Raw genomic sequence first — 115,343 nt, 5'->3', positions numbered from 1 at the left:
CATCAGTTGAAGCGTTGTCGGCAATATAAACAGTAACATTTTCTAAGTTACTGTTTTCTATAATTGAAGGAATAAATTTTTCCAATAATTGTTTTCCGTTCCAGTTTAATATTACAATGGCTGTTTTCACGTTTGCAAACTTACTTTAAAATCGTTAATAAAAAGGAACTATTTTTTTAATCATGTGTGTAATTGGGTATACTTTCTAAAAAAATATATTGTTCTTTAATAGTATCCATATAACAGTGAAAATGTTCTAAACCGTTGGTTACTAGTAAGTATGTTGCTTCTAATTTTAAATTATATCTAGCAATTTGGTCAAATGATTCTTGTGTTATTTTTACGGAGGGCGATTTGCATTCAACAATAATATGAGGTAAACCATCGGTATTAAAAACTAAAATATCGGTACGCTTTGTTAATTTGTTTATGGTAAGTTGTTTTTCAATAGCTATTAGAGAAATCGGGTACTTTTTTTCTTCAATCAAATAATGTATTATATGTTGGCGAACCCATTCTTCAGGTGTTAGGCTAACATATTTTTTTCGCACAATATCAAAAATAAAATACTTATTTTCGCTACTTTTGATTTTGAACTTATATGTAGGTAAATTCAATAACTGCATACAGCAAAAATGCTAATTTTTTTTTATAAATGAGTGACGTTACCAAAATAGTTTCTGATATTAAAAATGGACAAATAAAACCTATTTATTTTTTAATGGGTGAAGAACCATATTATATTGATAAAATTTCAGAATTTATTGAAGACAATGTGCTTACTGAAGAAGAAAAAGGCTTTAATCAAATGGTTTTGTACGGAAGAGATGTGACAATTGAGGATATTGTTGACAATGCCAAACGATTTCCAATAATGGCAGAAAAGCAGGTTGTAATTATTAAAGAAGCCCAAGAGTTGTCACGGACTATTGATAAATTAACTTCATACGCCGAGAATCCACAGCCTTCAACAGTTTTAGTAATTTGTTACAAGTATAAAACTATAGATAAACGAAAAAAATTATACAAAACTATCCAAGATGTTGGATTGGTTTACGAAAGTAAAAAACTATATGAAAATCAGGTAGCAGATTGGATTAGAAGAGTTTTAGCCGGTAAAAATTATAAAATTGATAACAAGGCTGCGATTATGCTAGTTGAATTTTTAGGTACTGATTTAAGTAAAATTAGTAATGAACTAGACAAATTGATGGTTATTTTACCAAAACAATCTACAATTACTCCAAAAGATATTGAAGAGAATATTGGTATTAGTAAAGATTATAATAATTTTGAATTACGAAAAGCAATAGGTGAACGTAATGTGTTAAAAGTGAATAAGATTATTAATTATTTTGCTCAAAATCAAAAATCAAATCCTATTGTTATGACTATTTCACTTTTGAATAGTTTTTTTACGCAAATGCTTATATACCATAGTTTAAAAGATAAATCGAAAAATAGTGTTGCAAAAGCTTTAGGAGTAAATCCGTTTTTTGTGTCAGATTATGCTGTGGCCGCTAAGAACTATCCTATGAAAAAAGTTTCACAAATAATTGCTTTTTTACGTGAGGCTGATGTTAAAAGTAAAGGAGTAGGAGCAAATGCACTACCGGTAGGTGATATTTTAAAAGAATTAATGTTTAAAATATTGCATTAAAAAATAAGGCAGGTAAATTTTACTTATCAACAATTATTCTTTGTTCTCTATTAGCTACTTCCCAAGCTGTATAAAAAACCAGTTGTGTTCTTTTAGCTAATAATTCATAGTCAATTTTATCCGGCGTATCAGTAGGTTTATGGTAATCGTCATGAGTTCCGTTAAAATAAAAAATGATGGGAATATTATTTTTAGCAAAATTGTAATGGTCTGATCGATAATAAAAACGATTAGGATCTTCATCATCATTATAAGTATAATCTAAATTCAAATTTGTATACGTAGCATTAATCTTTTCAGAAATGTTGTGTAATTCTGTACTAAGTTTGTCCGATCCAATAACATACACATAATTTGGATTATCTTGGTGAGCATTGTCAACTCTGCCAATCATATCAATATTTAAATTTGTAACTGTTTTTTCTAACGGAAATATAGGAAAGTTTGTATAGTATTTAGAGCCTAATAATCCTTTTTCTTCACCTGTTACATGTAAAAAAAGAATAGACCTTTTTGGACCATAACCCGAATTAGTTGCTTTTTGAAAGGCTTTTGCAATTTCCATTACAGCAACTGTGCCGGAGCCATCATCATCGGCACCGTTGTATATTTTATCATTTTTTGTTCCAAGGTGGTCGTAATGAGCAGAAATTACCACAACTTCCTCCGGTTTTTCAGTTCCTTTAATAAATGCAACAACATTTTCTGAAGGTTTTAATTTCGGTTTTAAATGTTCAGTAGGAATGCTTTGAAAATAATCTTCTCCTCCATAAGGTGATGGAATATTTTGAGAGATATAGAAGTCTTTTATATAATCAGCAGCTTTTTTTTGCCCTGGTTCACCTGTATTTCTTCCTTCAAAATCATCTGAAGCTAGTATATAAAGATGTTTTTTTAAATCGGCAGGTGTTATGGAGTTTGCAAATACTGTAGCGTTTATAGTATTTAAAACAGGATTTTTTGAAATATTATGAGCAGTATTTTTACTACTGCTACAGCTAATAATAAGGGCTAAAGCAGTAAATAATAAGATTTTTTTCATTTTAAAATTTAAAATTTCCCAAATATATTAAATAAGTTAGGATTTTAAGATTGTGAATTGTTTTAAAGTTTTATTAAAACTAATTAAATTGGAATCAAAAAGTGTATCTAAATCATTATTAACAATCAGTTTTTCTGTTTCTCCTGAAATAAAATTAGAAGGGGTCATTAGCCAAAGTTCATCGGCTAATTGAAGTGCTAAATTAACTTCATGAGTTGAAACAATAATAGTTTTATTAAATTCTGAAGCTAATTTTTTTAACAATGCAAAAGTTTCAATGGTATGATGTAAATCTAAATGAGCCGTTGGTTCATCTAAAACAATAATATCGGTATTTTGGGCTAAAGCTCGGGCAATTAATATTTTTTGTAACTGACCATCACTTAATTCATAATATTTGGTTTTGATTAAATGAGTGGTGTTTGTTTGCTCAAAAGCAGTTTTTATAAAATGCAAATCCTTTTCAGTTAAAGTTCCTACCCAATTTGTATAAGGTTGGCGTCCTAAAGCCACTAATTCGTATACCGATAAATTATTTTCCGGTAAACGCTCAGTTAAAACCAAACTGAGAGATTTTGATAATTCAAGGTTATTTAAATCTTTTAAATTACAATCATTTATGAAAATTTCACCACTCAAAGCAGGTTGAACTTTGGTTAATGTTCTTAATAAAGTAGATTTACCAATACCATTTTTACCCAATAAACAAACTAATTTCCCCTTGGTTAATTCAATATTTAAATTACTGGCAATAGTATTTTTCTTCTTTTTAGAAGCGTAGCCAATACTTAAATTTGAAGTTTTAATTATATGTTTATGTAGTGTACTCAATTAATAATTTATTTTACGTTTTCTAACTAATAGCCAAATAATTATGGGTGCTCCAAATAAAGATGTGATGGCATTTATGGGTAAAGTATATTCACTGCTTGGTAATTGTGAAATACTATCGCAAATTAACATAATTATTGCTCCGCTTACAGCAACAGCAGGTAATAAAGTTTTATGGTTTGAGGTTGTAAAAAGAAGCTTTGTTAAATGAGGAACAGCTAAACCAATAAAAGCAATAGGACCTGAAAAAGCAGTAATTACACCTGTTAATAAACTGGTAGCAATTAATGTTATATTTCTTGTTCGTTTTACATTAACACCCATACTTTTAGCATAATTTTCACCTAATAATAAACTGTTTAAGGGTTTTATTATTAAAACAACTAAAACAATTCCTATAAAATAAACGATTAACAATGCTAAAATTTCTTTCCAACTTAAATTTCCTAAACTACCAAAACTCCAAAATAAATATTGTTGCAATTGGTTTGCACTGCTAAAATAAGCCAATACACTTATTACTGCCGATGTTAAGCTGCCAAACATTAACCCTATAATTAAAATAGACATCGTATTTCTAACTTTTAGAGCAGCTAATATCACCGCCGAAAGCACTAAAAAAGCTCCAATACTTGCAGCAGTTGCTTGTCCCCAATTGGTAAAAGCATAAGAAGTAATATTAGCACCTAAAAACGAGGCTCCTAAAATTAAAATTGCAACACCTAAACTTGCTCCGGAACTGATTCCTAATACAAACGGACCGGCAAGAGGATTTCTAAACAATGTCTGCATTAACAATCCACTTATCGATAACCCGGAACCAACAATAATGGCTGTTATAGCTTTAGGTAATCTGTAGTGTAATATGATAGATTTCCATGCTTCTTTTTCAACATTACCATCAAAAAATGATAGTATAATTTGTTTTAAAGGAATGTAAACGGAACCTAAACTTATATTAATTAAAAAGATAATTATAAGTGTAATAAACAGTATTACGAATGTATTTTTATATGATTTTATTGGGCTTACCAAGTATGTTTATTTAAAAAAGTTACTAATTTTTCAATTGCTTTGCCTCTGTGGCTAATTTTACCTTTTTCATCTAAATTCATTTCTGCAAAAGATTTAGAAAAACCTTCGGGTTTAAAAATAGGATCGTAGCCAAAGCCATTTTCGCCATGTTTTTCTTTTAAAATTTCACCTTTGCAAATACCTTCAAAAATATATTGTTTACCTTCAATATTAAGCGCAACAGCAGTTCTAAATTGAGCTTTTCTGTTCGGATTATTTCCAAGTTCTTTTAACAATTTTTGAATGTTATCTTCCGGAGTACAATTTTCTCCTGCATAACGTGCTGAATATACTCCAGGTTCATTATTTAGAACTTCAACTTCAAGTCCAGTATCATCAGCAAAGCAATTTAGTCCGTATTTTTCAGTAATAAAATTAGCTTTTATAATTGCGTTGCCTTCTAAAGTGTCAGACGTTTCAGGTATATCTTCAAAACAATTAATAGCTTCTAAACTTACAATTTCAAAATGAGGAAGCATAGCTTCAACTTCTTTTAATTTATTTTTATTGTTTGTTGCAAAAACCAGTTTTAATTTATTCATGGTGATAGGGTTCGTTTTTTAAAATTGTAAAGGCTCTGTACAATTGTTCAGTAATAAATAAACGAATCATTTGATGAGAGAATGTCATTTTTGATAAAGAAACCTTTCCTTGTGCTTTTTGGTAAACAGTATCAGAAAAACCGTAAGGACCACCAATTACTAAAACCAATTGTTTTATACCTGCATTCATTTTTTTTTGCAGATATTTTGAAAATTCAATTGACCTGAGTTCTTTTCCTTTTTCATCCAATAAAATCAATTGATCGGTAGCTTCTAGTTTTTTTAAAATTAACTCTCCTTCTTTTTCTTTTTGTTGCTGCTCGCTAAGGTTTTTAACATTTTTAATATCAGGAATTACTTCTAATTTAAAACTCACATAGTGCTTTAACCTATTTTGATATGTATCAATTAAGGTTTGTAAATTTTTATCATCTGTTTTGCCAATAGCAAGTAATTTTATTTTCACACGTAATAAATTTTATAATTAACTATTAATCAATTTTTTATAAAATTAAGAACGCTTGTACCTCTCATTACATTCGTTCTCACATTAAAAATATTAATATTTTAATAAAAAGGGAAAAATTAAATTTGTTAACGTTCGTTTCATTTTGTAAATATAAAAAGAATTAAAGATGAATTTTTTGAAAATAAAAAAGTTATTTTTGTTTGAAAATACACTTTAAAAATGATTTCTAAAAAACAATTTGAGAAGGAACTTGATATTATAATTTCAAACGCAATTAGAGAAGATGTTGGTGATGGTGATCACAGTTCATTAGCTTGTATTCCTTCTTCAACACAAGGTAAAGCAAAATTATTGGTAAAAGAAGATGGCGTAATTGCCGGAGTTGAATTTGCTAAACGAATTTTTAATTATGTTGATGAAAACTTGAAGGTTGAAACATTAATTAACGATGGTGAAAGTGTTAAGTATGGAGATATTGTTTTTTATGTGTCAGGAAGTTCTTTATCTATTTTAAAATCAGAACGTTTAGTGCTAAATGCAATGCAGCGTATGAGTGCTATTGCAACTAAAACTCAGCAATTTGCCAATTTGCTAAAAGGTACTAAAACAAGAATATTAGATACGCGTAAAACTACACCCGGAATTAGAGCCATTGAAAAATGGGCGGTAAAAATTGGAGGAGGTGAAAACCATAGATTTGCTTTGTATGACATGATTATTCTGAAAGATAATCATATCGATTTTGCCGGAGGAGTTTCAAAAGCAATTACCAAAACACAGCAGTATTTGAAAGAAAAAAATCTCGATTTAAAAATTATTGTTGAAGCCAGGAGCATAGAAGAAATTGAAGAAATTTTATATGCCGGAGGTGTTTACAGAATTTTAATTGATAATTTTAATTATGAAGATACTAAAAAAGCCGTTGCATTAATTGGCGATAAATGTCAAACAGAATCTTCAGGAGGTATAACTTTAGAAACTGCAAAAAAATACGCTGAATGTGGTGTAGATTATATTTCTTCCGGAGCTTTAACACACTCTGTTTCAAATATGGATTTAAGTTTGAAGGCTGTATAAAGAGGTGATAAGATTCAAAGGCACAAAGGAGTAAAGGCACAAAGTGTTAAAGGAGCTAAGGAAAAAGTAACAAATTAAAATTGCAGTAAAAGGTAAAGTATTAATGAAAACATATAGAGAGTTAATTGTTTGGGAAAAATCTATGAATTTGGTCACAGATATATATCAGGTTTCCAAATCATTTCCAAATGATGAAAATTTTGGTTTGACATCTCAAATTAGAAGGTGTGCAATTTCTATTCCCAGTAATATAGCAGAAGGTTATGGGAGAAATAGTTTAAACGATTACGTACGATTTTTAAATATTTCTTTAGGTTCATTGTTTGAATTACAAACTCAAGTTGAAATAGCATTTAATCTAAAATATATAGTTAAAGATAGTTTTAATAAGTTATATGAATTTACAAGAGAAATAGAAAGAATGTTATCTAGTTTAATTAGGAAATTAAAAGCAAAATCAATTAAAAAATAAGGTAATTTTTAGACTTTATACCTTTGCATCTCTGAACCTTATAAACTAATGAGTAAAGAAATAGAAGACAAATTACTTAAAATACCAATTTTAAATTGGGTAGTAAAACTTGGTAAAACTGTAAAAATACCGGGTTTACAAGGGATGTCTTTGTATGACATTATTGAAATGTATGTTGTTGGTATTGTGAAAGGTGCTTTAACATCACGTGCAGGAGGTATAGCTTTTAGCTTTTTTATGGCATTGTTTCCTTTTATGCTGTTTATTCTTACACTTATTCCTTATGTGCCAATTGAAGGTTTTCAAAAAGATTTTTTAGATATGATTGAGCAGCTATTACCGCCTAATACTGCTGAATCTGTTCAAAGAGTAATAAATGACATTGCCAATAACCGCTATGGAGGTTTGCTTTCATTCGGTTTTATAGCATCCATTTTTTTAATGACTAATGGTGTAAATGCTATTTTAGGTGGTTTTGAATATTCATATCATGTAACTCAAATGAGAAATATTATACGTCAATATTTCATTTCAATGGCAATGGCAATTATATTGGCTGTGATTCTTGTTTTAACTGTAGCTTTAATTGTGTATTTTGAAATAGTAATTAATGATTTAAAAACGCATGGCTGGTTAGATGATGAGGTTTTTTGGATAGAAAAAGGGAAATTTTTATTTTTTACTTTATTACTTTTTGTTTCTGTTTCATTTTTATATAAATACGGTACAAAAGAAGTAAAACATAATTCGTTTTTTTCACCGGGAGCCATATTAACAACTTTGTTAATGATAGTTATGTTTAGGCTTTTTGCAATTTATGTGTTAAAGTTTGCTACGTATAACGAGTTGTACGGTTCAATTGGGACATTATTAATAATTATGCTTTTTGTTTGGTTAAATTCCATAATTTTATTACTTGGTTTTGAACTCAATGCGAGCATTAATATACTTAGAAGGTTCCAACAAATAAAAAAAGAAAATCAATGAAAACAGTAGTAGCAATGATTCCTGCTCGTTACGAAGCAACCCGATTTCCGGGGAAATTAATGAAAGATTTAGCAGGCAAATCCGTAATTGTTAGAACCTACGAAGCAACAAAAAAATCCAATCTGTTTGATGAAGTTTATGTGGTTACCGATAGTGATATTATTTATAATGAAATTACTTCAAACGGAGGTAAAGCCATTAAAAGTATTAAAGATCACGAATCTGGAAGCGACAGAATTGCTGAAGCAATTGAAAATTTAGATGTTGATATTGTTGTAAATGTTCAAGGTGATGAACCTTTTACACAAAAAGAACCTTTAAAAAAGCTATTGGAAGTTTTTCAAAATGATATTCATAATCATGTAGATATAGCATCATTAATGATTAAAATGGATGATGATGAAGAAATTAACAATCCAAATAATGTAAAAGTTGTAACTGACGAGCAAAATTTTGCCATGTATTTTTCGCGTTCTCCAATTCCGTATCCAAGAGAAAAATCAAAAGCAATATATTATAAACATATTGGTATTTACGCTTTTAGAAAACAAGCCTTGCTTAAATTTACCAAATTACCCGTAAATAGGCTAGAAGCTGCTGAAAAATTAGAGAATTTACGTTTTTTGGCACATGGTTTGAGAGTAAAAATGGTAAAAACAAATCAAATTGCTATTGGTATTGATACTCCGGAAGATCTAAAGAAGGCCAATACAATTTTTAAACATTAAATAAATGGACTTTTCACCGGAAATTATTGTGAGTATTCTTATTGGAATAGGATTGGCAGCCTCAGTAGGTTTTAGAATTTTTGTTCCATTGTTTGCTTTAAGTTTAGCATCCTATTTTAATATTATTCCGTTAAACGAAAGTTGGCAATGGGTTGGTAGCATAACAGCCATTATTACATTGGGAGTTGCTACTGTTTTTGAGATTTTAGCTTATTTAATTACTTGGTTCGATAATTTATTGGATACAATAGCTGTGCCATTGGCTGCAGTAGCCGGAACAGCTGTAATGGTTGCAACGGTAAGCGATTTAGATCCAGCTTTAACATGGGCTTTAGCAATTATTGCAGGAGGCGGTACAGCAGCAGCAATAAAAGGTACAACAAGTACAACACGTTTGGCTTCAACAGCTGGTACAGCAGGTATAGCAAATCCAATGATTTCAACAGTTGAGACAGGTACTTCTATATTTATGTCTTTAATTTCAATATTTATACCTGTTTTAGCTATTATTTGCATTATTGCAATTTTTTGGATACTATTCAAAGTTTTTAAAATGTTTAAACCTTCAAAATCAAATCAATGAGTTATATCAATAAAGAACCTAAAGATTTTATAAAATCATTACAAATTATCCATATAGCACTGGTTTCAGGAGTTATTGTTTTTGGTTTAGTAATTGCTTACATAACTAAAAATCAACTATACTTTTCATATACTGAAGATAAACTTTTTTTGTATATGGCAATATTTATTTCATTTATTGGAAATTTGGTTAGTAAACAGATATATACAAAACAAATAAGCCAAATAACCTTAAAGCAAGATTTATATCTAAAAGCTGCAAAATACAGTACTGCACATATTTATAGAGTTGCCATGTTAGAATTTCCTGCATTGATGTGTATTATTTTTGTAATGCAATCAAACAATATTTTTTATTTTATTTTAGTAGGTATTCTAATAATAATCATGTCTACAATTTTCCCGACAAAAGAAAAATTTGAAAACGATGTACCTTTAACACCAAAGGAAAAATCAATACTAGAAAAGCTTTAATTAGTTTTTAAAATTTTAGATATTTGCAAACTAATTACAGAACATGGCACAAAAACCAAGCATACCAAAAGGAACACGCGATTTTTCTCCTACTGAAGTAGCTAAACGGAATTATATATTTTCAACCATTAAGCAAGTATTCGAAACCTTTGGTTTTCAACCAATAGAAACTCCTAGTTTTGAAAATTCTGATACTTTAATGGGTAAATATGGGGAAGAAGGAGATAGATTGATTTTTAAAATATTAAATTCAGGAGATTATTTAAATAAGGTTGATGAATCATTTTTGAAAGATAAAGATAGTTTAAAAGTAACTTCGAAAATATCAGAAAAAGCTTTACGTTACGATTTAACAGTTCCGTTTGCTCGCTATGTTGTACAGCACCAAAACGAAATTGAATTTCCGTTCAAACGTTACCAAATGCAACCTGTTTGGCGTGCCGATAGACCACAAAAAGGACGTTTTAGAGAATTTTACCAATGTGATGCCGATGTAGTTGGAAGTAAAGGATTGTGGCAAGAAGTAGAGTTTGTGCAGTTGTATGATGCCGTTTTTAATAAATTAAAATTAGAAGGAGTTACTATAAAACTTAACAATCGTAAAATATTAGCAGGAATTGCCGAAATTATTGGCGAAAAAGATAAGTTGATAGATTTTACAGTAGCACTTGATAAGTTAGATAAAATTGGAGCCAATGGTGTAATTAAAGAAATGCAGGAGAAAGGAATTTCTGAAAAAGCTATTGAAAAAGTACAACCATTATTCAGTTTTAATGGCACTAATCTTGAAAAACAGGATCAGTTACAAGAAATGTTATCAAATTCTGAAGAAGGATTGCAAGGGGTAACTGATTTACGTTTTGTTGTAAATACTATTGAAACGTTAGGCCTAAAATCTTCAAAATTAACCATTGATGTTACTTTGGCTCGCGGCTTAAATTATTATACAGGAGCAATTTATGAAGTAAGTGCACCTGAAGGCGTTAATATGGGCTCTATTGGTGGAGGTGGAAGATACGATGATTTAACAGGAATTTTTGGATTAAAAGATATGAGTGGCGTAGGAATCTCTTTTGGTTTGGATAGAATTTATTTGGTATTGGAAGAACTTAATTTGTTTAATGAAGTAGATTTACCAAAACCAAAGGTATTATTTGTTAATTTTGGAGAAGTTGAAGCTCTTTACTGTATGAAAGCTTTAGCCGAATTAAGAAAAAATAACATCAAATCAGAATTATATCCTGATAGCGCAAAAATGAAAAAGCAAATGAACTATGCTAACAGGAGAGATATTCCTTTTGTAGTAATAGTAGGTACTAACGAAATAGCCAATAAAAAATTCACACTAAAAAATATGCAAACAGGTGAGCAACAATTATGTAGTTTAGAAGAATTACTTAAAATCACTATACAACATTAAAACAAAGTTGTAAATTTGCAAATTATAAACTAAAGAAAATGTTTGAAGGTAAAAACGTAATGACAAATAGAATTGATGAAATAGGAGATGACCACATAGGTTCTTCTGCTAAGACACCTTTAAGAGCTGATGCTTTTGAAATTTCTGATGAAGAAAAAAGACAGCGTATTGAAGCAAGCGTTAGAGATATATTAGATACTTTGGGAATGGATTTGGAAGATGATAGTATTAAAGGTACTCCGCGTAGAGTTGCTAAAGCTTATGTTAACGAGCTTTTTAGTGGTTTAGACCCTAAAAATAAGCCAAAGCTATCAACTTTTGACAATAATTATAAGTATGGAGAAATGTTGGTTGAAAAAAACATAACTGTATACTCTACTTGTGAACACCATTTGTTACCTATTGTAGGGAAAGCTCATGTTGCCTATATTTCTAGTGGAAGAGTTATTGGTTTATCAAAAATGAATCGTATTGTAGATTATTACGCTAAGCGTCCGCAAGTACAAGAACGTTTAACAATGCAAGTAGTACAAGCACTTCAAGAAGCATTAGGCACTGAAGATGTTGCTTGTGTTATTGATGCTAAGCATTTATGTGTAAATTCTCGTGGAGTAAAAGATATAGTTAGCAGTACTGTTACCTCTGAATTTGGAGGAAAATTTAAAGATCAAGATGTTAAAAGTGAATTTTTAGATTACATAAAACTAGATACACAATTTGAGTAATTTTATAAACTTTAATAAAATGTAAAGCACCTTAATAGGTGCTTTTTGTATTATAATTAATAAATGAGAATTAAAAAATATTTATCCGTAGTATTAATTATTGTTTTTATTGGTATTACTAATGCGCAAGAAAAAACAATTAAACAGCCGTTATTAAAATCATTGAAGGCTGATGCAACGGCAATTTATGGAGGTATAAAATATGCATATACTCAGCCATTAAAATGGAAAAAAGATGATTGGTTAACTTTTGGAGCTGTTGCTTTAAGTACAGGTATACTATATATGTATGATGAAGAAACCAGTGATTATTTTATTGAGCAAGATGATAATGCACCTCACATGCTTAAAGAAATAGGATGGTACTATGGAAGTCCTCAAAACTTTTTTATGATTACAGGAGGAGTATACGGTTATGGTTTAATAGCTAATAATGAAGCTTTTAGACGAACAGGTGTGTTAATTATTTCTGCAGCGGCAGCATCAGGTATTATACAAACTGTAACAAAGAATGCTTTTGGACGCGCACGCCCAAGTGAAGGTGTAGGAAAGGACAAATTTAAATTTATGAGTAAAGAGCCGGGTTATCATTCTTTTCCATCGGGTCATGCAATTTTATCATTTACCGCTTCGCATGCCATTGCCAAACAATTTGATAATTTATGGGTAAAAGGAGGTATTTATGCTGTTGGTTTAATAGCGCCGGTTTCAAGACTTTGGGCAGGAGCGCATTGGTTAACCGATGTTACTTTGGGAGTTGTAATTAGTGTTGTTATTGTTGATGGAATTGATAACTTTTTAAACTCATCAGAAAAAACAACTAAAAAAGAGCCTAAAATTTCATGGAAATTGAAGGCCGGTATAGGTAATATTGGTTTAGTAGGTACATTTTAAATACTAAAGAAGTTCACTTATTTTTTTAAAAATATAATGAATTTCACCAGCTATTTGATTGTTTGTTTCTAAATACTTTTGTGATTGATATATTGAATTATCAAAGTTTTTAGGATCGTTAAAAGGAAGGTGAAAACGTTGAATTGCATCTGGAATAAAAGGACAATCTTCATCAGCATTTGAACAAGTTGTAATTGCTATATACGGTGTTTTGTTATGATCGTCATCATATAATTTTGAAAATCCAATAATTGGATTGGTGCAATTGGCATAACTAATTAAATATTCCGGATTTTGATGTGAAAACTCTAAAATTTGAAAATTAAAACCAACTTTTTGAAGCGTTTTTACGGTATTTCTAAAAAAAGAAGTAACCGCTGTACCACCTGAAAAGCTTTCAATTTTAGTTAATTTAAAGTAATGAGTTGCATAACAACTCCAAACTTGTGCCAGTTGACTTCTTCTGCTGTTATGTGTACAAATATAATTTAAGTTTACTTTTTTTTTATTTTTTAATTCTTTAACAATAAATAAGGCTATAGACTCTAATAAATTTTTTCTGCTTTCATCTATATCTAATTTATCAAGTGCATTCGTAAAAAATTGTTCAGTATTTATTGAGGCTGTTTCTAACATAATTTTAATTTTGTACAATAATATTATTAAAACTTTGATTTATTATTTCTATAAAATTAATAAAAAGTTAAGATTATGAATTTTAAGATAGGAGACACTGTTGTTGTGATTGATGATGTAATTAAGGGCAAAGTGATTGTCGTTGATAAAAATAAAATTGTTATTGAAACTATTGACGGTTTTCCTTTTGAATTTGCGCCAAGTGAGTTGGTAATTGTTGATAAAGATCAGGCCGAGTTGTCTAAATTTAGCGATATTTCTAATGAAGATTTATTTGATAAGATAAATGAAAAACCGAAACGGAAACAATCAAAGTTTAAAACTGTAACTAAAACAGATAAATTGCCTCCAATGGAAGTAGATTTGCATATTCATCATCTAACTTCATCAACAAAAGGTTTAGATAATTACGATATGTTAAACTTGCAAATTGAAACTGCAAAACAAAAATTGGAATATGCTATTAGAAACAGAATTCCAAGAGTGGTTTTTGTTCATGGTGTAGGTGAAGGAGTTTTAAAAACAGAACTGGAATATTTGTTTAAAAAATATCATGTTGATTGGTATGCGGCTTCGTTTAAAAAATACGGATTAGGTGCTACGGAAGTTTATATTTACCAAAACCCTAAAAACTAGTTTATAATTTCAAACGTTCCAAAATCATAACTTTCATAATAAATTTTATCGTTTTGGTCATTTTTTAAAACCATATCTGTAAAATTTATTTCGTATGAACTTGTAACAATTGTATCAATTTTAACGCCTGTTGATAGTGTGTCAATTCTAATTTCAGTTTCAACGGTTTCAATAATATTAACTGATGTATTTGAATCTGCCTTTAGTTCTTTTAAAACTTTTGGTGAAGAAGGTGGTATAGATTGACAAAAATAATTGGTTCCAAAACTTTCATCAAAAACTCTGTAAGTAAGTGTAATGTTGTTAGAAACATTAAAACTATCAGTTGTTAAATGTCCTTCTTTAAGAGTTAAAATTAAGGCTTCAGTTTTATCAGTATTGGCTCTGTACAATACATATTCTCCACATTTATTAAGGTTTTCAGTAAAGTCAAAAGCAGGTACATCAAAGTCACCATCATTACATGCGGCAATTGTAAACAATAAAAACAGTATAACTAATTTCTTCATTCTTTTATCAAATATTGGCAAAATTAATTGTTTTAGGTTATTTAGCATTAATTAAAACAATATATTTTTTACTTTCGCTGTCTAATGGAAACTATATATTTAGATAACGCCGCTACAACACCAATGTTGCCTGAAGTAATTGATACAATTACAAGCACAATGCAAACGGTTTATGGAAATCCGTCATCAACACATCAGATTGGCAGAAAATCAAGATCTTTGGTTGAAACTGCTCGTAAAAATATTGCAAAATGTTTAAATGCAACTGCAAACGAAATTGTTTTTACTGCCGGAGGAAGTGAGGCCGATAATCTTATTTTACGAAATGCAGTAGTAAATTTAGGTATTACTACAATTATATCTTCAAAAATTGAACATCATGCAGTATTGCATACTATTGAAAGTTTGGTTGAAGAGTTTAAAATTACTGTAAATTGGGTCGATTTAGATGAAAATGGCAAGGTAGATTATAAGCATTTAGAAGAGTTGTTAAAACAAACCAACGACAAGAAATTGGTAAGTTTAATGTATGTGAATAATGAAATAGGAAACATTTTAGATGTTAAAAAAGTGTCCGATCTATGTATAGCAAACAACACTTTATTTCATTCTGATGCTGTACAAGCTGTGGGGCATTTTCCTATTGATGTACAACAAAATCCTATAGATTTTTTTGTAGCAAGCGCACATAAATTTCATGGACCAAAAGGTGTGGGTTTTGCTTATATAAAAAGAGGATTTGGTATTCAGCCAATTTTGCATGGTGGAGAACAGGAAAGAGGTGCAAGAGCCGGAACCGAAAATATACACAGTATTTTAGGCATGGAAAAAGCCCTTGAAATTGCTTGTAAAAAAATGCAACAAGAGTCTGAATATATTCAACAGTTAAAAAGTTATTTTATAAATAAGTTGAAAACTAATTTTGAAGGAATTCAATTCAATGGTCTTTCAGAAGACAGTAATCAAAGTAGTTATATTATTTTAAATGTGCGTTTTCCTAAAGAATATTCAATGTTACTTTTTAATTTGGATTTGAAAGGAATTGCTGTTTCAGGAGGTAGTGCTTGCCAAAGTGGAAGTAATAAAGGTTCTCATGTATTGAATACCATTATAAATGAAAATGAAGCTAAAAAAACATCGGTGAGGTTTTCATTCAGTAAATTAAATACAAAAGAAGAAATAGATTATACAATAAAAACATTAAAACAAATACTATAAAAATGCTTAATTATCCATTAAAATTCAGTCCTATTTTAAAAGATAAACTTTGGGGAGGTGATAAATTAGTAACTAAACTTGGTAAAAAATCAGATTTAAAAGATATAGGTGAAAGTTGGGAAATATCGGATGTTGAAGGCAATATTTCGGTAGTTTCTAACGGAAGTTTGAAAGGTAAATCGTTACGTGATTTATTGGAAATTTATCAAGTTGAACTGGTAGGTAAACATAATTATGCACATTTCGGAAACAATTTTCCGTTGTTGATCAAATTTATTGATGCCAAACAAGATTTATCGGTACAAGTACATCCAGATAACGAATTGTCTAAAAAACGTCATAATTCATTTGGAAAAACAGAGATGTGGTACATTATGCAGGCTGATGAAAACGCACGTTTAATTTTAGGATTTAATGAAGAAATTACGCCTGATGATTATGTAAAGTTGTTGGAAGAAAAAAATATTATGTCTGTTTTAAATGATGTGTATGTAAAAAGCGGAGATTCATTTTTTATCGAAACAGGAACTGTACACGCTATTGGTGCGGGAATTGTATTGGCTGAAATTCAGCAAACGTCTGATATTACCTATAGAATTTACGATTTTGACAGAGTAGATGATCAAGGAAACGAAAGAGAATTGCATACGGAATTAGCGGTAGATGCTATTAATTTCTCTACCGAAAGTAATTATGTGCGTACCTATACTAAAGAAGAAAACAGCTTAAATAAAGTTGCAGAATGTGAGTATTTTAAAACCAACTTTATTCCTGTAAATGGTAAAGTTGAGTTAGATTATACAACTACAGATTCGTTTGTGATTTTTATGTGTGTTGAAGGAGAAGCAACAATCACAGTTTTTGGAAACAGTGAAACTGTTAAATTTGGAGAAACTATTTTAATTCCTGCAACTTCTGATAATGTGATAATTGAAGGAAAATGTAAATTTTTAGAAGTAACAGTTTAAATTATATTTACTTCAATTTCCAAATCAATATTGAATGTGGTTTTAATTGTTTGTTGAATTTTTTGAGCAAGGTTGTAAACTTCTTGTCCGGTTGCATTGTTGTAATTAACTAAAACAAGGGCTTGTTTGTTGTGCACACCGGTATTTCCAAAACGCTTACCTTTAAAACCACATTGTTCTATAAGCCATCCGGCAGGTACTTTAATTTCGTTTTCAGAAACTATATAATGTGGTATTTCCGGATATTTTTCTTGTAATTTTTTAAATGAATTACTATTAATTACCGGATTTTTAAAAAAACTTCCGCTGTTTCCAATTTCTTTAGGGTCAGGTAGTTTGCTTTGTCTTATAGCTATAACTGCATCAGAAATTTCTTTAATGGTTGGTTTGTTTTTGCTTTCTAAAAACTGTTGAATTGCACCGTAAGAAATAGTAGTATTATGATTGTTTTTAGTAAGTTTAAACGTAACACTTGTAATAATGTATTTTCCTTTTAATTCATTTTTAAAAACAGAATTTCTATAGCCAAATTTACATTCGTCTTTGGTGAAAATTTTTGTCTTTCCGGTTTCTATTTCAAGTGCTTCTAACTGAAAAAAAGTATCTTTAATTTCAACACCATAAGCTCCAATATTTTGAATAGGCGATGTGCCAACATTTCCCGGAATTAACGATAAATTTTCTAAGCCGCCGTAATTTTGTGAAATACACCAAAGCACAAATTCGTGCCAGTTTTCACCGGCTTCGGCAGTAACATAAACCTCATTTTTTTTAGTGTCATTTACAATAATACCTTTAGTATTTATGTGGATTACAAGTTTTTCAATAGCAGATGTTAACAGCATATTACTGCCACCTCCTAATATAAAAACGTCTTTTTCACTAGAAATAACCTGTTTTAATTCTTCTGTGGAGTTTATTTCAATAAAACGTTTGGCATAAGTATTAATTCCAAAAGTATTGTACTCTTTTAAAGATATGTTGTGTAGTATATTCAATTACTTGGCGTTGTATGCTGTAATAGCAGCTTTTAAAATTTCTACTGATTTTATAAGGTCTTCCTTTTTTAAAACATAAGCAATTCTAACTTGTTTTGTACCAATACCTTTTGTTGAATAAAAACCGGCTGCCGGAGCAACCATAACTGTTTGATTATTTAAACTGAAGCTTTCTAATATCCATTGTGCAAATGAATCGGCATTATCCACAGGAAATTCGGCAACACAATAAAAAGCGCCTTTGGGTGAAGCTACTTTTACACCGTCAATTTTATTTAATTCTGCAATTAAAGTATCTCTTCGGTCTTTATATTCAACAATAACTTCATCAAAATACGATTGAGGAGTTTCCAAAGCTGCTTCGCTGGCAATTTGAGCAAATGTTGGCGGGCTTAAACGTGCTTGTGCAAATTTTAAAGCAGTACTTATAACGTCTTTATTTTTAGAAACAACACAGCCAATACGAGCACCGCACATACTGTAACGTTTTGATACAGAGTCTATCATAATTGCGTTATCTTCTAATCCAAAATCACTTAAAATCGAATGATGTTGTAAATTATCATATACAAACTCTCTATAGACTTCATCAGAAATTAAAAATAAATCGTGTTTTTTTACAATTTTTGCCAGTTTTTGAATTTCTTCTTTAGAATACAAATAACCTGTTGGATTACCTGGATTACAAATTAAAATAGCTTTAGTTTTAGGCGAAATTAATTTTTCAAATTCTTCAATTGGAGGCAACGCAAAGTTTTCTTCAATTTTAGAAATTACAGGTACAATTGTAACACCTGAAGCAGTTGAAAATCCGTTATAATTTGCATAAAAAGGTTCAGGAATGATAATTTCATCACCCGGATCGGTAATGCTTCCCATAGCAAATAAAAGTGCTTCAGAACCACCTGTAGTAACTATAATTTCACTTGCATTTACATTGATATTATTTTTTTTATAGTAATTGGCAATTTTTTGGCGGTATTCTTCCGAGCCTTCAGATCGGCTGTAAGCCAAAACTTTAACTGTATTATTTTTTATGGCTTCTAATGCTATATCAGGAGTTTTTATGTCTGGCTGACCAATGTTTAGATGGAAAACTTCAATTCCCTTTTTTTTTGCATTTTCAGCATAAGGTACCAATTTTCTAATTGGTGATTCAGGCATGTTCTTCCCTTTATTTGATATAGTTGGCATTGTATTTTAATTATGAATATAGTGTAACAAAATTGCGAAATTAATTTTAAAATTCTTAACTTTTAGATGAATTTGTTAGAGGTTAATTTTTTTATCAAAGTTATGTAACTATAGTTTGTTTTTATTGCTTAACTTAAATCACATCATATTAATACCTTGAATAGTTTTTTTAGAAATAGTATCCTATGTATTCTACTTGTATTTTTTACAATTCAAGGGTATTCTCAGGGGTATTTTAGATTGAATAACCAAGGGAAAAAACAAATAGTTTCGTTCAAATTATTGCATAACCTAATAGTATTTCCAATTGAAGTTAACGGAAAAGAATTAAATTTTATTTTAGATTCCGGAGTAGGAGTAACCGTACTATTTAATTTAAATCCAAACGATTCAATACCGCTAAAAAATATCAAAAAAATTAAACTTCAAGGATTGGGAAGTGAAGAGCCGGTTGATGCCATTTTCTCAGACAATAATTTTTTTAAATTCAATAAAATAGCAGGGTTCAATCAAAAATTGTATGTCATTTTTGATGATAGCTTTGATTTGTCTTCAAAATTAGGAATTACAATCCATGGAATTATTGGTTACGAAATTTTAAAAGATTTTGTGGTAAATATAAATTATACTTCTAAAAGAATAACTTTTTATAATCCTGAATATTATAAATATAAGGATTGCAGTAAGTGTGAGGTTTTAAAAATAGAATTTAACAGATTAAAGCCTTACGTTGATGTTGGCGTAAAATTAGATCAAACTTCAAATGAAATAACAACGGTTAAACTTTTAATAGATTCTGGAGGAAGTGATGCTATGTGGTTGTTTGAAAATTCGCATCCTGATATTTTACCTCCAACTAAATTTTTTCATGATTATTTAGGTGAAGGTTTAAGCGGTTCTATTTATGGGAAAAGGTCATTTATTGAAGCATTATATATTGGAAAATATGAATTAATAAGACCTACAATTTCATATCCGGACTCTATATCAACTGCTTTTGCACGTAGATTTGAAGAGAGAAATGGCAGTATAGGAGCAAATATTTTAAAAAGGTTTAATGTTACTTTTGATTATAATAACAATAAAATATTTTTAAAAAAAGGAAGAGGTTTTAAAGATCCGTTTAGATATAATATGAGTGGTATTGAATTGGCTTACAATGGTAAAATTTTAGTTGAAGAAGAAGATAAAACAAGTTTCTCATTGGGTGATGATCAAGGAAATTCTCAACAAAAAAAGATTATTTTAGATTATAATTATAAATACACATTTAAACCATCGTATATCATTCAAAATTTAAGAGTTGGTTCGCCGGCATATAATGCAGGTTTACAAAAAGGTGATATTGTAATTAAAATTGATGGAAAATATACGTACGATATGAAATTAGAAGATATTGTTGAGAAATTTTATCAAAAAGAAAATAAGAAAGTAACTTTAGTAGTCGAACGATATGGGCAAGATTATGAATATCATTTTAAATTAAAAGATATGCTGAAATAAAAAAGGCTTTCAAATTTGAAAGCCTTTTTTATTTATTTTATACTGTTTAATTTGATGAAATAGTTGGTTTTTGTTTTACTACTTCAGATTCAGGTTTTAAAACAATACCTTTAATTCGTAGTTTTTTTACCGGTTCAGATGCATTTGAAAAAACGGTAATCATTTTAGAAAATCCTCCAGGTCTGTTAGTAGCATATTTTACTTCAATTTCACCTTTTTCTCCCGGCATAATTGGCTTTTCCGGTTTTTTAGGAACAGTACAGCCACAACTGGATTGAATTCTACTTATAACTAAAGGTGATTTCCCCGTGTTTTTAAATTCAAATACTCGAACACCATTGGCATTCAATTCAATTTTTCCGTAATCTATAACATCAGTAACAAATTCAAAAGCCGGGGCATTTGGATCTTTTACTTCTTCAACTTCTTTTTTTTCTTGAGCATTTATTGATAATGTTAGTAAACCAATAAATAATAAAGTTGCTAATTTTTTCATAATTTCTTAATTTAAAAATGTAAAGTTAGTTATTTTTTTATGCTTTCAAAATTTTTTGTGTTATCTCTTATAATTGTACATTTGCGAATTATATTACAAATATTAGACCAAAATGAGTTTAGCAACAAAATACAATCCTCAAGATGTTGAGAAAAAATGGTATGATTACTGGATGGAAAATAATTATTTTCATTCTACTCCTAATGAAAAAGAGCCATATACGATTGTAATTCCGCCACCAAATGTTACGGGTGTTTTACATATGGGACATATGTTAAACAATACTATACAAGATGTACTTATTAGAAGAGCAAGATTGAAAGGATATAATGCTTGTTGGGTACCGGGAACCGACCATGCTTCAATTGCAACAGAGGCAAAAGTGGTAGCTAAACTAAAAGAGGAAGGTATCAATAAATCGGATTTAACCCGAGAAGAATTTTTAGAGCATGCTTGGGAATGGACTCACAAACATGGAGGAATTATTTTAGAGCAATTGAAAAAATTGGGAGCTTCCTGTGATTGGCAACGTACAAAGTTTACAATGGATGATGATTTATCCGAATCTGTAATAAAAACATTTCTCGATTTATATAAAAAAGGATTGATTTATAGAGGTTACCGAATGGTAAATTGGGATCCTTCAGCAAAAACCACTTTATCTGATGAAGAGGTTATTTATGAAGAAAAAATGGGTAATCTTTACTATATAAATTATAAAGTGGTTGAGGCAGATGGAAAAACTTCCACTTCGGGAATTGAGGAGGGGCAATTAACTATAGCCACTACACGTCCTGAAACAATTTTAGGTGATACCGCAATTTGTATTAACCCAAATGATGAGCGTTTTAAACACTTAAAAGGTAAAAATGCAATTGTGCCAATTTGTAATAGAGTAGTACCAATTATTGAAGATGAATATGTTGATGTTGAGTTTGGTACGGGATGTTTAAAAGTTACTCCTGCGCACGATCAAAACGATAAAGAATTAGGAGAAAAACATAATTTGGAAGTTATTGATATTTTTAATGATGATGCAACTTTGAATTCTTTTGGAATGCATTATGAAGGAAAAGACAGATTTGTTGTTAGAAAAGAGATTACTAAAGAGTTAGAAAGTTTAGGTTGTTTGATAAAAGTTGAACAATACATGCATAAAGTTGGTACATCTGAAAGAACAAAAGCTGTAATTGAGCCAAAAATTTCCGCTCAATGGTTTTTAAGTATGAAAGATTTAGCAAAACCGGCATTAGATCATGTAATGAATGATGATATTCAGTTTCATCCTGCAAAATTCAAAAACTCCTATAGAAATTGGATGGAAAATGTGAGAGATTGGAATATTTCTCGTCAGTTGTGGTGGGGGCACCAAATTCCGGCTTATTTTTATGGTGAAGGCGTAAATGATTTTGTGGTTGCTAAAACTGTAGAAGAAGCTTTAGAATTGGCTAAGCAAAAATCCGGTAATCAGCAACTTACAATTAAAGATCTTACTCAAGATCCTGATGTGTTGGATACGTGGTTCTCATCGTGGTTATGGCCAATGTCTGTTTTTGATGGAATTAATAATCCGAATAATGAGGATATAAATTATTATTATCCAACAAATGATCTGGTAACTGCACCTGAAATCATGTTTTTTTGGGTGGCAAGAATGATTATTGCCGGATACGAATATAAAAATGAACTTCCTTTTAAAAATGTTTATTACACAGGAATTGTAAGAGATAAGCAAGGAAGAAAAATGTCTAAATCTTTAGGAAATTCACCTGATCCAATCGAATTGATGGAGAAATATGGTGCTGATGGTGTTAGAGTTGGAATGTTAATGAGTTCTCCTGCGGGAAACGATTTACCTTTTGACGAATCATTATGTGAACAAGGACGTAATTTTTCTAATAAAATATGGAACGGATTCAGATTGGTTCAAGGATGGGAAATTTCAGAAAGTATTGAGCAACCAAAATCTTCAAAAATTGCAATTAAATGGTACAAAGCTAAATTTCAACAAGTATTGCTAAGTATTGAAGAATCGTTTGAACAATTCAGAATAAGTGAAGCTTTAATGAGTATTTATAAGTTGATTTGGGATGATTATTCTTCTTGGTTCTTAGAAATGATTAAGCCTGAATACCAACAACCAATTGACGCTAAAACATATAATGAAACTATTGAAATATTTGAAAATAATTTAAAAGTATTACATCCGTTTATGCCATTTTTAACAGAAGAAATTTGGCAAAACATTACTACCCGAACTCCTGATGAAGCTTTGATTATTGCTGAATATCCTAAAAATGAAACTGTTGATAGTCAATTAATCAAGGATTTTGAATTAGTTACCGAAGTGGTTTCGAATATTAGAACAATTAGAAAAGATAAAAATATTTCTTTTAAAGAAAAGATAGATTTGATTGTAATTGAAAGCGAATCAATTAATAAGGATTTTGATGTGGTTATTGAAAAATTAACAAACTCAAATTCAATAAATTATGCTAACGAAAAAGTTGAAGGAGCGTTGAGTTTTAGAGTAAAATCTAACGAATATTTTATTCCTATTACTTCTGATATTAATGTTGAAGAAGAAAAAGCTAAAATTGAAGAAGAATTAAAGTATATTGAAGGTTTTTTAAAGTCGGTTCAAAAGAAGTTAAGTAATGAACGTTTTGTGAATAATGCACCAGAGCAAGTAATTAGTAATGAGCGTAATAAAGAAGCAGATGCTTTGGCTAAAATAGAAACATTAAAAGCTAGTTTAAGTAACTTGTAAAATATAAGTACATTACTGTGGTTGGTAATGTATTTTAGAAAAAGGATTCTAATTTATTAGAATCCTTTTTTGTTTTATAAAAGCCATCATTCAGGAATTTTACTGAGTAAAGTTGAAGTATTATTTCAGAATCTCACCAAATTATAATACATTATGCTAACATAAATCAAGTTTATTTTAATAAATAATGATTGTTTAAAAGTTTTGTTAATTACAATAAAGCCTCTCTTAGAATGCTTACAGGATGTTTACTTTTTCGTTTTGTGCCATCAAAAATTTGATGTCTGCAACTTGTGCCTGAAGCTGCAATTTCAACAGTTTCTTTAGTATTTTTAATTTTTGGGAAAAGTGTATCTTCACCAACTTGCATAGAAATAGTATAATGTTCTTTTTCATATCCAAAAGAACCTGCCATACCGCAACAGCCTGTATTCATAATTATAGGTTTATAATTTTCTGGAATATTAAGCATTGCAAAAGTGGCTTCACTATTACTTAACGATTTTTGATGACAGTGCACATGAATTTTTATTTCCTTTTTCAAATTTGTAAAACTTGCAGATTGGATGTTTCCTTTTTCAAATTCACGTTTTATAAACTCTTCAATTGTAAAAGCATTTTTTGAAATTTCTTTTGCTGCATTTTTATCATCAGCTAAACGTAAATATTCATCTCTAAAGCCTAAAATTGCCGAAGGCTCAATGCCAATAAGTGGAGTTTTATCTGAAATTAATTCTTTAAATAGTTCAATATTTTTATCAATTACAACTTTAGCCTTATCTAAAAATCCTTTAGAAATAAAACTTCTACCGCTTTCTTTATGATTGATTATTACTATTTTATAGCCTAATTTGGTAAAGAGTTCAATAGTATCAATACCAATAGAAGAATCATAAAAATTGGTAAATTCATCACAAAATAAATACACCAAACCGTTTTTAAATTCGTTATTATGTAATTTTTTTACATTTCGTTTATACCATTTTTTTAGTGTAGTTCTATTTATTTTAGGAATACTTCGTTTAGTAGCAATTCCAATAATTTTTTTAGTGACCGAATTGTTTAAAGCAACATTTGTAAGTAAAGGGAAAATACTTCCTAATTTATTGTAAAACACATTGTTGGCAAATAAATGTGTGCGTAAAGAAGGTTTGTTTTCTTTTTGATATTGATATAAAAACTCGGCTTTTAAAGCAGCAATATCAACGTTACTTGGGCATTCACCGGCACAGGCTTTACAGCTCAAACATAAATCGAATACTGTTTTTAATTCAATATGGTTGAATTTGTTTATTTGGTTTGAATTGGTTAAAAATTCACGCAAAGCGTTAGCTCTGGCTCTTGTGGTGTCTTTTTCATTTTTGGTTGCTCGGTAACTTGGGCACATGGTACCACCAGCTGAAACCGGTTTTCTGCAATCGCCAGATCCGTTACATTTTTCGGCAACTCTTAAAATTCCCAAACTATCAGAAAAATCTTGAATGGTTTCAATTTCCGGTTCTTTTCTGTTAATTTCATAGCGTAAATTTTTATCCATAGGAAAGGCGTCAACAATTTTTCCTTGGTTGAAAATAGTATTTGGATCAAAAACCGTTTTAATACGTTTTAAAAGGTGGTAATTTTTTTCTCCAATCATTAATGGAATAAATTCGGCCCGAACAATTCCATCACCATGTTCTCCACTAAAAGTACCCTTATATTTTTTTACCAATTTGGCAACATTGGTTGTAATTTCCCTAAATAGTTTTGTGTCTGTATCTTTTTTTAAGTTGAGAATAGGGCGGAGGTGCAATTCACCTGCTCCGGCATGCGCATAATACACCGCATTTTGACCGTAACGTTCCATCATTTTGGTAAACTCTGAAATATAGTTAGGCAAATCATTTAATTCAACCGCTGTATCTTCAATACAGGCAACTGCTTTATTGTCTCCAACAATATTTCCCAATAAACCTAAACCGGCTTTGCGCAAATTAATAGCTTTATTTACATCTTCACCTTTTAATTTAGGGAAGACATAGCCAAAATTATGTTGCTTTAAATCGGTAATTAAAATGTTGGCTAACTTTTCTACTTCTTCACTTGAATCCGACTTAAGTTCAAGCATTAAAATGGCTTTAGGATCACCTTCAATAAAAAATCTGTTTTTAGTTTGCTCACGGTTGTTTTTGGTGCAATCTAATATGGTTTTATCCATTAATTCACACATGTACAAATTGTGTTTCATGGCAATAACTACTGCTTCTAAACTTTCTTGAATGCTATTAAAATGAGCAGCAACCAATACATTATTTTTTGGAGGAAGTACATCTAGCTGTAAAGAGATTTCTGTTGTAAAAGCTAATGTTCCTTCACTTCCACATAGTAATTTAGAAAGATTGAATTTTTCTTCAGAATCAGAAAAAACGGAAGATTTTATTAATTCATCAACGGCATAACCTGTATTTCGTCTGTGAATTTGTACTTTAGGAAACTCATTTTTTATTTCTTGTTGAATTTCTTCGTTCGATAATTCGTTGTAAAGAGTATGGTAGATTTTACTTTCTAACGAATTTCCTTTTCTTTTTTGATGAAATTCTTCTTTTGATACATCATTAAAAATAACTTCAGAACCATCGCTTAATAGTATTTTTAGTGAGAGCACTTTATCGCGTGTAACACCATATTTTATAGAAGTTGTGCCCGAAGAGTTGTTGCCAACCATACCTCCAATCATACAGCGGTTACTTGTAGAAGTATCGGGACTAAAAAATAAATTGTAAGGTTTTAAAAACAAGTTCAATTCATCTTTTATAACTCCCGGTTGTACGGTTATTGTTTTATTTCTTTCATCAAAAGTTAAAATTTTGGTGAAATGTTTTGAAGTATCAACTATAATTCCATCACCCACACATTGTCCGGACAAAGAAGTTCCAGCAGCTCTTGGAATTAAACTAATATTGTTGGAAGTTGCAAAATCAATAAGAATTTTAATATCAGCTTCATTTTTTGGATAAGCAACAGCTAAAGGTATTTTTCTATAAACAGAGGCATCAGTAGCATAGATGCTTTTATGTAAATTATCAAAAAGGATTTCGCCTTGTAATAAACCTGAGATCTCTGTAAGTTTAATATCGGTCACTAATTTATCAATTTCAATAAATGAATAAGTATCAAAGTTACATATTCCTAAAGATAAATTTATATATTTGAAAAAACATTTTTAGAATGAAGAAAATATATCTTTTTGCGCTTTTTTTTGTGACTATTTCAATAAAATCTCAAAATAACACTTATTTGTCGTATTATTTACCTCAAAATATTGTCTATAATGAAAATACACCAACTCCTGAAAGTATTTTAGGCTTTGAAGTAGGAGAATGGCACGTTACACACGATAAATTGGTTGAATATATGAAGGTTTTGGCAAATGTGTCGGATAGAATTTCAATTGAAGATAGAGGTAAAACTTTTGAAGGTAGACCTCTTTTGTTACTTACTATCACTTCTCCTGAAAATCATAAAAATATAGATGAAATAAAAAAAGCTCATGTACAATTAACAGAAGCGAGTTTAAGTGATAAATTAGATGTAGCATCCATGCCTTTAATTGTATATCAAGGTTTTTCAATTCATGGAAATGAGCCAAGTGGTTCTAATGCCAGTTTACTATTAGCGTATTATTTGGCTGCAGCAGAGGATGAAACTATTGAAAATTTATTAAGCAATACAGTCATTTTAGTAGATTCTTCATTTAATCCTGACGGATTACAGCGATTTGCTTATTGGGCTAACACTAATAAAAGTAAGCATATTAACACCGACCCAAATGATAGAGAATATCATGAAGTTTGGCCAGGAGGAAGAACAAATCATTATTGGTTTGATATGAATAGAGATTGGCTTCCTGTTCAATTACCGGAATCGAGAGCACGAATTGAAACATTTAACGAATGGATGCCTAATATTTTAACAGACCATCATGAAATGGGAACAAATTCCACTTTCTTTTTTCAACCCGGAATACAATCACGAGTTCACCCTTTAACACCAAAGGAAAATCAAATTCTTACTAAAGAGATAGGTACATATCATGCAAAAGCTTTTAATAAAATAGGATCATTATATTATACTGAAGAGAATTATGATGATTATTATTATGGAAAGGGTTCTACATTTTTAGATATTAATGGAGGTATCGGAATTTTGTTTGAACAAGCAAGTTCAAGAGGTCATGCTCAAGAAACAATAAACGGATTATTAACATTCCCATTTACAATTAAAAACCAGTTTACAGCTGCTTTATCTACACTTGAAGCTGCTAAAAATATGAGAGTTAAATTGTTAGAATATCAAAAGAATTTTTATAAAAATGCTAATGATATGTCTGTAAAAGATCAAGTAAAAGCTATTGTTTTTGGTGATGAAAAAGACGCAGCGAAAACTTATCATTTAGCTGAAATTTTAAAACGACACGAAATAGAGTTTTATAAATTGAAGTCCGATTTAACTATTAATGGAGTTAATTATACGCAAAATAACAGTTTTATTGTGCCAACTCACCAAAAAAAGAGCAAACTTATTAAAGCAATGTTTGAAAAAAGAACAACGTTTACCGATAGTTTATTTTATGATATTTCTGCATGGACATTCCCTTTGGCGTTTAATGTTGATTATGCTGAAATGAAATCGACCGCCAATATGGGTGATTTGGTAAATGACTTAAAACTCAAAGAAGGTGTTGTAACTCATAAAAGCAATTATGCCTATTTAATGGAGTGGAATGAATATTATACACCAAAGATATTAAATATCATTCTTAAAAAAGGTATAAGGGCAAAAGTAGGAATGAAACCATTTGAGTTGGATAACCAAAAATACGATTATGGTACCATATTGATTCCTGTTCAAAATCAGTCTTTAGATGAAAATGAGCTGTTTACTTTTCTAAATGATATAGCTGTTAGTAGTAATGTAACAATTACAGGTGTTTTTACAGGTATGACAAAAGGAATTAATTTAGGTAGTAATGAATTTAAAAGCTTAGATAAAGTAAAAGTTGCTATGCTGGTAGGAAATGGTATTTCACCATATGATGCAGGTGAAATTTGGCATTTGTTTGATCAACGCTATCAAATGAATTTAACAAAATTAGATGTAGATTATTTGCATAGAGTTGATTTTTCTGACTATACAACTCTAATAATACCTAATGCAAATATCAAATTAAGTGAATCGTCTGTAAAAAAAATAAAAACATGGGTACAAAGTGGAGGAACAATTATTGGATATAAAAATACGGTTAAATGGTTGGTAGCTAATAAATTTATTGATTTGGATATTAAAAAGGTAAAGGTTGATGCTAAAAATATTTCATTTGAAGAAAAGAGAGATTTTTTTGGTGCTCAGGTTATTGGAGGTTCAATTTTTGAAACCGAATTAGATAGATCTCACCCAATAAATTTTGGCTTTAAAAATAAAACATTACCAATTTTTAGAAGAACTAAAATATTTATAAAACCCGATAGCAGTAGTTTTAATAATCCTATTAAATATACCGATAAACCACTTTTAAGCGGTTATATTTCGAAATCTAATTTAGAAGCTCTAAAAAATACTGTACCTTTTCAAGTAAAAAAAATAGGTAGAGGTAATGTAATTGTATTTACTGATAATACTAATTTTAGAGGTTTTTGGTATGGAACAAATAAATTATTGATGAACGCTGTATTTTTCTCTAAAATAATGTAGTTAGTTTACAGGTTGACCATTTTTTAGGTTAGATTTTGATGCTTGTAATAAAACGATTTTTTTTTGGCTATTTTCAATACCTAAAACTAAACATTCGCTAAAAAAGTTAGCAATTTGTTTTTTGGAAAAGTTTACAACAGCTAAAATTTGCTTATTAAGGAGTGCTTCTTTAGAGTATAAATGTGTGATTTGTGCACTTGATTTTTTAATATCTAGTCCTCCAAAATCAATAGTAAGTTGATAGGACGGTTTTCTAGCATTTGGAAAATCTTTTACTTGAGTAATAGTTCCAATTCTAATATCAATTTTACTAAATTCTTCAAATGTAATTTCGGGTTTCATAACTTAATTTTCAGTAACAATAAATTCGGTTCTTCTGTTAACAAGATGTTCAGCTTCAGTACATTTAACTCCATTAGAACAGTTATTCAACAATTCTGTCTCACCATATCCTTTACCTGTAATTCTTTCAGAATCAATGCCTTTAGAAATAATATAGTTGATGATAGATTTTGCTCTGGAATTTGAAATATTCATATTATAAGTATCAGGAGCTCTACTATCGGTATGAGATTTTACCTCTAATTTAAGGTTAGGGTATTTATTTAAAATATCTACAACTTTATTTAGTTCTTCAGCGGTATCTTCTCTTATGTCATATTTATCCAAATCGAACTGTAAAGCTTTCATTTTTATCATTTTATGATTTCTTACAAATTCAAATTCAGGATTAGATTCTAATAAAAATTCTTTTGAAATGGTTTCATTATTTATGCTTGAAGTATGTATCAAAGCTATGTCATTTAAGTAATTTTCAAGTGAAGCAACTATTCTGTATTGTGTGTTACATTTTAGTTTGTAAGTAAAAGAAGCATTTACATTTAATGTATCAATAGCGTCATTTCCTTCAAAAATAGTGATAATAGCATTTGAAAGAGGCATTTTTGTATTAGCATCCAAAACAGTTCCGGTAAGTAATTGTTCGCAAATAACAGGACTCATTTCAATTTTTTTTGTAAAACTAAGAGTATTGTTGTTATTTGTATTTAGCTGAATTTCAGTATTTACAAAGCCTTTTTTTTGTACTACTATTTTGTAATTTTCATTACACTTTAAGTTGAAATTAAAATTGCTATCAGTTAAAATTAAGGTTTCAATGAGTGTTTGGTTGTTAAATAATTGAATCTTTGTGTTTAGTAATTTTTCTTTGTTTATTTTATTGAATATTTCACCAGTAACAGACTGATTACAAGGTTTAATAAGCGAAAAGGCATAAATATCAACATCACCTTTACTTTCTTCTCTGTTTGAAGTAAAAAAGCCTTGTTCGCCTGTGTTATTCAATACAAAAGCAAAATCGTCAAATTCACTATTGATAGGGCTTTGTAATTTTTTGGCTTTAAGATAATTACCGTCTTTAAATTCACTTTTGTAGATATTTAAAGAACCATTTCCACCATAACCTGAAGATGAGAAATAGAGATTGCTATATTTGTCTATAAAAGGGAATAATTCAGATTTTTTTGTGTTGATGTTCTCTCCCAAATTTTTAGGTTTACCGTAAGTGCCATCATTGTTAATATCAACAACGTAAATATCTGTTTCTCCAAATCCTTCGGGCATATCCGATACAAAATAAAGTTGTTTTCCATTTTTACTGAGTTGAGGATTTCTAACAGAATATTCTTCATTATTAAAGGGAAGAGAAGTTATATTTGAAATTTCAAACGTTTCATTTAAGGATGCTTTTACAATACGTAATGTTTTCCATTTAGCTGAATCTTTTACGGTTTGAGTGTTATAAAAATTATTTAAAGTAAAATAGATGTTTTTTTTATCGGGACTAAATGAAATATCTGATTCAAAAACAGGATTAGCACTATTATTTGAAAATTTACCATTTTGAAGAATATCTCCATTTTTAGTTATTGTACCTTTATATAATTCTAAATGTAATTGTCGGTTGTTTTTTCTTCTGTCTTTTTTAAAAGACCTATCTTCTTCGTTTTTTTTTGATGAAGCGAATAAAACTGTAGTATTATCTAAATAAATTGTGCCAAGTTCGGCATATATAGAGTTAATAGAAGTATTAAATACTTCATATTTTTCTTCTTGGGCTGAAATTGAATTTAGAAAGAGCAACAAAAAAAGTTGCCAAAATGTTTTCATTTTAAATTGAATTTATTTTTTTGATAATTTTTCAAAAACCCACGCAGGTCCTATCAATAAAAATTGTAAATCTTTTAAAAAAGATGGTTTTTTTCCTTCAATTTTATGTCCATAAAACTGGCCAATCCAAGCTACAATAAATATAACAAGCGATGTATAAAATAATGGTAAAATAGTTGATATGTAATAGTTTCCTATCAAACATAAAATTGAGAAAATAAAGACTTTTATAAATGTTGAAAATGATAATCTTAAATAAAAAAGTAGTACTAAAATTAAAATTACACCAGCCCAGTTTTCTATAATTGGATTATTTAGATTAGTTAGGTTAGAAACTGTTTGTGATGGGATGCTCATAAGCATTCCTACAATACTAAAAAAAATAGCTGGGACACATACATAATGTATTGCTTGATTGGTTTTATTTTGATGGCTTATGCTATATTCATCAAACCATTGTTGTAAAGTTTTCATAATTAGTAGTTTAAAACATAAAGTTAGTAAAAAAAATTATATCCATTTTTTTAACTTCATTAGGTTGTGAATATGAGCAAAGTGATGATTACAATGCCAAGCATAAATACCTAAATTTTCTTCTAAAGTTATAGTTTCATTTCCATCAGGATGGATAAATGTTTTTTTTAAATCTGCTTTAGAGAGTCCTTTTAATAAATACACCCATTTTGCATGTAGAGCTTTTAATAAGTTGATTGAAAGTAGGGTAGGACCATGTTTGCTATCAAATAATTCTCCCCATCTATCTTCAAAATAGGGTTTAATGGTTGGTGTATCTTCAGTTAAGGTCCATTTAAATCTAGTATAACTGTTATGATGGCTATCAGCACAATGATGAATAACCTGTCTTATAGTCCAACCATTTTCTCTATAAGGCGTATCTAATTGTTCTTCAGTTAGATTTTTAACTAAAAAATTAAGTTTTTCAGGAAAATTTTCAATTACAGAAATCCATTTTTCAATAGTATTTTCTGAAATTAAAGTTGGAATTGTTGGTTTCCCTATAGGATATTTAAGCTTCTCCAGCATTTAATTTTAAGTTTAGTAAAAACTCAAATATACTAAAAAAGAAAAGCATTGGTTTTACCAATGCTTTTAAATATATAACTATTTGAATCAGTTTAATTTACACTCATCAATTCAACATCAAAAATTAATGTTGCATCAGGAGGAATTACACCACCTGCACCACGGCTTCCGTATGCTAAATCTGAAGGAATTACCAAACGTGCTTTGTCTCCAACTTTTAATAATTGTAAACCTTCATCCCAACCCGGAATTACTTGTCCTATTCCTACAGTAAAATCTATAGGTTGTTTGCGTTGGTATGACGAGTCAAAAACTTGTCCGTCTAATAATTGACCTTTATAATGTACGGAGATCATACTTCCTTTTGTGGCTTTTTTACCATTACCTTCTTGTAAAATTTTATAGCGTAAACCACTTGGAGTTTCATCATAACCGGCAGCAATTTTGTCCATTTGTTCTTTCATTGCTTTTTTTGCTTCAGCTTCTCTTTTAGCTCTTGAACCTTCAAAAACTCTAAAAGCTTCAACTGCATTAAATTTTTCTGCAGCTTCGCCAACTCTAATAATTTCAAGTGTTTCAATAACATCATTTTGAGCAATTGCATCAACAATATCTTGTCCTTCAACAACTTTTCCAAAAACAGTATGTTTGTTATCTAACCAAGGAGTAGCAACGTGTGTTATAAAAAACTGACTTCCGTTTGAAGCTGGTCCAGAATTTGCCATTGATAAAATCCCTGGCCCATTATGTTTTAAATCAGGATGAAATTCATCATCAAAATTATATCCCGGAGAGCCTGTTCCTGTACCTAAAGGGCAACCTCCTTGAATCATAAAATCAGCAATAACTCTATGAAATTTTAATCCGTTATAATAAGGAGTTCCTTGTGGTTTTGAATTGTTTTCTAAATTACCTTCAGCTAAAGCAACAAAGTTACCTACAGTTCCCGGTGTTTTTTCAAATTCTAAGTTTACTAGTATTTCACCTTTTGTGGTGCTAAATTTTGCGTATAATCCGTTATTCATTTTCTTAATTTTTTAAGCTTTGCAAAGATACAATCTTTCTTTTAAATGAAATAATAAAGGCTATTTATTCAATTTATTAAGTACAATTTCTATTGCTTTATCTAATTGAGGATGTTTATTATTTATTCGATCTTTAAAATCTTCACCAATATAAATATCTGGGCTCACACCTTCTTTTTCTAAATCTTTTCCATCTAAAGTATAACAGCCCCAAGATGGTAAGCGGTAATATGACCCGTCAACCAAACTTTTTCCAGAAGTAAATATAATCCAACGGTAAGTTTCTGTACCAATAATAGTACCTAAACCAAGAGCTTTAAAACCTGCGGCTGTCATTTCAGCATCAGAAAGGGATTGCTCATTTATAAGAAGTACTATTGGTTTATCAGAATACCCAAAATTAGATTGTTTTGCTAATTTCCCCTCTCTGTATTTCCAATTCAAATAGGTTTTTTGACTTAAAAAGCGCAACACTTCGTCATGAACATTTCCTCCGGTATTGTAACGTAAATCAAAAATTAAGGCTTCCTTATCTGCTTCTTTACTGCTCACCAAATCTTCTTTAAATTTTTGTAATTCTCCGCCACCCATATTTTTCATATGAACGTAAGCAATTCTGTTATTTGATTTTAAATCTACATAATTTTGATTTTCATCTTGCCATTCATCGTATAATAAACTTCTAATTTTACTTGAAGAAACAGGATGTGTATTTACTGTAAATTCACTTCCATTTCTATCAAAAGTTAATTTAATTTCATTTTTAAATGAGGGTGAAGTAAAGTACTTTTCTCTATTTTCTTTAAAATCAATTTTTATATCATTAATAGCAATTAGTTTATCATCTTTTCTAATATTTTTTTCATTAAGATCTGTTGGACTGTTTTTTATGATTTTTTCAACGGTATAAGGATTTTCATTGTTGAATACAATCCCTGTTGCCATAGATCGAGTTCCGTAATATACTTTTTCTTCATCACCATTTGAGCTAAAACCGAAGTGTGAGGTATTAAGTTCTCCAAGCATATCATTAAAAATTAGCTTTAAATCGCTTCTGCTTGAAATATATGGTAAATATGCAGCGTATTGATCTCTTAATTTTTGCCAGTTTTGCCCGTGGAAATTTTCATTGTAATAATTTTCTTCAAATCCGGCCCAAGCTTCATAGTACATTTGTTCAAATTCTTTAGAAAGAGACTTGTTAAATGTATAATCCATTTTAATTTCTTCTAATTTTCCCGAATCAATAGTTAACGTATTTATAGTTCCATCAAGAAGTATATAATTTTCTTTTTCTGAAGAGACTAATTGATAATCCCAAACTTTTTTATCACTAATTCTTTCCGTTTTATTTTCTTCAAATGGCTCTAAGGTTGTTTTCCATAATTGATAATCGCCTTCGCCGTGATTTGAGGTATAAATAATATACGTTTTATCATCTTTTTCAATTACTGAAGGATTCAGTTGTTGACCAAAACGAGGACTTATGGTTATTAAACGGTCCATTAATCCGTTTGGATTAATTTTTACTATCGGTTTTTCTTTTTTCTTATCATCTTTTTTATCCTTGTCTTCTTTCTTTTTGGAATCTTCATCATCTTTATCCTTATTTTCTTCTTTAAATAGTTCGTTATACTTTTCTATTTTAAAAGGTTCATCAAATTTTTCTAATGCCATTTGATAAATTTTAGAATTTTCTGTTCCGTAAGGATAGCTGGGTTGTGTTTTATCAGAAGAAAAATAGATGTATTTTCCGTTAGGAGACCAAATTGGAGAGGATTCAGAAACTTTGGTATTGGTTAAATTTAAACTGTTTTTTGAATTTAGGTTGTAAACAAAAATATCGGTTTCAAAATCTCTGTAAGCATTGTAAATTATATATTTATCATCTGGTGAAAAATAAGGATTTGAATTGTAAAACCCCCAAAGTTCATCACTAACAATTACTGTACTTGTAAAAGTGGTTAAATCCATTAAGCAAATATCATTACGTCCTCTTAAATAAACACCTTGTGTTAAATCGTTGTTAAACGTTATTTGACGGTTATTTTGTGTGTTTTTAGTAAGCGGTTTCTCTTTTGAAGTACCATCAGCATTAATTGTAAACCAATTGTAATATCCGTTATAGGATTGTGAATACAGCAAGGTTTTATTGTTTTTCAGCCATTTAACTTCTTTCACAGCTTCTTTAGAATTGGTTTCAATTTCAGCTATAAATTTTCCTTTAATATCAGATACAAATAGTTTTCCTCTTGAAATAAATGCAATTTTTTTCTCATCAGGAGAAATATCAAAAAAAGTAATTTTACCTTTTACATTGTATGATTTTTCTTTGTTTAAAGTGTTGTTTTCTACAATTTTAATTTTAGGTTTAACAGTTTTTCCACTGGCAACATCATATACAAATATTTGATAATCTTTTCTGAAAACTATTTTTTCACCATTGGCACTTACTTTTGGCCACATAATGGAAGTTTCAAATTGAGTAAGTTGCTTTTTTACGCCATTGCTTAAAGTATATAAGTTGTACTCATCATTTGCTTCATCACACATAAAATAGAGGTTTCCATTTTTATCAAATGTTGCACCAAAATCTTTTCCTCTATACGTTGTATGTTTTTTAAACTCTTTGGTTTTTAAATTATAGGATTTTATATCAGGATTGTAATCTCCTTTATACCTTTTTCTATGTGCAAATATTCCACTTTCCCAAGATTCATTAAAGTAAATTTCATCATTTAAAGGATTTTGAACTACATTGTGAATGGTGTTAAAATAATTATCAAATACTCTTACAGGTGTGCCACCATTTTTAGAAATGCTATAAGTTGTTACTGAATTGTACCTGCTTGAAGTAAAATAAATTTTTGAGTTATCCCAACTCCAAGAAGTAACATTGTCAGCACTTTCATGAAATGTTAGTTGTGTAATTTTTCCTCCATTTAAAGGCATTATATAAATATCATTATTTCCATATTGATTACTTGAAAAAGCTAACCATTTTCCATCAGGTGATACGCTTGGATTAGTTTCATTACCATCCATAGCAGTTAACCTGTAGGCATCACCACCAGTTGTAGGAACTTTCCATAAATCACCTTGGTAACTAAATATAATAAATTCAGCATCAGGGGTTAAGGTTGGTTTTAGAGTGAAATAAGGTTCGGTGTTTTGAGAGTTTACAACTAATGTAATTAAATAGATTTGTAGACTAAAAAGGAAGCGTACTAAATTATTCATGTATAAATAGCATTATAAGTTTAAAAAAAACTGTTATTAAACTTTAAATATACTATATTAAAGAAGGTAGGATTCTTATTTTTTTGTTAAAAAAAACCGCTTAATCAGCGGTTATAAATATTTTTAAAACTGTTATTTTGCTTTTGCAATTGTATTTTCTTGAGAAGTGTTTTGCTCAATTTTTTGAGCATCACTAGTTAAACCACATCCTTTTTTTGATGATTTACATGCACTAAAAGATATTAATGTAAAAATAACTATAGATAAAAGTAATGTAATTTTTTTCATTTTTTTACAGGATTTTAATTAATGAACGAACTAATATATAATTTATTTTATAAACACAATTTATTTAATGTATAAATTATAAGTTCTTCAACCGGTTTGTATGGGTTTTCGCTAAAAGTTCCATTAGCTCTATTAGCAATTATTGCATTCATAGAACAAGCTTCGTGACCTAATAATTTCGCTAAACCATAAATGGCTGATGTTTCCATTTCAAGGTTTGTAACTCTAATACCATTAAATTCAAAATTATCAATTTTTTGGTTTAGTTCCGGGTCTTGAATTGCTAATCTAAGAACTCTTCCTTGTGGTCCGTAAAAACCACCGGCTGTGCCCGTAACTCCAGCAAAAACTTTGTCACTTATTAATTTTTTTTCTAAAACTTTACTGTTTTTTACAATGTAAGGTCTGGCTTTTTTTGTACTCCAATTTGTGTGTTTTATAAAAGCATCTTCAATTTCAGTTTCTAAAATATGTTCACAATTATAGGAAAGTAACATACCATCAAAACCTAAACCATATTTTGCCAACACAAAACTATCTACCGGAATATAACTTTGTAGTGATCCTGAAGTTCCAATTCTAACAATATTAAGTTTTGTATGTTCTTTTTTAATAGTTCTTGTTTTTAAATCAATATTTACCAAGGCATCTAGTTCATTCATTACAATATCAATATTATCAGGACCTATTCCTGTTGATATTACTGAAATTTTAGTTCCTTTATAAGTCCCTGTAATTGTTCTAAATTCACGTTTTTGAGTTTCAAACTCAATAGTTTCAAAATGTTCAGCAACTTTAGGTACTCTATTTTGATCTCCAACAAAAATTATATTGGTTGCAATGTTTTCAGGCTTTAAATTTAAGTGGTAAATACTACCATCGGGATTTAAAATTAACTCTGATTCTGCTATTTTACTCATAATTATTATCCGCCTACACGTTTTATATTATATCCTTCTTTTTTAAGGATTTCCATTATTTTATCTCTATAATTACCCTGAATTATAATTTCATTGTCTTTTACACTTCCTCCAACACCACATTTTGTTTTTAGTAATTTACCTAATGTTTTTAAATCATCTTCACTTCCAACAAAACCTGTAATAACCGTCACGGTTTTACCGGCTCTTCCTTTGTTTGAAAAAAGGGCTTCTAAATATTGTTTGTTTGGAGGTAAGGTTTCTTGTTCGTCTTGTTTTTCAAATTCAAAATTATCATTTGTAGAAAAAACAAAACCTCCCAAATCTTCTAAGTTATTTAATTTTTTTTTACTCATTTTGTGTGAAAAAGTACTAGTGACAAAGCTAAGAAAAACATTAGTTATTTTTTAGCTTTCCCCATATAAATAATAATGCGGCTAAAAGTTCAAAAACAAGTCCAATAGCCATTATTAAATTTGATTGTGACCAATTGAATAATTTTGAAATACCACCAATTAAAAGTAAAAAAATACCAAATGTGAAAAATGATATTATTTTTTTAGTTATCATTTTAGTAAACCTAATTCTTTTAAACGTTCATTTAAAAATTCACCTGCAGTAATATCGTCATAAACTTTTGGTCTAACTTCATCTATACATTCAGGTAAACAATTTAAAGGCATATTTCCAACAGGGTGTGTAAAAAACGGAATAGAATAGCGAGATTTACCCCATTCTTCTCTTGGTGGATTTACTACTCTATGTATTGTAGAACGTAATTTATTGTTTGTTAAACGTTCTAACATATCACCCACATTTATTACTAATTGTTCAGGTAATGCTGTAACGGGAATCCATTCTCCTTTTTTATTTTGAACTTCTAATCCTGAAGCAGAAGCACCCATTAATAAAGTTATTAAATTAATATCTCCATGGGCGGCAGCTCTAACAGCACCTAAGGGTTCACCTTTAATAGGAGGATAGTGTATTGGGCGTAAAATACTATTGCCATTAATAACATATTTATCAAAATAAAATTCGTCTAATCCGGCATATAAGGCTAACGCACGTAAAACGTAAATTGCAGTTTTTTCAAGCATTTTATAGGCTTCCATTCCTGTTTTATTAAAATCGGGAACTTCTTTCACTATTACATTTTTTGGATATTCAGTTTTTAGTTTATCGTTACCAACAACTTCTTGTCCAAAATGCCAAAATTCTTTTAAATCTCCTTCTTTTTTTCCTTTTGCACTTTCTTTTCCAAATGAAGTATATCCTCTTTGTCCACCAATTCCATCAATTTCGTAAGATTGCTTTATTTCTTCCGGAAGATCAAAAAAGTTTTTAACTTCTTTATATAGTTTTTCAGAAAGTTCGTCTGATAAAAAATGTCCGCGAAGCGCAACAAAACCTATTTCTTCATACGCTTCTCCAATTTCTTTAATAAATTTTTGTTTTTTTTGAGGATTCTCTGATAAAAAATCAGCTAAATCCACACTTGGAATATTTTTCATAAATTAAAATATTTGTTAGTTTTTAAGATAATAAAAAATTATTTATCTTTTTTAATTAGCGGTATTAAGTAAGTAATTGTATAATTAAAACCAGATCCCAAATCGTTTGAAAAAACACGATTGAATCCCGGAACATAAAGATTTTTAAAATTATCAGGTTCTTTAGTTTTAATAATTACTTTGAATTGATAACTTGCTCCTAAATATAAATTATTAAATGTTTCAACTTTAATTCCGAAAATAAATTCTGCCCATTGAGCTGTTAAATCTTTAAATTCAGTATTAGCTTTAATTAGATTTGGATCAAAATAAGTACCTTTTATATTTGGATAATAGCTGTTTAACGTTTGGTCAAAAAAACTGAATCCGTATCTTAAACCAATATAAATTTCGTTATTCATGCCTTTCCAATTTTCGTAGGCATTATAATTTACCCCTGCTTTAATATATGAACCTTTTGTAGTAAAGTTCATATAATCTTCATCGGTAGTTTTATCTTCATAACCTAATTCAACAGCGGCATAATAGTTTCTTAAAAACCTGTAATCACCAACTATTTCGAGTCCTTTTTTTTCACTTTCAAATATTGATATTATTGGTTTACTAATATCTATACCAACTCTAAGTCCGTATTTTTCTTTAATTTTTACAGAATCTTTTTGAGTTTGTGCAGTTACAGAAAAAGCAACAAATAAATTAATGGAAAATAATAATATGCGTAGCTGTTTCATTTTCAATAGTTGAGTTATTAATTACAATTGAATTAATCCAATTTTCAGTATTGCTTTCAATAGTTAAATTTTCGTAGATGGTTTTATAACCACATGATCTAGAGATAAATATATCATTTCTGTTATAAGCAAAATTTATTTCATCTTCGGTATCAATTTGATCATCAGTATCCGTTTCAAATTCAGTAGAAACAAATTTATATAACGTATTTTCAGAATTTACATCTAATGGTATTGCAATAGAATCAAGAGATTTGTTAACGTATAAACTGTCCTTACTATTTGCCCAAACAGTTAACGATTTAACTTGTTTTTTTAGATACGTAGTGTCTTTATTATAAAACGTGATAATTAATTTTGGTGTAGTTGGTTCAATACAAATATCATCTTTTTCACAACTTAAAATAGCTATAATTGAGATGAAGATAAAGACTAAATATTTTTTCATTTTGTATTATTTTAATTCTAAAAGAACTACATTTTCAACGTGATGCGTTTGGGGAAACATATCTACTGCCTGAGTTTTTATAATTTTATACTGTTCTTTCATTAAAGCCAAATCTCGTGCTTGTGTTGCAGAATTACAACTAACATACACAATTCTTTTTGGCGAAATTTCTAAAATTTTCGCAACAACATTTTTATGCATTCCATCTCGTGGCGGATCGGTTATTATTACATCCGGTTTTCCGTGTTTTTTTATAAAACTATTATTGAAAACATCTTTCATATCACCTGCATAAAACTCAACGTTGTTTATGTTGTTTAATTGTGCATTTAGTTTGGCATCTTCAATAGCTTCAGGGACAGATTCTACTCCAATAACTTTTTTGGCATTTTTCGCAACAAACTGAGCAATTGTACCTGTTCCGGTATAAAAATCATATACAATTTCATTACCTCTTAAATTAGCAAAATTCCGTGTTATTTTATACAATTCATACGCTTGTGCTGAATTTGTTTGGTAAAAGGATTTTGGGCCAATTTTAAATTTTAGGCCTTCCATTTCTTCAAAAATATGATCTTTTCCTTTAAAAAGTAGTATATTTTGATCGTACAATGTATCGTTTCCTTTATTGTTTATCACATATTGAAGTGAAGTTATTTGAGGAAATTCATTTATAACAGCATTTAATAACGCTTCTCTTTTAGATTTGCTTTCTTTAAAAAATTGAATTACAAGCATAATTTCACCTGTAGATGAAATACGCAACATTATTGTACGTAAAAAACCGGATTGTTCACGAGGGTTATAAAATTCTAAATTATGTTTTATGCCGTAGTTTTTAATAAAATTTCTAATTTGGTTTGAAGGATCTTCTTGTAAATGACATTTTTTTATATCCAAAATTTTATCCCACATTCCGGAAATATGAAATCCGCAAGCATTTCTATTATCAATCTCTTTGGTTGAATTTATTTCTGAAGGAGTTAACCAGCGGCTGTTAGAAAATGAAAACTCCATTTTATTTCTGTAAAAATATGTTTCCTTACATCCTAAAATAGGAGTAATCTCAGGCAATTCTAGGTGACCAATTCGCTTCAAATTATTTATAACTTCATTTTCTTTATAAGCCAGTTGGTGCTTATACAACATATGTTGCCATTTACAACCACCACAATATTCAAAATGTTCACATATTGGTTTGGTTCTTTTATCAGAATATTTATGAAATTTTACTGCTGTACCTTCAAAATAAGCTTTTCTTTTTCTTCCGGTTTTAATATCAACAACATCTCCGGGAACTGTATTTGTTAAAAAAATAACTCTACCATCAGGAGCTTTAGCAACAGTTTTACCTCTAGCACCTGCATCTATAACTTCAATATTTTCGAAAATATATTGTTTATTTTTTCTTGCCATTTTGCAAATGTACCATTTTAGCATAAAAAAAGCACCTCTATTTTAGAGATGCTTTAACTTTTTTATATGAAATTTATTATTTTATACTTCTCATGTAAGCAGATAGTGCAGCCAATTCGTCTCCGGTTAAGTCTTTTACAAAACTATCTAAGTTGGCTTTCATAATTGCAACTTGTCCAGGGTCTGTATCAACTATTGCAGGAGATTCTCCTTTTAAGAATTTTACAATGTTACCATTTTGTTCTGAGTAAACTTTATTGATATCCTTAATTGATGGTCCAATAACTTTAGTATCAGGTTGGTGGCACGTTGCACAAGTTTTATCTGTAAAAAGTTTTTTACCTAACTCAACATTATCAACAACAGCTTCTTTAACTTCTTCTTTAGCAGTCTCTACCGTAGTTTCAACCTCTTTTTTTACTTCTTCTTTCTTTTTTTCACCGCAACTTGCAAAAAATAGCGCAGCTAATCCTAAAACTAATACTGATTTTTTCATTTTTTTAATTCTATTAAGTGTTCACACAAATTTATTTAAATAATTTAAATGTTAGTGTAATTTTTATAACAAAAGAGTTATTTAAATTAATTTACAATCATTCTAAATAATGTAATTTTTTATTATATTTTTAATAAGTAAGGACGATGATTTAAGTGACTTTTACCATCCTGTTTTCTTAAAATATTTTGTAATTTGCAGTTTAAATAGGATGATTTCTCTCCTGAAGAAGGAATTGATATTTTTCAATTTTTAAATAATTTTTTATTAAGATGATCTCAGAAAAAAATTCATCACAACAAGCAATCGATTTAGAAGATAATTACGGAGCTCATAACTATCATCCATTACCTGTAGTTTTAAGTAGAGGTGAAGGTGTTTATGTTTGGGATGTAGATGGCAAACGTTATTACGATTTTTTATCGGCTTACTCGGCAGTAAATCAAGGACATTGTCACCCCCAAATTATTAAAGCACTTAATAAGCAAGCAAATAGTTTAACATTAACTTCACGAGCATTTTATAATGATGTGCTTGGTAAGTATGAAAAATTTGTAACCGAGTATTTTGGTTTAGAGAAGGTATTACCAATGAATACCGGTGCTGAAGCAGTTGAAACAGCTATTAAATTATGTAGAAAATATGCTTATGAGAAAAAAGGAATTCCTGAAAACAAAGCTGAAATTATTGTTTGTAAAAACAATTTTCATGGTCGTACAACCACTATAATATCATTTTCCAATGATGAAGATGCACGTAAAAATTTTGGACCTTATACTGAAGGTTTTATTAAAATTGAATATGATAATATTGATATTTTAGAAGAAACATTAAAGACCAATAAAAATATAGCCGGATTTTTAGTTGAACCAATACAAGGTGAAGCAGGAGTTTATGTTCCGGCTGATGGTTATTTGTCTAAAGCAAAAGCTTTGTGCGAAAAATATGGTGTTTTATTTATTGCTGATGAAGTTCAAACAGGAATTGCCAGAACAGGAAAATTATTGGCAGTAAATCACGAAAATGTAACTCCTGATATTTTAATTTTAGGAAAAGCATTGAGTGGTGGTGTTTACCCGGTTTCTGCTGTTTTAGCAAATAATGATATTATGGATGTTATTAAACCGGGACAACATGGTTCAACATTTGGTGGAAATCCTTTAGCTTGCGCAGTTGCAATTGCGGCTCTTGAAGTTATTAAAAACGAAAATTTAGCCGAAAATGCTGAAAAATTAGGAAAACTGTTTAGAAGTGAATTGCAAAAATTTATTAAAACTAACAGCCTCATAAAATTAGTTAGAGGTAAAGGATTGTTAAATGCAATTGTTATTAATGATACTGAAGATAGTTCAACAGCTTGGGATATTTGCTTAAAATTACGCGATAATGGTTTGTTGGCTAAACCTACACATGGCAATATAATAAGATTTGCTCCTCCTTTGGTAATGAATGAAGAACAATTATTGGATTGTGTATCCATAATTAAAAAAACAATTATAGAATTTCAATCATAAAAAAAAGCGGCTTTAAGCCGCTTTTTTTATTTCTATTTTTATCGTTTTCTTCTTTTCGGACTTTTATTTCCTCCTCCAAAAGCACTTTTATTGTCTGAACGTTTTCTTCCAAATCCTCCAAAATCATTTTTAGGTTTGTTGTCTCTGGTTCTTTTACGATTTCCATTACTTCTTCCGCCTCTTCCTGTACGTTGCTTTGTAGTAATTTCAACATTTACTTTTCTACCGTCAAAAGTAACATCGTTTTGCTCAAAAGCTGAGATGGTATTCGACTCATAATTTTTATCTAATTCAAAAAATGAAAAAGTATCTAAAATTTCAATTTGCCCAATCTCAATATTTTGTCCAATTTTTTGGTCATTTATCAAACCAATTAATCTTGAAGGATTTAGTTTGTCTTTTCTACCAATATTGATAAAGAAACGAGTCATGTTTTCATCATTTCGTCGCTTACCTCTACTGTCAATTCCTTTCATATGCTCACTATCATTTAAATCAGGAGCATTTTCATAGTATGTTAAAAATGTATTGAACTCAATAGAAACAAATCTTTTAATTAATTCTTCACGATTTAATCCTTCTAATTTTTCATAAATAGATGGTAAAAAATCTTTAATTTCAGTCTCATTTATTTCAATATCGTGTACTTTATCAATTAATTTGAATAATTGATTTTGGCAAATTTCTTTTCCTGTAGGTATTGGAGTGTTAACAAACTTTTTACCAATTATTCTTTCAATAGGATGTAATTTATTTTTTTCTCGGGCTGTAACAATAGCAATTGAAATACCTTCTTTACCTGCACGTCCGGTTCTACCGCTACGGTGGGTGTAAGACTCTATTTGATCCGGTAATTTATGGTTTATTACGTGTGTTAAATCATTAACGTCTAAACCTCTGGCAGCCACATCTGTTGCTACTAAAATTTGTAAATGTTTTTTACGGAATTTTTCCATTACACTGTCACGTTGTGCTTGAGATAAATCTCCGTGAAGCGCATCTGCATTGTAACCGTCTTTTATTAATTTATCAGCAATTTCTTGAGTTTCTCTTCTTGTTCTACAGAAGATGATGCTATAAATATCAGGATTAACATCAGCAATTCTTTTTAAAGCTGCATATCTGTTTCTTTCAGAAACTACATAATATTGATGTGAAACCTGATCGGATCCTTTATTTTTTTGACCTGCACTAAGTTCAACAGGTTTATACATATAGTTTTTAGCAATACTTTCTACTTCTTGAGGGAATGTTGCCGAGAACAATAAAGTTTGTTTTTCTTTTGGTGTTACAGCTAAAATTTGATCTAATTCATCTTTAAAACCCATGTTTAACATTTCATCAGCTTCATCTAAAACAAGCCATTTAATGTTTGAAAGTTTTAATTGTTTTCTATTAATTAAATCTACTGTTCTACCAGGAGTTCCAACTACAATTTGAACACCTCTTTTAAGTTTTCTTATTTGTTCATCAATATTGGTACCACCATATACTGCTGCCGTTTTTACACCATTAGTATATTTTGAAAATTCAGTAATATTATTAGCTATTTGTAAAGCTAACTCACGTGTTGGAGATAAAATTATTGCTTGGGTATCATTGCTATTAGTATCAATTTGTTCTAAAATTGGTAAACTAAATGCTGCAGTTTTTCCTGTTCCTGTTTGTGCAAATGCTTTTAAATCTTGTTTTGAAGTTAAAACTTGCGGAATTGCTTGTAATTGAATTTCTGTAGGATTTTCGTATCCTAAATCGGTTAAGGCCTTAACTATATTTAGGTTAAGCCCTAGTTCTTTAAATGTAGACATTCTGTATATATTATTGATTTACAGACGCCCATCTATAAACCGGTTAAAAATCGGGCAAAGGTACATTTAAATTTGAGGTAAACAGAAAAAAACTAGTTTTTTTCTAATTTATTTATTTCGGAAGTAAGTTTTCTCGAATCCAAATAAGTAAAACCATTTTCAACAACACCTTTGTTGTTTACAATAATTACTCTTGGATACTTGCTGGTTAAGTAGTTATATGCGTAACTGTTGCCGGTTAATTTATATTGTTTGGCAGAATCTAATTGTTTTAAATAAGGATCAGCAATTAAATTATCATTAGAGGTTTTCATATTTATACCTACAAATAAAACATTTGGATGAGTTTTTTCTAAATATTTTATGCGGTTTATTAAATATTCTGATGACATATACTCGGTAGACCAAAAGTAAATAACTGTATTTTGATCTTTTATAATATCATTTATTGTTAATGTTGAATTATTGTATTTAGTTACATCAAAATTATGTATTGGTTGGTTATTAACTACATATTTACTGTCATTTACTAAACTTTCTACTTGTTCAATAAATTTTTGGTTTGTGCAATTTTTTAAGAAAATATCTAACGCTTCGTTATTTATACTACAAGTAGATTCGCTTTTTAAAAAATCATTTACAATTACTCTTTTTAATAAAGTGTTTTTAATATTTTCAGATTCAATATTTTCATTTATTGAATTTAAAACATTAACTGTCATATTATTTTTTGTGCTATCTTTTTCTTTAAGTTCATAACTTAAATGGTATAAATAACTTATTAAATAATTTTGATAAGGATAGAATGAAAGTAAACTTTCTTCGTTGAGATTTATTTGATCTCTATAATTATAAAAATCTTCTGAAATTTCAGGAATTTTATCAAGGTTATGTACTCTTTTATAATAATAAGGATAAACTTCTTTTAATCTGTCTAAAGGAAAATTGATAGCAGCATTACTAAGTTTTTCAAAGCCTTCTGTTACAGTATTATCTTCATGAGCAACGAAATCTTTATAAATAGAATTTTTCTCAGCAGACAGAGAATCTATTTTTTGCATAAAATCATGTTCATCCAAATAAAAATTTTGGTACATATACTTTTCTTCTTTTTCATTTTGTAAAAATAAATTAATTAAGAATTCATTTTTACTACTTCCATTACCACTAAAAACTATTGATTCATCAAAATCCCATGTATTTAGTCTTACTAAAATACTATCGGTAGGTTCAAAATAAATATATTGAAATTCACCTCCATGTTTAAAAGTGTACAATCCTTCATCTAAAGATTGATATTCTTTTAAAAATCTATTGTTATTATCAAGTGTTAATGTGTCAATTACAACATCATCTTTTAAAAATAGTACATATTTATCTTTTGGATTTACAATTTGTCCTCCAAAATATGCAGTGCTATTTTGTTTGTTTGTTGTGGTACAACTAACACTTAAAGTTAACAATATGAGATTTATAAAATATTTCATTGAGATTGAATTATCACAAAAATACATACAACTACAGAGTTTGCTTGTTAATGAGATGTTAAATGTTTTTTTACCAAATTATCTGAAAAAAATTAACTTTTAATTAAATATTGATAGTTAATCTATTTTTATACTTTTGCAGCGCAATTTAAAATAAAAATATATAATGCTTTCAGTATCAAATTTATCTGTTCAATTCGGTAAACGAATTTTGTTTGATGAAGTAAATACAAAATTTACGATAGGGAATTGTTACGGAATAATTGGAGCCAATGGTGCAGGAAAATCAACGTTTTTAAAAATTCTATCTAGTGAAATTGAGCCAACATCCGGACATGTAATTTTAGAGCCGGGAAAACGTATGTCGGTTTTATCTCAAGACCACTTTGCTTTTGATCAGTATCAGGTTTTAGATACCGTTATGATGGGAAATAAAAAGCTTTTTGAGGTTAAAAAAGAAATGGATGCTATTTATGCAAAACCCGATTTTTCTGAAGCTGATGGAATAAAAGCCGGAGAACTTGGCGTTGAGTTTGAAGAAATGGGAGGATGGAATGCAGAAAGTGATGCTGCAACATTATTGTCATCTTTAGGAATTAAAGAAGAAATACATTATTCTTTAATGAGTGAGTTGGACGGAAAATCTAAAGTACGTGTTTTATTGGCTCAAGCTTTATTTGGAAATCCTGATGTGTTGATAATGGATGAGCCTACTAACGACCTTGATTTTGAAACTATTGGGTGGTTAGAAAACTTTTTGGCAAATTATGATAATACAGTAATAGTTGTATCTCACGACCGTCACTTTTTAGATGCCGTTTGTACGCATATTTCCGATATTGATTTTGGTAAAATCAATAATTATTCCGGGAATTATACTTTTTGGTACGAATCGAGCCAATTAGCAGCTAAACAAAGAGCTCAGCAAAGTAAAAAAGCTGAAGATAAAAAGAAAGAGTTGGAAGAGTTTATTCGTCGTTTTTCTGCCAACGTTGCAAAGTCAAAACAAGCAACCAGTCGTAAAAAAATGATTGAAAAATTAAATGTTGATGAAATTAAGCCTTCAAGCAGAAGGTATCCTGCTATAATTTTTGATAGAGAGAGAGAAGCCGGAGACCAAATTTTAAATGTTGAGCATTTATCAAAATCTACTGAAGAGGAAGTGTTGTTTAAAGATATTAGCTTTAATTTAAATAGAGGAGATAAAGTAGCTTTAATATCTAAAAACTCAAGAGCGGTTACAGCTTTTTATGAAATATTAAATGAAAATTTAAAAGCTGATGGAGGTAAATTTCAATGGGGAGTTACTACAACACAATCGTATTTACCTTTAGATAATACTGAATTTTTTACTGATTCTAATTTAAATTTGGTTGACTGGTTACGCCAATATGCTAAAACAGAAGAAGAAAGAGAAGAGGTTTATTTAAGAGGATTTTTAGGGAAGATGATTTTTAGTGGAGAAGAAGCACTTAAAAAATGTAATGTACTTTCAGGTGGTGAAAAAGTAAGATGTATGCTTTCCAGGATGATGATGATTAGAGCTAATGTGTTAATGTTAGACGAGCCTACAAATCACTTAGATTTGGAATCAATACAAGCTTTCAATAACTCTTTAAAAAACTTTAAAGGAACAGTTATATTTTCAACTCATGATCACGAGTTTGCACAAACAGTAGCAAACAGAATAATTGAGATAACACCAAACGGAGTTATTGATAAATTTTCTTCATTTGATGAATATTTAGATGATCCTAAAATTAAAGAATTAAGAGATAAAATGTATTTATAATAAAAAGGGAGCAATTTGCTCCCTTTTTTATTGTTTACCTCCTTGGTATCTATGTCTTCGTCCGTATTCCATTAAAAGTTGTTTGTTAAAATCATTTTCAGATTTTTGGAGCTGAACTATTTTTTTTGCTGAAATAATTTTAGATAATTCCAAAAACATCTGTTTTTTATTTTCTGTTATTTCATTTTCAATTTGTATTGTACTGTCTAACAGCTTTTTTGCTTCTTTTTCAGATAAATTGCTAATATTGTTTTTCTCCAATCTTTCATCAAAACGAAGTATATTTTTTAAAGAGATTTTTAAATCTTGAATTTTATAGGTGTATTTATTATAAACCGGCCAAAATTTTTCAGCTTCGGCAGGAGTCAAATTTATGGCATCGGTTAAATATGAAGTTTTCAATAAACGAATATTTTGTCTGTTCATTTGCCTTTGAGCAACTATTGTAGTAGTTGTAAATATAAATAGTATAAACAGTATTTTTTTCATTTTTTCATTTTTAATTGTCATAAATAATTTCTTCCAAATCTTTTCCTTTTAAATAATCTTCTACTTCTTCATCAGAAAGCGTATTACTATAATCATTATAAGTAATTTCCACATCAGAAAATGCTGTTTCCAAAGTTATATTATCTATTTCAATAGTTCCATTTTCAATTAAGGTTTCTATTTCTGAAGTTGCTAACGAGTCAAAAGTAATATTTACCGATTTTTGATTAAGTGTAAATATTAATAGGAGTGATGCTGCAACAGCTACACTAACAGGAGCAATAAGCTGAATAACTTTGTTTTTAAATACAACCGATTTTGAAGGATTTTTTATTTTATTGAAAATAGCATCCTCAATTGTATTAAAGTAATCTTCCGGAATTTTTTCTTCATTTTTAGTTTGTAAAACTTCGGCTTTTAATTTTGAAATTACAATATCTTCAAATGTATCGAAATAGTTTTCGGGTGTTTTAAACGAAGGTTTTAATGTTTTACTTTGTAAATTTTCAATACTAATTGTGTTTAAAACGCTCACTTCAATACTTTCAAAATAGTTTTTAGGTACAGTAAAACCAATTTTTTTTGATTTTAGTGAACTTAATTTTGGTGCTATTTTATGTAATTCATTTTTTTTCATAACTATTAATAAGACTCATTATAAGCAATTTGGTTTAATGAGTTTTTAAGTAATCTTCAATCTTTTTTACTGCATGAAAATAAGATGCTTTTAAAGCTCCTACCGAGGTTCCCAGTATTTCGGACATGTCTGTATATTTCATCTCATCAAAATATTTCATATTAAATACCAGTTGTTGTTTTTGTGGTAATGTAACAATAGCTTTTTGGAGTAATAATTGAATTTCATCTCCTGAAAAATAGCTGTCGGACGTTAAATCTTCTGCCATAGTATGCTGTAATACGCTAATATCTACATTATGTTTTGCTGCTTTTTTATTTATGAATGAAATTGCTTCGTTGGTTGCAATTCTGTATATCCAAGAAAATAATTTACTTTCTTCTTTAAAAGAATGTATGTTTTTAAATACTTTGATAAATGTGTTTTGAAGTACATCATCAGTATCGTCATGTGAAAGCACAATTTTTCTAATATGCCAATACAATCGTTTTTTGTATAACAACATTAGCTTACGAAAGGCTTGCTCTTGCGTAGCTGGGTTTTTTAGTTGTGCAACTAATAAATTATCGTCTGTCACGTACTCTTTTTTTGTTGTTAGACGATTAAAATTAAGAAAGGTTTAAATTAAAACAAAACTTATTTAAGTTTAGCAAACCTTCTTCTGGAATAACCAAATAAACGGTGATCTTTAATTGTTGCGGCAATTCCTTTAGGGAGCATTTCTTCCCAGCCTTTTTCACCATTGGCAATCATATTAAGTACAGTTTGTGAGAAAATATCTAATATATCAGGGTCAAAATCTTTTATATCAACTACTTTACCGTTATATTTAAAGAATTTATATAATTCTTTCATACGTGGATGTACTTTTAAATTATCACTTGTTCTTATTTCACCGGTACGTTGATCTTTTAGAGGATATAAGTAAACTTTCAAGTCTTTAAAGAATAGTTTACCAAATGCTTCTAAAATGCCACCGCTTAAATTACGGTAATATTTTTCATCAAATATTTGGATAAAACTGTAAACACCCATTGCTAAACCAATACGAGCTTTTGTAAATTCAGAAAAATATTCAACTAGTTTATAATATTCCTGATAATTTGTAATCATCACATTTTGTCCAAGTGAACATAATAATTCTGCTCTATCTAAAAAATCTCGTTCATCAATTTCTCCTTCAGAACTTAAATTAGCCAATGTAATTTCAAAGATTATTTTGGTATTATTTTTAGCAACTTTATTTTCTTTTAAAAACATTTCTTCGGCCAGTTTATACATATCCATATTTACCTTAGTAACGGGTCTAAAACTACCTCTAAGTGCTAAAATATTGGCTTTGTATAATTGTTGAGCGGGCAATAGGTTATTTCCGTCCGGACCAAACATTACAGCATTTGTCATTTCGTTTTTCACTAATAACAAACTCATAAGCCTATTGTCTATATAAGAAAAACGAGGACCGGAGAAATTAATCATATCAATTTCAATCTGAATTTTATGTAAATTGTCGTATAACGATTTTAAAAGTTCTTTGGGTTTATCATTTAAATAATAGGCGCCATAAATTAGGTTAACACCTAATATGCCAAGAGTTTCTTGTTGTAATTTAGCGTCGGTTTCTTTAAAACGAACGTGAAGTATAATTTCGTTATAATCTTCAAGAGGATCTAATTGAAACTTGATTCCAACCCAACCATGACCTTTAAATTTTCTTGCAAAATCAATTGTTGTAACTGTATTGGCATACGAAAAAAACATTTTTTGTGGATGAATTTTTCTACTTAATCTATCTTCAATGATTTCTATTTCATAAGAAAGCATTTTTTTAAGTCTTTCTTCCGTAACATAGCGGTTATAACTTTCAGCACCATAAATAGCATCAGAAAATTCTTTATCGTAAGCACTCATTGCTTTTGCAATTGTGCCAGATGCTCCTCCGGCTCTAAAAAAATGTCTAACGGTTTCTTGTCCTGCGCCTATTTCTGCAAAAGTTCCATAAATATATTTGTTCAAATTTATTTTTAGAGCTTTTGTTTTGCTAGTAGGAGTATCATTAATTTCTATATCACCTTTTAATTTTAAAGCCATTTTTGTTTTTTTAGTTACGTAACAAAATTAATAAAAATTGACGGTTCAGCTAAAAATATTTTTTTTAATAAAAAAAGGGGAAAGATAATCTTTCCCCTTTTTGTAAATGGTAAATGATTGATTACATATTTTTTAGCTCATTAACTAAATCTGTTAAAGCAGCTTTGGCGTCACCAAAAAGCATTGAAGTTTTTTGATTATAGAATAATTCGTTTTCAATACCTGCATAACCAGGTTTCATACTTCGTTTGTTTACAATAATATGTTTGGCATTTTCTACATCTAAAATTGGCATACCATAAATTGGGCTTGAAGGGTCGTTATGAGCTGCAGGGTTAACAACATCATTAGCACCAACAACCAATACAACATCGGTATTTGGAAAATGAGGATTGATATCGTCCATTTCAACTAGTTTGCTATAATCTACATTACTTTCAGCCAATAAAACATTCATGTGACCAGGCATTCTTCCAGCAACAGGATGAATAGCATATTTTACATTCACACCTTTTTTTGTAAGTAATTCTTCTAATTCATGAATAACATGTTGAGCTTGTGCTACAGCTAAACCGTATCCCGGTACAATTACTACATTACTTGAATAATTCATCATTACAGCAGCATCACTGGCACTTGTTTTTTTGATATTACCTCCAATCTTTCCTCCTGTAGTACCAGCAACTTCAGCACCACCAAAAGCACCAAATATTACATTAGATAAGGAGCGGTTCATGGCTTTACACATTGCAAAAGTTAAAATTAATCCGGCAGATCCCACTAAAATACCACCTACAAGCATAACCATGTTATTGTATAGTACACCTGTAATAGCGGCAGCAATACCTGTTAATGAGTTTAAAAGTGAAATTACCACAGGCATATCCGCTCCACCAATTGGAACTACAAATAAAAAGCCATAAACTAATGCGGCTAAAAGTAAAATATAAATTAAAAACAAACTATCAGTATCCATTAATACAATGTATGTTCCAAAAGCAATAAGTGCTAAGAACATGATATTATTTATAAGATTGTATTTAGGGAGTCTTATATCTTTCATAGAGCCATTTAATTTAGCCCAAGCCACTAAACTTCCTGTAAATGTGATACTACCAATTATAATAGCTGCTAAAATTGTTACTAATATTGATGAAGGAGCTTTTAATGATTCTTCTACTCCTACATTTTTACTAAATTCAATTAAACCAATAAGCAAAGCACTTGCTCCTCCAAATCCGTTAAAAAGAGATACCAATTCAGGCATTTTTGTCATTTCAACTTTAATGGCAATTATATAACCAATAATTCCTCCAATTACAATTGCAGTACCAATAAGTGAATAAATAATTGTTGGAACCTCTTTTTCAGCTAAGAAAATAGTACCTAAAATAGCAATTGCCATACCTAATGCCGAAATGAAATTACCTTTTTTAGCTGTTTCTGGATGTCCAAGTAATTTTAAACCGATAACAAAAGCTACGGTTGAGATCAAATAGATAATACTTAAAGTTATACTCATTATTTTTTCTTTTTAAACATTTGTAACATTCTGTCGGTTACGGCATACCCACCAACTACATTTATTATTCCAAGTACTACAGCTATAAAACCTAATGTTAATGATAAATAATCATTAGGGTTTGATTGTAGCATAACTAAAATTGCTCCAACAATCACAACTCCACTTAAAGCGTTTGCTCCAGACATTAGAGGTGTGTGTAATACTGTTGGTACGTTTTTAATTAACTCTAATCCAATAAATATAGCAAGTATTAGAATGTATATTAATTGGATGTCATTTTTTATAAATTCAATAAAATCAGTCATATTTATTCAGTTTTTCCGTTTTTTCTAATTTTTCCGTTTTGTACAATTAATGTTTCATCAGTAATCTCTTCTTCTAAATCCCATTTAAACTCATTATTTTCAGTTAAATGCATTATAAAATTGAACATATTTTTAGCGTATAAATCGCTTGCATTTGTTGAAACACTTTCAGGCGCTATGGTTGTACCAATAATTTTAACTCCGTATTTAATAATATTTTGGTTTAACTTACTTAGCTCACAGTTACCGCCTTGAGCTGCTGCCAAATCAACTATTACTGCTCCATTCTTCATTTGTTTAACTTGTTCTTCTGTAATTAAAACAGGAGATTTTCTACCCGGAACCATAGCGGTTGTGATAACTAAATCTGCTTGGAATAGTGATTTGTTTACGGCTTCTTTTTGTCTACGCGCGTAATCTTCGGAGGCTTCTTTAGCATAACCGCCTTCAGCCTTTGCTTCGCCTGTATTATCAACTGTAATAAATTTAGCACCTAAAGATTCTGTTTGTTCTTTAGTTTCTAAACGAATATCAGTAGCTTCAACAACAGCACCTAAACGTTTTGCGGTGGCTATTGCTTGTAAACCTGCAACACCAACTCCATATATTAAAACTCTTGAAGGAGTAATTGTACCTGCAGCAGTCATCATTAAAGGGAAAATTTTTGTCATTTCATAAGCACCTAAAATTACCGCTTTGTAACCTGCCAAATTACTTTGTGAGCTTAAAACATCCATATCCTGAGCTCTTGAAATACGAGGCATAGCATCCATAGAAAATGCAGAAGCACCTTTTTCGGCAATTGCTTTAATAAGCTCGGGATGAGATTTATGAAATAACTGACTCATTAAAATATGGCTTTCGTCCACTAATTTTAAATCATCTTCATCAAAAGGATTAATTTTAATAAGAATATTAGATTCCTTAAAAACAACTCCTCGAATATCAACTACGGCGCCTACTTTTGTATAGTCAGAATTTTTAAAAGACGAAGCTACTCCGGCATCTTCTTCAACAAAAATTTCAAAGCCTTTTTCAATTAGTTGTTTGGCAATATTAGGCGAAATAGAAACACGTCTTTCACCTTTTTTAGATTCTTTTAATATGCCTATTTTCATATTTATTATTTTTTATTGTGTGTAATTTTGAATATGTATAATTCAGATTGAATTATTTGAATGATTTTTTCGTTATTCAGAAAAATAAGAAAACCAGCTGTTAAGCTAGTTTCATAGATAGATATATTTTTAGTTTTATGAACAATCAAGGCAATTAAGAATAAATAAATAAAGTTTAAAAAGTATTTAGAGGTTGATTTAATATTGTTCATTTTTAATATACTAAATTACTTAACTGTTGTACGGTAAAAATAAAGAAATAATTAACTTTAAAGGTTGATAAAAATCATTATTTTTAATATTGATAAGCTATTTCAATTTATTTTATTAATTATGTAATAATTATTACAATTAACAGTATAAAAAACTGTTTTTTTAAATTTTATTGAATTTGAAAATTACTTTTTTAGGAACAGGAACATCACAAGGAATACCAGTTATAAATTGCTCACATCCGGTATGTTTATCAAAAGATAAAAGAGATAAGCGTTTAAGAGTTTCCATTTTGGTTGAATGGGATAAGTATGCTTATGTTGTAGATTGCGGTCCGGATTTTAGATATCAAATGTTAAGAGCAGATGTAAGAAAAATAGATGGGGTATTATTTACTCACGAACATTCTGATCATATTGCCGGTTTGGATGATATACGCCCTTTTAGTTTTCAATTAGGAGAAGTTCCTATTTATGCACAGCGAAGAGTTTTAGTTAATTTAGAAAAAAGATTTGATTATATTTTTAATGAAGTTGATAAATATCCCGGTGCGCCAAGTATTAAGGAAAATGAAATCTCAGAAACTCCATTTGTATTAGGAAATTTAGAAGTGATTCCAATAGAAGTGATGCATGGAAATTTACCAATTTTAGGATATCGATTTAAAGATTTTGCGTATTTAACAGATGTAAAAACAATTCCTGATTCCGGTAAAAAGAAATTACAAAATATAGATGTATTGGTGTTAAATGCCATCCGTCATAAATCTCATCATTCGCATTTGAATTTAGAGGAAGCATTAGCTTTAATAGCTGAATTAAAACCTAAAAAAGCGTATTTAACACACATAAGCCATCATTTAGGTTTTCATGCAGAAGTTGAAAAAACTTTGCCTGAAAATGTGTTTTTAGCTTATGACGAATTGGTGCTTGAAGTTTAATTAGGTTTCTAATTTTTCTAAAATAGTATTACTAATAGTTTTGTAATCGTTTTTTGAAACATCAAATACATAGTGATTTTTAAAATTCCATTTTTCAAGAACTTTTTCAAGAAAATGATCTCTAACGGTTATTAAAATGTGATTGTTTGATGTATTTACTAATTCTTGGATACTTTTTGCCCAGCCTTTATTGTTTAATTCTAATCTTCCAACTTCATCAATTACAACAATTTTATTGTTAAGGTTGTTTGTTGGTTTTAAAGCGTCAATTCCTTTTTGTAATCCTTTTTCTAAGATGCTGTATTTACCAATATTTTGGAGGCTTTTATTGGTTGAAATTCTTAAAAATGGTTCTTTTTCAAGGGTTTGTACAGCAACAATATCATAACCAATTGTAATATTATTTTCTATTATTCTGGGAGAATAAAAACCGCCAATTGTTATGTTTTGTTGTTGTAATTCTTCAATACTATTTTTTATAGCTGTTGTTTTTCCTTCTTCAATGGAGCCTGTAATAATAAATAGTTGCTGCTTAAAATTAAGTTTCTTTTTTATTTCATCTAATCTGAATTCAGCCTGAGAAATAACTTCAGAAATTATCGAAATAGGATTTTTAACGATGGATTTAAAGTTGGGAATACTCGCAATCATTAAAGGTAGACTTTCAAAAGAAAGTTCAAGTACAAGCGGTAATTGTTTAAAAGAAGTCTTTAAGAAAAAAGCTTGAATTTTAGGATTGTATAATTCGGTTCCTAAAACAGAAAAACCAATAATAATTACAATGGCTCTAAAATTCATTTGAAGCCCAGTTAAAAGTGCTTCTTCTATGCTTTGGCCTTGAATTTTGGTGAAAACATAGGCTGTAAGCATAGTTATTAAAACAAAAAACACCCAAAATTTTGGTTTTAACAATTGTTTTAGAGCTCTTTTATAGCGTAAAGCCCAAATACTTACAACTAAAATAATAATACTACTCCAAACAAGCCAATGTGTTTTTGATAATAAATATAGAGAGCTGATAATTAATAGAATATCTATAAAAAGCCAAACTAAAGAATGCTTAAAATTTTTATTGGCTTTGCTTTGTTTTTGAATAAAGTTTGAAGGATTGTGTATCGATTTAACTTTTACAGGTTCATTTTTTATTTTTCTACCCACTTTAATGCCTATATAAGCTGAAAACAAACCTAAAATTGCATAGATAACTAATAAAATGATAATTGGTAGCCAAACAATGTTAAATTGGATATAAAGTTGTTTTTGAGCCATTTGTAACAGACTTTCATAAACTTCAACAATGTTCATTCCATAAAAAATAATGAAGTTTATAATTTTTTGAAACAAATTCCAAGACATTGCCAACATTGAACCTATTGCATAGCCAATAATTGTTTTTCCAAAAATACGTACACTGCCTTCAAGTAATAATGATTGACTAAAAATAGCTATCATTGGTCCAAATATAACCGCACTTGGAGACATTGTTTTCATAATAGCACATATTAATCCGGCTCTCCAAAACAGTCCTTTTTCTTTCCAAATATAACTAGCTGAGATTAGAATAATAATTCCAATAGCTGTTAAAGCATTACCGCTAAAGGGAACTTTTAAATTGTGTAAAAAACTTCCAAGTACAATTTCTGAAGCAGCCCAAGTAGTACCGATAATAGAAGCTTTAATCCATTTCTCGTCTAAAACTTTTGTATTTTTACTCATTAACAATACAAATTTTTTGGGCACAATATTTAAATAAATGATAGCCTTTACCGCCTTCACTAACAACTTCAAAAAGCTTATCACAATCGGTTAGTTGTACAGCTCCAATATATTTAATTTTATTTTCAAATAAAATATCAGGAATTAAACTACTTGACGGACCGGTAACAATTACTTCAGTTTCAGGTGAAATTACCTCAAGTAAACCATCAATTGTATTATTAACAAGTGTTAATCCTGTAATAATAACAATATTAGATTTTGGGATAATTCTTTTAAATTCAATTGCAGGAACATAATATTGTTTTTGACCTTCAACCAAGGCATTTTCATTTAATTCTAAAACGTGTAGTTTATTATTGGTGGCAGCAATTTTATTGATGTATGATTGAAATGCACCAACAATGGTTACAGTTTTTCCTCCATCCAAATTTAATAAATCTACCGGATCGGTATTTTGTAGTATTTTATAGTTTGAATTTGATAAAATTTTAGAGGATATTGCATTTATTACCGCGATTTTTAAGGTATTTATGATATTGGATTGTTTTGAAGATTCAAGTAAATCAATAACTTTTTTACCTTTTATTTTTGAAGGTGTAAAATCTCCATAATCTCTATCTTTTTTTAAACAAAAAACCTCAGTATCATCTACCGTACTTGCAACTCCAAAACTGTTGTCACTTAATTTAACTGCTGTGAGATGAATTCCAACTACAACATTTTTAATAATAAGGTTTTCCAGTTGTTTACTGTACCTGTTTTTTAAAATTTTTAAAGTATCGTCTAGAATCATATTGTTTAGATTTAACTATGAAATTAAAAAAAATAAACGCTAAGTTAATTAATTCTAAACGATATAAATGTATAGTAATTTACAATTGAAGCTTTTTATTTTTATACTATTATTCAATTTTAAATTCTGAAAGAACTGGTAATGCTTTATTATCAAAATCAAATAAGGCTTGATTTTCCCAACTGGAACCATTTTTAGATTCCGGTCCGTCAAAAGCAATTAACTCACCGCCCCAATAACAAAAACCAATTCCTTCATTGGTTTGAGTTACAATTTCCTTAATTTTTGCAATAAAATCTTTTTGTCCGGTAGGAGTTGCCGGGTAGTCAGGTAAAATTAATTGTTCTTCCAATCCAACAATATTATCGGTCCAATCATTCCAATCTAAAGTAAAAGGATATGCAGTTTCAGCAATCAAAATATCTTTATTGTATGTTGTACTTAAACTGTTTAGAGTAGATTTAAGATTGTTCAAATCTTTACCATGCCAAATAGGGTAGTAGGAAAGACCTATAATATCATAATCAATATTTTTTACTTTGTTATAAAACCAATCGGAACCTTCGATTCCTGCAAAATGAATAATGATTTTTGTTTTGGTAGAATTATCTCTAACCGCTTTAACACCTTCAGAAAGTAAACTGATAAATTGAGTTTCGTTACTTTCAATAGTACCGAATGGGAATAACATACCTGAATTAATTTCATTCCCAATTTGGATAAAATCAGGTTGTATTTCGGTTACAATACTTTTAGTGTATGTGTACATTTTATCTTTCAAATCATTAAAGGTCAGTCCTTGCCAATTTGTAGGTGGTGTTTGGTTGGCAGGATCTGCCCAAGTATCGGAATAATGAACTGTAATCCATACTTTTAAACCTTTAGCGTGAATTTTTTCTGAGAATGATTTTACTTCGTCAAAACTTGAATGACTGTCCTCCGGTGTGTGCCATATTCTTAGTCTTATAGTGTTTACACCATTGTTTTTTAACGTAGTTAGAACATCTTCAGTTTGATTTTCTAAATTATAGAAAACAGCATTTGTGTTTTCAATTTTTGGTAAAAGAGATAAGTCGGCAGCACTTATATAATCACTATCAGTTTCATCAACTTCTTCAATTTCATCAACTTCATCTATTTTATCCGAATCAAGGTCATTATCATTATCACCCGAACAAGAGAAAAGAAAAATTGGAATTAATACTAATAAATAAATGAATTGTTTGTATGAAATTTGATTTGTAATCATGTTTATTCAATTTTTAGAGATGTTTCGGCATTTTTCATATTTTTTGAAGATGCTGTAACAGTTATAGTTTCTTTGTTGTTTTTGGATTGTATAAGTAGCATTGCTTTACCATAAAACAAATCTACTGTATTTGATTTAAAAGGACTAAAAGATTGAGGGTTTCCATTTCCAACACCTGCAATTTGAGCATTTCCTTTAATTTTGAATTCAACTTTATTATTGGCTAACGGACATAAATTTCCGTTTTTATCAACCGCTTCAACAAGTATGTAAGATAAATCTTCGCCATCAGATTTTAGTATTTTTCTATCGGGAGTTAATATCAATTTATAAGGTTCTCCCGCAGTTTTTACTGTATTTTCTCCTAATATTTTGCCTTCTTTATAAGCTACTGCTTTTAATTCTCCGGGTTGATAGATAACATCATTCCACATTAATCTGAAGCGTTCAGTTGAATTTTCAGACTTCGGGTTTTTACATTTTTTACCTTGTGATTTTCCGTTGAGGAAAAGCTCGGCACAATCGCCATTAGTATATACAAAAACCGGTGTTTTTTTACCAACTCTATCATCCCAGTTCCAGTGAGGAAGAATGTGGATAGTAGTTTCATCGGGTTTCCAATAACTTTTGTATAAGTAATAACGATCTTTCGGAATTCCACATAAATCTACCACGCCAAAATAAGAACTTCGAGAAGCTTCTTTGTCGGTCATACCATTATCTAAAACCCATTTATTGTTATACGGTGTTGGTTCGCCAAGATAATCAAAACCTGTCCAAATAAATTCACCTGCAACATATGACTCATCCTGTTGCCACATAAAATCGTCATCGGCCAGTTCTGCCCATTCAGGAGCATTTAAATCGTACGAACTCACTTGTAAAGATTTGGTGAAATTGGTTTTATCTTCCGGTAATGGAAACTCGTAAAAACCTCTGGTGCTTAATGTTGAAGCCGATTCGCTGATAATTACAGGTTTGTTTGGTTCAAGCTGACGAGCTAAACTGTATCTTCTTCCATAGTTCCAGCTATGTACATCGTAATAATCAAAATGACGTAGTTCGGCACTTTTATAACTGTCACAAACTAAAGTTGTTGGGCGAGTATTATCGTATTTCTTCACATAATTAACCATAGTTTGCAGTCTGTAAAAACCATTATCAAGATTCCATTGTACATCGGGAATTTCGTTACCAACACTCCATAGAAATATAGATGGATGATTTCTATCTCTTACCACAAAATTTTTGATATTTCTTTGTGCAAAACTTTCAAAATCAGTGTTTTCAAGTATGTCAGCTTTGGCATCGTATTTATCAAAAACTTCGTTAAATACTAACATTCCCATTTTATCACATAATTCTAACAATTCAGGTGCAGCCACATTATGACTGGTTCTAACTGCGTTACAACCCATACTTTTCATAATCTCTAGCTGTCTTTCCATAGCTCTTTTGTTGAAAGCTGCGCCTAACGGACCGTGATCGTGATGCAGATTTACGCCTTTTAACTGAACTCTTTTATCATTTAAGTAAAAACCATTATCAGCAGTAAAACGAATATCTCGAACGCCAAAAGTAGTTTTGTAGGTATCTAAAATTTTGTTGCCTTTATAAATAGTTGTTTGCAAAGTATACAAATTTGGTGTTTCAATATCCCAACGTTTTGGATTGGTTAAAGTAATGGTAGTTTCTACTATTTTATTACTATTGATATTGATATTTTCTTCAACTTCATTTTCAGAAATAATAGTATTATCAGCAGTTAAAATGGTGTGTTTTATCTTAATTTTTTCAGAAGAGTTTGAATAATTATTTAAAGTTGTTGCTATTCTAACATCCGCATAATTAGGTTTAATAATTGGAGTAGTTATGTATGTTCCCCAAATATCTACATGAATAGGATTTACAGCAATAAGTTGAATTTTTCTGTAAATTCCTGCTCCGGGATACCATCTGCTGTCATGTTTTCGGGTATCAACATGTATAGCAAGTGTGTTTTCTTCATTCAAATTGATAAAATCGGTAATATCAACATAAAAAGAATTATAACCATAATCCCATTCACCGGCAAGTTTGCCATTTATATATATTTTAGGAAAAGCCATAATTCCGTCGCACAATAAATACAATTTTTTGCCACTGTAATTTTGTGGTATTTCGAGAGTTCTTCTGTACCAACCTTCGCCTTTCCATGGTAATTTTCCTGTATCTCCGTTACCGTCAAGTACAAAAGGTTCTTCTATAGCCCAATCGTGTGGAATAGAAACATTACGCCAATCTTCATCATTAAAGTCTTTTTGAAAAGCATCACTATTCTCACCTTTAAAGAATTTCCAATTGTTTTTAAGTTCAGTTATTTCTCTTTCTTGAGCGTATGAGAAGTGATTAAGTAGTATTAAAATAAATAAAAAATGTATTGATTTCATTGCTTTGTACGTCATTAAATTTAGTGTTTGAATAAACAAAAGTTTAAGTGTATAAAGGTAGTGAATTTAGAAACAATAAAGCTATACTTATTGGCATGTATGTTTTATAATTTATCAGTTAGAAAGAGACGTTATTTACTTATCCACTTTTTAAATTCGGTTACTTTTTCTCTGCTAACTACTAAATAATCTTTATTAAAAGAGGGTGTTTTTTCATTTAGTTTTAGTTGAAGTCTGCTTGAAGAATAACTCAAAATATCACTAATTGCATTCATGTGTACTAAACAACTTCTATTAATTCTGAAAAATTTATCAGGATCCACTATTTTTTGAAGATACTCTAAAGAATTATCAATAGGATATTCATTTCCGGAGAGTGTTTTTGCAAATGTTGCCCGTTCTAAAATATAAAAACAGCAAATTTCATTTACGGGTATCGACTTATAATGCAATCCTATTTTAATAAGAAAACGTGTTTTATATTGTTTGTTCAATTTACCAAAAATTTGCTTTAGAATATCTCCGGAAAATTTATAATGGTAAGTTTTAAATTTCTTCAGTGCTTTGCGTAATTCATTTTCTTCAATAGGTTTCAAAATATAATCAACACTGTTTACTTCAAAAGCTTGCAGTACATATTTGTTATAAGCTGTTGTAAAAATAATAGGCGTATCTACTTTTATGGTTTCAAATATTTCAAAACAAATACCATCATCAAGTTGTATGTCAAGTAAAATTAAATCAGGTGACGGGTTATTTTGTAACCAGTTTACGCTTCCTTCAACTGTTTCAATAACTCCAACAATTGTAATGCTTGTATCTATTTTTTTTAGAAGACGTTTCAGCTTATCGGCTGCAGGTCTTTCATTTTCAATTATCAATATATTCATAACAATAAAGGTATTTTTACAATAAAATCTGCAGTTGTTTCTTCTACAATTAGAGATTTACCTGTTATTAGTTTTACGCGTTCCGATAAATTTTTAAGCCCTGTTTTTGTTGATTGTAATTGAACTGCCATTTTTTGAAGATTATTTTTTACAATAATCTGCTGATTTTCAATGTAGATTGAAATTTTTAATGGATTTTCACGTGTTGCCATATTATGTTTAATAGCATTTTCAACAAGTATTTGAAGCGAAATAGGAAGAATCATATAACTTTCAGCATTAGAAATATTTATAGTAAGTGCTATTTTTTCTTCATCTCTAATTTTATGAAGATCAAAATAGTTATTTATAAATTCTAATTCTGCTTGAAGAGGAACTTTATCTTTCTTACTGTTTTCAATAATATATCTGTAAATTGAAGACAGTCTGCTTATAAAAATTTCAGCAACTTCCGGTTGTGTGCTTATTAATGAAGAAAGCGTATTTAAACTATTGAACAGGAAATGTGGATTTATCTGATTTTTGAGTGTTTCATTTTGAAAAATAAGACTTTCTTCTTTTAGTTTTCGTTCTCTTTTTAAGGCTTCTATCCATTGAATAACAAGAAATATAACTACACCGAATGATAGTCCTTTAATGATTGATTTAAACCACGAATTGAATTCATAATAAAAAAAATCAGATAGTATATTTGATGTATTTAGGTTATAAATCCAATGATAGAAGTAGCGAAATGAGATAAAAATAATTAAAGCAGCAACAAAACAAGTAATGTAAAAAATCAATAATCTAAAAAGTATATTTTGAAGAAATTCTTTACTTGTGGTATCAGTACTAAAATTTATAAATATTTTTCGGGCAATAAAAATGAATGCTTCTAAATAGCTAAACACGAGCAAAGTAAATTCAATATAATCTTGAAACAATACTGAAGAGTTATTTGTAAAAGTTGAAAAAATTACTGCCAATAAAGAGATAAGGAGATATACAAGATGAGAATATAATCTCCGCTGATCAAGAATTGTTTCAAGATTAAGCGTTTTCATACTAACAAATTTACTTGATTTTACTGAATTTTATCTACCCACAATTCTCTAATTGTTTTAATTATAAATTTAGTGTCAAAACCATCCATTTTAAGTTCTTGTATTGTGCCACTGTACATAACAGCACGTCCTATCAATTTATTTTTTAGAGAAATCCATACAGTACCCCAATATTGTTCAGTTCCTTTCATATTTACACCAGGCATTGTTATTTCAACTTTATTGTCAAGAGCTCTAAATTCAATAACGGCAAATAATGAATTGTCTATTGCAGAAATACCTGTCCAGCACAATTGTATTTCTGTATGAGCGTAAGTACCAATATCAGCCATATCAAACTTACCTTTTATTTTAGGAATTCGATAGGTTTTGTTTAACTCTAATGAGTCTGTATAGTTCCACGCAAATTCTTCAATAGCATACATATCCCAAATTAGATTTCTGGAAAACACAGTTTCTGAATTTTCCGGAAAATCTTTAAAAGTTTGAGGGTCTAGTATTTTGGGTGAAGGAACATATGTTATATTTTCCATATATTCTTGTTTAATTCCTTCAGGAAAATCGTCTAAGTAATTTTTTGAATTTGAAATAGAAACATTGTTCCAGTTAACAAAACCATTGTTAAGACCTATTGTATAATCACCTGTAACCTTTGTTTTATCTATAAAGGTTCCATAAAGATCACGATTGGTATAAATAGCTGTCATTCTGTATTTTTGAAGAGTTTTGTTAACAGAATTTGGTGTTAATTCGGTTAAATACTTTTTTATAACCGTTTTTTTGTTCTGACCGTTAGTAACGGAAGGTACAATAACTAGCAAGGCCATTAATATTGTTGCTAAACTTACATTTAATGTTGTTTTCATTTTTTTTAATTTTATAGTTACACATCTAATTATAAGTAAAGTAAAATCAGATAATACACTATAAAAAATAGAAAATGCAGAGTTGTTGAATTAAGATGTTGTGCTGTTTTATTACTTGATTAAATCGGAATTGGGATTTTATGCTACTTTTTTAGCAATTAATAAAAATAGAGGATATTTTTTTAGTTGATTTTTTCTCACTTTTTCAACTTCATAACAAATTGTATAATATTTAATTTTAAAACCATTTTTTAATAAAATTGAACTCAATTTATCTTTATCAAATCCGGTATGCCCGTCAAAATTCATTTCTTTTGGATGAAAAGAACCGTCTTCTTTAACTAAATCGGCAATACATAAATAACCATTGGTATTTAAAAGAGTATTGAATATTTTAAAAATGGCATCTAAATCGTTTATATGATGTAATGTCATTAATGTATAAATTACATCAACACTTTTTAGGTTAAACTTGTCTTCTAATAAGTTAATTGTTAGCGGATTGAAATTTTTAATTTTATGTTTTTCTATTTTTTCCTTCAAAACATCAATCATTCCTACAGAATTATCGACAAGTGTAATTGAGTTAAAAGCATCTTTTAGCTCAAAACTTAGCAAACCTGTTCCGCAACCAAATTCAAGAGCGGTAGCCGATTTTTTTGGCTGAATAAAATCAGTAATTTCTTTCGCAAAAATACTTGCTCTTTTTATTTTATTGATATCAGTATCCCAGTTTTTTGCTTTACTATCAAAGTGCATTGGAGTGTTCTTTTAGGTTTATGTATTTTTTTAAATCGGATGTTAAAATTTCAGTAAGTTCTGCTTCATTTCCGTAAGAAGTTTCGGTAAATAACATACCAAACATATCGTATTTTCTAAAATCAAATTCTCGTAAATTCAAAGGATTTTCAAAGTCTTTCCATAGCTTTTCAAAATTAAACGATTCAATTTCAGAGTCTTTAATTCCCGAATTATTATTTAAAGCAATTAAACTGTACAGTTTGTTATTTTGTGTTTCAAAAATGTGATTCCAATCAGGCTTTTTATTATTTAAAAAATACTCGTAAGAATTAAATTTATATGCATACCAAGTTAAATCTGCAGTTGTGCACCATCCTCCAAAACGTAACGGATTTACTTCAATAGGATAAATTTTATGCTGATTATTTATTCTAATTTCAATATGAATAGGAAAATTAGTTAAATCAGCTTTTTTTCCCAACAAGTTTAAAAAGTGTTGAATATTGTCTTTGTGTTTTAGTATAATTTCTTTTGAAGTAGTGTAAACTCGGTCGCTTACATCTTTTCCTGATGAAAATACATGATGAAGTATATTTAGTATTACAGGTTCACCTTTGTTATTAAAATAACAATCTATGGCATATTCATCACCTTCAATATACTCTTCAATAATAAAGTCTGAAACATCAATTACCTGTTTAGGATATACATTTTTGAGTTCGGTAATTTCAGTATATAACTTTGTTAAAACAATATTCCAATCGGTTGGAGATTCTACTTTATACACTCCAATACTAAAAAAACCTATTGCCGGTTTAATTATAAGAGGAAACTGAAATTGATGAATATCAATGTTTTTTAACTCGTTAAATTTTACGCTTTTAAAAAAATAGTTAGGAAAAAGCTCTTGTATTAATTCTCTGAACTTTACTTTGTTTTTAAATAACTGTATTTGATTTGGAAGGTTTGTAAACCCTAAATTTTCATCAACCCAATTTATAGAATTTTCAGAATTGCTATAAATAGAAACATTTTTCTTATTTTTAAGAATATTGATTGCTTCACTTTCATCGATCCAATTTAATGATGGATCAGGTATTAAGCTTTTTGCTTCAGATGTTGCTACAATTTTAAGGTTGTTACTTTTTATAGTATTAATCAGAAAATCGGAAACATAAGGGTTATCTATTAGTATCATTTTTTAAAGATTAATAATAGTTTTAATTTGTTATTTTTATTTATACGCTTTATTCTTTTTTTTCAATTCATCTCTCACCATTTTTCCGGAAGTTGTTAGTTCAGCTTCGCTCCAACCACCTGTTGAACTGGTGCCCGGTTTTAAAGCCGCAGCTAATTCCTCTTTATCAGCCACAGACCAGTTACACCATGAAATTTTATGTTCGTCTAAATACTGCCACCATAGTTCAGATTCCTCAACATCAATAGACTCATCACCAGAAGCCTGTGTAGTGCCAAACTCGGTTACAAAAAGAGGAACGTTATTATTTAGGGCCGAAGTTGCAATATCTCTTAACCATTGTTTATGCGTTGCGGCATAGTAGTGTAGGGTATAAGCCACGTTGGCATCATCAATTTTATTACCAATAACATCATCAACATTTTGAGACCAATTTCTAGTACCGCAAACAATAATATTATCAGGATCATATTTTCGTATTTCAGCAATAACGGCCTCATGATATGGTTTTAAAACTTCATTCCATGAAATATCTAAAGGTTCATTAAAGGTTTCATAAATCACATTTGGATATTCTCCATATTTTTCAGCCATTTCTGCAAAAAAAGCTTTGGCCTGTTCTGTGTGTTTTTCAGCTTCATGGTCGTGCCAATCGATAATTACATAAATACCTTCTTCAATAGCTGCATCTATCACAGCCATAATTTTTGCTTTTTCTTGTTCAGGATGTACTAAATATCCATCGTAATCAACAGCTAAAGCGGCTCTCACAACTGTACATTGCCAATCATCTTTCAACCACTTTACGGTTTCATGATTGTAATATTTTCCAATCCATTGACTCCAAAAAAAAGACATTCCTCTAAGCTGAATTGCGCTGCCATTTTGATCAACTATTTTATTACCTGAAATGGTTAATTGGCCGTATTCTTCAACAACAGAATTGTAGGTTTGTTGCTCGTCTTCTGTATTTTCATCTTCATTGTCTAAAACTTCATCATTGGGTGTTTCTTTAATAATTTCTTCATCTATATTTTGTTCAATTTGACTATTGGAACTACTGCATGATATTGAAAAAATGATTGTAAAAATTAAAATAAAAGTTTTTAAAGATGTTAGTTTGTAAACCATTGTTATTTGTTATTATAATTATGTTTAAAAATACAAAATTTAATGGATAGGAATAACTATTTGAGTATTTAAAAATGTAATTTATTTGTAACAAAAAACGGCTAGTTGTTTAGGAATTTAATTTGTATGGTTTTGTTATTAAGGGTATTAAGTTTATTATTTTTATGAAATGAAAAATGTAAATTACTATGTTAATTTAACTAACCTAATTTGCTAATTTGAGCTAGTTTATCTTTGTCTAAGATTGTTATTTTCCTGTCATTTACTTTTATAATTTCTTCTTTGTTGAATTTAGATAACGTATTTATAACGCTTTCTTTTGAATATCCTACAATTTCACCAAGTTCTTTTCTAACAACTGGTAAAGTATAATTTAGAGAATTATAAATTTCTGAAAAATCTAATAATTGCAAAGCAATAGCACCTTCAATATTTTTTTGTGAAAGTTTGGTAATTCTATGAAATAATCCATTGGTAACACCAGACATGTGTTTGATTAAGTGCAGGGCAAAATCTCCATTTGTTTTTATAAATTTTTCAATAGTAGCCATTTCAATAAAACTAACCGTAGTTTTTTCTATAGCTGTAGCGGTAAAATCGTATTTTTTAAAAGCAAAACAACACACAATACCTATAAATGAACTTGATTGGATTAGCCCAATGGTGTAAGGCTTTTCATCATTAATAATTTCTAATTTTAACAAACCTTCTGTTAAATATAAAATGTTATTTGCCAGGATTCCTCTTTTAATAATGATTTCACCTGGCTCAAATTCAACATCAGTTTTGTGTTTTACTAATTCATCTTTTTCTGCCTCAGTAAGTATGTTTAAACACTCTTTTGCATTTAAAAAATCATATTTAAGGCTACCTTTCTGTTTTATAAAATCAGGCATAGTATTTAATTTTACATTAAAAGCAATGTAAAATTACATTATTAATAGATAATAATTTAATAAAGTGAACTATATTTTTTGGGGGAGAAGAAATTTTTTAAGGTTATTAGACAACTTAATTTTGGTTCAGATAATTTAATAAGAAATTTTTTAAGTGTAAGGTTATGAAAGATATAGTTTTAAAATCATTAATGTTAATACCGCTACTCATATTTATTGATTATGTTATAATGATATTGGTAGGATGCACATCGTGTCTGCTAGGATTTACTAATGATTTTTATAGTTGTACATACTGTATTATTGGTGGGATAATAATTGGAATATCTGCTATTACTTATGGAGTACTTATATTTCCAGATGTAAAATTACTTTTTAGGAAAGCAATTTAGAATATATTTCATATACAAAATCAACCGGTTTTGCATATTTGCTCTAATTTTTCTACATCAAGTAGTTCTATTTTTTTACCTGTGACTTTAATAATTCCTTCTTTATTGAATTTTGACAGTGTGTTTATTGCGCTTTCTTTAGAATAACCTATAATATTTGCAATCTCTATACGCGAAACGGGTAATGTATATTTGTTTGAATTATAGATTTTTGCAAAATCTAATAATAAAAAAGATAAGGCTCCATCTATATTATTTTGTGATAGTGTTGTAATTCTATGAAATAAAATATTTGTAACACCAGACATGTGTTTTATAAGATGAAAAGCAAACTCACCATTACTTTTTATAAAATTTTCAAAAACATCCATATCAATAAAACTAATCTTAGTTTTTTCAATGGCAGTAACGGTAAAATCGTATTTTTTAAAAGCAAAACAACAAATAATACCAATAAAAGAATGTGGTTTAATTAAACTTAAAGTAGAAGGTTTGTCGTTGTTAATAAAATCTAACTTAACTAAGCCTTCATTCAAATACAATATGCTATTGGCTAAAAGTCCTCTTTTAATAATTGTTTCACCGGCTTCAAATACAATATCAGTTTTATGTTTGACCAATTCATTTTTTTCATCTTCAGTCAAAATATTTAAACACTCTTTTGCATTTAAAAACTCATAGTCAAAATGACTTTTTTTATTTAAAAAATAAGGCATAATTAATCTAAAAACAGTTAAAACTACATAAGTAATTACGTAAAGTTACATCTTTCATAGATAATAATATAACTAAAAATCGATTAATTTCTTGATTTGAATTATTTTATTGTAGCTAATTTACTTCTTAACTTTAATAGAAAAAGAAAATAAATTAGTACTTATTTAAAGTTTTAAAAAAGTATTAAATGTGTTTACTAGGTATAGGTTTTAGTAGTTATAATTTAAAATCAAAGTTATGAAAGATATTGTTTTAAAATCGGCTTTTTTAATTCCTATGATACTTTTTATTGATTATTTGATAATGGCAATTGTTGGTTGTACTTCTTGTTTATTTGGATTTACAAATAATTTTTATAGTTGTACTTATTGTATTATTGGTAAAATACTACTTGTTATATCAGCTGTAGTATATGTGCTATTGATAATTCCGGATGTTAAATCAATTTTTAAGAAAGTAGCTTAGATTATTTATGGAGTTCAAAAAAAATACAGTACGTTGTTTTCATTTTAAATGGATTAAAGTTGTATTGTTTCAAAATTTCCTAAAAACTTCCATAAGGATTTTTTTAGCTCCAAAATATCTTCCATAGGCATATTAATATTTAACTGTTCTTTTAATGAATTTGGTATGCCGGTTGCCTTTGTTTTTAATTTTTGCCCTTTCGAAGTCAGCTCAATTATAACTGTTCTTTCATCTTCGTTTGACCTTTTTCTAATTAGCAAACCTTTTTGTTCCATTTTTTTAAGTAATGGAGTTAACGTGTTTGAATTAAGGAATAAGCGTTTACCTAACTGACTCACAATAATACTATCCGATTCCCAAAGTACAAGCATTACTAAATATTGTGGGTAGGTTAGATCAATTTTTTTTAATAAAGGTTGATATAACCTTGTTATTAAACGAGATGTTGCATAAAACGGGAAACACAACTGATTGTCTAAAAATAAATCTGAATCGTTTTTCATTATAATTGTAATAATTGTTTAATATCTTTTTCTATTTTAAAAGGTGTAGTAGTAGGTGCGTATCGTTTATACGGTTTACCTTCCGGAGTAATTAAAAATTTTGTAAAGTTCCATTTAATTTTACTCCCAAATAATCCTCCTCTAAGTTTACTTTTTAAATACTTAAAAATTTCATGTGTATTTTCTCCGTTTACCTCAATTTTTTCAGTTAGAGGAAATGTAACACCAAAATTAACTTTACAATTCTCTTCCATAGTTTCATTAGTCTCCGGCTCTTGATTTAAAAATTGATTGCAAGGAAATCCTAAAACAACCAGTCCTTTATCTTTATATTTTTGATGTAATTTTTCTAAACCTTCAAATTGAGGTGTTAAACCACATTTTGTTGCTGTATTAACTATTAAAACTGCTTTGCCTTTAAAATCTGACATTTTAAGAATTTCTCCTTTGGGTGTATTTACGTTAAGATTGTAGAATTCCATAGTTTTATGTATTAAATTGTTTAAGATTAAATCTTGAGCGACAAATATAAAAATTATAATTTAATAAATCAATAAGAAGCTTTTTTAGATAGATTATTTTAATGCTATTATATTTTGAAAATAATTTTAAGAAATGTATTTTTACATAAATAATACGCGGAATATATTTACATGTATTATATTATATAACTAAAACAACTTTATTATGAAAAATAAAACAGTAAAACTCCCAGTAAAATGTGAACAATTAAAAGCAGCATATCTTCCTGCAACAAAATGGTGGTGTAGTTTTTGTGGTCCTACGGGTGGTAATATTTGTTATCCTGTATGTTTACTTATAGGAAAGAAAAAATAGATTCTTTATAATATATTAAATCTTTTTTTGAAGTACTATTTTAGGGTGTAATCTAAATTTGCATATACATTGTGAACCAGTTATCTTTACGGTGTACTTGTATAGATTATTACACTAATTTAAAATGGCAAATAAAAATTTAATTATAAATTCAAATTGGGAACTAGATCAAAAGCTTGTTACATTGTTAATGTGTACTGCTCAGGAATTAGCACATGACATGACGATGAATATTAAGCGTTTTAATTTATCTTTAATTCAATTACAAATATTACATGTTTTATCTGAAGCAGAAGGTGAAGTACTAACCGTAAATCAAATTAAGAAGTTAATGATTGATGATAGTCCAAATGTTTCAAGATCTCTTAATAAATTGATGGAAAACAAATATATTGTTAAAAAGAGAAATAAAAAAGACCAACGTATTGTTCAAATTAAATTAACTCCTTTAGGTCGTAAAATTCATATTGATGCTGATAATGAAGTGATTAAAACTACTGTAAATTTAACAGATAAGGAAAAAGAACAGCTTTACCAGCTTTTAACTAAAAGCTAATACACAAAAAACTAACAATTTTATTAGAATCATTTTTGTTTCAAAGATTAATTTTATATATTTGTATCGCAAACGATTAAAACGTAAACGATATGAAAATAATGTATGAAGCTGTTGCCACGGCAAAAGGTGGCAGAAATGGTCAAGTAAAATCTTCAGATGGAGTTTTGAACATTGAAGTAAGAACACCTAAAGGTTTAGGTGGACCGGGAGGAGCATATACAAATCCTGAACAGTTATTTGCGGCGGGTTATTCAGCCTGTTTTGATAGTGCTTTAAACCATGTTGCCAAACTAAAACGAATTCCGGTTAAAGACACACAAGTTACTGCTACAGTAGGAATCGGACAATTAGTTTCTGGCGGATTTGGTTTAGAAGTTAAGCTGGAGGTTAAAATTCCAGATTTGGAAAAAGAACTTTCTGAAGAGTTATTACAAGCAGCACACATGGCCTGTCCGTATTCTAATGCAACTCGTGGTAATGTTAAAGTTGAATTGTGTTTGGTAGATTAAAAAGTATGTTACTTGTTAAGTGCATTATAGATTACATAATTTATGATGCACTTAATTTTTGAAAACAGTTTTAAAAATTTTCTTTTTTCTTAAAATTTGTAGGTACTAAATCAATTCCTTTTTTTTCAGCAACTCTTATTATAAAAGGGATTAATAAAGTTGCTCCCGGAATTAGTACAAATGGTACACCAATACCTAAAATTTTAAAAAGATTGTAAACCTGCAGTTTTAAATGTTTTTCTTCTTCTTTTGTAATGTATTGTTTGGCAACAAACGTAAATATAATACGTGAAGTTTCTTTATAATCTACAGCTTCATTTCGTATTCCTATTAAAAAAATAGTTAAAGCTTTAGTTGCTTTCGATTTATTTTTAAAAATAACCTGAGCAAATTCATCTTTGCTACTATTTTCAAAAACTGACAGATCTAATTTTGAGCTTTCTTTTTTCTGAAGCATATACGTTTAATTATCATTTATTGATAAAACTTCAATCTAACTCTAAAATAAAATATTAGTTAGTAGTAATACTTTAACAAAACGAATATACTATTTTCTTCCATTATATTTCTTTAGTTAAAATAATGATTACAATTTATTAATAAACATCATTATTAAATCAATTTAATGGAAGTTATATTTTTTTTAAAGTCATAAAAGTTGTAAATTTAAAAGGATGAATTATAACTATTTAGAGAGTTCAGTTACTTTCTTTTAATGTTAATTAAGTTAAAGACTAAATTTTTTTAGTTTCTTTTCGTATTGGTTTTATAAGATTACCTTAAAAATTAACACCTATTTATTATGTCATATCAACTATTTTTTATCATTCTTCTTATCATATTTTTGTTTAGCGGAATACGCATTATTTTTGAATATAAAAGAGCTTTAAAATTCAGATTTGGTAAATATATTAAAGTACTTAAACCTGGATTTAGATGGATAATTCCTATAGTAGATACTATTCAAATAGTAGATATTAGAGTTATAACAATTAATATAACTTCGCAAGAAGTTATGACTGAAGACAATGTGCCTTGTAGTATAGATGGAGTTGTATTTTTTAGAATTAATGACCCTGAAAAAGCTGTTTTAGAAGTAGAAGAATATAATTTTGCTATTACCCAATTAGCACAAGCAGCATTAAGAGATGTTTGCGGTAAAGTAGAATTGGATACCATTTTATCTAAAAGAGAAGAAATGGGTAAAAACATTAAAACTATTGTTGAACACGAAACAAAAGATTGGGGAATTGAAATTATTGATGTAAAAATTAAAGATATTCAATTACCTGAAAATATGAAGCGTATGATGGCTAATCAGGCCGAAGCTGAACGCTCCAGAAGAGCCAGAATTATTTTAGCATTAGCAGAGGAACAAGCTGCTGGAAAATTATTAGAAGCAGGTAAATTGATTGATAAATCACCATCAGCAATTAAATTAAGATTGTACCAAACCTTAGCCAATATTGCTTCAGAAAAAAATTCAACAATACTTTTCCCTTTCCCGGAAGAAGTATTACCGAGAAATAAAAAAAATTATGAAGAAGAAAATTAATTTGATTTAATTGATTAAATTTAAGCTGTAATTAAATACATATTTTAACTTAAAAATATTTATTATGTCAAAAAGTCAAGACTCAAAAAAGAACGTAAAAAAAGAGCCTCTTAAAACTGCAAAAGAGAAAAGAGCAGCTAAAAGAGATAAGAAGCCTAAATACGAATAGTATAATTATTTAAAACCCTCATTTTAAAATGAGGGTTTATTTTTTATATCGGTTAAGTTTTCAAATTGATTGATTTTAAAATAAATAATTTCCGTTTGTAATATCCTCAAGAATTTTTTCAGTCATAGGAACATATTTGTTAGATTTTGGTAGCATTACAAAAATAGGATCTTGAGTATTTATACCATCGTTTTTTAGATGGAACTTTTTTATTTTATGTGTTGCTGTGGTTTCAAACTTTTTACAAAACCTAACAAAAATTGGCACAGCATAAGAAGGTAGTTCTTTAATTAGTATGGAAGATAAAGCACCAAAATCAAAAGAATCGGGTGTTAAGTTACTGGTAATTGCCATCATACCGGCTCTTCCATCAGAATTTGGGATTTGAACTCCATAAACAGTACTTCCTGTAATACTTTTTAATGTATTTGCAATTTCTTCAACTTCTGCAGTAGATACATTTTCACCTTTCCACCTAAAGGTATCTCCAAGTCTGTCAACAAATTGAGCGTGTTTAAAACCAATATCGCGCATTAAATCACCACTATTAAACCATTGATCTCCAGGAATAAATGCATTATGAAAGATTTTCTCGTTGTTATTTTCTTTGTTTACATATCCATCAAAAGGTAGTTTGTCATTTATTTCCGATATTAATAACCCTGTTTTACCAACTTCAACTTTTTCAAAAAAGCCATCCTTATTTTTATAAGGTTCATTATTTTCAATATCATATTTAACAATAGCATAATTTACTGTTGTCCATCCTACACAAGAGTCAATATTCAACGTATTTGTAAAGCTAACATTTCCATCAGCAGCACCATAAAATTCAATAACTTTTGAGATGTTGAAACGCTTTTTAAATAATTTCCAAATATCGGGTCTTAAACCATTTCCAAATATTTTTTTTATATGATGATTTTTATCTAAATCGGTAGGAGGTGAGTTGAATAAATATCGGCAAACTTCTCCAATATAAATAAAAGAAGAGGCATTGTATTTCGCTATATCTTGCCAAAAATTTGAAGCAGAAAATTTTCTTCGAATAGCTATTGCTGCGCCTGCTGCGGCTGCTGATGGCCAAGCAACAATAAGCGCATTGGTATGAAAAAACGGTATTGGAACGTAAATAACATCATTTGAGTTAAAATTGAGGTTTATTTTACCAAACCAATAATAGGTTAACAACCATTTTTTATGTGTTTGTATAGATGCTTTTGGCAAACCTGTTGTACCCGATGTAAATACATTGGCATAGCGTTGACCTGCAGTTATTGTTTTTGTTGTTTCAGGATTTTCTTTAGAGAAATTTTTAACAACTTCTTTTAAATTGATATAGTTGGAAGGACATTCGGTTTGCCCACTGTCTTTCATCCAAAATAATTTTTCATCACTCAAATTTAAATTAGGATACACTTCTTCAAAATATTCAACAAGTTCTTCACCAATAACATAATAATTACCTTTATCAACTTCAATTGAATGCAGTAAAGGTCTCGATCTTTGATTAGGATTAATTAAAGATGCTACAGCACCAATTTTAGCCATAGCAGCTATCATAAATAAAAGTTCGGGCCTATTTTCAAGATATACTATTACAGGTTGATTTTTTTGAATACCGATGCTTAAAAAATAATTGGCATATTGGTTTATGGTTTCATTAAATTCTTTATGTGTAAGTTTTTGATTTTCAAATAATAATGCGGTTTTATGGTTGTATTTAACAGCATTTTGCTCTATAATACTTCCTAAGGAGATAGTGTTGTTAGATTTTATTGAAAATATTTTTTTGATATAAAAAATGATACTTGGAATACGAGGTAGCAATGGTATTATACCGGAAAGGATATCACTAAATTTTAATCGGTATTCGCTTTCTGTTTTTTGGTTGGAATTGTCGCCCATAAATAGTTTTAGATCTTATTTTGTATATTTAGATTTAATCGATTAAAAATACAATAAACTTTTAATTTTGAGAAAATTCAACTAAAATTATCTCAAATAATTAATTTTAACTAGGGTTTTTTAGTTATTGTGTAATAAGTTTACAAAATTAATTTTTCCAATTCAATTCCATAATCGTATTGTAAGTCTTCGTGTACTAAAAGCAGCTTTTTTTTAACAGCTTCTTTTTCTCTGAAAAAAATATTTTGAAGTGTAGTGTTGTTTTTTACAGAAGGTTTAAATTCTTTCAATTTTTTACAAAAATGAAGCAGTAATTCAATTTCAGTTTCTTTCTTTTTAGAATATCTGATGTGTTTTTTTATGGTACGTAAAATTTTTCGAACACTTTTTTTAATATAGAAATAAGATTTGGTATTTATTGCTTCAAACTGCTCATCAACTTCAATTTTAATTTTTTCAATGTAGCTGTCTTCATCAGTAGATTCAAACAGAAGGTAGGTTAACAATTCTTTATTCTCAATTTTAAATTTTGATAATTTAAGACATAGCTCCATAACTTCTTTTTGAGAAAGGTAAGATAATTCGGTTTTGAGCTCTTTTACTGTGGCAGTTTTCATACTCGCAATTTAGGTAAAAATTCTATTTTCTTAATTTTAATATGTTATTGTATTTTTTTACCAAACCAATTAAACATTCTTTTTATTATTAATATCTGGTATAAGATTTCAGAAATAAATTATTTAAAAAAAAGAAAGTTTTATTTATTGGAGGTATAGGTAATACTAGTATTTCGTAGTAGATTAGCCATAGAAAAAGGGAAGGATATTTATCATCTAAACAGAGGAAAATTCAACTCAAAAATAGAAGCAATATTAAAGTTATATTATATTGTAAATCAATAATTTAACTAATTTTAACTTGTTTGTTAAAGATTTTTTTTGTAACTTATATGCATGAGAATTAGAAAGAGACATACTTATTACATAAATGATAGCATTTTTAGCTTAAAAGGAAATATTTTACTTGCCTTAGTGTATGTAGCAATTTGTGTTTTTGCTTTTTTGATGTATGGGTTTATTTTGTAAAAATTATTTCATTTATTATTAAAATATTTTTTTAAGATCGTTTAAAAGATCTGTAGCCATAAGTTGTAATAACAAAAAAACAGATTAATGGTAAAATAAACGAAAAGTTGACTTCAGGAACTCCTAAAATTGAAGTATCATTATATCCAATTCCTCCAATATCAAGTATAAAACCTTGTAATACAGGTAAAATAGCTCCTCCAACAATAGCCATAACCAAAAATGCCGATGCAAACTTAGCATCTTCACCCAAATCAGCTAAAGCAATTCCATAAATGGTTGGAAACATTAAAGACATACAGAAAGAAATTGTTATAAGACAATATAATCCACCAATTCCCTGAATAAAAATTGTACCTAATGCAAGAAAAATAGATAATACAGCTAAGTATAATAATAGCTTGCTTGGGTTAATAAATTTCAAAAAATATGTAAATATAAACCGTCCTCCTAAAAAGAGCCCAAAGGCAATATAGGAGTAATTAACAGCTGTTTTATTATTGATTCCAATATTTTCGGCATATTGGTAGATATAAGTCCAACACATAGTTTGTGCACCAACATAAAACAGTTGCGCAATAACACCTTCAGTAAAATTTTTCTTTTTAAAAATTCTGATAAATGTTTGTTTAATTGATATTGAATTATTTTCTTCTTTTTTTTCAGGCATTTTGATCAAACTTATTATAAATAAGAGAAGTAAAACAACGATGCCTAGTATTACATAAGGGTTTCTTATAACTAATAAATCAGATGTTCTAATATTTTGTTTTACCGTTTCTGAAAGTTGATTGTAGTTTTTAAAATCGTCAGACTGTAATTTTCGTAATACAAAAATTTGTGCAACATATAAACCTGTAATGAGGCCTAATGGGTTAAAGGCTTGTGCCAAATTTAATCGTCTGGTCGCTGTTCTTTTGTCACCCATAGCCAAAATATAAGGGTTTGCAGAGGTTTCTAAAAACGCAAGCCCAAATGTTAAAATATAAAGCGCAACTAAAAAGAATGTATAATTTTCAAGTGCAGCAGCTGGATAAAACAGCAATGCGCCAAATGCATATAAAGATAAACCAATAAGAATCCCTATTTTGTACGAATATTTTTTCATAAAGTATGCAGCAGGTAAAGCCATAGTAAAATAACCTCCATAAAAAGCTAATTGTACTAATGATGCTTTCAAATTATCAAGTTCTAATACTTTTTTAAATGCAGAAACCATAGGATCTGTTACAGCGTTAGCAAATCCCCATAAAGCAAAAAGTGAAGTAATTAAAATAAAAGGTAGAATAACTTCTTTTGAAACAACAGGTATTTTTTTATTCATATTATGTTATAGCTCTGTCTAAATGTGTATATCCTCCATCAACAAAGAGATGTTGCCCAGTAATATGATTTGCTTTTTCAGACAATAAAAATAATACCATATACGCTATTTCTTCTTTAGTAGTCATACGTTTTCCTAAAGGAATTTTTTGTATAATGTTATTTAGTTTTTCTTGAGGGTTATTAAAACTATTTAACCAATTTTTATATAAAGGAGTCAATACTTCGGCAGGAATAACTGCATTTACACGAATTTCATATTTTAATAATTCAACAGCCCATTCACGTGTTAAAGCTAGCTGAGCACCTTTTGCAGCAGCATAGCCTGAAGTTCCTCCTTGACCTGTTAAAGCTGTTTTAGAACTTATATTTACAATATTTCCTTTTGTTTTCTTTAAAGCGTCTAAACAATAGTGTGCCATATCATAATAATGATTCAAATTGTTTGTAAGTGACTTCTCAAAAGATTCAGGTGAACCAAATTCAAGACCTACACTATCATTTTTACCTGCATTGTTAACTAAGCCATCAATTTTTCCATATTTTTTTATTACTTCATCAACAGCACTTTTACAGCTTTCAGTATTATTTAAATCTACTTGAATATAATAAGCTTCTTTAGTTTGATTTTTTAAATCATTTAAAAGTATTTCTCCATTTATTTTATTTCTGCCAATAAATACAGGAATAGCACCTTCATTAGCAATTTCTCTTGTAATAGCTTCACCAATTCCTTTGGTTCCACCGGTAACAATAATTACTTTATTTTTTAGTTTTAAATCCATGGTATGAATTTACTCTTTTTTTAAATGGCTGTCAAATGTTATAGGGATATCTTTTGTAAGAGAAATTAAAACCTCTAAATCATCATATTTTACTTTTATAGTTTTTGTGCTAGCTGATTTTAATGTAAGTTGATCTAGTTTGCCATCTTTCCAAGAAATATTTACAATAATGTTTCCTCTAGCTTTTAATCCATTTATTGAACCATTCTCCCAATTATCAGGCAATGCAGGTAAAATTCTTAAAAAGCCCTCGTGAGATTGTAATAAAATTTCTGCAATACCGGAAGTAAACCCCAAATTTCCATCTATTTGAAAAGGAGGATGAGTATCTAATAAATTACCGTAAATAGAACGTTGCATAAAAAGATCAATGTTTTTTTGAACAGCATTCTTATCTAACAAACGAGCATAAAAATTAATAATCCAAGCTCTACTCCAACCAGGGCCTGCTCCTCCGTGTTCTAATCTGTATTGAATTGTTTTTTTAGCAGCTTTAAATAATTTAGGATTTTTACTGGTAATGTCATCACCCGGATGTAAAGCATATAAATGTGAAATATGCCTGTGACCTTTTTCCGGTTCTTCGTATACTTTATCCCATTCTAATAATCTGCCATCAGGTCCAATTTTAATTCCTGAATGTAAATGACTTCTTTTTTCTTTGATATTATTTGTAAAATCATTATTAATATTTAAAATTTTGGCTGAAGCCAGATAATTATCAAATACTTCTCCTATAATTTGATGAGCCATTGCATTTCCTTTAGATACTGCAGCCGGGTTACCGTCTTGTGCAACATAAGAGTTTTCAGGCGATGTTTCTGGTGTTGAAACCCAAGTACTATCTTTTACATCAAGTACTAGCCAATCGTTATAAAATTGAGCATAAGATTTAAGTGCAGGCAACGCTCTGTTTTTTAGAAAAGTAGTGTCTTGTGTAAATCTATAATGTTCCCAATAATGTTGAGCTAACCATCCGCCACCGTGAATCCAAGCTCCCCAATAAGGCTTACTTGCTCGCATCCAAGGTGTTGCCCATAAATCTGTTGTTTGGTGTGCTACAGTTCCGTTAAAACCATACTGTTCTTTAGCTAAAATTTTTCCTCTTTCAATCAATTTGTCGGTAAAATCAAATAAAGGCTCGTTGCATTCACTTAAATTAGTTACATCAGCCAACCAATAATTCATTTGAAGGTTAATGTTTAAATGATAATCAGCATTCCAAGGTGCTTGGATATGTTCATTCCAAATACCTTGTAAGTTTGCAGGATTTGTATTTGGCCTGGAACTTGAAATTAATAAATACCTGCCGTATTGAAATAATTTTGCTGTTAAATCAACATCTTCATTCCCTTGTTTTAAAAGTTCTAAACGTTTATTTGTAGGAATAGAATCTAATTGATGATGTCCTAAATCTAAAATTGTTCTATTGTATAAATTTTGATAATCAGAAATATGATTTTGTAAAAGAGTATTATAACTTTTTGATGTTATTTTTTTGAGTGTTTCTGTATTCTTAGCAGCGTAATTATTAGAATAGAAAGAAGTATTACAAACAATAAAAAAAGTAGCATCTGTTACATTTTTTAAGAAAAGACTATTGTTTTTAGCAACAATTGAACCTGAAGTATTTTTTACTTGTAAAACAGTTTCAAATTTTACGCCATAATCAATTTGTACAGGCTTAGAATCTTTCATTCCTCCATATTGTGTTACCATTCCTTCCATTTTAATAAGATTGTTAGAAGGAGTTGAAACAGTAACGGTAGAATGCCCATTATCATCAGGTCGGCTTAATTTTAAGTTGCAATTTAGCCCTTTGGGGTTTTCAGTAGTTAATTTAATAACCAACACATCATCTACAGCTGAAGAAAAAATAGTTTGGGAAGTATTATATCCATCAATTTTATATGTTGATGAAACAATAGCTTTGTTTAAATTTAATTGCCTTTTATAATCCGTTACTTCATTATCATCAAAATCAATAAATAAATCTCCCATCGTTTGATGTGATCTGGTAACGTTTTTATAAGAAAAACGTTCTACAATTAAGCTATCTGCAATATGCACCTTTCCGTTGTTTACTAATTTTCTAATTTCTGCTAAATCTTTTGGGGTTCCTTTTGAATTTCCCCAATCAGGACCACCAGGCCACATAGAATCTTCATTTAACTGAATACGTTCGTGTATAGGGTTTCCAAAAACCATAGCACCTAAGCGTCCGTTACCAACAGGTAATGCATTATCCCAATTTTTAGCAGGAGAAGTGTACCATAAAATATTTTCGTGTTTTATGGTTTCTGTTTTACAAGCTGAAAAAATTATGATTGAAATTAAGAAGTAGAATTTGAAAAATGTTTTCATTATTTTGAAAGATTATAAATTTTCACAGCATTATTTCCCATAATAGCTGCTTGCTCTTGATAAGGAAGAAATTTGATATAGTCTTCAACTATATTTATTGCCTGATTGTAGTTAGATGCTAATAAACATACCGGCCAATCCGATCCAAAAAGGAGTCTATCAGGTTTGAAAACATCAAAAATAACATCAAAGTAAGGAGTAAAATCTTCTTTTTTCCAATTTTTTCGATCTGCTTCTGTATACATTCCTGATATTTTACAATTTACATTGTCATATTTGGCTAATTCAGAAATATCAGCTTTCCATATATCAATAAATTTATCTTTAATATTAGGTTTTGCTATATGATTTATAATAAAAGGTTGTTCTGGAAATTTTTTAATTAATTGAATAGTTTCTTTTAATTGAAAGTGGTATATAAGAATATCATAGGTTAAATTGAATTGTTGAAGTAATGAAATTCCATTTAAAAAACTATTTTGAAGCATATAACCGGTTACTTGTTCTTGTAAAATATGTCTTACTCCTTTGAATTTTTTATATTTTTTAAAATGAATTAAACTTTTTTCTACATCGGTATTTTGAAAATTTATCCAACCTATAACGCCTTTTATAAAGTGATGTTTTTGAGCTAATTGTAATAAATAAGCAGTTTCTTTTTCAGATTGATCTGCTTGTACAGAAATGCAGCCATCAATATTGTTTTCTTTTAAATGAGGAATCAAATTTTCCGGAAGAAAATTATTTTGTAATACAGCTAAAGTATCATCAATCCATATATCTCTAATAGGATTATATTCCCAAAAATGCTGATGCGCATCAATTCTCATTATTTATATGCCTTAACGCGTTGTTTTGAAGTTCCTAAACCTTCAACTCCTAATTCAACTATGTCTCCCGGTTTTAAATAACGCTGTGGAGTTAAACCCAAGCCGGCTCCTGAAGGAGTTCCGGTGGAAATAATATCTCCCGGAAGTAATGTCATAAATTGACTAATGTAACTCACAACGGTTTCTATGTTAAATATAAAATCAGAAGTAGTACTATTTTGCATTAGTTCTCCATTTAATTTTAACCATAAATTTAAATTGTTAGGGTCTTTAATTTCATCTTTTGTAACTAAGAATGGACCAAGAGGAGCAAATGTATCGCAGCTTTTTCCTTTTACCCATTGCCCTTCTTTTTCTAATTGGAATTCTCGTTCACTATAATCATTATGCAGAACATAGCCTGCAACATAATCCATAGCATTATCTTTATTTATATAAGATGCTTTTTTGCCAATTACTACAGCCAATTCAACCTCCCAATCTGTTTTTTTACTTTTTTTAGGTATAATTAAATCATCATTTGGACCAACAATAGCTGATGTTGCTTTAAAAAATAAAATAGGTTCTTTAGGTATTTTCATATTACTTTCTGCAGCGTGTTTTGCGTAATTTACACCTACACAAATTATTTTTGAAGGTTTAAAAAGGGGACTTCCTAATCGAATATTATTTGAAATAACAGGACATTTTTTTTGATTGATTGTTAGCCATTTTTGTAAGCGTTCAATACCATATGTTTCAAAAAAAGTTTCTGTATAATCTTCATTAAAACCGGAAATATCTATTCGTGTTTCATTTTCAAGTTGTATTCCGGGTTTTTCATTCCCAATAACACCAAATCGAATTAATTTCATTTTTATAATTATGTGTTTAGTAGTGATTGCTAAAATTAAAACCAATTGTTTTAATTCTTTATAAAGATACTAAATTATCTTTTTTTACCCATTTAGTTTAATAAAACCTCCATCAATAGGAAATTCTGTTCCTGTAATAAATGAAGCTTCATCAGAGCATAAGAATAATGCTAAATCGGCAACTTCTTGAGGAGTTCCCATTCTGCCAATAGGTTGTGTTTTAGATAGATTTTCAAACATTTCAGTTTCCTTACCCGGATAATTTTTTGTTAAAAATCCGTCAACAAAAGGAGTATGAATTCTTGCAGGAGATATGCTATTGCATCTAATACCAAAATTTATATAATCTTTTGCAACTGAATATGTCATTGTTAAAACAGCACCTTTAGTCATAGAATATGCAAATCTATTGGCAATAGCTACTGTAGAAGCTATTGACGTTATATTTAAAATAACGCCTGATTTATTTTCTTTCATAGTAGAGATACAAGCTCTTATACAATTATAAACTCCTTTAATATTTACATTGTATAATCTATCTAAATCTTCTTCTTTTGTTTCTTCAATATTTCCTACGTGAGCAATTCCTGCATTATTTATCAAAATATCAATTTTGCCATTTTTAGCAATACAATTAATAACTTTAGTTACTTCTTTTTGATTAGCAACATTGCATTGATGTAGTTTTGCTTTAAAGCTTTTTTTTAGTAATTTTTCTACAACTTTTTTCCCGTCTTCGGTGTTTAAATCTACAATATGAACAAAAGCTCCTTGTTTTGCAAAAGTTTGGGCAATAGCTTTACCTATACCACTTGCACCTCCCGTTACAATAACTGTTTTATTTTTTAAACTGAATTTCATTTTACCTGTTGTATTGATGCTATTTGAGTAGATTTTATTAAATCTACTTTCCAAAATTCACCCTTTGGATAACAATATTCTTTTAATGAATTTTCTTTCATAGTAATACTGTAACCGGGAAGTGTAGGAGGTAAGTAGGCTCCGTTTTTAACAATTACAGGATCTACAAAGTGTTCATGAAGATGGTCTACATATTCAATAATTCTATCTTCTAAAGAAGCACTTACTACAATAAAATCAATCATAGCGAGATGCTGTACATACTCACAAAGGCCTACACCTCCAGCATGTGGACACACAGGTATATTAAATTTTTTAGCCATTAACAAAATTGCTAAAATTTCGTTAACACCACCAACTCTACAACTATCAATTTGGCATATTCCCATAGCTTTAGCTTGCATAAACTGTTTAAATACAATCCTGTTTTGACAATGTTCACCAGTAGCAACCTGAATAGGAAAAACTGCTTTAGCTATTTTAGCGTGTCCTAAAATATCATCAGGGCTTGTAGGTTCTTCAATCCACAAAGGATTGAATGGAGCAAGTGCTTCCATATTTTTAATAGCTTCATCAACATCCCATTTTTGATTAGCATCCATCATTAATTTAAAATCATCTCCTATGGCTTCTCTAATAATTTTTGCTCTGCGAACATCATCTTTTAGATCATATCCTACTTTCATTTTTATATGAGTCCAACCAGTATCTATAGCTTTTTTACATAGTTTTTTAATTTTCTCATCAGAATAACCTAACCACCCGGCTGAAGTTGTATAGGCAGGATATCCATTTTTTTCTAGATACGTTATGCGCTCTTTTTTAGTGGATTCATTCTTTTTGAGCATTTTAATTGCTTCTTCAGGCGTAATAACATCTGTAATGTATTTAAAATCTATACATGCTACAAATTCTTCCGGAGTCATATCAGCTACTAATTTCCATAAAGGTTTTTCTTCTACTTTAGCATATAAATCCCATACAGCATTTACTAATGCTCCTGTTGCTAAATGTATTACTCCTTTATCAGGACCTAACCAACGTAACTGACTGTCTCCTGTAATCATACTCCAAAAACTACCCATATTTTGAGTGAAAGAATTTAACGTTTTTCCAATAATTAAATGAGATAATGAATGTATTGCTTTTACACATAATTCATTTCCTCTGCCAATAGTAAATGTTAAACCGTGACCTTCAATTTTTTTTGGATGATCAGTTTTTATTATTACATAAGCTGCTGAATAATCAGGGTCAGGATTCATAGCATCTGAGCCGGTTAAAGTTCTACTTGTTGGGAAGCGAACATCTATAACTTCAATGTCAGTAATTTTAATGACTTTTTTCATTGATTAATTATCTAATTATATATTTTGCTATAATCTTTTAAATATTCAGTAGGTGAATAATTGGTTATAGTTTTAAATTGTCGGTTGAAATTAGACAGGTTATTGAATCCAGATTCGTAACAGATATCTGTTACATTGTATTTTTGTTCTAATAATAATTTACAGGCATATCCTATACGTATTTCATTTAAATATTTTGAAAACGGTTTCTTATTCACTTTTTTGAAATGTCGGCTAAATGCAGCGGGATTCATATGAGCTATTTCAGCTATTTCATTTAATGAAATTTGATTTTTAAAATTGTTGAACATATATGAGTATACATCATCCAGTTTTGTGTTTTCGGTTTTTTTAAAAGAATTTATAAATCCTGAACTAGAAAGCAGAGAGTACTCTTTTTTTTGTGATAAAGAGTTTAGAATTTGTATCATTTTAATTATTCTGTCAAAATGATTTAAATCAAGCATTTTTGATATTTCAGAAACTAGTTCTTTATTATTTCCTGTAAATTTTATACCTCTTTTGGCTTTTTCAAATAAAAGTGGAATATGTTTAACTTCAGGAGTATTAAAGAAGTCATTACCAATAAAATCTTCTTTAAAATGGATAGCAATTGCTTGTGCTTTTAGAGAAGAATCTTTTTTAAAATAAATTTTATCATTTAACCACATATGTGGCAAATTTTTACCTAATAAGATAATTTCTCCTTCATTAAATTTTTCAATACTGTCACCAACAAAACGAGTTCCGGTACTTTTTAAAATAACAACTAATTCTAACTGTTCATGATAATGCCACAATTTTAAAAAATATGAATAATTGTTAAAATGTACTGAAAGTGATTTATTTTGTAAATCGCTTCTATCTAAAAGATGTAATTTCATTAATTTTCTATTTTATATTAATAGTTACGTTACTTTTAATATTTTTGGATGATGTACCTAATTTTATAATATATGTTCCGGGTTCAACTACCCACTGTTTTTTATTTTCGTTATAATATGCTAATTCTTTAGCAGGAATCGAAATGGTAACAGTTTTAGCATTGCCTTTTTTTACAAATACTTTTTTAAATCCTTTAAGCTCTTTAGTAGCTTTTACTACGGTTGATTCAGGGGCAGAAACATACAGTTGAGCTATTTCTTTTCCATCTTTAGTACCTGTGTTCTTTAGTATGAATTCTACTTTTATAATTTCATCCATACTATATTCTTGTTTGTCTGTCTTTAAGTTAGAATATTCAAAATTGGTATAAGATAATCCATACCCGAAAGGATAAAGAGGCTTAATATTTTTTGTGTCAAACCAACGATAGCCCACTAAAATACCTTCTTTATATTCTACAGTTTCACTACCCGGAAAACTGTTAGTTGCATGCGCAGGTGAATCACTTAAATTAACAGGTATTGTCCAAGGTAATTTTCCGGAAGGGTTTACTTTACCAATAATTACATCAGCTAAGGCATTGCCTGCTTCAGAACCATTAAACCATGACCAAAGTAGGGCAGATGTGCTTTTTTCTACTTCTTTTAAATTAAAAGGAGCTGCTGCAATAATAACTACAATAGTGTTTGGATTAACTTCGGTTACTTTTTTAATGAGTTCATCTTGTCCAAATGGTAAGTTTAGGTTCTCTCTGTCAGTAGCTTCAGATTCTACAGATCTGTTTGAGCCTGCAAAAATTACTGTAATATCTGATTTTTTAGCTGCTTGAACTGCTTCGTCAATTAAAGCAGTATCAATTTTATTTGAAATTTTCCGTCCGTATGTTTTTGATTTATCATCATCTTCATAAATTTCTTTATAGCCTTGCGCATAATTAATTTCAATTTCTTTAGGTAAACTGTTTTTTAAACCTTCTAAAGGAGTGATTTCTGTTTTAGTTTTTACGCCAGCACCAAAACCACCGGCTGCGTGTTTACGAGTAGCGTTGTCTCCAATTACAGTAATGCTATTAATTTTTGACGTATTTATTGGTAAAATATTTTCGCTGTTTTTTAGTAAAATGATAGATTCTGATGCAATTTTATAGGCATTTGTTAAATGTCCTTTTGTGTTAATTGAACCTTTAGCTCTTCCGGTTGAATCAATGCTTTTTAGGTTATACATAACTCGTAAAATACGCTTTACTTTTTTGTCAATTGTTTGTTTATCAATTTTACCAGCAGCTAAAGAATCTAACAGTGGTTTTGCCAAGTAATAATTATCAAAATCTGTTATAGTGCCCATTTCAATATCCAATCCATTTTTTAAGGATTTTACCGTACTGTGTACAGCAGCCCAATCTGAAATTACAATACCTTTAAAATCCCATTCGTCTCTAAGAATAGTATTTAGCAAATACTTATTTTCACATAAATAATCACCTCTAAATTTATTGTATGCTCCCATTACTGTATAAGCATTTGCATTAATAACAGCAGCTTTAAATGCTGGGAGATAAATTTCTCTTAATGTTCTTTCGCTCATTAAAACATCAACAGTTCCTCTATTTGTTTCTTGGTTGTTCACAGCAAAATGTTTTACACAAACTCCAACATCTTGGCTTTGAACTCCTTTTATATATGGTACAGCCATTGATTTATTTAAAAATGGATCTTCAGAAAAATATTCAAAAGTTCTACCACAAAGAGGTGTTCTTACAATATTTATGGCAGGTGCCAGTAATATATCTTTATTACGTGCTCTGGCTTCAGCACCAATACTTTTTCCGTAAATTTCAGCTAATTCCGAATTCCAAGTTGCAGAAAGTCCTCCACCGGCAGGAAAAAAGGTTGCAAAATCATTTGTTGAACCTAAAGCGGCCCAAGAATCTCGATGTAATTCTTCACGAATACCTAAAGGGCCGTCTGTCATTTTTAATTCAGGAATACCTAATCTTTCTACTCCGGAAGAAGTAAACATACTATTACCATGAAGCATTGCTACTTTTTCTTCAAGAGTCATTAAAGAAATAATACTGTCAATCTTTGAATCAAATTTTAAAGAAATAGATTTTGTTTGTATAGTAGTTTCATAGCTGTTGCTTTTTTTCTTTTCTTCTTTTTTAAATTGGCAGGCTGAAAAAATAAAAACTACAATTAAAATAATTATATATACGTTGTATTTATTCATTTATTTTGATGTATTATTTTGATTTAATATTTTGATTATAAAATTCTTAAAATTTAGTTATTTATTAATAATTGCATTTATAAGGTTAGGGTATGCCTGTTCGGCTGTGGAACGATTAAATAATCCCATACCATGATTATCTGTAACACCATTATCCCAATAGAATGGTGCCATTTTATGATTGATAGCTGATTGGGTTATATATTTTAGATAATTTTCTCTAAATGCTTCGTGACCATCTATGTTTGTTCTTGCAATTACACCATATTCACCCAAAATAACTCCAATATTTTGATCTACAAATGTGGTTTTCATTTTTTCAAATTGAGCATCTGCATAATCTTCATTTGCCCAAGTTTCAACGGCATTGCTATCTGTTGCATTTGATCCCCATTGCCAAATGGTATCACTGCCTTCATTTAAAGTAAAATTATAAGGATCGTAATAATGTGCTTCTGCCATTAAACGATTTTCTACTGTATCTTCTGGGATGATGGCAAAGTTTACACCATAGTCTATATTTGTGTTAAAAGTTTGGAAAACAAGGAATCTGTATGCATTTCTTCCTCCAGTTGCTCTTACGGTATTTACAAAGGTTTGGTTAAAACTGTTTTGTACTGTGTAATATTCTTCAGTAGGCGTTCCATAGTCGCCTTCAACCATTACTTCATTAGTTCCGGCAAAGAGTAAGTGATAATCATAATCTCTAAAATTAATAGCTATTTGCTGCCACATTTTATCTAAACGATCGTTTACATAATCCTGTTGATCATAAGTTGGTTGCATCCATCCGCCATCCCAGTGAATATTTATTATGGCATACATGTCGTTGTCTAATACATAATTTACAACGGTTTCTACTCTTTCCATCCAGTTAGCATCTATTGTATAATTATTTGCATCTGAAAATCGACTCCAAGCTATTGGAATTCTTACAGCATTAAATCCTGCATTTTTAATGGCATCTATTAATTCTTGTGATATAACCGGATTACCCCATGCAGTTTCACCTCCAATAGCATCTAATGAATTACCAATATTAAATCCTATGCCCATATTTTCTACAATTTCTAAAGAGGTCATAGCACTCATGTTTGAAGGGTCATCTTCAATATATGGTTCTTCTTCATCTGGTTCTTCTTCATCTGGTTCCGGAGCTGGTGCAGCTTCTTGAGATATTTCTATAATTACTGATTTGTTTATAGAGCTTACTGTAAGTGTGGTGCTACGTGTTTCTTGCAGTTCATTAGCTTCTACAAATACATTAAAAGTTTTACTTCCTTTTGATGAGGTAGTAGTAGGAATACACCAATCCACCAAATTGTTAATTTCCCAACTCGTATTTGAATCTGCACTTATGTTAATGACTTTGTAGCCACCTTCAGCTGTAAATTGCAATGTGGTAGGAGTTACAGTTAACTCTTTCTTTATTTTTTGATCATCATCATCATCAGAACATGATGTGAAGTTCATAATTAATGTAAGTATTACCATTAGTAAACTCATAGGATGTTTTATTATTTTTTTCATAATTTAATTTATTAAAATAAATTTTTAGTATATAAATTTTAAAGTTCATTTAATTCTTAACTATTCTATTTTTTTAAATCTGACAGCTGTTCCTCCACCTGGTGCTAAGTTTAGTTGTAATTTATCTGTTGCTAAAACTTTTTTTGTTGAAATAGTTATTTTATTGGCACCTTTATTCCACGTAATTCCTTTGAAATCTTGGTAAATTTGAGCTTCATAAGTTGCATTATTGTCTAAGAATGATAAGTCAATTTCAAAGGTTCTACCTTTTTCATTTGTTAAACTGCCTAAATACCAATCGTCACTGTTTTTGTCTTTGCGAACTGTAGTAATGTATTCACCAATTTCAGCATTTAAAACTTTGGTATCATTCCAGTCTACAGGGACATCTTGTAAAAATTTAAAAGCAGGATTTTCATCGTAATTTTCAGGTAAATCAGCCAACATTTGAATAGGAGAGAAGTAAACTACATATAATGCTAACTGTTTTGCGGCTGTTGTGTGTACATCTTTACCTTCGTAACCTTGTTTAATTTCAACATCTAAAATTCCCGGTGTAAAATCCATTGGACCGGCAAGCATTCTGGTAAATGGCAAAATAGCTGTATGATTTGGAGGATTACCTTCACTCCAAGCATTGTATTCTTGTCCACGTGCACCTTCTCGAGCCATCATATTTGGGTATGTTCTTCGTTCTCCGGTATCTTTTATAGGTTCGTGAAAGTTTACTGTAAGTTTATATTTAGCAGCAGTTTTTAAAACTTGTCTGTAATAATTTACACCAAATTGGCCGTGATGCCATTCTTTCATATTTAATCTAGAACCAACTTGCCCAATTTTCACATCATGAATTCCGTTTTTTTGATACAATTTCATTCCGGCATCAATTTGTTTTAAGTAATTAATAATATTTGAGCCGGTTTCGTGATAACCAATAATACTCACCCCATTAGCTTTTGCATAATCTGTGACTTCTTTTAAATTGAAATTATTGGCTTCTTCAGTAAAGCTAAACATATGCATAGCATTTTCATACCAAGCCGGTGTCCATCCTTTATTCCATCCTTCAATTAATAAATGATCTATGCCTAATTTTTTACAATAATCAATATATTCTTTAGCGTGTTTAGTAGTAGCACCCTGTATAGGACTTTCCCAAAATGAATATTTTCCAATATGCATTCCCCACCAAATACCTAAATATTTATGAGGTTTTATCCAACTGGTATCTTCTATTACATTTGGATCATTAAGATTTAAAATAAGGTTAGAAGTGATTAAATCGCTTGGAACGTCAGCAATTTGTATGGTTCTCCAAGGCGTTGTAAAACTTCCATTGGTTTTAACTTTATCTCCATCTGCCCATGGTACTAAATCGCATTTTAATGATGTTCCTTTTTGGTGCGCCAACGTCATACTTGCAAAATCTTTTAAATTGGCTTCGTGAAAACTTAATGATAAACCACTATTACTTTTTATAGTTAATGGTGTGTGAACCGTATCTAAAGTGCTTACCAAAGACTTGGTGGTGAGATATTCATATCTATTACCTTTATAGGCAGGAATCCACCAAGCATAACCATCTTCTTGTAAATTAAAGGTGGTTAATTCATCCATAATTATTAAACTGTCTTTACCTTGCTGTGGATAAATATATCTGAAAGCAATACCATCATCAAAAGCTCTGAATTGAATTTTTAAATCTCTTTTTGCATGACTCTTTTCTTTAAGATTTATAGATATTTGTGTGTAATTATTTCTTATAAATTGGGTTTCTCCCCAAATAGGTTTCCAAGTTTCATCAAATGCTTCTTTGTTTACATTAATAATTTCAAAATTAGTATTTAGGGAGTCTTTATTTTTAAACACAAAACCTAGTGATGATGGAGTTAAGATAATTTTATCACTATGAGAGACCGAATATAATGGTATTCCATTCTTTAAAATGAAAGCAATTTTGTTTTTACCATTAGGTGAGGTTATTTCGTATGTATTGTTGCTCTTCTTTGAACAAGATATAATGAGTAAAGAAAATACTATTATTTGAAAAAAAGATTTTGACATTTTAATTGCTTGTTATTTTATATAATTGATTTTAAACTTTGTTTTTGTTGAAACAGGGTTGTTTTTCAGCTCAAAAGTCTGGTCTTTTTTTGTAGCTGATAATTTATACAATTGCTCATCATTTGGTAAGTATAAATTACATGAAACTTCAGTAGCATCTGCAGCATAAACTTTTAATTCTAAATGACTCCAATCCATATCTTTAGTAGATTGAGCTAATTTAATATGAGGTAAAATTGTCCCATCCTTCACTAACATTATTATAGGAATTTCGCCAACTTCAATAGTATGCCAACCTTTTTTGTAAACTTTATGTGTCTGGTAATCTATCCATTTGCCTTCCGGTAAATACACACTTCTTTCAGTAACATTTTCAAATAGAGGAGCTACTAATATATTGGAACCAAACAGGTATTGATTGTCTATTAGCCAAGCCCCCGGATCATTAGGAAATTCTATGAACAGCGCACGTAACATTGGTAAGCCGTTTTCAGACGAATGTTTAGCTTGTGCATATATGTAAGGCATTAATTGATAACGTAAATTATCGGCATTTCTAAAATCTTTTAAAAATTGAGGACTGTATTCCCAAGGTTCTGTTGGTGGTTCTCCATGACTTCGCACATGAGAGGTTAACATACCAAACGGCATCCATCTTCTATAAACATTTTCGGGAGATTTTGTGGTAAAACCGCCCACATCATGACTCCAAAAACTAAATCCGCTTAAACCAAGTGACAAACCACCTCTCAGTGTGGAAGCCATCGCTGTATTGGTTGTTGCGGCATCGCCTCCCCAATGTAAAGGATAACGTTGACTACCAGCCCAGGTACTTCGTGCCCAAATTATGGTGTTTCCAGTAACTTCTTTAGTGATCTCAGCAACTGCTTTATTGTAACGTAACGGATATAAATTATGCTCATAAAAACCTGTTTTTCCGTTGTGATAAATACCGGAAGCAGGTCCTGCTTCTCCAAAATCGACTTTTATAACCCCAACACCTAATTTTAAAAGTGAAGCGATTTTATTTTGATACCATTTTATGGTTTCAGGATTAGTGAAATCTAATGTTGCGTCTTCATATGGGATGTTGCCTTTTTTATCTCTAACAGCTAGATCTTTCTCTATAATTTCATTAAAAAGTGTATTTTTTGGTGTAAAATAGGGTAATTGCCATAAACAAATACTGAAACCTTCTTTTTTCATATCTGAAATCATGGTTTCAGGATTATCGAATCTATTTTTAGAAAATTCATAATTATTTCGCCAGTCAACATCAAACCATCCTGTATCAAAGTGAATGACATCACTTGGAATTTTATGTTTTCTTAAGTTTTTGGCAACTTCTCTACCTTCTTTTTCAGAAAAATATGTAATACGACTCATCCAAAATCCGAAGGACCAAAGTGGTGGCATTTCTGCTTTTCCTGTTAGGTTGGTGTATTCATCTAAAATATCTTTTGGCTCACCAATAAAGAAAAATAAATCAGCTTCATCATCACCAATCATCATAGAATTTGCGGCATTAAAATATTTACCAAAATCTACTGTAATAGGAGTGGAGTGGTGCATAAAAACACCATAACCACGACTGCTCATATAAAAAGGAATTGGTTTGTACATCGTTTCATTTTGTACACCATTTGCATCATCTGTCCATAAGATTACTTTTTGCCCACGTTTGTTTAATTGGGTAAAAGACTCTCCACAACCAAATATTTTTTCTTCAGGAGACATTGATAAAACAGCATCCATACTACGAGAATAATCGTCAGCTCTACGTACAAACGAAAAGGGTGTTACCGGGGTATATGTGTTTGCCACATCTTCTGAATGTAAAGTACTGGTTAAGAGTTTTCCATTAGTATCATAGAGATACACATGCCAAGGTTTTTCTGTGATTACTACAGAGCCTTTGCTACTTGTATATTTATGACCTCCATCAACTTTAAAATATTTCCAAGCTTGTCTGTTATTAGGCGCAACTCCATTAATAAGCATCAATGAGTTTTCCTGTTTTCTTAGTTGTGGTCCGGAAGCTGCTTTTATTCTAATAGTTCTATCTGAAATAAATTCAATTGAAAAAGGCAATTCGGGAGATGCTGCATATTCTGTTGTAGGAAATTCATTTGCAGGTGCAGGTGTTAATTTGCTTAGCATATTATTGAATGCTTGGCGCGTTGCTAAGTTATATCTCAAATATTTTATGGTTCCTTTGCCGGTTTCAGGATTAAAAGAGGTTAATTCATCTGCCAAATAATAGGTGTTTCTATAATCGGAAAAATTTTTACTAATGTCAGGTGGTTCATTTAAAACATTTGTGTTTTGAATCTGAGCCATTGAAACACTTACAAAAAAAAGTAAGTTTAAGGCTGTAAATAGGAATTGTACATGCTCTTTATTTCTCATTTTATTTTACATTAATATTAATTATGGCTTCTTTGAGCCCTGATGTATTGGCAGACAATTTAATTGTCCCTTTTTCTTTTAAGGCTTTAACAATCACTAAACATTTTCCATAAAAAGCATTTCTGTTGGATGCTTTAAAGGAGGCTTGACTTGTTGGGTCACCATTATCTACTCCCACAATTTTACCCGGTCCTTCAATAGTAAACAGAATATTATTTGTGGCATCCGGGACCAAGGTTCCGTTTTTATCTAAAATGGTGACGGTTATAAATGATAAATCTGAAGTGTTTGCTTTGAGTTCATTTCTATCAGGCTCTAATGCTATTTCATACGCTTTTTCGGCTGTTTTAATTTCTTTAACTAAAACTTCTTTGCCGTTTTTTCTTGAAACGGCTTTTAATATCCCTTTTTTGAAAGGAACACGCCACATAATATGCAAATCATCTCCTTGTTTTTTCTTAATTCCTAACGATTTTTCATTTAAAAATAGCTCTACTTCATCTGCTTGAGAATAATAAGCCCAAACATCTACATTTTTACCTTCTTCCCAATTCCAATGAGGAAAAATATGTAAAACAGGCTTATCTGTCCATTCACTTTGATACATGTAATACACATCTTTTGGAAAACCGGCTAAATCAATAATTCCAAAATAAGAACTTCGAGAAGGCCAAACATACGGAGTAGGTTCACCTAAATAATCAAAACCGGTCCAAACAAACAATCCGGATAAATAATCGTGTTTTTTTATGATTTTCCAAGTTTCTTCATGAGTAGATCCCCAAGGAGTACTCACCTGATCGTATGATGATACAGTGTTTCCCGGATTGCCTCCTGTAAATAATTTATCCCAACTGACAGGCCATCTTTTTAGGGTATCGGATTTTTGATCGTAATAACCTCTGGTTGCCAAAGCAGATGTAGTTTCAGTAGCGATAAATGGTCTGTTTGGAAATACGTTTTTGTGATTTTTATATTCTTTATGCGCATAATTGTATCCAATCAAATCTAAAACATCAGGAATGTTTAAATTATTAGTTAAAGAAGGCGGATTATTTGCTGTAGTAATAGGCCTTGTAGAGTCTAAAGATTTCACAATTTTTACTAAATCTTTTGTAATTTGAACTCCTGTGCTATCCCATTGTTCCAAAATTTCATTACCAATACTCCATATAAACACGCTTGGGTGGTTTCTATCTCTTTTAATGAAATCTTTTAAATCTTTTTGATGCCAGTTGTCCCAATATAAGCTATAATCGTATTTTGTTTTACTTTTTTTCCACATATCAAAAGATTCATCCATAACAATAAATCCCATTTTATCACATAAATCTAAAAGTTCCGGAGCGGGAGGATTGTGCGTGGTACGAATACCATTTACTCCCATTTCTTTTAATAATTCTAATTGACGTTCTAAAGCTCTGGTGTTTATAGCTGCACCTAAAGCACCTAAATCGTGATGGTTGCAAACCCCTTTTATTTTTAATGGTTTATTATTTAGTAAAAAACCTTTATTTATGTCAAATTTAAAAGATCTAATTCCAAATGAAGTTTCATATTGGTCAACTAATTTATTGTCTATATAAATTTCAGAAATCAGTTTATAGAGGTGTGGATTTTCAACAAACCATAACTTTGGATTATTAACAGTAAGTTTTTCAGAAAAAGTAAGATTTTTTTGAGGACTTATTTTTATTTGATGACTATTTTCAGCAACTTGATTATTATTAAAAAGAACTATTGTTTTTAATTTGGCATCTTTGGCTTCATTATAATTATTAGCTATCGTAGTTTCTACATTAACCGTAGCACTATCTTTTGTAATAATTGGTGTAGTAATATATGTACCCCAATTATCAACGTGAAGTTTATCTGTTTTTACCAGCCAAACATTTCTGTAAATTCCGGAACCGGAATACCAACGTGAATTAGGTTGTTGAGAATTATCAACTTTTACATTTATTAAATTTTCTTTTTCTCCATAATTTAAATAGGGGGTAAGATTATACCTAAAACTAATATAGCCATTAGGACGTTTTCCTAAATAATGATTATTAATCCAAACTTCACTATTCATATATATGCCACCAAAATCTATATAGAAATTTTTGGCACTGTCTTTTTTTGTGATTTTAAAAGATTTTTTATACCATCCAATTCCTCCTGGTAATGCACCTCCATTATATGTTGCAGGATTATTTTCATCAAATTCACCTTCAATACTCCAATCATGTGGGAGTTTTATCTTACTCCAAGTTGAATCTTTTAAATTTAGCTTGGCTTCTTTTTCACCATTCTCAAGCATAAAAGACCAATTATTATTAAAATCAACAATTAATCGATTTTCTACAGGTTGTTTTTTACATCCAACAAACAATAAAAAAGTTATAATATACCAAAGAAAATTTGATTTCATTTATAATGTATTTATTGCTAAAAAGCAGTTAAAATTATTAAAGTAAGAAAGGTTATTTGAGTAACTCAAATACCTTTCTTACTTATTGCAAAATCCAATTATTCTGAAATTATATAATGAATTGCAGTAACTTCTGTTTCTTCATCATTTAAATCACCTAACCACAATCCATCTGTTTCAATAGCCGTTAAAGGAACTTTACAGATATACCAAATAGGTCCATATGTTGGTAACCAGCTGGCTGCATCAGTAAAAGCTATTAAATCCATATCAATCTCTAAAGTGTTATCTTCAGGATTGATGATTACATTTGTACTGGTAGTTACGCCATCTTGAATTTTTGTAACAGTAATATCTGAACCATTAGCTGTAAAAGTAAGTGTAGGGTCTTGTAACCCTGCTTTAACTGCTTCAGTCCATACCCAACTATTACTTGTAAAATCATCTGCAAATGTACTGGCGCTTGTCCAACCACCAGATAGATCAGCATTTAACCAATCTACATGCCAAGTATCTGACACCTTAAATGTACGTGTACCTGTTGGTCCAGTTAGAGATGCAACGATTAATTTTCTTGCTTCTTCAATTGGATCTACAGAAGAACTTCCTAACACAAAATGGAATACCATATATTCATCTTTACCAGTTTCATCACGTTTTCCAAACCAGATGTCAGTTACAGTACTACCAGTCATGGCAGTTTTTACAATTTTCCATTGGTTTTGAGAAGTTGTAGTTGCTACAGCCCATCCACCCATATTGAAACTTGGTGTAATATCAGAGAAAGATATTATGTTTGTACCTTCTTCAACTGTATAGCTACCTTCAAGTTCATCACCATCACTATTTACAGTTTTTACTGTTCCATCTGCTGAAAATATTATTTTATTGCTTGATACTGTTGCTTGATCTGCTGAAGTATATGAAGCCCAATCAGGATAATCTTCCACCGTTTCCCATCCGTTTAAAAGGTTACCCTCCAAATCTGTCCAATCAAAAGGAGAATCGGGACTTAAAGACCAAGTTTTAGTTGAGGTTACTGCAATTAAATCGGACAATGTGCCACCGTTTAAATCAATAGCAGGAGTTGGGTCAGGTAAGTCTTCTGCAACCCAATTATCACTATAATCTTTAGAAATAAAATTATAAACCAATAGTGCGGCACCTTCACAATCATCACGTCTCATAACACCTAGTTGCATAGTATTTTCGGTTAAAGAAAAGAGTGTTATATCTCCCCAATTATCAACACAGGCATCACGTCCTTCATCATGTAAAATTGAAGCGTCGGTTAGTGTAAGAATATGATTATCTTTATCTAAAAAGTAAGTTCCGGATTCTTCTCCTATACTTGGTATCATTAAATGATTTGTAGTAATAAAAGGACCTCCATCTAAACTAAAAGTCATTGAGCCATAATCACCTGTAGGCATTAACCATGTATTTCCGGCATAATCAGGATTCCAATTCCAGCAGTCTTCTCCATAACAGCCTTCATCGCCACCTTCTAACCAACCATTATTTGTTCCATAGAAATATAAAGGACCACCAAAGTATTTAGAAATACCTTCTGCATTAAGATCTAATAACCACGTTTTTGAATTTCCAACTCCTCCTGAAAGTGCTGTCCATAGTTCATCATTTACATAGTTTAAGTTATCTTCTGTTACAGTTATAGTTACAGGATCAAGTTCAACAATACCTCCTGCGGTTACTGCTGAAACTTTTATCAAATAATCTCCTTTAAAAGCATATCGAACTGTTTCAACGGCTTTATTTGATCTTCCTGTTCCATAATCCCAGGTTATGATAATTTCAGGCGTATTATTTTTAAGGATTACTGTATTTCCACCCGGATCTACGCTATAATCTTGTATGATTTCATAATCTATTTCAGATTTATCAAGCATATCACCTAAGGAATGATCATCTGACTCACAAGATGTTATTACGAATCCAATTCCTAATATCAATAATGATGAGATTAATATTTTTATTTGTTTCATTTTTTTAGATTTAAATTTAGTTAGAATTACCATCCGGTATTTTGCTGTAATACTCCATTAGATAGCGTAATTTGAGAATTAGGGATTTGTTGTAATCCTTTAGTTAATTCTATATTAGCTGTTGAAATAGTTTTTGTTTCTGATACACCTCCACTTAAAATATCTCTTGTTTCAGCTATAGTTGCTGCTGCTTTACTAATTCCTTGGCGTAATAAATCCCAATATCTAATTCCTTCTAACGCAAATTCTAAATGACGTTCATTCATAATATTTTCTTGAGATATTGTTAAAGAAGAAAAATTATCTTTATAAGCTCTTTGTCTTACTTGGTCAAAATATGTTTGAGCATTTGAACTTCCTAATTCAGCAGCCATTAATAATACATCAGCATAGCGCATAACTATATAATCTTGATATTGTCCAATCATAAAATTAGTACCTCCAACCGGAGTTACTGTACTATTTCCTTCTTCATCAACCATTGGAGTGTATTTTTTGTTGTAATATCCTGTATACTCTCGTTGACTGTTTATTTTATCAAAAGGTATTTCTTCTTCTTCAATGGCTATTATTGTTGCTGTAGATCGAGTATCATTTTCGCTATAAGCATCCCATAATTTTGAATTAACTGTAACACCCCATCCATTACCATAAGGATAATATGAGTATTCTCTCATACCAAACATAACCATCCAGTGGTTACCATCAGTATTTCCATCATAATCACTTGTGTAAGTATGTTTAACCGAGAAAACGATTTCTTCATTAGCTTCACCTGCATAATTTTCTAGTGATGCTGCAGGCCATAAATTTGCAAATTCACTAACAAGTGAATGACCGCTAGATGAAATTACATCTTCTAAATGATTTAGAGCATCGGTTTTTGATACAATACCTACTAAATCTGAAGTTCCATAATAACCGGTGTAATATAAATATACACGACCTAACATTGCTTTTGCTGCCCATTTTGTAATTCTACCACTGTCAACAGCTGTATATGATTCATCAGCTAAGTTATTTGCTGCAAATACTAAATCGTTAGCTATTACAGTATAAACTTCAGTTGGATCTGCTTGTGGAATATTTTCAGTTGAAGGTTCTGTTAATAAAGGAATGTTTCCCCATAACCTAACCATTTCAAAGTATAAATAACCTCTTATAAATCTTGCTTCAGATTCATATACTTTTTTTAAACTTTCTTGGTCACCCCATTCAATTTGATCCATTTTGCCTATTAAGACATTACATCTATATATTGCTTTGTAATAAGCTTCCCAATCGTTGCTAAATAAATCAGTATCTGCTGGTGAGCGACTAATATCAAATTCATCTACCGCTTGGTACCCATAACCGTCTGAATTCCCGGTTCCTCCAAAACAATCATCAGAAAGTACTTCAGAAGCTACAGGGAATGAAAATCCTGCTGCCGAAACAACTTGCATTCCATCATAACAGCCTACTAATGCTGTGTATGCATCATCAACTGTTTTATAATAATTAACATCTGTTAATTCGGTTATTGGTTCAGTATCTAAAAAATCATCTTCACATGATATTAAGAAAAATAAGCCTAAAACCAATATGTATATTTGTGTGTGTTTCATTTTTAAACGATTTAAAATTTAACATTTAATCCCATCATGTAAGTTCTTGGGCGAGGATAATAACCTAAATCTACTCCTGATGAGAAATTATAATCATCAGTTGAAATGCCATAGCCAACTTCCGGATCCATACCATTATATTCTGTAAAAGTATGTAAGTTTAGTACTGAGAAATATATTCTAAATTGACTTGCAAAAAACTTTTTCTTTAGCTTTAATTTTGCAATATCTAATCCTAATGTAACATTACTAATTCTTAGGAAGTCGGCATCATGAACAAAAATATCTGAAAAAGTTGTCCAATTTTTGTTGTCTTCTGTTACTCTTGGCATCGAGTTAGATGAACCTTCTCCGTGCCAACGATCTAATATGGCTGTTGTGTAATTTCCATAAGCATTCGCTTGGTTGCGGTACGATTGAACTATTTGATTACCTGCAACTCCATTTGCTAATACAGAGAAGTCAAAAGCTTTGTAATTACATGAAAAAGATAGTCCATAAATATAATCAGGATTAGGATCTCCAATCATTGTTTTATCTTCTTCATTTATTTTTCCATCGTTATTTAAATCAACATATATTAAATCTCCCGGTTCAGCATCTGCTTGAATTGGTTGACCTGAATAAGTGTAATTGTTAATTTGTTCTTCTGTTTGAAATACTCCTGCAGTTTTAAGTCCCCAAAAATATCCCAAAGGATAACCTTCTTCAGCTCTATAAAATTCTGAAGAATTATCAAATAATTGGTTTGTTTCACCATGAATAATACCGTCTTCAGTAGGTATTTTATTTACCTCATTCTCATTATAAGAGCCATTAATTCCTATTGAGTAGTTGAAGTCTCCAAAATTATCATTATATGTTATTGCAACCTCTATACCTTTATTAGTAATATCACCTCCATTAATCCAAGGAGCATCAGCCCCCGCAGTTGCTAATATTGGTGCTTTGATTAACCAGTCTTTATTAGTTTTTTCATACAAATCAAGATTAATATTTAATCTATTATCGAGTAACCTAGCATCAAAGCCAATATTAATTTGTTCAGATGTTTCCCACTCTAGATCTTCATTAGCAAGTCTACTAGGGTAAGCACCTGATATAAGGATTCCTTCTTCATCTCCAAAAGTATAATTGGTATTGGAAAAAGTTACTGGAGCCAGATATTGAAAATTTCCAGCATTTTGATTACCTACTTGTCCCCAACTAGCTCTTAATTTAAGAAAATTAATTACTTTAGATTGCTCTAAAAATTTTTCATTTGTAGCAATCCATCCTAAAGATACTGACGGGAAATATCCCCAACGATTGTCTTTGTGGAATTGTGAAGATCCATCAGCTCTAAAAGTAGCATTTAAAATATAGGTGTCTTTGTAATTATAATTTAATCTTCCGAAATATGACATTCTTTTATTCTCATTTGAAGGTCCACCGGTGAGTGTCATTAGTGCTCCATCAGTGTTTGTTGCATTATCTAGCCAAGCATGTTTTAAATCATCAAAAACTAGATAGGCATTACTTCCATACATATAAGTTCCATCAAATTGATAAGCAGAAGTACCTACCATTGTTTCAAAATGATGATCTTCTTTAATATCAAACTTATAGCTTAATAAATTATCCCAAACTAATGATTTTCCTTTTCCTTCAGATTGTGAAGCTGTTGTGTATGTATTGAATGAATATGTAGATAATGTATAAATTGGAGAAAATGAATGATTTGTGTTTGCATAATAATCTATACCTAAACTTGTTCTGAATTTCAAATTTTTGATAGGTTCAACCTCTACATATATATTTCCTAATAATTTTTGATTATCACCTTCATTTTGGTTACCATATACCATAGCTGCGTATGGATTTGATTGGCCTGCTAACCAAGGGGAATCATCATTAGAAGTATTGTAATAATTTCCATCACTATCATACATAGGAATTAAAGGATTTGCACTATAAGCACCTCTTAAAGAGTTGTTATATTGGTTACCAACGCCAATACCGTTTTTTTCGATATATGCAAAACTTAAATTTTCACCTATAGTCACTATTCCATTATATAATTTATGCTCAGAATTGATTCTGAAATTGTATCGTTCGTAATTAGATAAATCTTTACCTCCAATAATACCTTCTTGAGAAAGATATGATAATGAAGTTGAATATATTGAAGTTTCAGAACCTCCAGAAGCTCCAAATGTATAATTTTGAGTTATGGTATTATCTTCAAACATTTCATCCATCCAGTCTGTTCCTTTTCCTAAAGCTGCAATTTCTTCATTTGAAAAATAAGGTAACTTTCCTGAATTTACTGCAGCTTCATTTAAAATTGTTGCATATTCTTTTGCATTTAATAAATCGATTTTTTCAGGTTTGTTTTGAATACCAAAGTATTGGTCAAAGGTAATTTTGGCATTTCCTACTTTTCCTCCTTTTGTAGTAACTAATACAACACCGTTAGCGGCTTGAGAACCATAAATAGCTGCTGAAGCAGCATCTTTTAAAACTGTTATGGATTCAATGTCAGAATTATTTAAATAAGAAATGTCTCCTGTTAAAACACCATCTACAACATATAGTGGTCCGTTGCCGCCAGTTGAACCTAAACCGCGGATTACTACACTTAATCCTTCTCCCGGTTGCCCTGATGTTGAAGTGATTTGAACACCTGACGTTTGTCCTTGTAAAGCTTGCAGAGCATTCGTTGTACTTAATTTTTGGAGACTTTCACCTTCAACTTGAAGGTTTGCACCAGTGACTAAGGCTCTTTTTTGTACACCATAACCCACAACAACAACTTCCTCAAGACTATTCATGTCTTCAACTAAAGAAACATTAATTTGTGTTTTTCCGGCTATATCAATAAGTTGTGTTATATAACCGACATAACTAAATTGTAATTTTGCATCTTTTGAAACAGAAATTTCATAATTTCCATCAAAGTCAGTAATTGTGCCTTTATTAGTGCTATCTACTACTGTAATATTTACTCCAGGTAAAGGCATACTGTCTGACAAAGATGTAACACTACCTTTTACCACAATTTCTTGGGAAAAACTAAAGATAACACACAACAAACTTAAAAAAAGTGTAATGTTCCATTTTTTAGTTTTAAACCTTTTAAGTCCAAAATTTATCATACTTATGTGATTTAATTAATATTTGATTAATATTGAAAAATTAATATCATTATTTACATAATTATGAGTTTTATTGAAACTTATGAATTATAGAAATAATAATATTTTAAAATCAACTTTATTTATTTTTGAAATTGAGTGTATTTAAATATGTCTTTTTTATGATATATATAAATATAGTTTGTTATCAAATTTAAAAATTAAATAAGTCCTTAACTAAATATTATTTTGCAACTTATGATACTATTTTTGCCTTTTTTTTGTTTTTATTAAGATTTTATTTGTTTTTAATATTAATAATAAGTCAAAAAATTATAAATTTTATTAGAATTATAGCTTTTGAGTATTGAAAGTAGGGGATTATAATAAATGAGACTATAATAAATAAGATGAAGTATTCTATTTTTGTGAATTTAATAATTATTTGAAGATCGAATATGTAAACATTGATTTATAGTATTTTTTTAAGGAATAAATTTTTATCAGCTTATTCGTTTCTCAAAGCATCCACAGGGTTTTTTGTTGCAGCTCTATAGCTCTGCCAGCTAACTGTTAACAATGCTATAATTAATATTGAAAATCCTGCCATAACAAAAATCCACCAACTTATATTGGTTTTATAAGCAAAGTTCTCAAGCCATTTTTGCATAGCAAAATAGGCAATAGGCGTAGCAATTAAAAATGCTGTAAAAATCCATTTGAAAAAATCTTTATTAAGCATAGCAATTACTTCTGAAATTTTAGCCCCATTTACTTTTCGAATACCAATTTCTTTTGTTTTATTTAAAGAAATTAAGAAAATTTGACTAAGAATACCCATACAAGTAAGCACGATAGCAATTAAAGAAAAAAAAGTAATTGACTGAGCCAATTTTTCTTCTTTTGCATACATGGACTGAAACAAACTGTCATAAAAATCAAAATTCAGAGGCTCATTGGGTAAAAGTCTTTTCCAAGTTTGCTCTATTTGTTTTAATTGGTTATTTACATTTCCTTCAGTTAATTTAAGAGAAATAGTATTAAAGATATGATCAGGGTCATAGATTAAAGCAACAGTATTCAGAGATGCATGTAGCGATTGAACATTAAAATTGTTAATTATTCCTATCACTTGATATTGTTCGTGAAATTTTTTATTTTTTATAGTATCCCATCCATACAGTTTTATAGCTTCTTCATTTAAAAGACACGCTTTATTTTTATCACCAGATAAGAAGTTTCTACCTTCAAGTAAATCAATTCCCATAGTTTTTATATAATCGTCAGAAACGTGAATACAGTTTACATCGAAATTATTTTCTTTAATATCACTACCTATAAACAATTTTATTCTTCCTGGATAGCCATCACTCAAAGCACTTTCTTTGACAAAAGCTAATTTTTCCATTTCGCCCTTTATTATTGATGGGTTTGTATATGAATAAGGAAGCTCAATCTTTATCAAATGTTCCTTGTCAAAACCTAAATTATAGTTTTTTACGAATTGAATTTGTTTAAAAATTAGTATTACCATAGCAATGAGTGAAATGGAAACCACTAATTGAAAAGTTAACAAGGGTTTTATTCCTGTTTGTTTTCGCTTATGTTTTCTTCCTTTAGTTAAAAAATCTATAATGTTAAAACGAGAAAGTACATACATTGGAGCTAATCCGTTAAGTAATATAACTCCTATAATTATTCCTGAAAACACAGGAATTAATTGAAAAATATGTATTTCTGAGAATGATATATTTCTACCAAAAAACATTTCTGTATAAGGTAAAAGAATAACCGTTAAGCATATTGATATAAGTAATGATAATAATATTCCTAAGGTAATTTCAATAAAAGAATAAGTAATAAGTTGCCGTTTAGATGCGCCATTTATTTTATTGATACCTATTTCTTTAAGTTTTGCATATTGCATAGAAACGGTATAATTCAAATAATTAATACTTGACAGAAGTAAAATTAAAATTCCTATAGAAAGAAAAATAACAAGCATTTTTGAGTTGCCTTTTGTGTGACTGTCTTGTAAAGAAAGTTTTGATAAATAAATATCAGCAATAGGTTGTAAAGCAAGGTTGTCAAAATTTGTATTGTATTGCTTTAAACTTGTGTTTAACTTTAAAGCAAACTGTTGAGCATTAATTCCATTTTTTAATAAAAGGAAGTGATTGGTTGGATAATAACATATGCCATCATTACAATAATTAGACATTTGATAGTTTTCATTTTTACTGTTTAATAGTATTTCAGCTTTAAAACTTGAGTTTTTAGGTAAATCCTTAATAACAGCAGAAATTGTTCCTGTAAAAAAATCGTGTTCAAGAGTGCGTCCTAAAGGATTTTGGTCTTTGTAAATTCTTTTGGCTACAGATTCTGTAATTACCAATGAATTTAAACTATTAAAAGGTTTTTCAGATAAACTGGCAATTACATCAACTGAAAATAATTCAAAAAAATTATTTGATGTAACAATCATATTATCAATTTGAGTATAAGCCTTAGAATTTTTGTCTTTAATGGTTATTTCATATCCGGTCATGTACTCAACAGGGCAGGTAGTTTCAATTTCGGGATATTTATCAGCTAGAGGAGCATTTAATTTATAATCAAGGTTACAGGTATTCTTTTTTTCATCGTATAAACGGTAGCTATTTTTATAATTTAAAAAACCGGTATTTATAGTATTTTCCGCATTGTAAAATAAACCTATAAGTATAATAGCCGTAAATCCTATTGCAAAACTTCCAATAATTAGAGTTGAATACACTTTGTTTTTTAACAGATTGCGAATTGCCAATTTTAAATTGAAACGTAACATATTTTTTTATTTCTGAGGATGTAATTCTTTAATTTTTCTGCAATGTTTTTATAGGATTATTACTTGCTGCTTTGAAACTTTGCCAACTAACCGTTGCTATGGCAATTGTTAAAGCAATAAAACCTGCTAATGTAAAAATCCACCAACTCAGAGGCGTTTTATAAGCAAAATTCTCTAACCATTTGCTCATTATATACCAAGAAATAGGTACTGCAATAATAAAAGCCAATACTACCCATTTTACAAAGTCTTTGTTTAGCATAATTAAGATATCTTTTACTGTAGCTCCGTTTACTTTTCTAATACCAATTTCTTTAATTCGAGTACGAGCAGTAAAAATGGTTAATCCAATTAATCCGATAACAGCAATCAATATTGCGATGAAACTGAAAAAACTAATAATTTTCTGCTGTGCGATAAATGATTTGTAATTGGAAGCCAATAAATCATCAAGAAAAGAAATTTCAAACGGAGTTTCAGGAAATCTAGCTTTCCAAAGGTTGTTAATTTGAGCTAATAAACTTTGTATGTTGGATGTTTGAAATCGAATATTAACAGTTGAATATCCCCAACCATCCCAATTAGGGTTTGACATAATTAACATTGGTTGTACAGTATTTTCTAATGACGCAAAATTAAAGTCTTGTACAACTCCTATTACTTTTAAATTCCCATTTCTATGAATATATTTATCAATTGGATTGTCCCAACCGGCTCTTTTAACTAATTGTTGATTGATTAAAATAGCTTCTTTGTCAAGTGTGCTATTTATACTAAAATTTCTACCTAAAAGCAAATCTATTTTAAAGCATTCTAAAAAATCGGTATCAGTATATAAAGCATTTATCATTGAAGTTTCATTTTCGTCACCAATTCTATAACCATTTTGCGTAATTCCATTACCAATCATTTGACTGGATAAACTTACAGAATGAATTTCTGCTAAATGTTGTAACTCTTGTTTAAATTGTAAGAGTTCATTATTATGAAACTCTTCATCAGCTTGAAGAGTTATCATATTTTCTTTGTCAAATCCAAGTTCCGAGTTTAATAAGTAGCTGTTTTGACGCATAATAATAAAAACAGCAATCAGCAAGATAATAACTATTGTAAATTGGAAAGAAACCAAAAAGTTGCCTTTTATTTTTTTAGGATTTTTTGCAATTAATGTATTTCTTATGGGTCCAATCGATTTTGAAAAGAAGTGTTTTTGAGTTGAAAAGTATGTGACTAAAAATGATAATATAAAAATAGTGAACGCTAGAAATAGAATAACAGAATAACTATTATCTCCAATAGAAATTGAACTTTGAAGGTAGGTGTTTAAAAATGGTATTCCAACCAAAAGTAAAATGATTCCTAGTACTGAAGCTGTAGTTGTAATAATACATACTTCAATATATGTTTGAGCTGTTAAACTGAAGTTTCCTGCACCAAAAATTTTAAGTATTCCTGTATTTTTTGTCTTTGTTATTTTTTGAGCAGTATATAAAATGATATAATTTACTATGGCAAGTAATAAAATAAGTATGTTAATGCAAATAATAATATACATACTTTTTTTACTTCTGTTTGAAGCGCAATCATAATCAATAGAACCATCAGATAAATGCACCTCTTTTATGTTTTGTAATGTAGCAGATTGTGACATTCCTGTATCTTTCCAACGCTGATTTATTTTTCTGTCGAAAAAAGCAGGGAATGCTTTTTCAATTTGATCTGGAGTTACATTTTCTGATAATTGTAAATACGATAATAACGTAATACCGCCACCATAATTTTTCCAATATAAATCACTTTGTTCAACATATTTTATAGAAACAATAGCATCAAAAACCAAGTGCGTATTTGAAGGTGGGTTTTCAGCAATACCGGAAACCGTAAATAATGTATGATCAAATAATATAGATTTTCCTATGGGATTATTTTCACCAAAAAGTTGCGTTGCTTTTTCCTCAGTTAATACAATTTTTTCGGCACTGTTTAAAACTGTTTCAGGATTTCCTACTAATAATTTGAAATTGAAAAATTGAAAAAAATTTGCATCTGCATAGCGTAATTTTTCAATTTCCCAAAGTTGATTTTCAATAAAACATTTTGTTGGATTCTCTTTTGAAATTCGACAAAAATCATCAATTCCGGGAACTTCATTTTTTAAATCTTTTGCTATAGGAAACCAAACAAAACCCGATTTTGAAATAGTATTAATAGTTTTAGTAGAACTAACAATACGGTACATTTTTTCACTATTTGGATAAAATGAGTCAAAACCGGTTTCATATTTTACAAATAGAAAAATAAATAAACAAGCAGCGATCCCAATTGAAAAGCCAACAATATTTATGGTCGAACTTATCTTGTTTTTTAGAATATTTCGAAAAGCGAGTTTAAAAAAAATAGTTTTCATAGTTTAAACCTTATATTGTTTATTCGTCTCTTAAATAATCTATAGTTTTTTTTGTTGTAAATCTAAAACTTTGCCAACTTACTGTAAGTAGGGCAATAAGAAAAGTTAATAAACCTGCCAAAACAAAAATTTGCCAATTAAGCGTAATTTTATAAGCAAAGTTCTCGAGCCATCTGCTCATTAAACTCCAAGATATAGGAACAGCTATTATAAAAGCAATACCAATCCATTTTAAAAAGTTTTTATTTAAAAGAGAGAGAATTTGTATTGTTTTTGCTCCATTAACTTTTCTAATACTTATCTCTTTTCTTCTTTGTTGCATATAAAAAGTTGATATAGCCAATAAACCTAAAAATGAAATAATTAATGATAAAACTGTAAAATACCCTATTATTTTTCCTGTTTTTTCTTCTTTTAAATACCATTTATTAATGATTTTGTCGACAAAAGAAATTTCAAAAGGAATATTATCAATTAAAGATGTATAAGTAGATTTGATTTTTTGTAAAGTCTCACTACGATTTTCGTTATTAATTTTAATAAAAATATTAGTTGCGTAAGAGTCTTCAAGTTGTTGGTGAATCATTAAAGGACCAATGTATTTACTTAAGTCATTAAAATTGAAATCATCAACAATTCCTAAAACAGGAAGTTTTTTATCGTTTATTTGAAATGCTGTTTGAGTTGGATCTAATCCTAATATTTTTAATGCAGTTTTATTTAGATATATTCCTTCTTTTGAATACGCTACTTCTGTGGGGTTTATTTTTAAACCAAGTAAATTAAAGAATGAAGAATCTACTCTAAATTCCTGAAAACTCAAATGTTGTCCATTATATTCAAAAGACTGATTACTGCCTCCATCTAAAGGACTTCCCCAAGTAAAAGATACTTCTTGAACTCCAGGAACTTGTTCTAAAGCATTTTTTATAGTAGTTTTTTTATCCGAATCACTTAAATACGGCATTAGAATAATGTTACTTTTATTAAAACCTACATCATAATTTTGCAAAAAATGAGTTTGTTTTAGAATAATCCAACTACAAGCTAAAAGAGCTATTGTAACTGTATATTGAAATGTAATAAAAATATTGCCATATACACCTTTAGATTTTTTACGAAAAGTACCTTTTACAACTTCTATGGGTTTAAAACTAGATATTTTTAATGCAGGAAGAATACCTGATACTATACCAATAATACTAAAAAAAACGATTAGTAAAATAACATTAATAAAGGTTATATTGTTGTTTAAGTTTAATTTGGTGTTTAATAACGAATTAAAGACAGGTTCAGCCAATTTGGTAAAAAGTATCGCTATAAGAACAGCAATAAAACATAATAGTAAAGATTCTTTAATAAATTGAATAAATATTTTATTTCTAGTACTTCCTACAAGTTTTTTAATAGCGACTTCTTTACTTCTAAAAGTAGCTTGAGCTACTGTTAAATTTACATAATTGCCTACAGCAAGGAATAAGATAAGTAGTACAATTATTGATAGTACCATAATAAGGGTTTTATTATTGCTTTTTACTCCATCACCTAATTTAGAACTAAAATAAACTTCTTTTAAAGGTGTAAATACTAAAGATTTTGCATAACCCTCTTTGTAAAGCCAAAAATCTTTTTTAAAATTTTCCAGTATTTGAGGGGTTTTAGAAATTAGGTTGCCATTCTCTTTTTCCAGAAAGTAAATGTTCATAGAGCAAAACCCATATTCTGTAAGAAATTCTTTAAACCCTGTAATATCAGCCATTGCTTTAATATTTATTAAGGCATTTGGGTTTTTAAAAATTGTATTTTCAGGGAAATCCTTTATAATTCCTGTTACAATAAATGTATTATTGTCATTTATGGCTACTTTTTTACCTATTGGAGATAGTAATCCAAATAACTTACGAGCATAAGACTCTGATAATACAATACTATTCTTTGTTTTTAAAACTTCAGAAGCAGTTCCTGAAATTAAAGGGTATGAGAAAATGTTAAAAAAACTAGCATCAACAGCCAGATAATTTAGTTTAAATTTTTGGTCTGATAAAGTTGTAATAATTCCTTCCTGATTATAAACTCTGGTAAAATCTTCAATGTCTGGATAAGCATTTTTTAGATCTACAGCTATAGGACCTGAGAAATCAGGTGCATTTTCACTTTCTATACGGTAAATTCTATCTTTGTTAATCTGAAAATTGTCTACAGACAATTCATTTTTAATATAAACACTCAGTAGTAAAATAAATGTTAATGAAATAGCAAACCCTAATATTGTTACAGTTGTATATAATTTATTTTTTAAAAGATGCCTGAAATAGGTTTTAAAGAATATCATTAGGATTAATTTTTTAATTTTTATTCTGTCTGTAAACTATTAGCAGGATTTGACTTAGCAGTGGCAATTGTTCTAAAGCTAACAACAATTAGTGTTATAAACAACATTACCAAACCGCTTAAAACAAATAACCACCAACTTAAAGAAGTTTTATAAGCAAATCCATTTAGCCAGCTATTTAACCCAAACCAAGCAATAGGTGTAGCAATTAAAAACCCTATGAAAGTCAAGAGGATAAAATCCTTACATAATAATATGTTTAATTCAACTAAAGTGGCTCCTAATACTTTTCGTATACCAATTTCTTTTGTTCGTTGTTCTGTCATATATGAAACTAATGCAAATAGACCTAAGCAGCATAAAAAGATAGCTAATCCACAAAAGAAGATAATAATTCTTGCAACTTTGTACTCCTGATGGTATAATTGTTGCACTGTTTTATCCAAAAAAACATAATCAAAAGCTACATCGGGAATTGTATTATTAAAGGTACGCTCAAATAGATTTATTAATTTAGATAAGTTTTTAGTTTTATAACGAACTAATAAAAAATCCTTAGATTCTCTATATGGGGTGTTATGAAAAGCGTAAGCGCCAATTGGAACTCTAAGCGAAGAGAAATTAAAATTATCTACAACACCTACAATATAAGAGTTATTTCCAACTTGAGTATAAACTCTTTTGCCAATAGATTCTTCAGGAGAATAACCTAAATAATCGATTCCTTTTTTGTTTAAAACAACTTCTATAATTGAATCATTTTTAACTTTACTATTGGGCATTCTTCCGGCTAACATCTTCAATTTTAATACATCTACAATGGATTCATCGGCAGCATTTGTTTGGATATAGCTACCTTCAGCAGAACTTTCATCCTTTGACAAAGTTCGACCACTTACACTTTTCCCCGGAAAACCTTGAGCTTTAGCTACTGATACAACAGCATTCAGTTGTTTGAATTCATTCAATAATGTTTCTTTTTTATCATTTTTTTGAATTGCCGCTATAGAAATTGCAACAACACCTTCCGGATTAAATCCTAATTTTTTATTTTGAATATAATTAAGTTGTTTATAAATAACCAATGAACTTATAATTAATATAACAGATGCTGCGAACTGAAATATTGCCAATCCTTTTCGAATAAAAACTGTTGTTTTACTTTGATTGGTTGAAGGATTAAAAATAGCTTTGGGCGAAAATTTAGATAAATACAAGGCAGGGTATGTTCCTGAAAATAATGTTGTTACAATAAAAACAGTGATTAATCCTATAATAAATTTAAAATTGTGTAAAATTGAAATATCTAAATTTTGCTCAACAAATTGATTAAATAAAGGTATAGTTAGTATGGCAAGTACCAACCCGGTAGCTAAAGCAATAAATACAATTATAGCCGTTTCAATAAAGAAACGTATTCTCATATTTTTTGAAGTAGCTCCTAAGGTTTTATTTATACCTACATCTTTATTTCTTTTTTGTGATCTGGCAGTTACAAGGTTTACATAATTAATACAAGCTATTACCAGAATTAATATAGCTAATAAAGATAGATTTCTAACTTCTTTAATGTCACCAATTCTTGAAGTATATGTATCTAAAATATGTGCAGAATACAAATGAACTTTGTTAAAGGGCTGAAATGATAAATAAAACCATTGATCTATTTTAGGAATATTTTTATTTAAAATTGCAGCTAGTTGATTATTAGCTTGTTCTATATTTACCTTTTGATTAAATAAACAATACGTTTCAAAACTTGCATTGCTCCATACTTTTTCTTTCGCAAAACTTGTTGAAGTAAAAGAAGCAATAAGTTCACAATCTAATGTGTTATTTTTAGGGAGGTTTTTATAAATTGCTGTAACTTCCAGTTTTTTATAATTGTCTACGGTAATGGTTTGCCCTATAGGATTATCATCTCCAAAATATTTTTTTGCAATACTTTCTGAAAGGACAACGGTATTAGGTTTTGTTAATGGGTTTTGAAATTGACCTTTTATAAATTCAAAAGTAAAGATATTAAATAGCTCATTATCACACCAATATAAATAGTTTTCTGTGAAGTTTAAATTATTTACATTAATAGAAGCGGTATCTCCAAAATTATGTTTTAATATTCTCGCAGATTCAATAATACCTGGTATTTCTTGTTTTATGGTTGGAGCTACAATTGCAGGAACATTAGCCCAAGTTTCTTTACTGGTTTCCCCGTCAGTATGTAATAACACTCTGTATACATTGTCTTTATTGGTATGAACAGCATCAAAATTACGCTCGTACATAATAAACATAAACAGTAGCACAACAACTGCAAAACTTATGGATAGCCCAAAAATGTTAATTATAGCATATAATTTATTTGATTTTAGATTTCTCCAGGCTATTTTAATATGGCTTTTTAGCATTACTATTCTGTTTTTATACTTTTAATTGGATTTTGTATCGCAATTTTTACTGATTGAAGGCTAACGGTTACAATCGCAATTCCAATTGCTGAAATTATTGCAACAGCAAACATCCACCAACTAATATCTATCCTGTAAGCATAATTTTCAAGCCAGTTTGCCATATAATACCAAGCTAATGGAACGGCTATAACAATAGCAAAAAATACAAGTTTTAAAAAGTCTTTAGACAACAAATT

At 29.5% G+C, this 115,343-nt stretch carries 99 protein-coding genes (2 of these 99 cut by a window edge); 24 read left to right on the top strand and 75 right to left on the bottom strand.

The window, feature by feature from the left end:
• Positions 1 to 130, bottom strand: partial view of a glycosyltransferase family 2 protein gene (locus HGB55_RS02215; protein WP_168814235.1) — the 5' portion only. The gene continues 878 nt to the left of window position 1, outside the view; 130 of the gene's 1,008 nt are visible here — the first part of the coding sequence; the start codon lies at positions 128 to 130; its stop codon lies beyond the left edge, outside the window.
• A gap of 46 nt (positions 131 to 176) precedes the next feature.
• Positions 177 to 626: a type I restriction enzyme HsdR N-terminal domain-containing protein gene (locus HGB55_RS02210; RefSeq protein WP_168814233.1), complete on the bottom strand. Its 450-nt coding sequence runs from the start codon at positions 624 to 626 to the stop codon at positions 177 to 179.
• 29 nt (positions 627 to 655) lie between these two features.
• Between HGB55_RS02210 and holA the strand changes: the two genes are divergently transcribed.
• Positions 656 to 1,660 (top strand): DNA polymerase III subunit delta, encoded by a 1,005-nt coding sequence (gene holA, locus HGB55_RS02205; protein WP_168814231.1) that lies wholly within the window; start codon positions 656 to 658, stop codon positions 1,658 to 1,660.
• A 19-nt stretch (positions 1,661 to 1,679) separates the two neighbouring features.
• On the opposite strand, the gene HGB55_RS02200 is transcribed toward holA, so the two are convergent.
• The 5 genes from HGB55_RS02200 to rlmH are packed head-to-tail and all read right to left on the bottom strand — an operon-like array spanning position 1,680 to position 5,615.
• A complete protein-coding gene (locus HGB55_RS02200; RefSeq protein WP_168814229.1) occupies positions 1,680 to 2,702 on the bottom strand; it encodes a M28 family metallopeptidase in 1,023 nt (340 codons plus the stop codon).
• A gap of 36 nt (positions 2,703 to 2,738) precedes the next feature.
• Positions 2,739 to 3,533, bottom strand: coding sequence for an ABC transporter ATP-binding protein (locus HGB55_RS02195; RefSeq protein WP_168814227.1), 795 nt, complete (start codon positions 3,531 to 3,533; stop codon positions 2,739 to 2,741).
• Positions 3,534 to 4,568: an iron ABC transporter permease gene (locus HGB55_RS02190; RefSeq protein ID WP_211047325.1), complete on the bottom strand. Its 1,035-nt coding sequence runs from the start codon at positions 4,566 to 4,568 to the stop codon at positions 3,534 to 3,536.
• The gene (locus HGB55_RS02185) at positions 4,562 to 5,149 is read right to left on the bottom strand and encodes a non-canonical purine NTP diphosphatase (protein ID WP_168814225.1); all 588 of its coding nucleotides are present in this window, start codon (positions 5,147 to 5,149) and stop codon (positions 4,562 to 4,564) included. Before HGB55_RS02185 ends, HGB55_RS02190 begins: the two co-directional genes overlap by 7 nt.
• Positions 5,142 to 5,615 carry a 23S rRNA (pseudouridine(1915)-N(3))-methyltransferase RlmH gene (rlmH, locus tag HGB55_RS02180; protein WP_168814223.1) on the bottom strand — a complete coding sequence of 158 codons (474 nt, stop codon included), beginning with the start codon at positions 5,613 to 5,615 and terminating at the stop codon, positions 5,142 to 5,144. The genes HGB55_RS02185 and rlmH overlap by 8 nt, the downstream gene beginning before the upstream one ends.
• Positions 5,616 to 5,837: 222 nt before the next feature.
• Between rlmH and nadC the strand changes: the two genes are divergently transcribed.
• The 9 genes from nadC to HGB55_RS02135 all read left to right on the top strand — a co-directional run bounded on the left by nadC (position 5,838) and on the right by HGB55_RS02135 (position 12,977).
• Positions 5,838 to 6,695: a carboxylating nicotinate-nucleotide diphosphorylase gene (gene nadC / locus HGB55_RS02175; protein WP_168814221.1), complete on the top strand. Its 858-nt coding sequence runs from the start codon at positions 5,838 to 5,840 to the stop codon at positions 6,693 to 6,695.
• Between the two features lie 103 nt (positions 6,696 to 6,798).
• The gene (locus tag HGB55_RS02170) at positions 6,799 to 7,167 is read left to right on the top strand and encodes a four helix bundle protein (protein ID WP_168814219.1); all 369 of its coding nucleotides are present in this window, start codon (positions 6,799 to 6,801) and stop codon (positions 7,165 to 7,167) included.
• A gap of 48 nt (positions 7,168 to 7,215) precedes the next feature.
• Positions 7,216 to 8,154, top strand: a complete 939-nt coding sequence (locus tag HGB55_RS02165) for a YihY/virulence factor BrkB family protein (protein ID WP_168814217.1) — start codon at positions 7,216 to 7,218, stop codon at positions 8,152 to 8,154.
• Complete coding sequence (gene kdsB, locus HGB55_RS02160; RefSeq protein ID WP_168814215.1) at positions 8,151 to 8,882, top strand: 3-deoxy-manno-octulosonate cytidylyltransferase; 732 nt, start codon at positions 8,151 to 8,153, stop codon at positions 8,880 to 8,882. Before HGB55_RS02165 ends, kdsB begins: the two co-directional genes overlap by 4 nt.
• Positions 8,883 to 8,886: 4 nt before the next feature.
• The gene (locus HGB55_RS02155; RefSeq protein WP_168814212.1) at positions 8,887 to 9,465 is read left to right on the top strand and encodes a DUF4126 domain-containing protein; all 579 of its coding nucleotides are present in this window, start codon (positions 8,887 to 8,889) and stop codon (positions 9,463 to 9,465) included.
• Entirely contained in the window at positions 9,462 to 9,938 is a 477-nt protein-coding gene (locus HGB55_RS02150) for a hypothetical protein (protein WP_168814211.1), read from the top strand. The genes HGB55_RS02155 and HGB55_RS02150 overlap by 4 nt, the downstream gene beginning before the upstream one ends.
• Before the next feature lie 43 nt (positions 9,939 to 9,981).
• Positions 9,982 to 11,358, top strand: a complete 1,377-nt coding sequence (gene hisS / locus HGB55_RS02145) for a histidine--tRNA ligase (RefSeq protein ID WP_168814209.1) — start codon at positions 9,982 to 9,984, stop codon at positions 11,356 to 11,358.
• Positions 11,359 to 11,396: 38 nt separating this feature from the next.
• The gene (gene folE / locus HGB55_RS02140; protein ID WP_168814207.1) at positions 11,397 to 12,083 is read left to right on the top strand and encodes a GTP cyclohydrolase I FolE; all 687 of its coding nucleotides are present in this window, start codon (positions 11,397 to 11,399) and stop codon (positions 12,081 to 12,083) included.
• A gap of 63 nt (positions 12,084 to 12,146) precedes the next feature.
• Positions 12,147 to 12,977, top strand: a complete 831-nt coding sequence (locus HGB55_RS02135) for a phosphatase PAP2 family protein (RefSeq protein ID WP_211047324.1) — start codon at positions 12,147 to 12,149, stop codon at positions 12,975 to 12,977.
• 3 nt (positions 12,978 to 12,980) lie between these two features.
• On the opposite strand, the gene HGB55_RS02130 is transcribed toward HGB55_RS02135, so the two are convergent.
• A complete protein-coding gene (locus HGB55_RS02130; protein WP_168814205.1) occupies positions 12,981 to 13,613 on the bottom strand; it encodes a hypothetical protein in 633 nt (210 codons plus the stop codon).
• Between the two features lie 75 nt (positions 13,614 to 13,688).
• Between HGB55_RS02130 and HGB55_RS02125 the strand changes: the two genes are divergently transcribed.
• Positions 13,689 to 14,249, top strand: a complete 561-nt coding sequence (locus HGB55_RS02125; protein ID WP_168814203.1) for a DNA mismatch repair protein MutS — start codon at positions 13,689 to 13,691, stop codon at positions 14,247 to 14,249.
• On the opposite strand, the gene HGB55_RS02120 is transcribed toward HGB55_RS02125, so the two are convergent.
• Positions 14,246 to 14,758 carry a hypothetical protein gene (locus HGB55_RS02120; RefSeq protein ID WP_168814201.1) on the bottom strand — a complete coding sequence of 171 codons (513 nt, stop codon included), beginning with the start codon at positions 14,756 to 14,758 and terminating at the stop codon, positions 14,246 to 14,248. The genes HGB55_RS02125 and HGB55_RS02120 overlap by 4 nt on opposite strands.
• Before the next feature lie 84 nt (positions 14,759 to 14,842).
• Between HGB55_RS02120 and HGB55_RS02115 the strand changes: the two genes are divergently transcribed.
• Both HGB55_RS02115 and HGB55_RS02110 read left to right on the top strand, forming a co-directional pair.
• Complete coding sequence (locus HGB55_RS02115) at positions 14,843 to 15,976, top strand: cysteine desulfurase family protein (protein WP_168814199.1); 1,134 nt, start codon at positions 14,843 to 14,845, stop codon at positions 15,974 to 15,976.
• 2 nt (positions 15,977 to 15,978) lie between these two features.
• The gene (locus HGB55_RS02110; protein WP_168814197.1) at positions 15,979 to 16,944 is read left to right on the top strand and encodes a type I phosphomannose isomerase catalytic subunit; all 966 of its coding nucleotides are present in this window, start codon (positions 15,979 to 15,981) and stop codon (positions 16,942 to 16,944) included.
• Here HGB55_RS02110 and murB read toward each other — a convergent pair.
• A complete protein-coding gene (gene murB / locus HGB55_RS02105; protein ID WP_168814195.1) occupies positions 16,941 to 17,942 on the bottom strand; it encodes a UDP-N-acetylmuramate dehydrogenase in 1,002 nt (333 codons plus the stop codon). The genes HGB55_RS02110 and murB overlap by 4 nt on opposite strands.
• Positions 17,943 to 19,136: a pyridoxal phosphate-dependent aminotransferase gene (locus HGB55_RS02100; protein ID WP_168814193.1), complete on the bottom strand. Its 1,194-nt coding sequence runs from the start codon at positions 19,134 to 19,136 to the stop codon at positions 17,943 to 17,945. It lies immediately after the preceding gene.
• A 282-nt stretch (positions 19,137 to 19,418) separates the two neighbouring features.
• Between HGB55_RS02100 and HGB55_RS02095 the strand changes: the two genes are divergently transcribed.
• Positions 19,419 to 20,639 (top strand): PDZ domain-containing protein, encoded by a 1,221-nt coding sequence (locus HGB55_RS02095; RefSeq protein WP_168814191.1) that lies wholly within the window; start codon positions 19,419 to 19,421, stop codon positions 20,637 to 20,639.
• 46 nt (positions 20,640 to 20,685) lie between these two features.
• Here the strand turns inward: HGB55_RS02095 and HGB55_RS02090 are convergent, their stop codons facing one another.
• Positions 20,686 to 21,135: a DUF1573 domain-containing protein gene (locus HGB55_RS02090; protein WP_168814189.1), complete on the bottom strand. Its 450-nt coding sequence runs from the start codon at positions 21,133 to 21,135 to the stop codon at positions 20,686 to 20,688.
• Between the two features lie 112 nt (positions 21,136 to 21,247).
• Between HGB55_RS02090 and HGB55_RS02085 the strand changes: the two genes are divergently transcribed.
• The gene (locus HGB55_RS02085) at positions 21,248 to 23,905 is read left to right on the top strand and encodes a valine--tRNA ligase (RefSeq protein WP_168814187.1); all 2,658 of its coding nucleotides are present in this window, start codon (positions 21,248 to 21,250) and stop codon (positions 23,903 to 23,905) included.
• 211 nt (positions 23,906 to 24,116) lie between these two features.
• Here HGB55_RS02085 and HGB55_RS02080 read toward each other — a convergent pair whose 3' ends face one another.
• Positions 24,117 to 27,026 carry an FAD-binding and (Fe-S)-binding domain-containing protein gene (locus HGB55_RS02080; RefSeq protein ID WP_168814177.1) on the bottom strand — a complete coding sequence of 970 codons (2,910 nt, stop codon included), beginning with the start codon at positions 27,024 to 27,026 and terminating at the stop codon, positions 24,117 to 24,119.
• A gap of 86 nt (positions 27,027 to 27,112) precedes the next feature.
• Here HGB55_RS02080 and HGB55_RS02075 point away from each other — a divergent pair, with 86 nt between their 5' ends.
• Positions 27,113 to 29,635 (top strand): M14 family metallopeptidase, encoded by a 2,523-nt coding sequence (locus HGB55_RS02075; RefSeq protein WP_168814176.1) that lies wholly within the window; start codon positions 27,113 to 27,115, stop codon positions 29,633 to 29,635.
• On the opposite strand, the gene HGB55_RS02070 is transcribed toward HGB55_RS02075, so the two are convergent.
• The 15 genes from HGB55_RS02070 to HGB55_RS02000 all read right to left on the bottom strand — a co-directional run bounded on the left by HGB55_RS02070 (position 29,636) and on the right by HGB55_RS02000 (position 42,926).
• On the bottom strand, positions 29,636 to 29,977 hold the full coding sequence (locus HGB55_RS02070; protein ID WP_168814174.1) for a tRNA-binding protein: 342 nt from the start codon (positions 29,975 to 29,977) through the stop codon (positions 29,636 to 29,638).
• A 3-nt stretch (positions 29,978 to 29,980) separates the two neighbouring features.
• Positions 29,981 to 31,804 (bottom strand): OmpA family protein, encoded by a 1,824-nt coding sequence (locus HGB55_RS02065; RefSeq protein WP_168814172.1) that lies wholly within the window; start codon positions 31,802 to 31,804, stop codon positions 29,981 to 29,983.
• 12 nt (positions 31,805 to 31,816) lie between these two features.
• Positions 31,817 to 32,278, bottom strand: coding sequence for a DUF962 domain-containing protein (locus HGB55_RS02060; RefSeq protein ID WP_168814170.1), 462 nt, complete (start codon positions 32,276 to 32,278; stop codon positions 31,817 to 31,819).
• A 36-nt stretch (positions 32,279 to 32,314) separates the two neighbouring features.
• Positions 32,315 to 32,848 carry a YfiT family bacillithiol transferase gene (locus HGB55_RS02055; RefSeq protein ID WP_168814169.1) on the bottom strand — a complete coding sequence of 178 codons (534 nt, stop codon included), beginning with the start codon at positions 32,846 to 32,848 and terminating at the stop codon, positions 32,315 to 32,317.
• A 92-nt stretch (positions 32,849 to 32,940) separates the two neighbouring features.
• Positions 32,941 to 33,873, bottom strand: coding sequence for a peptidylprolyl isomerase (locus tag HGB55_RS02050; RefSeq protein ID WP_168814168.1), 933 nt, complete (start codon positions 33,871 to 33,873; stop codon positions 32,941 to 32,943).
• Between the two features lie 60 nt (positions 33,874 to 33,933).
• The gene (locus HGB55_RS02045; RefSeq protein ID WP_168814167.1) at positions 33,934 to 37,113 is read right to left on the bottom strand and encodes a S41 family peptidase; all 3,180 of its coding nucleotides are present in this window, start codon (positions 37,111 to 37,113) and stop codon (positions 33,934 to 33,936) included.
• A gap of 132 nt (positions 37,114 to 37,245) precedes the next feature.
• Positions 37,246 to 37,401, bottom strand: coding sequence for a hypothetical protein (locus tag HGB55_RS02040; protein WP_168814166.1), 156 nt, complete (start codon positions 37,399 to 37,401; stop codon positions 37,246 to 37,248).
• Between the two features lie 47 nt (positions 37,402 to 37,448).
• Positions 37,449 to 38,321, bottom strand: coding sequence for a nucleoside phosphorylase (locus tag HGB55_RS02035; protein ID WP_168814165.1), 873 nt, complete (start codon positions 38,319 to 38,321; stop codon positions 37,449 to 37,451).
• A gap of 5 nt (positions 38,322 to 38,326) precedes the next feature.
• Positions 38,327 to 38,677, bottom strand: coding sequence for a translation initiation factor (locus HGB55_RS02030; protein WP_168814164.1), 351 nt, complete (start codon positions 38,675 to 38,677; stop codon positions 38,327 to 38,329).
• Positions 38,678 to 38,717: 40 nt separating this feature from the next.
• Positions 38,718 to 38,891 (bottom strand): gliding motility protein GldL, encoded by a 174-nt coding sequence (locus HGB55_RS02025; RefSeq protein ID WP_168814163.1) that lies wholly within the window; start codon positions 38,889 to 38,891, stop codon positions 38,718 to 38,720.
• Positions 38,888 to 39,835, bottom strand: a complete 948-nt coding sequence (locus tag HGB55_RS02020) for an isopenicillin N synthase family oxygenase (RefSeq protein ID WP_168814162.1) — start codon at positions 39,833 to 39,835, stop codon at positions 38,888 to 38,890. The genes HGB55_RS02025 and HGB55_RS02020 overlap by 4 nt, the downstream gene beginning before the upstream one ends.
• Positions 39,836 to 39,873: 38 nt before the next feature.
• Complete coding sequence (locus HGB55_RS02015; protein ID WP_168814161.1) at positions 39,874 to 40,566, bottom strand: DUF6048 family protein; 693 nt, start codon at positions 40,564 to 40,566, stop codon at positions 39,874 to 39,876.
• On the bottom strand, positions 40,532 to 41,014 hold the full coding sequence (locus tag HGB55_RS02010; protein ID WP_168814159.1) for a DUF6452 family protein: 483 nt from the start codon (positions 41,012 to 41,014) through the stop codon (positions 40,532 to 40,534). The genes HGB55_RS02015 and HGB55_RS02010 overlap by 35 nt, the downstream gene beginning before the upstream one ends.
• A gap of 6 nt (positions 41,015 to 41,020) precedes the next feature.
• Entirely contained in the window at positions 41,021 to 42,430 is a 1,410-nt protein-coding gene (rlmD, locus tag HGB55_RS02005) for a 23S rRNA (uracil(1939)-C(5))-methyltransferase RlmD (RefSeq protein WP_168814157.1), read from the bottom strand.
• A gap of 76 nt (positions 42,431 to 42,506) precedes the next feature.
• Positions 42,507 to 42,926: a c-type cytochrome gene (locus HGB55_RS02000; protein ID WP_168814155.1), complete on the bottom strand. Its 420-nt coding sequence runs from the start codon at positions 42,924 to 42,926 to the stop codon at positions 42,507 to 42,509.
• Positions 42,927 to 43,198: 272 nt separating this feature from the next.
• On the opposite strand from HGB55_RS02000, the gene rocD reads away from it, so the two are divergent.
• Positions 43,199 to 44,440, top strand: a complete 1,242-nt coding sequence (gene rocD, locus HGB55_RS01995) for an ornithine--oxo-acid transaminase (RefSeq protein WP_168814153.1) — start codon at positions 43,199 to 43,201, stop codon at positions 44,438 to 44,440.
• Positions 44,441 to 44,478: 38 nt separating this feature from the next.
• On the opposite strand, the gene HGB55_RS01990 is transcribed toward rocD, so the two are convergent.
• Positions 44,479 to 46,248 carry a DEAD/DEAH box helicase gene (locus HGB55_RS01990; protein ID WP_168814151.1) on the bottom strand — a complete coding sequence of 590 codons (1,770 nt, stop codon included), beginning with the start codon at positions 46,246 to 46,248 and terminating at the stop codon, positions 44,479 to 44,481.
• Between the two features lie 92 nt (positions 46,249 to 46,340).
• Positions 46,341 to 47,735: a hypothetical protein gene (locus HGB55_RS01985; RefSeq protein ID WP_168814149.1), complete on the bottom strand. Its 1,395-nt coding sequence runs from the start codon at positions 47,733 to 47,735 to the stop codon at positions 46,341 to 46,343.
• A gap of 166 nt (positions 47,736 to 47,901) precedes the next feature.
• Here HGB55_RS01985 and HGB55_RS01980 point away from each other — a divergent pair, with 166 nt between their 5' ends.
• Positions 47,902 to 49,527: an ABC-F family ATP-binding cassette domain-containing protein gene (locus HGB55_RS01980; RefSeq protein ID WP_168814147.1), complete on the top strand. Its 1,626-nt coding sequence runs from the start codon at positions 47,902 to 47,904 to the stop codon at positions 49,525 to 49,527.
• Between the two features lie 27 nt (positions 49,528 to 49,554).
• Here HGB55_RS01980 and HGB55_RS01975 read toward each other — a convergent pair whose 3' ends face one another.
• From HGB55_RS01975 to HGB55_RS01945, 7 genes are all read right to left on the bottom strand, one after another.
• Positions 49,555 to 50,016, bottom strand: coding sequence for a hypothetical protein (locus HGB55_RS01975; RefSeq protein WP_168814139.1), 462 nt, complete (start codon positions 50,014 to 50,016; stop codon positions 49,555 to 49,557).
• Positions 50,017 to 50,026: 10 nt separating this feature from the next.
• Positions 50,027 to 50,653, bottom strand: a complete 627-nt coding sequence (locus HGB55_RS01970) for a hypothetical protein (protein ID WP_168814138.1) — start codon at positions 50,651 to 50,653, stop codon at positions 50,027 to 50,029.
• A gap of 34 nt (positions 50,654 to 50,687) precedes the next feature.
• Positions 50,688 to 51,230: an RNA polymerase sigma factor gene (locus HGB55_RS01965; RefSeq protein ID WP_371807791.1), complete on the bottom strand. Its 543-nt coding sequence runs from the start codon at positions 51,228 to 51,230 to the stop codon at positions 50,688 to 50,690.
• Positions 51,231 to 51,289: 59 nt separating this feature from the next.
• Complete coding sequence (locus HGB55_RS01960) at positions 51,290 to 52,744, bottom strand: TonB-dependent receptor (RefSeq protein ID WP_168814137.1); 1,455 nt, start codon at positions 52,742 to 52,744, stop codon at positions 51,290 to 51,292.
• A 121-nt stretch (positions 52,745 to 52,865) separates the two neighbouring features.
• Positions 52,866 to 54,266 carry an NAD(P)(+) transhydrogenase (Re/Si-specific) subunit beta gene (locus HGB55_RS01955; RefSeq protein WP_168814136.1) on the bottom strand — a complete coding sequence of 467 codons (1,401 nt, stop codon included), beginning with the start codon at positions 54,264 to 54,266 and terminating at the stop codon, positions 52,866 to 52,868.
• Positions 54,266 to 54,574, bottom strand: coding sequence for an NAD(P) transhydrogenase subunit alpha (locus HGB55_RS01950; RefSeq protein ID WP_168814135.1), 309 nt, complete (start codon positions 54,572 to 54,574; stop codon positions 54,266 to 54,268). Before HGB55_RS01950 ends, HGB55_RS01955 begins: the two co-directional genes overlap by 1 nt.
• 2 nt (positions 54,575 to 54,576) lie before the next feature.
• The gene (locus HGB55_RS01945) at positions 54,577 to 55,692 is read right to left on the bottom strand and encodes a Re/Si-specific NAD(P)(+) transhydrogenase subunit alpha (protein ID WP_168814134.1); all 1,116 of its coding nucleotides are present in this window, start codon (positions 55,690 to 55,692) and stop codon (positions 54,577 to 54,579) included.
• 391 nt (positions 55,693 to 56,083) lie between these two features.
• Here HGB55_RS01945 and HGB55_RS01940 point away from each other — a divergent pair, with 391 nt between their 5' ends.
• On the top strand, positions 56,084 to 56,845 hold the full coding sequence (locus tag HGB55_RS01940; protein WP_168814133.1) for an MBL fold metallo-hydrolase: 762 nt from the start codon (positions 56,084 to 56,086) through the stop codon (positions 56,843 to 56,845).
• Here HGB55_RS01940 and HGB55_RS01935 read toward each other — a convergent pair whose 3' ends face one another.
• From HGB55_RS01935 to HGB55_RS01880, 12 genes are all read right to left on the bottom strand, one after another.
• Complete coding sequence (locus tag HGB55_RS01935) at positions 56,846 to 58,561, bottom strand: nucleoside-triphosphatase (protein WP_168814132.1); 1,716 nt, start codon at positions 58,559 to 58,561, stop codon at positions 56,846 to 56,848. It lies immediately after the preceding gene.
• On the bottom strand, positions 58,554 to 59,357 hold the full coding sequence (locus tag HGB55_RS01930; protein WP_168814131.1) for a DUF364 domain-containing protein: 804 nt from the start codon (positions 59,355 to 59,357) through the stop codon (positions 58,554 to 58,556). The genes HGB55_RS01935 and HGB55_RS01930 overlap by 8 nt, the downstream gene beginning before the upstream one ends.
• A gap of 109 nt (positions 59,358 to 59,466) precedes the next feature.
• Positions 59,467 to 60,606 (bottom strand): glycosyl hydrolase 53 family protein, encoded by a 1,140-nt coding sequence (locus tag HGB55_RS01925; protein ID WP_168814129.1) that lies wholly within the window; start codon positions 60,604 to 60,606, stop codon positions 59,467 to 59,469.
• A gap of 2 nt (positions 60,607 to 60,608) precedes the next feature.
• Complete coding sequence (locus HGB55_RS01920; RefSeq protein WP_247649172.1) at positions 60,609 to 63,050, bottom strand: glycoside hydrolase family 2 TIM barrel-domain containing protein; 2,442 nt, start codon at positions 63,048 to 63,050, stop codon at positions 60,609 to 60,611.
• Positions 63,051 to 63,166: 116 nt separating this feature from the next.
• A complete protein-coding gene (locus HGB55_RS01915; protein ID WP_168814128.1) occupies positions 63,167 to 63,925 on the bottom strand; it encodes a LytTR family DNA-binding domain-containing protein in 759 nt (252 codons plus the stop codon).
• Positions 63,922 to 64,971, bottom strand: a complete 1,050-nt coding sequence (locus HGB55_RS01910) for a sensor histidine kinase (RefSeq protein ID WP_168814126.1) — start codon at positions 64,969 to 64,971, stop codon at positions 63,922 to 63,924. The genes HGB55_RS01915 and HGB55_RS01910 overlap by 4 nt, the downstream gene beginning before the upstream one ends.
• Positions 64,972 to 64,991: 20 nt before the next feature.
• Positions 64,992 to 65,837 carry a hypothetical protein gene (locus tag HGB55_RS01905; protein ID WP_168814124.1) on the bottom strand — a complete coding sequence of 282 codons (846 nt, stop codon included), beginning with the start codon at positions 65,835 to 65,837 and terminating at the stop codon, positions 64,992 to 64,994.
• 138 nt (positions 65,838 to 65,975) lie between these two features.
• The gene (locus tag HGB55_RS01900; protein WP_168814122.1) at positions 65,976 to 66,596 is read right to left on the bottom strand and encodes a class I SAM-dependent methyltransferase; all 621 of its coding nucleotides are present in this window, start codon (positions 66,594 to 66,596) and stop codon (positions 65,976 to 65,978) included.
• A complete protein-coding gene (locus HGB55_RS01895; protein ID WP_168814120.1) occupies positions 66,586 to 67,776 on the bottom strand; it encodes an ATP-grasp domain-containing protein in 1,191 nt (396 codons plus the stop codon). Before HGB55_RS01895 ends, HGB55_RS01900 begins: the two co-directional genes overlap by 11 nt.
• A 36-nt stretch (positions 67,777 to 67,812) precedes the next feature.
• Positions 67,813 to 68,907, bottom strand: a complete 1,095-nt coding sequence (locus tag HGB55_RS01890; RefSeq protein WP_168814118.1) for a glycoside hydrolase family 5 protein — start codon at positions 68,905 to 68,907, stop codon at positions 67,813 to 67,815.
• Between the two features lie 200 nt (positions 68,908 to 69,107).
• Positions 69,108 to 69,803 (bottom strand): Crp/Fnr family transcriptional regulator, encoded by a 696-nt coding sequence (locus HGB55_RS01885; RefSeq protein ID WP_168814116.1) that lies wholly within the window; start codon positions 69,801 to 69,803, stop codon positions 69,108 to 69,110.
• Between the two features lie 412 nt (positions 69,804 to 70,215).
• Positions 70,216 to 70,911 (bottom strand): Crp/Fnr family transcriptional regulator, encoded by a 696-nt coding sequence (locus tag HGB55_RS01880; protein ID WP_168814115.1) that lies wholly within the window; start codon positions 70,909 to 70,911, stop codon positions 70,216 to 70,218.
• A 238-nt stretch (positions 70,912 to 71,149) separates the two neighbouring features.
• Between HGB55_RS01880 and HGB55_RS01875 the strand changes: the two genes are divergently transcribed.
• Entirely contained in the window at positions 71,150 to 71,377 is a 228-nt protein-coding gene (locus tag HGB55_RS01875) for a hypothetical protein (RefSeq protein WP_168814113.1), read from the top strand.
• Between the two features lie 53 nt (positions 71,378 to 71,430).
• On the opposite strand, the gene HGB55_RS01870 is transcribed toward HGB55_RS01875, so the two are convergent.
• Together HGB55_RS01870 and HGB55_RS01865 are read right to left on the bottom strand one after the other, a co-directional pair.
• The gene (locus HGB55_RS01870) at positions 71,431 to 71,880 is read right to left on the bottom strand and encodes a MarR family winged helix-turn-helix transcriptional regulator (RefSeq protein WP_168814111.1); all 450 of its coding nucleotides are present in this window, start codon (positions 71,878 to 71,880) and stop codon (positions 71,431 to 71,433) included.
• Positions 71,880 to 72,362, bottom strand: coding sequence for a glutathione peroxidase (locus tag HGB55_RS01865; RefSeq protein ID WP_168814109.1), 483 nt, complete (start codon positions 72,360 to 72,362; stop codon positions 71,880 to 71,882). Before HGB55_RS01865 ends, HGB55_RS01870 begins: the two co-directional genes overlap by 1 nt.
• Before the next feature lie 205 nt (positions 72,363 to 72,567).
• On the opposite strand from HGB55_RS01865, the gene HGB55_RS01860 reads away from it, so the two are divergent.
• The 3 genes from HGB55_RS01860 to HGB55_RS01850 all read left to right on the top strand — a co-directional run bounded on the left by HGB55_RS01860 (position 72,568) and on the right by HGB55_RS01850 (position 73,785).
• Positions 72,568 to 72,717: a hypothetical protein gene (locus tag HGB55_RS01860; protein WP_168814107.1), complete on the top strand. Its 150-nt coding sequence runs from the start codon at positions 72,568 to 72,570 to the stop codon at positions 72,715 to 72,717.
• A 124-nt stretch (positions 72,718 to 72,841) separates the two neighbouring features.
• Positions 72,842 to 73,273, top strand: coding sequence for a MarR family winged helix-turn-helix transcriptional regulator (locus HGB55_RS01855; protein WP_168814105.1), 432 nt, complete (start codon positions 72,842 to 72,844; stop codon positions 73,271 to 73,273).
• A 92-nt stretch (positions 73,274 to 73,365) separates the two neighbouring features.
• A complete protein-coding gene (locus tag HGB55_RS01850) occupies positions 73,366 to 73,785 on the top strand; it encodes an organic hydroperoxide resistance protein (RefSeq protein ID WP_168814103.1) in 420 nt (139 codons plus the stop codon).
• Positions 73,786 to 73,855: 70 nt separating this feature from the next.
• On the opposite strand, the gene HGB55_RS01845 is transcribed toward HGB55_RS01850, so the two are convergent.
• A complete protein-coding gene (locus tag HGB55_RS01845) occupies positions 73,856 to 74,242 on the bottom strand; it encodes an LETM1 domain-containing protein (RefSeq protein ID WP_168814101.1) in 387 nt (128 codons plus the stop codon).
• Positions 74,243 to 74,587: 345 nt separating this feature from the next.
• On the opposite strand from HGB55_RS01845, the gene HGB55_RS01840 reads away from it, so the two are divergent.
• Positions 74,588 to 75,340, top strand: a complete 753-nt coding sequence (locus tag HGB55_RS01840) for a slipin family protein (RefSeq protein ID WP_168814099.1) — start codon at positions 74,588 to 74,590, stop codon at positions 75,338 to 75,340.
• A 244-nt stretch (positions 75,341 to 75,584) separates the two neighbouring features.
• On the opposite strand, the gene HGB55_RS01835 is transcribed toward HGB55_RS01840, so the two are convergent.
• The 23 genes from HGB55_RS01835 to HGB55_RS01725 form a co-directional block, all read right to left on the bottom strand.
• A complete protein-coding gene (locus HGB55_RS01835; RefSeq protein ID WP_168814097.1) occupies positions 75,585 to 77,417 on the bottom strand; it encodes a long-chain-acyl-CoA synthetase in 1,833 nt (610 codons plus the stop codon).
• A 140-nt stretch (positions 77,418 to 77,557) separates the two neighbouring features.
• Positions 77,558 to 78,034 (bottom strand): hypothetical protein, encoded by a 477-nt coding sequence (locus HGB55_RS01830; RefSeq protein ID WP_168814095.1) that lies wholly within the window; start codon positions 78,032 to 78,034, stop codon positions 77,558 to 77,560.
• A 499-nt stretch (positions 78,035 to 78,533) separates the two neighbouring features.
• Positions 78,534 to 79,826 carry an L-fucose:H+ symporter permease gene (fucP, locus tag HGB55_RS01825; protein ID WP_168814093.1) on the bottom strand — a complete coding sequence of 431 codons (1,293 nt, stop codon included), beginning with the start codon at positions 79,824 to 79,826 and terminating at the stop codon, positions 78,534 to 78,536.
• A 1-nt stretch (position 79,827) separates the two neighbouring features.
• Positions 79,828 to 80,610, bottom strand: a complete 783-nt coding sequence (locus HGB55_RS01820; RefSeq protein ID WP_168814091.1) for an SDR family oxidoreductase — start codon at positions 80,608 to 80,610, stop codon at positions 79,828 to 79,830.
• 9 nt (positions 80,611 to 80,619) lie between these two features.
• Complete coding sequence (locus HGB55_RS01815) at positions 80,620 to 82,974, bottom strand: glycoside hydrolase N-terminal domain-containing protein (protein WP_168814089.1); 2,355 nt, start codon at positions 82,972 to 82,974, stop codon at positions 80,620 to 80,622.
• Complete coding sequence (locus HGB55_RS01810; protein WP_168814088.1) at positions 82,974 to 83,804, bottom strand: amidohydrolase; 831 nt, start codon at positions 83,802 to 83,804, stop codon at positions 82,974 to 82,976. The genes HGB55_RS01815 and HGB55_RS01810 overlap by 1 nt, the downstream gene beginning before the upstream one ends.
• The gene (locus HGB55_RS01805; protein WP_168814086.1) at positions 83,804 to 84,658 is read right to left on the bottom strand and encodes a fumarylacetoacetate hydrolase family protein; all 855 of its coding nucleotides are present in this window, start codon (positions 84,656 to 84,658) and stop codon (positions 83,804 to 83,806) included. The genes HGB55_RS01810 and HGB55_RS01805 overlap by 1 nt, the downstream gene beginning before the upstream one ends.
• An 84-nt stretch (positions 84,659 to 84,742) precedes the next feature.
• On the bottom strand, positions 84,743 to 85,519 hold the full coding sequence (locus tag HGB55_RS01800) for an SDR family NAD(P)-dependent oxidoreductase (RefSeq protein WP_168814084.1): 777 nt from the start codon (positions 85,517 to 85,519) through the stop codon (positions 84,743 to 84,745).
• Positions 85,516 to 86,868: an L-fuconate dehydratase gene (locus tag HGB55_RS01795; RefSeq protein ID WP_168814082.1), complete on the bottom strand. Its 1,353-nt coding sequence runs from the start codon at positions 86,866 to 86,868 to the stop codon at positions 85,516 to 85,518. The genes HGB55_RS01800 and HGB55_RS01795 overlap by 4 nt, the downstream gene beginning before the upstream one ends.
• Positions 86,869 to 86,879: 11 nt before the next feature.
• Positions 86,880 to 87,752, bottom strand: a complete 873-nt coding sequence (locus HGB55_RS01790; RefSeq protein WP_168814080.1) for an AraC family transcriptional regulator — start codon at positions 87,750 to 87,752, stop codon at positions 86,880 to 86,882.
• Between the two features lie 7 nt (positions 87,753 to 87,759).
• Entirely contained in the window at positions 87,760 to 89,982 is a 2,223-nt protein-coding gene (locus tag HGB55_RS01785) for a glycoside hydrolase family 3 protein (RefSeq protein ID WP_168814078.1), read from the bottom strand.
• 57 nt (positions 89,983 to 90,039) lie between these two features.
• Positions 90,040 to 91,512, bottom strand: coding sequence for a cellulase family glycosylhydrolase (locus tag HGB55_RS01780; protein WP_168814076.1), 1,473 nt, complete (start codon positions 91,510 to 91,512; stop codon positions 90,040 to 90,042).
• Positions 91,513 to 91,572: 60 nt separating this feature from the next.
• Entirely contained in the window at positions 91,573 to 93,576 is a 2,004-nt protein-coding gene (locus HGB55_RS01775) for a glycoside hydrolase family 97 protein (protein ID WP_168814074.1), read from the bottom strand.
• Between the two features lie 12 nt (positions 93,577 to 93,588).
• The gene (locus tag HGB55_RS01770; RefSeq protein ID WP_168814072.1) at positions 93,589 to 95,985 is read right to left on the bottom strand and encodes an alpha-xylosidase; all 2,397 of its coding nucleotides are present in this window, start codon (positions 95,983 to 95,985) and stop codon (positions 93,589 to 93,591) included.
• Between the two features lies 1 nt (position 95,986).
• Positions 95,987 to 98,401 (bottom strand): beta-galactosidase GalB, encoded by a 2,415-nt coding sequence (gene galB / locus HGB55_RS01765; protein ID WP_168814070.1) that lies wholly within the window; start codon positions 98,399 to 98,401, stop codon positions 95,987 to 95,989.
• A gap of 98 nt (positions 98,402 to 98,499) precedes the next feature.
• Positions 98,500 to 100,407 carry a hypothetical protein gene (locus HGB55_RS01760; RefSeq protein ID WP_168814068.1) on the bottom strand — a complete coding sequence of 636 codons (1,908 nt, stop codon included), beginning with the start codon at positions 100,405 to 100,407 and terminating at the stop codon, positions 98,500 to 98,502.
• A 26-nt stretch (positions 100,408 to 100,433) separates the two neighbouring features.
• Positions 100,434 to 102,014 carry a RagB/SusD family nutrient uptake outer membrane protein gene (locus HGB55_RS01755; protein ID WP_168814066.1) on the bottom strand — a complete coding sequence of 527 codons (1,581 nt, stop codon included), beginning with the start codon at positions 102,012 to 102,014 and terminating at the stop codon, positions 100,434 to 100,436.
• 11 nt (positions 102,015 to 102,025) lie between these two features.
• Entirely contained in the window at positions 102,026 to 105,151 is a 3,126-nt protein-coding gene (locus tag HGB55_RS01750; protein WP_168814064.1) for a TonB-dependent receptor, read from the bottom strand.
• A 487-nt stretch (positions 105,152 to 105,638) separates the two neighbouring features.
• Positions 105,639 to 107,957, bottom strand: a complete 2,319-nt coding sequence (locus tag HGB55_RS01745; protein WP_168814063.1) for an ABC transporter permease — start codon at positions 107,955 to 107,957, stop codon at positions 105,639 to 105,641.
• Between the two features lie 28 nt (positions 107,958 to 107,985).
• Entirely contained in the window at positions 107,986 to 110,364 is a 2,379-nt protein-coding gene (locus tag HGB55_RS01740; RefSeq protein WP_168814062.1) for an ABC transporter permease, read from the bottom strand.
• 19 nt (positions 110,365 to 110,383) lie between these two features.
• Positions 110,384 to 112,696 carry an ABC transporter permease gene (locus tag HGB55_RS01735; protein WP_168814061.1) on the bottom strand — a complete coding sequence of 771 codons (2,313 nt, stop codon included), beginning with the start codon at positions 112,694 to 112,696 and terminating at the stop codon, positions 110,384 to 110,386.
• Between the two features lie 20 nt (positions 112,697 to 112,716).
• Complete coding sequence (locus HGB55_RS01730; protein WP_168814060.1) at positions 112,717 to 115,104, bottom strand: ABC transporter permease; 2,388 nt, start codon at positions 115,102 to 115,104, stop codon at positions 112,717 to 112,719.
• A 2-nt stretch (positions 115,105 to 115,106) separates the two neighbouring features.
• On the bottom strand, positions 115,107 to 115,343 hold the final stretch of the coding sequence (locus HGB55_RS01725; protein WP_168814059.1) for an ABC transporter permease. Its footprint extends 2,121 nt past the window's final position; the window shows 237 of its 2,358 coding nt (coding positions 2,122-2,358); its start codon lies off the right edge, out of view; its stop codon occupies positions 115,107 to 115,109.

The organism is Lutibacter sp. B1 (assembly GCF_012524075.1).
Taxonomy (GTDB): domain Bacteria; phylum Bacteroidota; class Bacteroidia; order Flavobacteriales; family Flavobacteriaceae; genus Lutibacter.
This window is presented reverse-complemented; position numbering and strand designations above follow the sequence as displayed.

Excerpts from the sequence above, each read along its gene's own strand:
- HGB55_RS02210 (WP_168814233.1), bottom strand. The coding sequence starts at position 626 with ATGCAGTTATTGAATTTACCTACATATAAGTTCAAAATCAAAAGTAGC.
- holA (WP_168814231.1), top strand. The coding sequence starts at position 656 with ATGAGTGACGTTACCAAAATAGTTTCTGATATTAAAAATGGACAAATA.
- HGB55_RS02200 (WP_168814229.1), bottom strand. The coding sequence starts at position 2,702 with ATGAAAAAAATCTTATTATTTACTGCTTTAGCCCTTATTATTAGCTGT.
- HGB55_RS02185 (WP_168814225.1), bottom strand. The coding sequence starts at position 5,149 with ATGAATAAATTAAAACTGGTTTTTGCAACAAACAATAAAAATAAATTA.
- nadC (WP_168814221.1), top strand. The coding sequence starts at position 5,838 with ATGATTTCTAAAAAACAATTTGAGAAGGAACTTGATATTATAATTTCA.
- HGB55_RS02170 (WP_168814219.1), top strand. The coding sequence starts at position 6,799 with ATGAAAACATATAGAGAGTTAATTGTTTGGGAAAAATCTATGAATTTG.
- HGB55_RS02165 (WP_168814217.1), top strand. The coding sequence starts at position 7,216 with ATGAGTAAAGAAATAGAAGACAAATTACTTAAAATACCAATTTTAAAT.
- kdsB (WP_168814215.1), top strand. The coding sequence starts at position 8,151 with ATGAAAACAGTAGTAGCAATGATTCCTGCTCGTTACGAAGCAACCCGA.
- HGB55_RS02155 (WP_168814212.1), top strand. The coding sequence starts at position 8,887 with ATGGACTTTTCACCGGAAATTATTGTGAGTATTCTTATTGGAATAGGA.
- HGB55_RS02150 (WP_168814211.1), top strand. The coding sequence starts at position 9,462 with ATGAGTTATATCAATAAAGAACCTAAAGATTTTATAAAATCATTACAA.
- hisS (WP_168814209.1), top strand. The coding sequence starts at position 9,982 with ATGGCACAAAAACCAAGCATACCAAAAGGAACACGCGATTTTTCTCCT.
- folE (WP_168814207.1), top strand. The coding sequence starts at position 11,397 with ATGTTTGAAGGTAAAAACGTAATGACAAATAGAATTGATGAAATAGGA.
- HGB55_RS02135 (WP_211047324.1), top strand. The coding sequence starts at position 12,147 with ATGAGAATTAAAAAATATTTATCCGTAGTATTAATTATTGTTTTTATT.
- HGB55_RS02130 (WP_168814205.1), bottom strand. The coding sequence starts at position 13,613 with ATGTTAGAAACAGCCTCAATAAATACTGAACAATTTTTTACGAATGCA.
- HGB55_RS02125 (WP_168814203.1), top strand. The coding sequence starts at position 13,689 with ATGAATTTTAAGATAGGAGACACTGTTGTTGTGATTGATGATGTAATT.
- HGB55_RS02120 (WP_168814201.1), bottom strand. The coding sequence starts at position 14,758 with ATGAAGAAATTAGTTATACTGTTTTTATTGTTTACAATTGCCGCATGT.
- HGB55_RS02115 (WP_168814199.1), top strand. The coding sequence starts at position 14,843 with ATGGAAACTATATATTTAGATAACGCCGCTACAACACCAATGTTGCCT.
- HGB55_RS02110 (WP_168814197.1), top strand. The coding sequence starts at position 15,979 with ATGCTTAATTATCCATTAAAATTCAGTCCTATTTTAAAAGATAAACTT.
- HGB55_RS02100 (WP_168814193.1), bottom strand. The coding sequence starts at position 19,136 with ATGCCAACTATATCAAATAAAGGGAAGAACATGCCTGAATCACCAATT.
- HGB55_RS02090 (WP_168814189.1), bottom strand. The coding sequence starts at position 21,135 with ATGAAAAAATTAGCAACTTTATTATTTATTGGTTTACTAACATTATCA.
- HGB55_RS02085 (WP_168814187.1), top strand. The coding sequence starts at position 21,248 with ATGAGTTTAGCAACAAAATACAATCCTCAAGATGTTGAGAAAAAATGG.
- HGB55_RS02075 (WP_168814176.1), top strand. The coding sequence starts at position 27,113 with ATGAAGAAAATATATCTTTTTGCGCTTTTTTTTGTGACTATTTCAATA.
- HGB55_RS02070 (WP_168814174.1), bottom strand. The coding sequence starts at position 29,977 with ATGAAACCCGAAATTACATTTGAAGAATTTAGTAAAATTGATATTAGA.
- HGB55_RS02065 (WP_168814172.1), bottom strand. The coding sequence starts at position 31,804 with ATGAAAACATTTTGGCAACTTTTTTTGTTGCTCTTTCTAAATTCAATT.
- HGB55_RS02060 (WP_168814170.1), bottom strand. The coding sequence starts at position 32,278 with ATGAAAACTTTACAACAATGGTTTGATGAATATAGCATAAGCCATCAA.
- HGB55_RS02055 (WP_168814169.1), bottom strand. The coding sequence starts at position 32,848 with ATGCTGGAGAAGCTTAAATATCCTATAGGGAAACCAACAATTCCAACT.
- HGB55_RS02050 (WP_168814168.1), bottom strand. The coding sequence starts at position 33,873 with ATGAATAACGGATTATACGCAAAATTTAGCACCACAAAAGGTGAAATA.
- HGB55_RS02045 (WP_168814167.1), bottom strand. The coding sequence starts at position 37,113 with ATGAATAATTTAGTACGCTTCCTTTTTAGTCTACAAATCTATTTAATT.
- HGB55_RS02040 (WP_168814166.1), bottom strand. The coding sequence starts at position 37,401 with ATGAAAAAAATTACATTACTTTTATCTATAGTTATTTTTACATTAATA.
- HGB55_RS02035 (WP_168814165.1), bottom strand. The coding sequence starts at position 38,321 with ATGAGTAAAATAGCAGAATCAGAGTTAATTTTAAATCCCGATGGTAGT.
- HGB55_RS02030 (WP_168814164.1), bottom strand. The coding sequence starts at position 38,677 with ATGAGTAAAAAAAAATTAAATAACTTAGAAGATTTGGGAGGTTTTGTT.
- HGB55_RS02025 (WP_168814163.1), bottom strand. The coding sequence starts at position 38,891 with ATGATAACTAAAAAAATAATATCATTTTTCACATTTGGTATTTTTTTA.
- HGB55_RS02020 (WP_168814162.1), bottom strand. The coding sequence starts at position 39,835 with ATGAAAAATATTCCAAGTGTGGATTTAGCTGATTTTTTATCAGAGAAT.
- HGB55_RS02015 (WP_168814161.1), bottom strand. The coding sequence starts at position 40,566 with ATGAAACAGCTACGCATATTATTATTTTCCATTAATTTATTTGTTGCT.
- HGB55_RS02010 (WP_168814159.1), bottom strand. The coding sequence starts at position 41,014 with ATGAAAAAATATTTAGTCTTTATCTTCATCTCAATTATAGCTATTTTA.
- rlmD (WP_168814157.1), bottom strand. The coding sequence starts at position 42,430 with ATGGCAAGAAAAAATAAACAATATATTTTCGAAAATATTGAAGTTATA.
- HGB55_RS02000 (WP_168814155.1), bottom strand. The coding sequence starts at position 42,926 with ATGAAAAAATCAGTATTAGTTTTAGGATTAGCTGCGCTATTTTTTGCA.
- rocD (WP_168814153.1), top strand. The coding sequence starts at position 43,199 with ATGATCTCAGAAAAAAATTCATCACAACAAGCAATCGATTTAGAAGAT.
- HGB55_RS01990 (WP_168814151.1), bottom strand. The coding sequence starts at position 46,248 with ATGTCTACATTTAAAGAACTAGGGCTTAACCTAAATATAGTTAAGGCC.
- HGB55_RS01985 (WP_168814149.1), bottom strand. The coding sequence starts at position 47,735 with ATGAAATATTTTATAAATCTCATATTGTTAACTTTAAGTGTTAGTTGT.
- HGB55_RS01980 (WP_168814147.1), top strand. The coding sequence starts at position 47,902 with ATGCTTTCAGTATCAAATTTATCTGTTCAATTCGGTAAACGAATTTTG.
- HGB55_RS01975 (WP_168814139.1), bottom strand. The coding sequence starts at position 50,016 with ATGAAAAAAATACTGTTTATACTATTTATATTTACAACTACTACAATA.
- HGB55_RS01970 (WP_168814138.1), bottom strand. The coding sequence starts at position 50,653 with ATGAAAAAAAATGAATTACATAAAATAGCACCAAAATTAAGTTCACTA.
- HGB55_RS01960 (WP_168814137.1), bottom strand. The coding sequence starts at position 52,744 with ATGGCTTTAAAATTAAAAGGTGATATAGAAATTAATGATACTCCTACT.
- HGB55_RS01955 (WP_168814136.1), bottom strand. The coding sequence starts at position 54,266 with ATGAGTATAACTTTAAGTATTATCTATTTGATCTCAACCGTAGCTTTT.
- HGB55_RS01950 (WP_168814135.1), bottom strand. The coding sequence starts at position 54,574 with ATGACTGATTTTATTGAATTTATAAAAAATGACATCCAATTAATATAC.
- HGB55_RS01945 (WP_168814134.1), bottom strand. The coding sequence starts at position 55,692 with ATGAAAATAGGCATATTAAAAGAATCTAAAAAAGGTGAAAGACGTGTT.
- HGB55_RS01935 (WP_168814132.1), bottom strand. The coding sequence starts at position 58,561 with ATGAGTAAAAATACAAAAGTTTTAGACGAGAAATGGATTAAAGCTTCT.
- HGB55_RS01930 (WP_168814131.1), bottom strand. The coding sequence starts at position 59,357 with ATGATTCTAGACGATACTTTAAAAATTTTAAAAAACAGGTACAGTAAA.
- HGB55_RS01925 (WP_168814129.1), bottom strand. The coding sequence starts at position 60,606 with ATGATTACAAATCAAATTTCATACAAACAATTCATTTATTTATTAGTA.
- HGB55_RS01920 (WP_247649172.1), bottom strand. The coding sequence starts at position 63,050 with ATGACGTACAAAGCAATGAAATCAATACATTTTTTATTTATTTTAATA.
- HGB55_RS01915 (WP_168814128.1), bottom strand. The coding sequence starts at position 63,925 with ATGAATATATTGATAATTGAAAATGAAAGACCTGCAGCCGATAAGCTG.
- HGB55_RS01910 (WP_168814126.1), bottom strand. The coding sequence starts at position 64,971 with ATGAAAACGCTTAATCTTGAAACAATTCTTGATCAGCGGAGATTATAT.
- HGB55_RS01905 (WP_168814124.1), bottom strand. The coding sequence starts at position 65,837 with ATGAAAACAACATTAAATGTAAGTTTAGCAACAATATTAATGGCCTTG.
- HGB55_RS01900 (WP_168814122.1), bottom strand. The coding sequence starts at position 66,596 with ATGCACTTTGATAGTAAAGCAAAAAACTGGGATACTGATATCAATAAA.
- HGB55_RS01895 (WP_168814120.1), bottom strand. The coding sequence starts at position 67,776 with ATGATACTAATAGATAACCCTTATGTTTCCGATTTTCTGATTAATACT.
- HGB55_RS01890 (WP_168814118.1), bottom strand. The coding sequence starts at position 68,907 with ATGGTTTACAAACTAACATCTTTAAAAACTTTTATTTTAATTTTTACA.
- HGB55_RS01885 (WP_168814116.1), bottom strand. The coding sequence starts at position 69,803 with ATGCCTGATTTTATAAAACAGAAAGGTAGCCTTAAATATGATTTTTTA.
- HGB55_RS01880 (WP_168814115.1), bottom strand. The coding sequence starts at position 70,911 with ATGCCTTATTTTTTAAATAAAAAAAGTCATTTTGACTATGAGTTTTTA.
- HGB55_RS01875 (WP_168814113.1), top strand. The coding sequence starts at position 71,150 with ATGAAAGATATTGTTTTAAAATCGGCTTTTTTAATTCCTATGATACTT.
- HGB55_RS01870 (WP_168814111.1), bottom strand. The coding sequence starts at position 71,880 with ATGAAAAACGATTCAGATTTATTTTTAGACAATCAGTTGTGTTTCCCG.
- HGB55_RS01865 (WP_168814109.1), bottom strand. The coding sequence starts at position 72,362 with ATGGAATTCTACAATCTTAACGTAAATACACCCAAAGGAGAAATTCTT.
- HGB55_RS01860 (WP_168814107.1), top strand. The coding sequence starts at position 72,568 with ATGAAAAATAAAACAGTAAAACTCCCAGTAAAATGTGAACAATTAAAA.
- HGB55_RS01855 (WP_168814105.1), top strand. The coding sequence starts at position 72,842 with ATGGCAAATAAAAATTTAATTATAAATTCAAATTGGGAACTAGATCAA.
- HGB55_RS01850 (WP_168814103.1), top strand. The coding sequence starts at position 73,366 with ATGAAAATAATGTATGAAGCTGTTGCCACGGCAAAAGGTGGCAGAAAT.
- HGB55_RS01845 (WP_168814101.1), bottom strand. The coding sequence starts at position 74,242 with ATGCTTCAGAAAAAAGAAAGCTCAAAATTAGATCTGTCAGTTTTTGAA.
- HGB55_RS01840 (WP_168814099.1), top strand. The coding sequence starts at position 74,588 with ATGTCATATCAACTATTTTTTATCATTCTTCTTATCATATTTTTGTTT.
- HGB55_RS01835 (WP_168814097.1), bottom strand. The coding sequence starts at position 77,417 with ATGGGCGACAATTCCAACCAAAAAACAGAAAGCGAATACCGATTAAAA.
- HGB55_RS01830 (WP_168814095.1), bottom strand. The coding sequence starts at position 78,034 with ATGAAAACTGCCACAGTAAAAGAGCTCAAAACCGAATTATCTTACCTT.
- fucP (WP_168814093.1), bottom strand. The coding sequence starts at position 79,826 with ATGAATAAAAAAATACCTGTTGTTTCAAAAGAAGTTATTCTACCTTTT.
- HGB55_RS01820 (WP_168814091.1), bottom strand. The coding sequence starts at position 80,610 with ATGGATTTAAAACTAAAAAATAAAGTAATTATTGTTACCGGTGGAACC.
- HGB55_RS01815 (WP_168814089.1), bottom strand. The coding sequence starts at position 82,974 with ATGAAAACATTTTTCAAATTCTACTTCTTAATTTCAATCATAATTTTT.
- HGB55_RS01810 (WP_168814088.1), bottom strand. The coding sequence starts at position 83,804 with ATGAGAATTGATGCGCATCAGCATTTTTGGGAATATAATCCTATTAGA.
- HGB55_RS01805 (WP_168814086.1), bottom strand. The coding sequence starts at position 84,658 with ATGAAATTAATTCGATTTGGTGTTATTGGGAATGAAAAACCCGGAATA.
- HGB55_RS01800 (WP_168814084.1), bottom strand. The coding sequence starts at position 85,519 with ATGAAATTCAGTTTAAAAAATAAAACAGTTATTGTAACGGGAGGTGCA.
- HGB55_RS01795 (WP_168814082.1), bottom strand. The coding sequence starts at position 86,868 with ATGAAAAAAGTCATTAAAATTACTGACATTGAAGTTATAGATGTTCGC.
- HGB55_RS01790 (WP_168814080.1), bottom strand. The coding sequence starts at position 87,752 with ATGAAATTACATCTTTTAGATAGAAGCGATTTACAAAATAAATCACTT.
- HGB55_RS01785 (WP_168814078.1), bottom strand. The coding sequence starts at position 89,982 with ATGAATAAATACAACGTATATATAATTATTTTAATTGTAGTTTTTATT.
- HGB55_RS01780 (WP_168814076.1), bottom strand. The coding sequence starts at position 91,512 with ATGAAAAAAATAATAAAACATCCTATGAGTTTACTAATGGTAATACTT.
- HGB55_RS01775 (WP_168814074.1), bottom strand. The coding sequence starts at position 93,576 with ATGTCAAAATCTTTTTTTCAAATAATAGTATTTTCTTTACTCATTATA.
- HGB55_RS01770 (WP_168814072.1), bottom strand. The coding sequence starts at position 95,985 with ATGAGAAATAAAGAGCATGTACAATTCCTATTTACAGCCTTAAACTTA.
- galB (WP_168814070.1), bottom strand. The coding sequence starts at position 98,401 with ATGAAATCAAATTTTCTTTGGTATATTATAACTTTTTTATTGTTTGTT.
- HGB55_RS01760 (WP_168814068.1), bottom strand. The coding sequence starts at position 100,407 with ATGAAACAAATAAAAATATTAATCTCATCATTATTGATATTAGGAATT.
- HGB55_RS01755 (WP_168814066.1), bottom strand. The coding sequence starts at position 102,014 with ATGAAACACACACAAATATACATATTGGTTTTAGGCTTATTTTTCTTA.
- HGB55_RS01750 (WP_168814064.1), bottom strand. The coding sequence starts at position 105,151 with ATGATAAATTTTGGACTTAAAAGGTTTAAAACTAAAAAATGGAACATT.
- HGB55_RS01745 (WP_168814063.1), bottom strand. The coding sequence starts at position 107,957 with ATGTTACGTTTCAATTTAAAATTGGCAATTCGCAATCTGTTAAAAAAC.
- HGB55_RS01740 (WP_168814062.1), bottom strand. The coding sequence starts at position 110,364 with ATGAAAACTATTTTTTTTAAACTCGCTTTTCGAAATATTCTAAAAAAC.
- HGB55_RS01735 (WP_168814061.1), bottom strand. The coding sequence starts at position 112,696 with ATGATATTCTTTAAAACCTATTTCAGGCATCTTTTAAAAAATAAATTA.
- HGB55_RS01730 (WP_168814060.1), bottom strand. The coding sequence starts at position 115,104 with ATGCTAAAAAGCCATATTAAAATAGCCTGGAGAAATCTAAAATCAAAT.